The organism is Pseudomonas lini, assembly GCF_030812475.1.
Taxonomy (GTDB): Bacteria; Pseudomonadota; Gammaproteobacteria; order Pseudomonadales; family Pseudomonadaceae; genus Aquipseudomonas; species Aquipseudomonas lini_A.
In genome coordinates this window covers 57,672-170,414 of record NZ_JAUSSR010000007.1, presented here as the reverse complement: position 1 = coordinate 170,414, position 112,743 = coordinate 57,672, and the positions used below count along the sequence as shown (strand labels likewise).

The window sequence follows — 112,743 nt, the reverse complement described above, 5'->3', positions numbered from 1 at the left end:
CAACAAGGGCGCCAAAGGCCAGATGGCCGAAGGCGTGGAAGAAGAGGGCGAGCTGTATCGCGCAATCAACGGCGCCGGTAACGACTCGCACATCACCAGCCTGTTGTACGGCGCCGGTGCGCCCCTCACCAACTCCGCCGGCGTGCCGTGGTCGGCCGCCTATGTCGACACCATCGGCGAGCCCACGGCAGACATGCGCTCCAACATTGCGGCCGAAGCGCGGGCGAAAATCGTCTACGAGCGCTTGATGAACGTCACCGATGATCCTGGCGTGAAGGAAGCCCTGGGGTTTCTCATGACCCGCGAGATCGCCCATCAACTGTCCTTCGAAAAAGCCTTGCATTCGATCCAGCCAAACTTCCCCCAAGGCAAGCTGCCCGGAATGCCGGAGTTCACCAACGTCTACTTCAACATGTCCCAGGGTGAAGAGAGCACGCGCGGGCCGTGGAACCAGGGTGAAGATTGGGAGTACGTGGAAGAACCGATGCCAGCGGTCGATGGCGGCGATGGCACCGCCAGTGTCGAACTCAGCGCCGAGGACGAAGCGCTGCTGATGGACATGAAGGCGCGCACGATGTCCGACCCCGGCAGCGATCCGCTGACGGGCGCCGACCTTGGTGCGGGTGTGCAGTTGAAGCAGGAAGCATGACGTGGTTCACCGCACGCTGTTGAGGCGTGCGGTGTTTTTCTGTTACTAAGATAAATACGGGGTGAATGATATGGCTTCGAATTTCAACAGGGGCTCCGGGGATAACAACCTGGACCTGTCCGGTTTGTTCAATGCCACCGCGCGGGCCTTCGAGCGAGATGCACAGCGCATCTCCAGGCAGTTGCTGCCGGCCACTTCCGGGGCGAGCCGCAAGCGGGCGAACAGTCGATAGGAGGTTGTATGGCAGATCCAGCGTCGTCGGGTGCAAATGCATCGCGCTCATGGCTTGAACTGGCTCGCAGCAGCGGGTGGCAGGGCGCCAGCTTCTGGTTGATCCTGACCATCGTCACCTTCCTGTTGCTGTTCAGCGGCTACAGCGCGCTGATCGGGGCCGACCCGAAGATTCTGCATTACGCAATGCTGGGCGGTACTGCCGGTTTCGCCGCGACAGCCTTGGGCGCCGTGTTGGCCCTGGTGCTGCGTGAAGTGGCGGTGCGCACCCAGGACATGATGCTCGGCTTTGCCGCGGGGATGATGCTGGCCGCCAGTTCCTTCTCACTGATCCTGCCCGGCATCGACGCCGCGCAATCCATCACGGGCAACCAGATGGCGGCTGCCGCCGTTGTCGTGTTCGGGATGGGCTTGGGTGCAGCGCTGATGGTCGGGCTGGATCGCTTTGTGCCCCATGAACACCAGAAGATCGGCAGGAAAGGGCCCGAGGTGCAACGGATCAACCGGGTCTGGTTGTTCGTCCTCGCCATTACCCTGCACAACCTGCCCGAAGGCATGGCCATCGGCGTCAGCTTCGCCGACGGCGACATGACCGTGGGGCTGCCACTGACCACCGCCATCGCGCTGCAGGACATCCCCGAAGGTCTCGCCATCGCCCTGGCGCTACGGGTGACCGGCATCTCGGCACTGCGTGCGGCGCTGGTGGCGATCGGTTCCGGCCTGATGGAACCCTTGGGCGCGGTGATCGGCCTCGGGGTGTCTTCCGGCTTTGCCCTGGGGTATCCGATCGCCTTGGGGCTGGCGGCGGGGGCGATGATCTTTGTGGTCTCCCATGAAGTGATTCCGGAGACACACCGCAACGGACATGAAACGCCGGCCACGTTGGGCTTGATGCTGGGGTTTGGGGTGATGATGTTTTTGGATACGGCGTTGGGCTAGTGGCTGGACATCTTCAGCCCCGATATCAACGGACTGACTTGTCTCGCCGCCATGACCATTGTTCATTACGAGGAGCGGACGTGCCGGCCAGCCTTATCGGCACAAGGTGTGTCGACATGGTTCATCCCCAACAACGGCACTCCCAAAAGCGTCAACACCACACCCACCATGGCACTGCCGACCAGCGGATCGCCGAACTGCAGCCATGCCCAGATCATGGTCACCGGTGGTGTCAGGAACAGCACGCCACTGATGCGCTGGATGCTGAACCGCTGCAGGCACAGCCAGTAAAATCCGTAGCCACCTAAAGTCGCAAAGATCACCAGCCACACCACGCCCACTGCAAAGCCTGTCCTCATCGGCGGCCTTATTTCACCTTCAAGGCCCGCCAGCACGGCAAATACCGGGATCACGGCACAGACCTGAATGAACAGCGCAGTGAGGGCGGACATCGACGCACCGGGCAGTGCCTTCTGGTACAGCGTCGCCGCCGCCAGGGACAGGACTGCCAGCACTGGCAAGCTATGAACCCAGAGGTCAGTGGCGTCCCATTCGACACTGGCCGCGCTGGCCACCAGCATGCCGCTCAGACACAGCGCCAATCCCAACCACTGCCATCCGCGGGTGCGCTGCCCGGGTACGCTGCCGGCCAACACTACAATCGTCAGCGGCAACAGATTGGCGATCAGTGAGGCAGTGCCTGGCGCTACACCCAACTGAATGGAGGCGGCGATCGGCCCGATATAGCCGCCGATGGCGAACAGCCCCAGCAGCCCTTGATGCACCAGATCGCGGCCGCGCAAGGCATGCAGACCCTTCCACGCGAACGGCAGCAGCACGACGGCCGCCAGGATGAAACGCCATAGCGTGGCCAGGTAGACGCTGCCCTGGTCGGCTACATACCGGTAGCCGATGAAACCGGAACTCCAGCTGACGACCATGGCCACCAGAAGCAGGCCGCTGGTCACCAGTGATAAGCGAGTGTGTATGACGTTCATCGAATGGCACCTGACAATGGGCTCGGTTCGATGGTAAGAATGAAGGTGTGATGCAATCAAACGATACGATCAGTACCAGTAATGCAGGATAATTGAACCATGACCGAGACCATCGATATTGAGCTGCTGCGCACCTTTCACGCCATCGTGCGCTTCGGGCAATTCCTGGCGGCCTCGAGCTTTTTGAACAAAAGCCCGTCGGCGGTCAGCTTGCATGTGCGGCGCCTGGAAGCCCTGGCGGGGGGGCGCTTGCTGGAGCGTGACAACCAGACCGTCAACCTGACGCCCCTGGGTCGCCGCTTCGCCCTGCAAAGCGCCGAGCTGCTGTTGTTGCACGACCGCATGCTCGCCAGCTTCAGCACACCGGTGGCCAGCGGCCGGGTCAGGCTGGGCATTTCCGAGGAGTACGCGGGCGCGGTCCTGGGCTGTACGCTGCCGCACCTGAGCGCGGACTTTCCTCACATTGAACTGGAAGTCGAAACCGGTTCCAGCGGCCGCCTGAACACCCGCCTGCAGCGCGGCCAACTGGATCTGGCGTTGCTGGTGGAGGCGGCTGACGTGATTGCAGCCGATGCGCGCTGCATCAAGACCCTGGGCATCACCCAGCCCGTCTGGGTCGCCGCCCACGACTATCGGCTGGACCTCGCCAGGCCGGTGCCCCTTGCCTTGCATGGCAAGGGCTGCCCGTATCGAAGCGTGGCGGTCGACGGGCTTACCCGGCTGGGCCGGCGCTGGCGGGTGGTCATCATGAGCGCCGGGGTCACGGCACTGGAAACGGCGATCGAAGCCGGCCTGGCCGTCGGCATCGCCGACCGCGCCCAAGTGCGGCCAGGCATGCGCATACTGACCACGGCAGACGGCTTGCCGGAGCTGCCGGTGCATGAACTGCGACTGATGCTCGCCCCGGGAAAATTGAGTGAAGCGGGTGAGGTGGTGGCAGGATTGATCGGGCACGGCTTTGAGCTTTGACGGGCTTTTTTTGCGCAGCCATTCGCAACCAACCTTGCGCCTACAGCAACACCCCCAAACGTGATTTAATACCCGCCTTTCACATTTCCGGGACAGGGAAGCGGTACCTTCGCGGCCAAAAGTCGCCCGCCATCCACCCCCATAACCCTTAAGTATTATTCGCATAAGGCTGTCATGGACACGGGCTCACGACTCAAACTAGTACGCGAAAGCTACAAACTCTCCCAGCGCGAGCTGGCCCGGCGCAGCGGCGTCACCAATGCCACCATCTCCCTGATCGAACAGAATCGCGTCAGCCCCTCCGTCAGCTCACTGAAGAAACTGCTCGAAGGCATACCGATGTCCCTGGCGGACTTCTTCACCTTCGATCAACCGCCGCGTGAGCATCAGTACGTATTTCGGGCTAATGAACAGCCGGACCTGGGCCGTCATGGGCTGCGGTTGCTGCTGATTGGCGCCTCGGTGCCGAGCCGGCAGATGCGCTTGTTGCGCGAGCAGTACGCGCCTGGGGCGAGCTCGGGGGAAGAGCCGATTGTGCATTCTGAAGGGGAGGAGTGTGGGCTGGTTACGCGTGGGACTGTCGAGCTGACGGTTGATGGGCAGATCAGTGTGTTGAATGCCGGGGATGGGTATTACTTTCCGACGACACTGCCGCATCGGTTTCGCAATATCGGGGCGGATGAGGCGGAGATCATTAGTGCGAATACGCCCGCAAACTTCTAATGAATAAAGTACGTCAGTGTTTCCCTGTTGTGGATGCAGAGTTCTGAAAATTTTGAACGTGTTTTCCATCGTTTCCAGCCTTTACCACGTTTCAAGAGAGTCCACATGAGTTCAGGGATTAGTCAAAAACTGCAGGGTAGCCGCAAGGAACTGCTCGACATCGGCCTTCGCAACACCATGCTTAACTTCCGCGCGTCAGCCAAGACATTGGCTGTGGTCGATGAGCTGTCAGAGTTGGTGTTCCACCTGCTTTATCGGCAAGGCAAGGCCATGAGCTTTGCGCCAATGGCGCGCCAGACATTGGCGGCCTTGGCGAAACCCCTCCAGGTCGATGGTGAAGACGCGCAGGATGCAGCGACCGATGAGTTGTTGTTGCAAGAGCTCGATGGTCTAGGCGAATCAGGTTTTGTCGACGATGAACTGGACGAGTCGGGTCGAGCGCGTCGGCATACGGACGCGCGCCTGCAGACAGCACTGGATGAGGAGCGCTTGTTCCTGCAGTTGTTGAAGATTCACAGTGAGGCGCGAGCCTTCGTCGAGGAGCAGGGCGTCAACACGCTGTTCCTGGCGTTGGGCTTTCTTCATTGGTACGAAGCCGACAACTCAGAAACCCTTCGCAAGGCTCCCTTGATGTTACTGCCGGTGACCCTTGAACGCAGCGGGGCCAAGGACGCGTTCAAGCTGAGGTACTCCGGCGACGAGTTGATGCCTAATTTGTCGTTGATCGCCAAGCTCAAGACCGATTTTGGCCTCGACCTTGCGGCCTGCGAATTCAGTGAAGATCGCTTCGATGCTGCGGAAGGCAGTCTCGACAGTTTTTACGCCGAAGTCACGGAGCTGATCAGCAAGCAATCGCGCTGGAAAGTTTCAACAAACGAAGCTGCCCTCGGGTTCTTTTCCTTCGGCAAGTTCCTGATGTTCAAGGACCTGGATCCGAAGAGCTGGCCGCAAGACCAGCAGCCCGACGCCCATCCGGTCATCACCCGGCTCCTTGGGGCAGGCTTCGGTGACCAGCATCCCGCCTATGCCGAGGATGTGAACATCGATTCGGTGCTCCAGCCGGGGGAAGTGCGATTCGTCAAAGATGCCGACAGTAGCCAGACCGAAGCGATCCTCGAAGTGCGCGAGGGCGCCAACCTGGTTATCCAGGGGCCACCGGGTACCGGCAAGTCGCAGACCATCACCAACATCATCGCGGAACTGATTGCCCAGAAAAAAACGGTGTTGTTCGTGGCCGAAAAGATGGCCGCCCTCGAAGTGGTCAAGCGTCGACTCGATGAATGCCATCTGGGTGATGCAGTGCTTGAATTGCACAGCCACAAGTCGACTAAAACGTCGGTGCTCAAAGAGCTCGGACGTACACTTGAACAAGGCCGGCCACTGACCAAGGTGGGCGAAGACGATCTGGCCAACCTGGCGGAACTGCAAGGTCAGCTGAACCGGTATTGCGTTGCAGTGAGTGCGCCGGTGGGGGCCAGCGGGATGAACTTTGTCGAGGTGCTGGGGCGATACCTCAAACTCAAGCACAGCTACGGCGAGTTACCGGCGATTGCGTTCGCGCCCATGGCATCGTGGACCCAGGCTGATCAGCTGAAACGCCGCGAACTGGTTGAAGTACTGACGCTTCATCTCAAGGACATGGGCCGTGCGGACCAAAATCCGTTCTGGGGAAGCAAACGAACGTTCTTCTCCCCCATTGAAAAGGACACTGCCAGCGAGGCATTGCAGCAGGCAAGTGCGCACTTGGCCGCTTTGGAAGCCGCCGCCAATGCGCTGTCGACTCGACTGCTACTGACTCAGCCCGTCACGCTCGCCGACGTAGCTGTCATCTGCCGCGGCGCAAGGCGGGCGGCCGAAGCGCCTGGTTTGCACGGCGTAGAGCTGAATACGGGCGACTGGCAGCTACGCCGCGATGCCATTGGTGAATTGCTGGATGCGGGCCAGCGCATGAGCCTGTGCAAAGCCAAGCATGGCGCCCTGTTGATCGAGGCGGCGTGGGAGCAGGATCTGTTGGAAGTCCGGCAGAATCTGCTGGCCTACGGTGACAAATGGTGGAAGGTGTTTTCGGGGCGCTATCGCGCTTCAAAGGCTCGTTTGCAAGGGCTTGCCCAGGGTGTGCTGCCAGGCAGCAATGCCGAACGACTCGGTATGGTCGATTCGGTTCTGACCTACCAACAAAGCCGGAAGGTTTATGACCAGCACGAGGGGCTGGGAACTGCCCTGTTCGGTGCGCAATGGCAGCGTCAGCAGTCCGACTGGGCGGCACTCGACCGCGTTAGCACCTGGGTAGCCCAGCTTTACGAAGACCTCGGTAATGGCCACTTACCCGACGGGATCATTGCGTTTCTCGCCGGACACACGGACACCAGCGGGCTTGGGGAAACGGTCAGTGAGATCGAGGCCCATCTCGCCGGCCTTGACCAGGCATTGCTGGCTGGCCTGGAAGTCATCGGTATGCAGAACAATGCGCAAACGCTGCGCAACCTGGAGTTGTCTGCCCTGGGCGCGCGCTTGCAGCTATGGCAGGCCAGCCTGAGCGCGCTTTACCAGATGGCGCGTCTCAATGTGCTGGCGGACGAAATGCACCAGGCACAACTGGGCGAACTGCTGAACATTGCCCTGAGCAGCGAAACGCCGGATCAGCTGCCCGCCATCTTCGACTTTTCCTGGTATTCGGGGCTTGTGCAAAAGGCCTACGCAGAAAAACCGGCGCTACAGCAATTTGACCGCATCAAGCACGAGCATCAGATCGCCAGGTTCAAGGCACTTGATGCTGCGTCGTTGAACCATGCTCAAACCTGGTTGGCGCGTCAGGTATGGGAGCAGATGCCCAATGTGAATCAACCGGGTGAAATGGCAACGCTGCGTGCAGAGCTGAACAAGAAGCGTCGGCATATTCCGATTCGCCAGCTGATCGAAAAGGCGGGTCGGGCGATTCAGCAAATCAAGCCGGTATTCATGATGAGCCCCATGTCGATCGCCAACTTTTTGCCTCCAGGCAAGCTGGAGTTCGACGTCGTGGTGTTCGACGAAGCTTCTCAAGTCAAGGCCGTCGATGCGTTTGGTGCGATATTGCGCGGCAAGCAAGTGGTGGTCGTGGGCGATACACGGCAGATGCCGCCCAGCGATCTGTTCAGTCGCGACATCGCCCCCGACGACGAGAACGACGCCACCGCAGACATCGAAAGCATCCTCAGTCTGTTCAAGGCGGCGGGTAGCCAGGAACGTTACCTGCGCTGGCACTACCGCAGCCGGCACGAATCACTGATTGCGGTCTCCAACGTCGAGTTCTACGACAGCAAGCTGGTGGTGTTTCCCTCTGCTGGACAGCATCTGCACGCCAAGGGCGTGAGTTTCGATTATCTGCCCCACGCGCTGTATGACCGTGGTCGCACTCGCACCAACAAGGAAGAAGCCAAGGCGGTCGCCCAAGCGGTGATGAAGCATGCGTTGGAGACACCGGAGCTTTCCTTGGGGGTGGCTGCATTCAGTGTCCCTCAGCGTGATTTGATCAGTGTCGAGGTCGAGTTATTGCGGCGTAAGACACCCCAGGCCGAAGTGTTTTTCACCGCGCAGGGCAGCGAACCATTCTTCGTAAAAAACCTCGAAAACATCCAGGGTGATGAGCGCGACGTGATCTTCATCAGCATTGGTTACGGCCGAAATGAATCCGGTCGTATCGCCCGTGAATTTGGCCCGCTCAATAAAGATGGCGGGCATCGTCGACTCAACGTTTTGATCACGCGGGCCAAGTTGGCGATGCGCGTGTTCAGTAACTTCCGCGGTGATGAGCTGGACATTGATGCCACTGCGAAGCACGGCGTACGGGCCTTGAAAAACTTCCTCAAGTACGCGGAAACGGGCGAACTGGAAGTCGCCAAAGAAACCGGCAAGGCTCCAGACTCACCTTTTGAGGACCAGGTTATCCGGGCCTTGCGTGATCTCGACTACCAGATAGAGCCCCAAGTCGGCACCGCCGGTTACTTCATTGACCTCGCCGTGAAAGACCCGGAGTTCCCGGGCCGTTACGTGCTGGCCGTTGAATGCGATGGCGCGGCCTACCACAGCTCGCGCTCTGCACGTGATCGCGATCGGTTGCGCCAAGGCGTGCTGGAGGGACTGGGCTGGAATTTCCATCGTATCTGGAGCACCGATTGGTTCCGTAATCCCGAGCAGGAAATCAGCCGCACGGTGGCGGCGATCGAAGCGGCGCGCGAACGTATAGCCAACCGTCGTAACGTCCCGGTTGCAGAGACCTCGGTCGAGCCCCCGCATGAAATTCTCCGCGATGAAACGGTTGATGAAGTCGAGCCGCTCGCCAGTGCGCCCTATGAGAAAGCACGACTCGCTGCGGTAACCAACCAGCTGGAATTGCATCAACATCAACCGGAACACCTGCTGCAGCTGATCCGAACAGTGGTTGATGTCGAATCTCCGGTGCATTCGGTCGAGGTCACCCGACGCCTCATGGATGCGTTCGGGGTGACACGGCAAGGCTCGAGGATCACGGCCGCTGTTGAACAAGCCATTGGTATCGGTATTAAACAAAGGCACTTCGTGCGTCGGGGCGAGTTTCTTCATTTGGCCGATAACCGCCCCGTCGTCATCCGCAGCCGGGCGCATTGGGAGTCGTCCGAGCGTAGGTTGGAGTGGGTCGCGCCTGAAGAACTCGATCGGGCTTTGATAGACATCATCGTCTCGGGGTTTTCCATGAGCCATGACGATGCGATCTCCGGGGCTTTGAGATTGCTGGGGTTTGGTCGTGCTACTGCCAAGGTGACAGCGGTGTTGGAAGAGAGAATTGATCAGTTGATCAGTGATAGGCGGTTGGAGCTGAGAGAGGGGCGGCTGGTGGTGGGTGGCTGATAAGGCATGCCGGAAGAAACCATTGATAACACCCTGACGCTTGGTGTACCTGAGGTGGACGGCGAACAAAAATGCCTGTATTGCGAGATACGGGCATTTATTTTGCGCATTGCCACTGACAGAGAATCGCCCATCAACATTCTTACGCTGTAGCAACGTTTTCCTTGCTCGAGACCTGGCCTATCTCATCAGTAGCGGATGGAGCGTTTGATTTTGTTATGAATGGTTTGGCTAAATGATATTTGGCAATCGGTTTGGCTGGAGCGGGCTTCGCAGCCGCTTTGGCTGCTGGAGCTTTGGCAGCCGGCTTGGCAGCAACTTTTGTTACTGCAGCTTTGGCCGTCCTTTTGGCAGCAACTGGCTTGGCAGCGGCTTTACCTGTAACAGGTCTGCGCTCACTTGGAGCCTCGGCTTGCGCCTCTATCGGGCGTACGGTTAGTTCGAGACCAATCGCGGTCATCAGCTTCCTGATTGTTTCAAACCGCGTTTTTGCTCCGCCTTTTAACACTTTGTAAAGGCTTTCTCGGTTGACACCAGCGTCCTGGGCGACTTTGTTCACGCCTCTGGCTTTTGCCACTTCACCCAGTGCATGAACCAGCGCCGTGTCACCGGCCTTCATACTTTCAGCAATATAAGCCGCCATAATTTCCGGGCTGTCGAGAAAATGGGAAGCTTCGTAGCGACTTGTCCCAGAGGTGTCGAGGTTGAGGATAGGCATATCCTCGGGATTGAAGGTCGTTTCACTCATGTCATTTACCTCTCAAGGTATCTAGGATCTTTCTAGCTCGCTTGATGCCTCGTGCTTGATCCGTTTTATCGCTTCCAGTGAGCATCGTGTAATCGGTCGTCCCCGTGCGCACGAAGTAGACTCTGTATCCAGGACCCACAAAAACACGCATTTCGCTCATACCACTACCCACTGCCTCGCAATCTCCGAAATGGCCTTCTTTGGCACGGTCCAAGCGGCTCAAGATTGCCGCCTTTCCTAGGACGTCTGCCACATTGCTCAGCCATTTATCAAACTCAGGCGTGTAGTGAATGTTATTTTCGTTCTTTTTCGATCATAGTCCTTTTTGTAGCCTACTGGCTACTCCTTGTCGATGCAAATTGATCGAGATGAAATCCTGCAGAACCCTGGGGCAAGAAGTTATGAGGTGACAAAAACCCGCGTCAGCGCGGGTTTTTGAATTGAAATTCGGTCACTGACCCTTGGTGGTATCGAACTCACGCTGCTCAATCACTCGAAACACATCGCTCACGTCCTGGAGCAAAATCCTGGCGATATTGGCAACGGTGTTGATGTCGTTTTCGGCGTAGTCGGGGAGGTTGGTACAGCCCATGAGCTGGAGGTAGGGGAGGACGGCGTTCAGACGTTCGCTGACGCAGTTATGGAGTTCGCGGATTGGGGCGTCACTGTCGATGAGCAAAACGGGGTAATCGGTGGCAAATTGGGCCATCGGGATGAAACGGCGGGGCGGATTGGTCATGGTCATAGGTATTTCTCTACGAAGATAAATAGAGGCACCACCTTTTCGCTGCGAAACAATTGGGTGGCAGCTGTACGCGGGTTCGCAGACCGAGAGATGACCTACACCCGGCAGACCCGAAAGTCTCCCACGCACAACCGCCATGAAATGAAACGCGGGCGGATTTTGCCAGAGTTCTCATTTGACGGTGTAGTCATCTCTAATTAGGGCTGCGAAACCCTATCGCCGGTTGCTATCAGCGACGGGGCGAATATAAGCGTCCATTTGGGTGCCCACAACCGGGCTGTAGGACGCCTGGGCGGGCATTTTGGCAAGGTGGATTGCAGCTGAATGGCGGGGGAATCGTTGGAGTCGGCGTAAACCGCGCGAAGCGGAGTGTCCTAGGAAATCGGCTGCCAGTTTTGGGGCCGCTTCGCTGCCAAACGAGGGCAAGCCCCCTCGCCACAAAGGGAAAATTCCTACACGATTTTCGGAAGGCAAGATCCAGATTTGGCGGCTTCCAATAGCGCTGTGCGGAACGGGATAGCCAAAAATAACAAAGCCCCGAATCATCGGGGCTTTGTTATTTGGAAATTGTGCAGTTTCCAAAACCGTTATCGCAGACCGTCCAACATCACTGCCTGGCCTGCGGTGAATGCGGATTGTGTTGAGTGTGTTTTGGTCCGGCCAATGCCCACGCCAGCACCCCGAACAGCGGCACAAACACGATAAACACGATCCACAAGAGTTTGTTGCTCGATTTGCCTTCGGCTTTGCGGACTTTGTTGATTGCCCATAGCTCGATCAGCAAAAGAATTGCTGTCAGCACGATCCAGATTGTTTCGATTTGCATTGGTCACCCTCCAGATAGTCTTTGCGTTAGGTGGGTGAGGGTGAGCAGGGTTCATTAAATTTTGAGGTTTTGTGGGTGAGGCGTAAGCGGGGTTGCTCGCGATGGGGCTGTCAGGTGAATCATTTCTGGCTGACAGGGCCTCTTCGCGAGGAGGCTCGCAGGGGGGGGTAGTTAGATCGAGTTGGCCTGCGGGTCTTGCCATGGCGATCTTCGGGCGGCACGTAGTCGATGGTGTGTTTTTCGAACCTGACGCCGCGCGGCGTTCTTGGGTTTTTCGCGAGCAAGCTCGCTCCTACAGGGGATTTGCAGTCAAACTGATCAAGTCGGGAAAGGGTCAAACGACCTCAGCTTCATTCAAACCGGGGAACCGCGAGATGACTCAAACACTGGAACGCGCCATTGCCATCGCTGCCAACGCCCATGAAGGGCAAGTCGACAAAGGCGGATCACCTTACATCCTGCATCCGCTGAGGGTCATGTTGCGGGTCAACACCCTCGAAGAACGCATCGTTGCGGTGCTGCATGACGTGGTCGAAGACTGCGGCATCAGCCTGGATGACCTGCGCCAGGAAGGCTTCAGCGAAACGGTGCTGGAGGCTATCGCGTCGGTGACCAAAGTACCGGGCGAGTCCTATGAGGCATTCGTCGAACGCGCGGCGCTGAACCCGATTGGCCGCGTTGTCAAACTGGCGGACCTTGAAGAGAACAGCGATTTATCTCGGATTGCCCAGCCGTCCTGGGACGATCTGGAGCGTATTGAAAAGTATCGGCGGGCGATTGGCGTATTGCGCTCGTAACGTCACGCAATTACAAGGCGTGCTTGGCCAGAGTCGCCATTAGCGCCTCGGTGACCAGAGCAATCAGGATGGGTTTTGACCTCGCCTGCATATCGCCACCGATAGCGGCTTGCTGTGCCTTTACTTTGCCCATGTATTTCGATGAGGTACCTTCAGCCGCGAGCGAGGACAACTCCTTTGCAGAGAATGACTTTCCATAGGCGTGCGCAAGATTCTCGTCCCAGTCAGGCTGATACTTCGGCAGCAATGCGTTGATTTGCTCAGCTATGGCACTGCTTGCTCCGGAGCTTCCCAGCTTTGAAGCGATCATCGCGTAGGTGACCGTTCTCTGCGCTGCCAATAGTGCGAGGGCCGGGAGATTCCTGCCTATGTGTGCCTTGGCGACGAGCGTGCGAGCGGCATCAAGAGAGGGTGTTTCAGCCGACACCGGGCTTGCCAGCGCGAACATGGTCAACGCGAGAGCAGCAAAAAAAATCCTTTTCACAGTTTGACTCCATAGGAGGGTTCGGCGCGGTTCGGCAGGCTTGGGCACGATAATGTCCATTTTTGCAAATGACCGCCACTTATGGTGACGCATCCATTCTGCTTTCTGCTTCGACCCGCTCCCCGATAGCCTGCCAACTGCAAGAGTGGTACTCACGAACACTTTGAGGTCGAAATCTGACACGCCTCGAGGATCCCTGCCGCCGACAATTCGCTTGGGTGCAACAACCTTGAAAGCGGCGCGCGGGGATCAACCATGGTTAGCAGTATTTTTGATGAGTTCAAGCCAGGAGAGGATGCCTTCAGCGCCCATCCTGGCGAATCTGACCGAGCACAATCATCGCCTCTGCGTATCGGCTTCTGGCTGATGGAAGCGTTCGATTTGTACACCCTGGCCAATGCGCTGGAGCCATTGCGCCTGGCCAACCAGGTGGCCGGGCGCACGCTTTGCCAATGGCAGATGTTTAGTCTGCATGGAGGGCAACTGCACGCAAGCAACGGCATCGCCACCGCCACGGTGCAACTGGATCAGGCCCAGGTATTGGACGTGTTGATCCTCTGTGGTGGCGATAGCGTGCACGCCGGCGCGGATCAACCGGACGTTCGCCAGCAGCTGGGTTACTGGGCGCAGCAGCCGATCAGCCTGGGGGCCTTGGGGAAGGCTGGTTGGCTGCTGGCGCAGGTCGGAGCGCTGGACGGCTATCGCTGCAGCTTGCCAGAGCCCGACGCGCCTGAGTCCCAGGCAGCCTTCAACGAGTTGAACCCGGTGGCTGCGCCGTTCTGCGTTGACCGTCATCGCCTGACCTGTGTCGGGCCGCAGGCTGTTCAAGGGTTGATGCACGAACTGCTCTCCCGCAACCACGGGCGTGGTCTGGTGCTGCGCATGGAAAAACACGCCGCGCGCCAGGCCAGGCCGCTAAAGGCCATGAATAACGCCCCGGCAAGGCTGCAAGCGGCGCTGGCGTTGATGAGCGATCACTTGAACCGCACCTTGGGTATCGACGAGCTGGCGGAGAAGACGGGCATGTCTCGCCGACACCTGGAGCGGTTGTTCAAGCGCAGTCTGGGGTGTTCGCCGTCTCGGCATTATCTGGACTTGCGTCTGCAGCGGGCGCGTCAGTTACTGCAGGCCGGGGGGCAATCGATGGTGGAGGTTGTCCAGGCGTGCGGGTTTGTCTCGGTGCAACATTTTGCCCGTTGCTATCGCCAGTACTTCGGTGCGCATCCGCGGGAGGATGTGGGTGGCAATTTGCGAGTGGTTGCGGGGTGTCAGTCGACCTCTGTCTTGCATGTGCCGGCCCCTTCGCTGGCAAGCCAGCTCCTACAGTAGATTTTCAGTGGACATTGGTTTTGTCCATGACACCGCTCCTGCATTGACCATGAATGCCTCCGTCCAACGGGGGCATTGTTGTTTTTGGCGGATGGGTTTGAGGGGCGCTCCTCAAAGAGCGGATCTGACCAATTACAGGTCGGATTCGCACAAAAAACTTCGCTTTGCATCTGTTCGAATGATCTTCAGCGGCCCGACCAGAGTGGCGCCTTCTGTTGCAATCACTGACAAGGATAAAAGACATGCAAATGCCCAAGACCATCCAGATCAAGAACGGCGAAAAAGTGACGCCGACCTTTTCGGCCCAGGAATATGCCAATCGCAAGGCGAAATTGCGGGCTTACCTGGCGCAGAACGATATTGACGCGGCGGTCTTCACTTCGTATCACAACATCAACTACTACAGCGATTTCCTGTATTGCTCCTTCGGCCGCCAGTACGCCCTGGTAGTGACCCAGGACAGCGCCGTGACCATCAGCGCCAACATCGATGGCGGGCAACCTTGGCGCCGGACCGTCGGCACTGAAAACATTGTCTACACCGATTGGCAGCGTGACAATTACTTCGTCGCGATCCAGCAAGCCTTGCCCAAGGCCGGGCGGATCGGCATCGAATTCGACCACCTGAACCTGCTCAATCGCGACAAGCTCGCCAGCCGTTACCCTCAGGCCGAACTGGTGGACGTCGCGGCACCCTGCATGCGCATGCGCATGATCAAGTCTGCCGAAGAGCACGCGATCATTCGCCACGGCGCCCGCGTAGCGGATATCGGTGGTGCGGCCATCGTCGAAGCCTTGCGTGACCAGGTGCCGGAATATGAAGTGGCGCTGCATGCAACCCAGGCGATGGTGCGCGAAATCGCCCGTACTTTTCCTGACTCCGAGCTGATGGACACCTGGACCTGGTTCCAGTCCGGCATCAACACAGACGGCGCGCATAACCCGGTGACCTCGCGCAAGGTCAACAAGGGCGACATCCTCAGCCTCAATTGCTTCCCGATGATCGCCGGCTACTACACCGCGCTGGAACGCACCTTGTTCCTGGATCACTGTTCCGACGAGCATCTGCGCTTGTGGGAGGTCAACGTCAAGGTGCACGAGGCCGGTCTGAAATTGATCAAGCCGGGCATGCGCTGCTGCGATATCGCGCTGCAACTGAACGAGATTTTCCTTGAGCACGATCTGCTGCAATACCGCACCTTCGGCTACGGCCACTCGTTTGGCACGCTGAGCCATTACTACGGCCGCGAAGCCGGGCTGGAGCTGCGCGAAGACATCGACACGGTGCTGGAGCCGGGGATGGTGGTGTCCATCGAGCCGATGATCATGCTGCCCGAAGGCCTGCCGGGCGCCGGTGGTTATCGTGAGCACGACATCCTGATCGTCAACGAGCAGGGCGGGGAAAACATCACCCATTTCCCGTATGGCCCGGAACACAACATCATCAAGAAGTAAGACTGCGCGCCGCACGGTGAGCCTGTGCGGCGTTTTTTGTGGCGAGGGGGCTTTGCCCCCGTTGGGTGGCGCAGCCGCCCAAAAAATCGGTCACCGAGAGCTTTCTGACAATTCGCAGAGCTTCGAATGGGGCCGCTTCGCAGCCCAATGGGGGCAAGCCCCCTCGCCACAGGTCGTTATGCGCCACAGGATTTTCTCGCAACTGATGCATACGCGCTCCAGAACGCGCAGCATCTACAGACCCATAACCCTGCCAAGTAAAACAATAGAGGGGTTTTGCCATGATCCACATCCCGACTTTACATCCCCAAAATCGCACCTCTACCAACGGAGGTGCGCAATGAGCACCCAAAGCGCCAGCCTGACCCCCACCCTGGAACAGCAACGTGAACTGACGTCCGAACGCCAGGCCTTGCGCCGTGCGGCCAGTGCCAGCTTCATGGGCAACTTCGTCGAGTGGTTCGATTACGCGGCTTACGGCTATCTGGCCACGGTCATCGCCCTGACGTTTTTTCCGCAGACCGACAAGGCGACGGCGCTGCTGGCGACCTTCGCGGTATTCGCGTTGTCGTTTATCGTCCGTCCGCTGGGCGGACTGGTCTGGGGTCACTTCGGTGACAAGTATGGGCGGCGCAGTGCGTTGTCCTGGTCGATCCTGATCATGTCGGTGTCGACCTTCTGCATCGGCATTCTGCCCACTTACAACCATATCGGGCTGTGGGCGCCAGCCTTGTTGTTGCTGATCCGCCTGTTCCAGGGCTTTTCCGCTTCCGGCGAATACGCCGGGGCGTCGGCCTTTCTCGCCGAGTACGCCCCCGAGGGCAAGCGCGGTTTGTACACCAGCATCGTTCCGGCGAGTACCGCGGCCGGCCTGCTGTTCGGCGCGGTGTTCGTGGCCGGCCTGCATGCCTGGATGAGTGTCGAGGACCTGCACAGCTGGGGTTGGCGCCTGCCGTTTCTGTTGGCGGCGCCGTTTGGTCTGGTGGGGCGTTATATCCGCATGAGCCTGCAGGACACGCCCAAATTCCTGGAAATGGAAAAACGCCTGGAAGCCAAGGAGTGCGCGACCCATTCGCCGGTTCGCGAACTGCTGACCGTGCACCGGCGCAGCGTGATGATCGGGATCGGCGTGACCTGCCTGAACGCGGTGGCCTTCTACTTGTTGCTCAGCTACATGCCCACCTATCTGTCCACCGAAATGGGCATGAGCGAGAGCGATTCGTTCCTGGCCTCGACGGTGTCGCTTGCGACCTATATCGGGTTGATTTTCCTGATGGGCAAGCTGTCGGACCGTTTTGGCCGCAAGACCATGCTGCTGACGGCTTCGGTATTATTTCTGGTGCTGACGTTTCCGCTGTTCGGCATGCTGGAGAACCAGCCGCTGATAGTGATCCTGATGATCCAGATCGCCTTCGGCGCGATCCTCGCGATGAACGACGGCACCTTGCCGTGCTTCCTCGCCGAAATTTTCCCGACCCGAGTGCGCTTCAGTGGTTTTGCCTTCAGCTTCAACATCGCCAATGCGGTGTTCGGCGGCACCGCGCCGTTTATCGCGACCTGGCTGATTCAACTGACCGGCAACAAAATGGCGCCGGCCTGGTATTTGCTGGCGGCCGCGGCGGTGGCACTGGTGGCGATGCTGGCGAGTCGGGAGACGGCGCATAAGGCTTTGCAGGATTGAGTCGATTTTTCAATTGTGGACATAGCTGCTTGTGATGGCGATCTTAAGGACGCCTTCGCCGGCAAGCCGGTCTCGCTCCCACAGGTTGCGGTGGTGTACACAAGATTTCGGCACGATACCTATCCACTGTGGGAGCGAGCCTGCTCGCGAAGGGGCCAGTCCCGCCAACATCAATGCTGAATGTCAGTCCGCCTTCGCGAGCAGGCTCGCTCCCACAGGTTGCAGTGTCGTACACAAGACTACGGCAAAACACCCATCCACTGTGGGAGCGAGACCGGCTTGCCCGCGAAGGGGCCAGCCCAGCCGCCATCAATCCTGAATACCGACCCTCCCTCGCAAACAATCCGCCCCCCCAATCAATGCACCGCAGCCACCTGCTTGCGCTCACGAATAGGCGACACGCCGAAAAACCGGCTGTAGCATTTGGAGAAGTGCGCTGGCGAGACAAAGCCGCATGCCAGGGCGATATCGCGTACTTGCGACTCGCTGCGCAGCAGCAATTGCCTCGCTCGCGACAGGCGCAGTTCCAGGTAGTACTGGCTCGGCGTGCGTTGCAGGTGCTTGTGAAACAGGCGCTCCAGCTGCCGCACCGACACCTCGTTCAACCGCGCCAGTTCTTCCAGGCCCACCGGCTCCTCCAGATTGGCCTCCATGATCGCCACCATCTGGCTCAGCTTGGGCTGCGAGGTGCCCAGTTTCTGCCGCAGCGGCACACGCTGTTGCTCCTGCGCACCCCGAACCCGGTCACACAGCAGCAACTCGGCCGCATGGGCGGCGATGTCCCGGCCGCCCGGTTCGCGGGCGATCAACTGCAGGGTCATGTCCATCGAAGCCACGCCGCCGGAGCAGGTGTAGCGATCGCGATCGAGTTCGAACAGCTGGTTGGAAATGATGATCCCCGGGAAGCGTTCCTTCAGCGCTTCGATGTCCTCCCAGTGAATCGTGCAGCGATAGCCCTTGAGCAGATCGGCCCGTGCCAGCAGGTGGCTCCCGGTGCAAATCCCGCCTAGGGGCACCTGATCGTGCGCCAGTTTGCGCAGCCAATTGAGCAGCGGTCGGCTGCTGTGATTGGAGACGATCGGGTTGGACCCGACCACGAACAGGATGTCGAGCCTGGGTGCATCGGTAATGGCGTAGTCGGGCAGGATCCGCATGCCATTGCTGGCCGTGACCGGGTCCAGGCTGGCGGCGATGATGACTGTGCGAAACATCGGTTCGCGCGCCGCCATGTTGGCCATGCGCAGGGTCTCCACGGCGGAGGCGAAGCCGATGGTGGTGAAGTTGGGGATGACCAGGAAACCCACGGTTTTCACCGGCCGTTGTTCTTTTGCCGAACGTCCTGCGGCGGGTATCGCCACCTGGAGTTTCGCCATCGTTACCGCTCCTCAACTGTCATAGTGACGCGCTCTGCGGCAAGCTGCCGACTGGTGGCAACGTCATCTCGATTTTATGGTGATTAGCCCTGCATTCGGGTTACTGGATATTACACCCAGAGCCTTATAAATAGGCATCGAGACCCGTATAGGTGACCAGGAGGGGCGGGACAGAAGGGGGAGGGGAAGGGCGAAAAAAAACGGCCCGCTCCGGGTCAGCAACCCGGTCACCGCTATTGCAAACTTCCAGGTCTGGATCGACGGGAACCAGGCGTCGAGATCACCGGCCATTGTCTCTTCAAATGGCTGAATCAAGGGCTCCCTGTCTGCAGCGCTGATGCCGGAAACACAGACGTCCAGGATCAACTCGCCTTTCTCGCGACTGGAGCCTTTGGGGAAATGCCGGTGCGCATCCTCAACCACCGGCTGGGAGTGAATTGCGGGCAGGAAATCTTCGCCGAATGGGAAGGTGTGCACGCGCTGATTCTGCGCGGCGATTGAGTTACAGGTGCCCAGGTCGTGGCGTGAGCCTACTTGCAACCATTGGCGAGGATTTCCTGCTGCATGCTTCTGCTGTCTTTTTTATCAATGAAGTTGATGGCGTACAGGGATTGCTCGGCATCAGAGGGGTCTAATAAGAACGGTGCAACATTGTTTGCATCAGTGTTTAAATCGGAAAAAAGATTGTATTGGTCCGCTGAGGCGAAATGCTGCGTTTTCCCCCAGGGTAGCGTCATTAATTCATCGTAGGAGGGGGATACATGCACAGGTATTTCAAAGGTATTGAGTTCGTTGGCCATTGAGGCGTTGGCATGGAAGTGAAAGGCGGTATCAGCATAGACAGAGGCTATGTTTTTTAGCAGGTTGAGTTTGTCTTCACGATTCGTCTCTGGCTTGAAGAGTCTCGGCATTAACATCAAGGCCACTGCGGATCCTGGTTTTATAGTGCTTTTAAGGTTGCTTAAGCTGTCGAGAATATCTTGAGCGGTGAGCATTCTCTGAACGCCTGCGGATGTCGTGTAATTCCCACCCAGCCAAATGATGTTGTCCATTTCCAAAAAAGGCGAGTGAGTGGGCTGGGGCATCACTTCGCGAGTACTTCGAATGGCCAGGGATGTACTCCAAAGATGCTGATCCTGCATCTGGTCGAGCTTCTTAAACAATGCCAAGTCTTTGAATCGTAACAGAGAAACTTGTGATTTTAGCAAGAATACGTTCGGTGGCCGGGTGTGGTCTTCCTTCAGGAATTGTATGAGGGGAGCGTCAAACAAATGTGAGTACATGCCGATTTTTTTGACGCCGATCAAGCGTTTGCCATGTTCACTCAGGAGCATCTCGCCAACAGCGCCTTGCCCAATGAGAAGGATGCAACTGTATTTTGTCGTGTCGATAAGATTGGGCGGTGTGTCGGATAAATTAACCAGGTCTGGCTTTTTTTTCGGCCATTCAGGTATAAGGCCGGCGGCACCGTTGGCATCACCACCTCGACCTTTTGTGATGATTAACACTTCAGTCGCCTGTTCCGCGCTGGCAACTGCGGTGTCGACGCCTGCCCCGCAAAACAAACCCATCAGCAGAAGTGTTAAGGATCCATTCTTTTTCATATGCACCTGTTTTCGCAGTCCTTGCCAAGTGTAAGTATTATTGTTGTTTATTCTGAAATTGCTGTTTTCCACTTTACTATATGGGCTGGCGATAGCTGCGTGCCGAAGTGATTCAAAAGATGAAGAGTGCGCCGTGGAGAGGGGTTGGCCAGGCGATGGTTACCAGCCTTTGACCCCACTCATATCCGGCAACTTGTGAGCAATCCCCTTGTGGCAGTCGATGCAGGTGGCTTCACCCTTGGCCAGGGACGTGGAGTGCATGGCAGCGGCGCGCTTGCCTTGGCGGGTGAAGTCCATGAACTCGAAGTTGTGACAATTGCGGCATTCGCGAGAGTCATTGGCCTTGAGCCTGGCCCACTCGTGTTCGGCCAGCTCGCGGCGCAGGGCGACAAATTTGTCGCGGGTATCGATGGTGCCGAAGATTTTGCCCCAGACCTCCTTCGAGGCCTGCATCTTGCGCGCGATTTTATGGGTCCATTCGTGGGGCACGTGACAGTCCGGGCAACTGGCGCGCACACCGGAACGGTTGGTGTAGTGGATCGTGTCCTTGAGCTCGACGAAGACGTTGTCACGCATTTCATGACAGGAGACGCAGAACTTCTCTGTGTTGCTCAGCTCGAGCGCGGTGTTGAAACCGCCCCAGAAAATGATCCCGGCGATAAAGCCCCCCAGCGTCAGAAAGCCCAGGCTGTAATAGAGGCTCGGCCGGCGCAGGATGCCCCAGTAGTCCTTGAGCAGGGCGAACAGTGCTTTCATCTTGCCTCCTCAGGGTTTTTGCGCGGCGTTGGCGGCGTCTTGCAATATTTTGTCGATGGTCTCGAAGTTGTTGCCCACCAGGGGCAGCACCTCTGTTTGTGGCACATGGCACTGGTTACAGAAATACCGACGCGGTGACACCGCCGCCAACGCCTGGCCGTCGCGGTCCATGTAGTGGGTGATGCTGATCATCGTCGCCTGGCTGCGCGCGCTGTTGGCACGGCTGTGACAAGACAGGCACTTGTTGCCGTTGATGTCGATTTGATAACCGCGAATGCTGTGGGGGATGGTGGGGGGCTGGTCCGGGTAATTGCGTTCGCGCTTGAGGTCCTTGTTTTCTTCGTTGGCGATGGGCGGCGCCGGCATGCTCTGGGTCAAGGTGCCACCGGGGCGGCGTCCGTCCGGCCCGGAAGCATCGAGCGGATAGTCGACGTCTGCAGCCATCACCACGCCGATCGCAGCGAGCAGAAGCAACGGCAGGATTCGAAAAGGCATGACGGTTCTCCTCAGGCCACGCTGACCAACTCGATGCGGATCGCACATTTTTTGTAGTCGGTTTGCTTGGAGATCGGGTCGGTGGCGTCGAGCGTGACCTTGTTGATCAGCTTGTTGGCATCGAAAAACGGCACGAATACCAGCCCTTGCGGCGGTTTGTTGCGCCCGCGGGTTTCGATGCGCGCGCGGATTTCACCCCGCCGGCTGATCAACTTCACTTCACTGCCGCGCCTGGCCTTCAACGCCTTGGCATCGTCGGGATGCATGTAGACCAGTGCGTCCGGCACCGCTTTGTACAGCTCCTCGACGCGCTGGGTCATGGTGCCGGTGTGCCAGTGTTCGAGCACGCGTCCGGTGCTCAGCCAGAACGGGTACTCGGCGTCCGGGGCTTCGGCCGGCGGCTCGTAGGGCAAGGCGAAGATGATCGCCTTCTTGTCCGGGTAACCGTAGAACTGCACTTCGCTGCCTTTTTCCACGTAGGGGTCCAGCCCTTCGCGATAACGCCAGCGGGTTTCCTTGCCGTCGACCACCGGCCAGCGCAGGCCTCGTTCGCTGTGGTAAAGGTCGAACGTGGCCAGGTCATGGCCGTGGCCGCGGCCGAACTGGGCGTACTCTTCGAACAAACCTTTTTGCAGGTAGAAACCGAAGGCCTTGGCTTCATCGTTCTTGTAGCCGGCTTCCAGTTGCTCGACGGGAAACTGGTCGACCTGGCCATTTTTGAACAGCACCTCGAACAGGGTCTTGCCCTTGTACTCAGGTGCCTTGGCCAGTAACTCGGCAGGCCAGGTTTCGTCGGTGGTGAATCGCTTGGAAAATTCCAGCAACTGCCACAGGTCGGACTTGGCGTCCCCCGGGGCGGTCACCAATTGATGCCAGAATTGCGTCCGCCGTTCGGCATTGCCAAACGCACCTTCCTTTTCCACCCACATGGCGCTGGGCAGGATCAGGTCGGCAGCCTGGGCGGAAACCGTGGGATAGACGTCAGAGACAATCACGAAGTTTTGCGGGTTACGCCAGCCCGGCAGCACTTCCTGCATGATGTTCGGCCCGGCGTGCATGTTGTTGCTGGCCTGGGTCCAGTAGACGTTGAGCACGCCGTCCTTGAGCATGCGGCTCTGTTCCACCGCATGAAACCCGGGTTTTTCCTGAATGGTGCCGGCGGGCAGCTTCCATATTTTCTCGGCAATAGCGCGGTGCTTGGGGTTGGTCACGACCAGGTCGGCGGGCAAGCGGTGGGAAAAGGTCCCGACCTCGCGCGCGGTGCCACAGGCCGAGGGCTGGCCGGTCAGCGAGAAGGGGCTGTTGCCCGGCTCGCTGATCTTGCCCGTGAGCAAGTGGATGTTGTAGATCAGGTTGTTGGCCCAGACGCCGCGCGTGTGCTGGTTGAAACCCATGGTCCAGAACGACACGACCTTGCGCTTGGGGTCGGCGTACAACTGGGCCAACGCCTTGAGCCTTTCAGTCGGAATGCCTGTCTCCTTGGCGGTTCGCTCCAGCGTGTAGGGTTTGACGAACGCGGCGTATTGTTCAAAGGAAATATCCGTCCAGGTGTTGGCCTTGGCGGCATTTTTTGCCTTCATTTCCCGCGGGTCGTCAGGGCGCAGGCCGTAGCCGATGTCGTCGGCGCCTTGGGCAAACCGGGTGTGCTTGCTGATGAAATCCTGGTTCACCGCGCCGCTTTCAATGATGTGGTTGGCGATGTAGTTGAGGATCATCAGGTCGGTTTGCGGCTTGAACACCATGGGGATGTCGGCCAGTTCGAAGCTGCGATGCTCGAAGGTCGACAGCACGGCGACTTTCACGTGAGGCTGGCTCAGGCGCCGGTCGGTGACCCGGCTCCAGAGCACCGGGTGCATCTCGGCCATGTTCGAGCCCCAGAGCACGAAGGCATCGGTGGCTTCGATGTCGTCGTAGCAGCCCATCGGCTCATCCATGCCGAAGGTGCGCATGAAGCCCATCACCGCCGAGGCCATGCAGTGCCGGGCGTTGGGGTCGATGTTATTGCTGCGAAAGCCTGCTTTCATCAGCTTGTTGGCGGCATAGCCTTCCCACACCGTCCATTGCCCGGAGCCGAACATGCCGACCGATCCGGGCCCTTTGCTCTTCAAGGCGTCCTTGAATTTGAGCTCCATGATGTCGAAGGCCTGCTCCCAGCTGACGGGCTGGAATTCGCCCTGCTTGTCGTACTCGCCATTGCTCATGCGCAAAAGCGGTTGGGTCAGGCGATCGACGCCATACATGATTTTCGACAGGAAATAGCCCTTCACGCAGTTCAGGCCACGGTTGACCTCGGCCTTGACGTCGCCATGGGTGGCGACCACCCGGTTGTCCCGGGTCGCGACCATCACGCTGCAACCGGTGCCGCAGAAACGGCAGGGTGCCTTGTTCCAGTCCAGGGTGACCATGTCCGCTTCGGTCACCAGATTACTGGCGTCGGTAATAATCGGCAGGCCGGCAGCGGCGGCGGCAATGGCGGCGGCCTGGGCCTTGACGAATGCTCGACGGCTCATGCTCATTCGATGTCTCCTTCGGGCTCGAGGAGTTCGTGGTAGATCAACGCGGCGTTGAGTACGCCCGGCAGGTTGTTGATCTGTTCGATGCGTTGCAGAATCTGGTTTTCGTGTACGGCTTCAAGGACCACTACCAGTTTTCCGGCTGCACTTTCCTGATGCAGTTCCAGACCCTCCAGCAGACGCAGGTTGGCTTTGACGGCGTCGAACAATTCGGGTCTGGCAAGTACGACAAGACTGGCAATATGCAAAGCTTCGTCCATGTGCTGGCTCCAATAGGCCTTGAGCAATGGCTATTAGTTGGGAGGGCCGGGTGGTCCATATAGCATCTGGAAAAACCAGACGAGAAAGCCGTAGCCGCCGACGATGGCGACCGACAGCAACGGGAAGAGGAAGACGACAAGAAAGAGGAACAGCCGGGTTTCCTTGCGACGCTCGGGTTTGCGTTCTTCAGCCAATGGCATCGAGCAATCTCCAGCCGAACTTTGCACTCAGACTAGATCACGAAGTTTTCGCAGGTTTTCTGACAGGGGCATTTAACGACCGGCGGTGAATTATCGTGGCTGCGGTGTCGCAACAGGTATAAGGCGCTCAATCATTACTTCGTTTGGTTACTTTCAAACGGCGATGCCCGACAGCGCGTCGGACGATGTCGGGCAGTATCGGGGATGAGTGAAGGCGGATATTGGCTACCGCCTCTCGGCACTGGCTTACGACTGTGTCGCCAGCGCTTTGCGCGCGGCCTTTTGCGCCTTCATCTCGGCGATCTCATGCTCGCAGGTCGCTACATCAAAGGAGCCATCCCACTTCGCGATGGCGATGGTGCCGATACCGTTGCCGATCAGGTTGGTCACGGCCCGTGCTTCGTTGAGGAAGCGGTCGATGCCCAGCAGCAACACCAGGCCCACCAGCGGGATGGTATGGATGGTCGTCAGCGTTGCCGCGAGGGTGACAAACCCGGCGCCGGCAACTCCGGCCGAACCTTTGGACGTCAGCAGCATGACGCCCAGCAATACGGCCTGATCCATCAGCGTCAGGGGCGTGTTGGTCGCCTGGGCGACAAAGATTGCCGCCATGGTCAGGTAGATGCAGGTGCCGTCCGCGTTGAAGGTGTAGCCCGTCGGCAGGACCATGCCCACCACCGACTTCTTGCAGCCGAGCTTTTCCAGCTTGACCATCATGCGCGGCAGTACCGCTTCGGTGGAGCAGGTCCCGAGGGTGATCAGGATCTCGTCCTTGAAATAGCGCAGGAACAGCATCAAGGGCATCCCCGACCATCGCGCGACCGATCCCAGCACGACGATGATGAACAGCAGGGTGGTGGCATAGAGCGCAATGAGCAGGTGCCCCAGGGACCACAACGTGCCGATGCCATATTTGCCGATGGTGAACGCCATGCCGGCGCCCGCACCGATCGGGGCCAGGCGCATCACCATGGCGACGATCTTGAACAGGCCCTGCAGGAACAGGTCGATGATGTTGATCAGTGGTTTGCTGGTCTCGCCCATCTGCACCAGGGCCACGCCCATCAACACCGACAGCAGGATCACCTGCAGCATCGAGCCTTTGGCGAACGCGTCGATGAACGTACTGGGGATGATGTTAAGGAAGAAATCGACGGTGCCGCCCTGTTCCTGGGCGACCTGGGCGTACTTGCCGATCGCGCCGGGATCCAGGGTGGTGGTGTTGATGTTCATGCCGACACCGGGCTTCATCACGTTGACCACGATCAGCCCGATGACCAGGGCGATGGTCGAAAGGATCTCGAAGTAGATCAGCGCCTTGACGCCGATCCGCCCGACTTCCTTGATGCTGCCCATCTTGGCGATCCCGACCACTACCGTGCCGAAGATGATGGGCGCCAGGAGCATCTTGATCAGCTTGATAAAGCCGTCGGCGAAGGGTTGCAACTTGGCCCCCATGTCGGGCACCAGGTAACCGAAAATGGCGCCGATCACGATACCGATCAGCACTTGCACATACAGCTGGCCATACCAGCGGGACTTGGACGTTTCCACGGATGCACCTCATTTTATTTTTTGTGGTGGGCGATGTGGCGTGGCGTCGTCGGCAGACGCCAGCAGACGACGGCTGCGCGAGACAGCCGTCGTCGTCGCGGGTCAGCCTTCGCCGAGTTCGCGCATGACGGCGTACAGCGCGGACTTGGCTTCGAACCCGACCCCCGGAATGTCCGGCAGCCCGACATAGCTGTTTTCCACACGAATGCCGTCAGCGAAGCCGCCGAACGGCTGGAACACGTCCGGATAGGATTCGTTGCCGCCCAGGTGCAGGCCTGCGGCGATGTTCAGGGACATCTGGTGGCCACCGTGGGGCACCACGCGGCGCGACGACCAGCCCATGTCTTCCATCACTTTCAGGGTGCGCATGTACTCGACCAGGCCGTAGGACAGGGCACAGTCGAATTGCACGAAGTCGCGGTCCGGGCGCATGCCGCCGTGGCGCAACAGGTTGCGTGCGTCCTGGTGGGAGAACAGGTTTTCACCGGTGGCCATCGGCAGTTCGTAGTGGTTCGCCAGCTCGGCCTGCAGGGCGTAGTCGAGCGGGTCGCCGGCCTCTTCGTACCAGAACAGGTTGTAGGGTCTGAGGGCTTCGGCGTAGGCGATCGCGGTCTGCTGATCGAACCGACCGTTGGCGTCGACCGCCAGGCGCCGACCCTCACCCACGACCTTGAGCACCGCTTCGATCCGGCGGATATCGTCGGCCAGCGGCGCGGCACCGATTTTCATCTTGACCACGTCATAGCCACGGTCGAGGTAGCTGCGCATTTCGTCCTGCAGCTTGGTGTCGTCCTTGCCCGGGTAGTAGTAACCACCGGCGGCGTAGACCCAGACCTTGTCGTCGGCGACACCGTTGCGGTAACGGTCGGCCAGCAGGCGATACAACGGCTTGCCTTCGATCTTGGCCACGGCGTCCCACACCGCCATGTCGATCGTGCCGACCGCGACCGAGCGCTCGCCGTGGCCGCCTGGTTTTTCATTGGTCATCAGGGCTTTCCAGATGGCGAACGGGTCGAGGTTGTTGTGTTCCTTGTCGATCAGCGTATCGGGATCGGCTTCGGTGATGCGCGCCAGGAAACGATCGCGCATCAGTGCACCCTGGCCGTAGCGTCCATTGGAGTTGAAGCCGTAGCCGACGACGGGTTTTCCGTCGCGAACCTGGTCCGTGATCACCGCCACTACCGAGCAGGTCATCTTCGAAAAATCGATGTAGGCGTTGGCGATGGGGGAGGCAATGGAAACGGTTTTTTCACGGATATCGACGATACGCATGGCGTGGTCCTCTTGTTGTTGAGGGCCCCACGTTAAGCTTTGCGATGACCCCCGCCCAATGCTATTAATGCCGCGCCCTATGCTCAGGAGGCATTGCCCTTGGAACTCGTCTGGCTTGAAGATTTTGCCGCGTTGGCGGAGTACGGCAGCTTCGTTCGCGCCGCTGAAGCCCGCCATGTGACCCAGCCTGCGTTCAGCCGCCGAGTGCGGTCACTGGAGAACTGGATGGGGGTCGAGCTGTTCATCCGTACCCCGCAAGGGGCGACGCTGACCGAAGCCGGCAAACAGATGTTGCCCAGCGCCCAGGAGGCCACCCGGCGCCTGTACCGGATGCGCAGCGAAGCGCAGGAAGTGGCGGGCATGGCCGCTAAAACCCTGCAGTTCGCGGCGACCCATTCGCTGTCTTTCACCTTCTTCCCGCGCTGGCTCAGGGGCGCGGAAAAGGGCACGCCGATCGAGGCCGTGCGCCTGCATTCCGACAGCATGGTGGTCTGTGAACAGATGCTGGTCCAGGGGCAGGTGCAGTTCCTGCTGTGCCATCGCCACCCGGACGTTCCTCCGCTGCTGGCACCCGATCAGTTCGTCAGCAAGAAAATCGGCGAGGATGTGCTCGTTCCGCTGGTGGGTGCTTCGGCGCATTTCGGCTCGTCTGCGGTTTCGCTGCCGTACCTGGCTTACACCCAGGAATCCGGGCTGGGCCGGATCGTCGCGCATCGCCTGCAAGGGAAGGAAGATTTCCTGCACCTCAAGCCGCTGTTCAGCAGCCACCTCGCCGCGGTGCTGATGTCCATGGCCCTGGAAAACAAAGGCGTGGCCTGGCTGCCCAGAAGCCTGACGGAGCAGGAAGTGGTCGATGGCCGTCTGGTCCGGGCCCTCGACGAAAGCTGGGATATCGCGCTGGACATTCACCTGACACGGCCGCTGGCACCGATCAGTCCGTTTGCCGAGGCATTCTGGGCCGGGGTGTAATATCACATGGAACCTGTGGGAGCCCAAATTTCCGGCCAACAAACGCCATCAGCGACAGCCCTGGATAACCTCTGTCATCTCGACACGCGATCACACACGGCCTGCCTGGTTGCCAGACGAAAATAATAATCCTGATACCAGCGCTTGTAGCTTTCCTGCGCTTCGGGATCGGCCTGTTGCAAGACTTCCATCAACCTGGCCTCGGGCACTTCTTCCCAGCGGATCGTTGGCTGGTAAGGAACGAAGCTGCGTGTGGCGCTCTCCAGCGTGATCAGCTGAATGAGTGGAAAGTCTTGCCCAAGACCCCCTGCCAATGCCGTACGAAAGAAGCGCTGCAGTAGCACGAAGTCTTCCAGGGGCGCCATGAATTCATCGTACGAAGGGCTGTAGAGTTGGGCTTTCAGGTAACCTGGCAGACGGCTCGACACTCGCTGGCGCAATGGCTGGAGTCCCCGCGCGGGGAAATCCATCGCGAGGGTGCTCACCCCACCGCTCACCTTGTCGGGATCCTGCCCGCGTCCAAGGGAAAAGGTGGTGTGGACCCAAATGTCGATATTTCCAAGATGGTCAGGGGAACGTTTCATCCAGGCCCAGTCCGGTCCTGCCGAGACTCGACGCTCCCGGAACTGTGGCGTGTAATCTTCAGTCAGCCGGTACTGATCCGGCAGGCCGGGAGCCGCAACATCGGGCACCTTGCCGGGGGAAGAGTAGGAGGCCGTGAACGTGTCGAGCAGCCGATCCGCCTCTGCCACCCGACAGCCCAGCGGCGTATCGGTCAGCACCGGATGCGTGTAGGTCACGCGGCTGATCAACTTCCCGTCGCCGGGCGCACTTGTTACGGCCACCACTCGACCATACGCTGCGTAGCGCAGTGCCTGGTTGACGATGGCCGCATCATAGACGCCAAGATTCAGCCATTGATCATTGGACATGATTTCCAAGGTTACTTTGGTGGTGGCGCCAGTTGTGCCTGTAGCGTCTGTTGCCGACGGAAGGGTCCAGCGAATCCGGGTGGCATCAATCCCTGCAGGGTAGATGTCTTGGCCGATCACTATTTTCCGGATGCGCAAGCCGCTTGAAGCCACTTCGAAATCAGGAGCCCCGGGGAGCAGTGGATCGTAGCCACCCAGACGTTCTTGCAATGCTGCGTTCATCGGGGGCGGCTGCAATCCGGCGACCGTGGTGCTGACCGCCTCGGCGATTTTCGCTTCCCGCAGGGCTTCGGGGCTTGGCGTCCAGCCCTGGCCCTCGGCCGCCATCAGCGACCTGAACAGGTTACGAGCATCGTTTGTCGCTTCAAAGGAAGCCTGACGCGCCGCCACGGCAGGCACACCGGGCCGGGCGGAACTCATGAATGCTTCGGTCACCCAGTTCTTCGCCCAGGTGTGCGTCCAGGTTCTGACGGCGTTCCTGCCAAGGTCTTTAACCAGTGTTTTGGCTTGTCTGCCCAACTCTGTCGTGGGTATGGCATTGACAGCCCCAAAGGCCTGGTCCAGCACTTGTGCAGTCAGTTTTTCCTGGGCATCCAAGGGGGCGAACGGGGTGCCATAGCGCTGCTCGAGCCCTGCGGTCAATGTTGCCAAGCGCTTTGGGTTTTGCTGTTCCAGGCGCGCGACCGAGGGGGCTAGCGCCTGCTCGATCTGTTGTTCTGCTATGACAATGCCTGACTTGTCCTCGAGCACATCGCCGAGCGTTGCTGCGACTTCGCGCCGGATTTTCGTCGCGCTGTCGGCAGAGGCGGACACTTCGATGCGCTGACCGGTCAGGGCGGCGCGGACAAATTCGGACTTGTTGTGGTTTGAATGCGTGACCTGCACCCATTGTTCGAAGACAGGGCTGCGGGTCATGTCACTGAGGGCTGCCCGGACGAAAAGCCGGGTGGCGGCCTGGACCGCAGGGACCGCAGTATCTGGATGGGCGGCTTCGGCGTCGGGATTTTTTAGCAAGGGAATGGCGGACAGCGTTTTTTCCATGTTCCGTTGCGCTTGTTGATCTGCCGCATTCATCCGAAGGTTGTTGACCATCAGCTGCATGTTGTAGGCCAGGGGTTCGGCGCTCCAGCCAATCAGGGAAAGAATGAGCAGAGCGGTGGTGACATGAGGCACAGGTGTTCTCACCGAACCAGGGTCTCTGCCCGATTCTTCGCTGGACAGCATGGGAGCCTGGCGCGCCGCCATGTACAACGAAAGGCCAACGCCGAGTAAGCCGAGAATGCCCAGAATTGTGCCGTATTGGCCTATTGCCCTGGTCACGCCAAGGATCGACTGTGCGGGGTCAATGACTGCCTGGGATACGACGCGGGTGCTTGAAGAAAGGAAACGGCATGCCAGCATGAGCAGGATTACGGCGCCAATGATGATGGCCCCTGTCCACGCTAGATGTCGGACGCGTTTGAGCACCGTCAGGCGGCCTGTACGCGTCTTGCCTTCTGGACGATCGACCGCCTTGCGTCGAAATCTGCCGAGAACCACCAGCCACACATGACACACGGCCCACAGTACAACAAACAGTGTCAGGATGGCGTACGGGCGCATGGCGTTCTCCGGCAGACACGGCGCTTGCTTTCACAGCCTTGACCGAAGAACGCGACTGCCGTGCCGATCTTCCTCGATGCACAGAAAATCGAACCCCCACGTTTGTGTGCACGGCTGTCTGTACAGGGGCGCCGAAATCCTGATGCCGCCGTGCCACCCTAGCAGTAAGGTTGCGAAATATTGACAGCGCAACCCGATGAGACGAACGGGCTGCCCGGCGCATCGCTGATGAGTCTGCTCAATGCATGGCATTGCGCGAACGTTTCAATGCAGCCAGTTCAGCTCAGCTTTGACCCAATGCAATGGCAAACGAGACCACGATCATGCAGGCAAATGCAAAATTGAGATTCATGACGTATTTTCATCCTGACTATTCGAATGGGCGGCATTTTGCACAGTTCAAGGACAAATGAAAAATTCGGCTTCATGATTTGAATGATCGATCACATTGATGGCTGGGCGTCGAGTGCACGGCGGCGCAAACCCGCCGTCCTGCTGTCAGGGTCGCGACTTCAGCGCAGCACATAATCCATACCAGCGGTCATAGCAGGCGTTGTTGCGAAAGCTCATGAAAATCGACAGGGACAAGCCCAGCAAGGTAAACGGCGTGGCGTTGACCTTGGCAAAGTAGCTGGGGTGCAGGGTTTCCACGAGCACGATGACGCAGGCCAGCAGTGTCACCATCAGGCTGCGCAAGGCAATCCGCTTGGCGATCGAGCCCTTGAGCGCACTGAGGATGTTGATCAGGTTGGGTTTGGGTCTGACGATCATGCTGGTCTACCTGCGCAGGTGGTCACCTTGATGGAGGCTGCGCTGTTCACGAATGTGTTGAGCGCAGGCTAGAGGTAACCGGAGAAGCCGTCCAATCACTGGTTATGACCGGTTGATCGACAGCGTCTATGACGCGCACTCGTTGAAAGCCTGGCCCCGCCTTTTGTGGGAGCGAGCCTGCTCGCGAATGGACGACAACGATAACGCGTGTTGTCTGGATGAACGCGCCGCTCTTGAGTTCATTCGCGAGCAGGCTCGCTCCCACAGGGAGGGGGAAGTCCGGGCATTGTTATGGCGTACCAAACATCGCCGTCCAGTAGATCCCCGAATCACTCTTCGGATCGACCGCATAGGCCGCGCCCAACTCCTGGAACCCGGGGTTCATCAGGTTGGCGCAATGCCCGGGACTGGACACCCAGCCATCCACCACCTTGCGCACGCTATCTTGCCCGGCCGCGATGTTCTCGCCGATCTGTTGACCGCTGTAGCCCGCCAGTTCGGCCCGGTCACCCGGCGTGCGGCCATCGCGGTCCTTGTGGTCGAAGTAATTGTTGTTGGCCATCGAGCGCGAGTGAGTCTCGGCCGCCGTCGCCAACGTGGCGTTCCAGATCAGTGGCGTGGTGGCATTAAAGGCTTGCGTACCGCACTGGCGCGGGCGGCTGCGGGCGACATTGAGTTCGGCCAGCAATTTCTGGCCTTCCGCCTGCCAATCGCCGAGACGCCCGCTCAACAGCGGACGGGCGAGCACGATGCGCCAGTCACGGTCCTGGCGACTGACACCGATATCGACGAATTGCGGGTCCAGCACCACCTGGCAGAAACTCTCGCGAATCGCTGTCATGGCGGACTGTGCATCACGGGGGCCGGACAGGCTGATCGCCTGCACGTTGACCATCGGATAACCCGCTGTGGCCAATGCCTGCTGCAGGTTGCCAATGCTGGTGGCGGACAGCGCCAGCCGTGGATCGCCCGCCAGCGGTGGTAATTCCGGTGAGGCCTGACCCGCGCACGGTTGCGACTGACTGCGATAAGTGTTGATCGAGTCGATCAGCTGTTTCTCGTCGGCAGCGCGCGCATTCACAGCGCACAACAGACCCAGTGTCAACGTGGCAAGACAGCTGACGGATGAAATGAAGCGCATGGAAATCCTCCTTGAACGGACTGCGGCCATAATGCGCGAAATCGCCCCCTCCCAGGCAATGGATTTTTCAGTTTGCCGCGGCGTGATAGCCATCATTTCACTACTACACTGAAGCGACACTGCCCACCGAGTCATTTCAATCATGCGCCTCTATTGGATAGCCACCTGCGTTGCCATGATGCTGCTTGCCGGTCCTGCCATCGCTGCGGATCAACAGCAAAAACAACAAGCGGCGGAGAACAAGGCCGAGGTGCTCGAGCAAAAAGCCGCGCAGAGTAACAGTCCCGCGCCGGCGCCCAAAGCCGACGCCATCACTCAGTCTGAAGTCCAGGCGGTGGATCCTGCGGGTGCCGCGCCGCTGGACGACGCGATCACGTGTCTGGCCCGGTCCATTTATTGGGAGGCCAAAGGCAAGGATTCCGTCGACATGGAAGCGGTGGCCAATGTCGTCATGAATCGGCTGGGCCACGAGGGTTTCCCGGATACGGTCTGCGGTGTGGTCAAGCAAGGGTCCGAAACCAAAAGCTGTCAGTTCTCGTGGTGGTGCGACGGACGCTCCGATTCGGTTCAGGAGGAGGTGCCTTATGCACTCGCCAAGGAAATCGCGCGCAAGGCGTTGAACAAGCAATTGCCGGATCGTACCCGCGGCGCGCTGTATTTCCACGACCGCACGGTGAAGCCGGATTGGGCCAGGAAGTACACCAAGACGGCCGATATCGGGTTGTTTCGGTTTTACAAGCCCCATGGAAAGTCGGCGAAGTAGCGAAACGCTTTTGGCTGAGCACCGCCATTCACGCATGGGGCTTGTTTCATAAAACGCCGGCACTGCAAGTCAGCATTTGTAGCCGATTTGTCGCAACAGGTTCTTGCGCCACAGGATGTCGTCGTCGCTTTCAATGCCCTTGGCGCAGAAGCCATCGACGACGCCCAGAATGGCTCGCCCCTGGTCCGTCTCGGCGAGTATCACTTCAGTCGGATTGGCGGTAGCGCAAAAAATCCGGCACACCTCCGGCACCATCTTGAGCGTATTCAAAACGTTCAGCGGATAGAACCCGTCACCAAGGAAAATGATGAAACTGTGGCCCGCAGCGATGGCCAGCGCATTCTTCTGGGCCAGTTCGATCATGGCGGGATCGGTGCCGGACCAGCGCACCAGGCATTGGCCGGAGGCTTCGCAAAAGGCCACGCCAAACTGGATGCCGGGCACGGTATTGACCAGCGCTTCGTGGAGGTCTTCGACGGATTTGATGAAGTGCGTCTGACCGAAAATGAAGTTCGTCGCTTCGGGTTTGTCGATTTTCACTGTGATGAGTTGCATGGCAAACGCCTCCTTCACGGTGTTGCTGCCAGGAATTGCATTGATCAAGCATAGCTACCCCCTCGCCACAGGGTTTTGTATGGCCCTTTATGGATACGTGAACATACAAAGTCCTCTTGAGCGGACACATTGCAGATACACCACTGCGGTTTCATGGGCCGTCCCAACACTGCACAGAGAGAGTTGCCATGTACCGCAGACTGCAGCAGGTCGCCAGGCTCTTCAGCCAGAGCGCGCGTTTGATGGTCGGGGTTCCCGATTACGATAACTACGTCGCGCAAATGGCGATCAATCATCCCGGCGAGCCGGTCATGACCTACCCGGCATTTTTTCGCGAGCGCCAGGACGCCCGCTTCGGTCGTGGCAAATGCAATACCCGGTGCTGCTAGCACCCTTGTATAGACCCGGTCGGGGCGTACAGTGAGAAGGTGGTGGCCGCAAAGCGGGTCGTACCACCTTTAAGGTCGATGGAGATCACTGCCATGCTGCGCATCGGACTTATCGTCTACCCCGGATTCCAGGTGCTCGGCCTGGCCATGTGCGCCACCTTCGAGTTGGCCAATACCGCCACCGACGAGCCGGTCTACAGCCTGTGCTTGTTGTCCGAACACGGCGGCACGGTGCAGACCTCCGCCGGGTTTGGCGTGGAGACCACGGCGTTCGACCAGCGCTCCTTCGACACGCTCCTGGTGATGGGCGATAACCTGATCCGGCCGGTTTCTCCCGGCCTCGTGCAATTCTTGCGCAGTGCCTGCCGGACCACCCGGCGCCTGGGATCGATCTGCACCGGTGCGATCGCACTGGCCGAGGCGGGTTTGCTCGACGGCCGGCGCGCGACCACACACTGGTGCCATGCCCCCGCGCTGCAGAAGGCGTACCCCAACGTGAAGGTCGAGGAAGACCGGATCTTTATCAACGACGCTAATGTCTGGACTGCGGCGGGGATGAGCGCTTGTGTCGATCTGGCGCTGGCCCTGGTGGAAAAGGACTTGGGCGCGGAAGTCGCCCGGCGGGTGGCCCGGCAACTGGTGGTGTATCACCGCCGTGCGGGCGGGCAGTCGCAGTTTTCGGTGATGCTGGAACTGCAGCCCAGGACCGATCGCATCCAGGCCGCATTGACATACGCCAAGCAGAACCTGAAATCCACGTTATCGGTAGAGGAACTGGCCAGTGCGGCCAGTCTCAGCCCTCGCCAGTTCAGTCGCGTGTTCCATGCCGAAACCGGGCAATCGCCGGCCAAGGCCATCGAAAACCTGCGGGTGGAGGCAGCGCGGCTGATGATGGAAACCGGTCGGCACCCTATCGATGTGGTGGCGACCGATACCGGTTTTGGCGATCGGGAGCGGATGCGACGGGCGTTTATCCGGGCTTTCGGGCAGCCGCCGCAAGTGATTCAGCGGGCCAATCGCGGGTGACATCGGTCTTCACACGTGATTTTCCAGGCGAGAGAGCAAGCCTGTAGGAGCTGGCTTGTCGGATCGCCGCACCGCAGCGAAGGCGTCGTATCAGGTGACATCAATGTTGATTGACCCACCGTCTTCGCTGGCAAGCCAGCTCCTACAGGGGACGCGGTGTCCTGAAAGGTGGGGTATATGACATTTAAGTCGGAATATTATTAGCGTAATTTTAATCTCGTTGGAGGCCACTTCCTTAATGAGATCATCGCCATGACCCTCGTAAAAGCCGCTGCCGTACAAATCAGTCCCGTTCTTTACAGCCGTGAAGGCACCGTCGACAAGGTGGTGCAGAAGATTCTCGAACTCGGTGACCAGGGTGTGCAATTCGCCGTGTTCCCGGAAACCATCGTGCCTTACTACCCGTACTTTTCGTTCGCACATCCGAAACTGGCTGCCACTCAACCACTGGAAGAGGTGTGATCGGCGCTGGTTGATGAAGGCGGCCTGAATCTGCGGATGTACCCGGCCCCTTGTAGGAACTGGCTTGCCAGCGAAAGCGGTGTGACAGATGGCATCAATGTCGACTGACATGGCCAATTCGCTGGCAAGCCAGCTCCTACAGGGGGTTTGTGTTGAACGCCATATTGTGCCCGGCGCAAAACCCTGGGGGCTGGCTTGCCAGCGATGAGGGCAGCGCAGTCAACATGGATGTCGACTGACACACCGCCACCGCCGGCAAGCCGGTCTCGCTCCCACAGGAATTTCCACGTACACGACTATCGTTCGAGCACGCCCGACCGGCCGGCCTTACAATTCCTGACCCAAAAAGATCAACGTATTGCCATGGGCCTCAGCCGCTGCCCGTTGGTTGTAGCTGTCACGGTGCGAGCAGTTGAAACCATGTTCGGCCTCTGGGTAAACGACGATTTCCACGTTGTCGTTGTTCTCGAAACGCTCGGCAATTTTCTCCACGGCGTCCAGCGGAATGTGGCTGTCCTCTTCACCGAAATGCATCAGCAGCGGCACATCGATCTCATCGGCGCGCTCCAGTTGGTTCTGGATCCCGCCGCCATAATAGGCAACGGCCACGTCCACCAGCCCGTTCGCAGCGGTGTGGTAGGACAGCAGGCCGCCGAAGCAGTAGCCGATGGAGGCGATCCCGCCGTCCAGGCCCGGCTGGGCTTTCAATGCGTCGATGGCCAGTTCGATGTCCTTCTGAGCCTGGCCGACGTCCGTGGCGTTCATCAACTCGACGGCGCGTTTCCAGCCGGCTTCGTCGTAGGCCAGTTCGATGCGCTGGCCACTGCGCCAGAACAGGTCCGGTGCGATCACCAGGTAGCCGTCGGCCGCGTATTGCTCGGCGACCGAGCGAATGTGCTCATTCACGCCGAAGATCTCCTGGATCAACACGATCCCCGGACCCTTGCGGGTATGCGGGATGGCCAGGTAAGCGCCGAACTTGCCGTCGGCGCTGTCGATCTCGATCCATTGGGTGGTCACGCTCATGATGGCTCCTGTCTACACAAGTGAGGTGGGAAGTAAGCTTGCCACGTTAACATTTCAACGAGGGGTCTGACGCCAGAAGAATCGAGCCAGCAGCGCATCGACGCTGAGCTTGCCGGCGCCAGAGAGCAACAGCGGCATAAAGGCCACGAGGTAGATCAGCGGCAGTTTGAAGTTGCCATGGCCTTTGTTGCTGATGGCATAACCCTGGGCAAGCTCACTCAATGTAGACCAATCGGCCGGCCAGTGAACGGCGGCGGTCGCGACGAGGGTGACCACGATCAGAATCAAGGCCGATACCCGCGTCCCCAGGCCGATCAACAGGGCGAGTGCGCAAATCAGTTCGGCCCACATCGACAGTTCCCAGTTCAACGTGGCCGGCACGTGGTTGAACGGAAACGGGAAGCGGTCCTGGATATCGGCGAACCAATTCTGGCCATTGAATTTTTCCAGGCCGGATTCGAAGAACTCCCAGGCGAGGAACACCCGCAGGGTCAGCGGCGCAATCCAACTACCGGCACGGTCGAGGTTCAGGTGCAAGCCTTTGACGGCCGAAGTGAGTGAGGTGCTCATGGACGTAGTCTCCATTCAGTCAGGGAGGTGGGGCAACGGCCGGCGTGGCCGATCGAAGGGCGCATTTCATCAAGCAGGTGTGTCTGCGGTGTGTCTTTTCCGGCGGGTTATAGGGGCGTGGTGTGTCGGGCGGGGGGCTATACACACACTGATACACAGGCAACACACATCAAGAAAATGTGGGGGCCGGGTTCAAGGCATCGATAATGACGCTCCATGGATTTTGCTATACATTTTCCAACCGCCCATTTCATGGTGTAACCGATTCATGTCTCTTGCGCTCGAACGTCTGGTTGCTGGCACCCCGATCCCTTTCGCCGGTAACCGTGTCACGGTGGTCAGCCCCGAACTGGCTGCGCGCTTCCAGCCCGGCGACCACCTGCTGGTGGAGCAACTCAGCGGTGAACTGTTGCTGATCCCGGTGGCGGACCAGCAAGCGGCGACTGTCGCGATCGAACGTGCGCAGGCGGCCTTCAAGGCGATGTCCGCGGTGTCGGATCAGGCGATCAGCGGGTTCTTCGACCTGTTCGCCCAACGCCTGGAAGCCCCCGATTGCTGGGCCCTGATCGAAGCTGCCAATCTGGCGGACATCGAACGGGCCAAGGCGCGCGGACGTTCCACCACGCGCCTGCTGGCCGATGAGCGCATGCGTCGCGACATGATCGCCGGCCTCAGGGCCTGGCGAGATGCGCCGGCCACCCGGGGCAAAGTGCTCAGTTGCGTGGAGCATGACGGCTGGAAGGTCGAGCAAGTAGTCTCGCCCCTGGGAATAGTCGCTTTTGTGTTCGAGGGCCGGCCAAACGTATTCGCCGATGCGGCGGGCGTGCTGCGCACCGGCAACACCGCGGTACTGCGCATCGGCAGCGATGCGTTGGGCACCGCCCAGGCGATCGTCGCCCACGCGCTGAATCCGGCACTGAGTGACGCCGGGTTGCCGAGCGGCGCCGTGTCCCTGGTGGAAAGCGTCAATCACGCCGCCGGTTGGGCGATGTTCGCCGATCGACGCCTGTCGCTGGCCGTGGCCCGTGGATCGGGTCGCGCGGTCAGCCAGTTGGGCAGTATCGCGCAACAGGCCGGCACGGCCGTCAGCCTCCATGGCACCGGCGGCGCCTGGCTGATCGCCAACCAGGACGCCGATGCCGCACGTTTTGCCGCCGTGGTCCACAATTCCCTGGACCGCAAAGTCTGCAACACCCTGAACGTATGCCTGATCCACCGCGACCGCGCCGTTGAACTGGTGCCGCTGTTTCTCGAGGCGCTGCAACAGGCCGGTGTCGCACGGGGCCAGGGCTGCAAGCTGCACATCGTCGAGGGCAGCGAGGCGTATTTGCCGAAAGACTGGCTGACCGCGAGCGTCGAGGTGTATCGCGCCGAGGGTTATCAATCCGAATCCCTGGCCGAACCGCTGCCCGAAGAGCAGTTGGGCCGCGAGTGGGAATGGGAAGAAACCCCGGAAGTCAGCCTGAAGATCGTCGAGGACCTGGACCAGTCAATCGCCTTGTTCAATCGCTACAGCCCGCAGTTCACCGTGTCCTTGATCAGTGACGATGCCCAGGCACAGGAGCGCTTCTACAACGCGGTCAACGCGCCCTTTGTCGGCGACGGCATTACCCGTTGGGTCGACGGGCAGTACGCGTTGAACAAGCCGGAACTGGGTCTTTCGAACTGGGAGAGCGGTCGCCTGTTCGCTCGCAGCGCCATTCTCTCCGGTGATGGGGTATTCACCATTCGCAGTCGCATGACGCAGACCGATCTGTCGGTCAAACGCTGAGAAGGCCAGGGCGGCACTATACTAAAGGTATGTTTGTGTGACGGAGGGTTGCACCATGAAACGTCATTCCTTCGAGCATTATTCTCATAACCTGGAAATGATTGCTCACGACGCGTGGATTACCACCCGGGTGAAGTCTGCCCTGACCATGGCCAAATCAGGCCTGGGCCTGCATATCCATGTCAAGACCCATGCAGGCACGGTGGTATTGAGCGGCCGCGTCGACACCCATCGGCAATGTGAGCAGGCTGTGGCGCTGGCCCGCTCGATCAATGGTGTCGTCGACGTCGATGCCAGCGGCTTGCAGACCCACGTGTTCACGCCAGGCAGCGTGCCAGGCGCCCCCGATGCCGAAGAGCGCTCTGAGTACCGGGCACCATCATCGAAGAAGACGGACGACAAATAACCACCTGTGAATGCAGCGCTCCCGTGAGCCGGGGCGCTGCATTGTTCGTTCCGGACTGCACTTGCTCAAGCCGCTTCAGCCGCCTTGCCATATACCGCACAGAGGTTCGGATGCTCGGCCAGCGCCACGAAGGTGCGGCTGCTGCCATCCAGGGCATCGATCGAACCGGTTTCAATGTCGTAGACCCAGCCATGCAGGTTCAGCAGGCCTTTTTCCTGGGCCAGTCGTACGCTGGGATGCGTCTGGATATTGGCCAGCTGGGCAATGACATTTTCCCGCACCATGGCACTGACTTTCGCCGCGTCACTGGCATGAGAGCGAGATTCATTGATGACTTTTGCCGACTCGGCATGTTGCAGCCAGCCGCTGACGGCGGGCAGATGATCCATGCAGGTGCACGTGGCCACGGCGGTCATGGCGCCACAGTCCGAGTGGCCGCAGATCACGATGTCAGTGACGCCCAGCACTGCGACCGCATATTCGACCGTGGCCGACACACCGCCGGGATGGGGACTGTACGAGGGCACGATGTTGCCGGCGTTGCGGATCACGAACAATTCACCGGGCTCCTGTTGGGTGAGCAGTTCCGGCACGACACGGCTGTCGGAACAGGTGATGAACAAGGTGCCTGGATGTTGGGTGGTGGCCAGGTGTTTGAACAAGTCGGTGCGTTGTGGAAAGACCTCGTTCTGGAACTTTAAAAAACCTTCGATGAGCGCTTTCATACTGATGTTCTCCTGTGTAATGCGGGTCAGCCCGCACGCGGTGCGGGCCGGTATCCACTTAGAAAGGGCGCAGTGGCAGGAACTTGCCGTCGAGGGTAATCACTGCGCGGGAGCCGCCTTCCGGATCCTCGACTTTCTTCATGTCCAGCTTGAAGTTGATCGCGCTGATGATGCCGTCGCCGAATTGCTCATGCACCAGGGCTTTCAACGTAGTGCCGTAGATCTGGATCATTTCGTAGAAGCGGTAAATGGTCGGATCGGTCGGGATCCCCGAGAGACTGCCGCGCAGGGGAATGATCTGCAGGCGGGCCACGGCGTCGGCGTCCAGTTCGAGTTTGTCGCCGATCACTTTGGCGGCGCCTTCGGGCAGCGGGTGCTGGCCGAGCAGGGCGGCGGTGACGTAGGCCAGGCCGAGGCCGGTACCGTCAGCCAGGTCTTGCCACGATAGATTTTTGCGTGCCTTGGCATCGAGGATCGAGGTAGTCAGGGCCAGACTTGGGTCGTTGTAAGCGTGGGACTGTTGCATGGGAAATCTCCTGTCGGCGTTGCGTTGCTCGGGTGTGAAGCAATATTCGGCTGATTGATCCATAGCGTCCAAGACCGATATACAATGCATTGCATAAGTACTGCCTATAGATAGGAAGACCCATGCTGCTGCGTCATCTGCGCTATTTGCTGGCCGTCGCCGACCATGGTGGCTTCACCCGCGCCGCCGAGGCGCTGCACGTCTCCCAGCCGACCCTGTCGCAACAGATCCGGCAACTGGAAGAAACCCTGGGGGTGAGCCTCTTCGACCGGACCTCGCGCACCGTCAGGCCGACCGATGCGGGCCAGGCTTATATAGAGAGCGCACGTCGGGTATTGGTGGAACTGGAGGCAGGCAAACGGGCGCTGCACGACGTCAAGGATTTGTCCCGTGGCACCTTGCGCCTGGCAATGACGCCGACCTTCATGGCGTACCTGGTGGGGCCGTTGGTACGCGACTACGTGGCGCGGTATCCAAACATCCATTTGCAGATTTTCGAGTTGTCGATGGACGATATCGAGGCCGGGCTGCTGGATGATTCGCTGGACATCGCCATCGCGTTTACCCAGGTCCGGCACGCCGACATCGAGTCGATCCCGGCGTTTACCGAAACCCTGGGGGTGATGGTGGGATGCGATCATCCGCTGTGCGAAAGCCAGGATCCGTTATCTGCCGAGGAGGTCTCGCGGTTGGATTTTGCGTTGCTGACCACGGGCTTCGTCACCCGCAACCGCATCGATGAGTATTTTGCCCTGGAGCGGATCACGCCGAAGGTGGTGATCGAGGTCAACTCGGTAAGCACTTTGCTGGAAGTCATTCGGCACACGGCTATCGCCACCATCCTTCCGGAACCCATCGCCACCCCGGACCGCGCCTTGCACAAAATTCCGTTGCAGGGGGAGGCGCCCAGGCGAGGGGCCGCGGTGCTGCGGCGCAAAAACAATTATCACAGTGCGGCGTCGGTGGCTTTTATGGCGCTGGTGTCGGCTGCGGTTGCGGATGAGTCGGAGAAATCAATCATCCACTGACTGGCACAAGCCGTTGGGGGCCTTGCCGGTGGAGGACACGGTTACGGAGTCGTCATCGGCGAGAATGATCGACAGCGTGACGCCCGAACCCTTGGCTTCAAAGCGGCGATCATTGATAGCTTTGGTTTCTGCTTCCTTGCTGTTGATCAACACCGGCCCGTCCTGATCCGCTTGGACCAGAAGTTTTCCAGGGCATTCGACAACGAATGAGGGCACACCGGGGACGCTGTTGGCATGGGCGGCAGGTGCCATCACCAGCAACAGCATCCCCGTCAGGATTGTTTTCATCGCAAGTCTCCCAGGACTAACAGCACATAGGATTAACCATAGCTTTGTTTAGCCGCGCACGAGACAAACAAAAAGGCCCCGCTCGATTTGACGAGCGGGGCCTTTTTCATTGATGGGGTGTGGGAGAGGAATCAGTAGAACCGGTCAATCACCCGAACTTCGTTCTGGTTCTGCATCGAGGCCCACGCCTGTTTCAGCGTTTGCAGGACATTACCGATGAAGTCCTTGTCCGCCGCGGCTTTCTTGCCGACATAACCTTGGCCGCGACGGTACATCTTCAGTCGGGCGAGCAGATTCTGGTTGTTCCGGTCGAACTCGGCTTCATGGGCATGCGGCGACAGGCAGTCGATATGCACCTGGCCCGACTTGCTGATCCACAGTATATGGCTGTCGTGGCTGTCTTTTTGCGCCGCGAACATGCGAGCCAGTTCATCGATGGTGGGTTGATTGTTCAGATTCATAATAAAGCCCCTTGACCATTTGGTGATCTTTCAAAGTTGATTCGCTAATACAGGTAGCCCATCGGTTAGTTGATCCCTGGCACCGAAACCAGGACGTCAGCGGTCGACCGACAAAAATGACGGGGTCCGCGTCTGTTGCATGTAGTCGTGTTGAATAACTGCTACGCAATAGCGTTACAACGAAGAGAAGCGGCGAAAACCTTAAGGCCATATCCGACGTTTCAGGGTCGGCCACAAGCTTCATGAGGATTGATCGCCAGCGCTTCTCGCCCTTGTACTGGACGTTCAGGCCAGGTCAGCTTCTTCAATCTGCCTTGTGGGCAGCGTGCATCCGGGAAAAACAGCTCGGCGGTCAGACGAGCTTGCTCAAACGTGTTGCCTGTACTCCCGATCGGGGAGACATCTGCATCATGCAAGGGCAAACCGGAGTCGTCAACGGTTTTGTAGTGAATATTTTTGTTCACTACATATTGTCGGACAAAGCTGTTTGGAATTAGAAAAATCGGTGCGGCGGGCGCCTGGAGAATGGTGGCGTAGCTGGGATCATCAAGATCGCAGCCTTTCGCAGCTCCTACGGAACCGGTGTAGGAGCTGCCGAAGGCGGCGATCTTTCAAAGCGGTAAAACGTGCAAGGGTTACCGTCCACCGGTAACTGATGCACAGTGAACTCGCCGCCCGCGAGATCGGGCATCACCCTGGCCCAGAACAACCGCGCCGGCTGGTTCGCATCGATGTGGAAAATCTGCCATTGACCGGGGAATTGGCTCAAGAGGGTGGAAACGACAAACTTCGCGACGCCTTGGCCACGAAAACGTCGGCTGACGAAAAAGTAGCCGATGTTGTAAAGGGCCCCGGGCAGATGGACGACGTCATCCACAACCACGAAGCCGGCCAGCTCGCCGTCGGCCTTGATCAGGAATGGCCGGGTCGCGGGGTTGCGCCAGTAATCGAGCAGGGGCTGGAAATTGAAGAAGCCATGCCCACCGAGTTTCAGCGGCAGCCATTCGCTGAAGTCATACAGGTAGAACTGCATCAGGTTTTCAATCGTCTCCAGGTCGTCGCGCTGGGCGGCGTGCAGTTCTATCGAGGGCATGAAGGCTTGCTCCTGATGCGGGTTATCGGAACACTAGACCATTCCCTTGCGCTCGAACGGTTTTCAAGCCTTGCTCACCGGTTTCGCCGCGCGTCTGGCGCCCGTTGCGGGCTTGCGCTTGGCGGGTTTGCGTTTGTTCTTCCACGGTGTGGCACCACGACCGGACGGGCTTGCCGGCCCGCTGATGGTCAGGTTCAGCCCGGCGCAACGGGCGACTTGCTTGCTCATCCACGCGGCCTGTTTGGTGACGAATTCTTCCAGGCTCATTTCACCGCTCTGCACCATGTCCAGCGCCTGCTCCCAGATCGCCGTGGTGCCGGGATCGGCAATGGCGCGCGGCACCGCATCGATCAGGCTGAAGGCGGCCGGGGTTGCGGCCAGGGCCTTGCCGTTCTTGATCAGGTAACCACGATCGAGCAAACCCTGGATGATCGAGGCCCGGGTCGCTTCGGTGCCGATGCCGGTGGTGTCCTTGAGTTTTTGCTTGAGCAGCGGGTCTTCCACCAGTTTGGCGACGCTCTTCATCGCCTTGATCAGATCGCCTTCGGTAAACGGCTTGGGCGGTTGCGTCCAGAGGTCCTTGAGCTTCACGTCGGCCACTGCGCAATCGCGCCCTTCGGCCAAGGCCGGCAGGGTTTGCGGTACCGGCGCCTCGCGGCCCTTGGCCGGGGCGAGGGCCTCGGGCAGGGCGCGTTTCCAGCCGGGCTCGACAATCTGCTTGCCCACGGCACGCAAGGCTTCACCGGCACAGTCGAAGTCGGCCTGGGTGCGGTCGTATTCGTGGTTGGGCAGGAATTGCGCCAGGTATCGTGCGCGAATCAGCGTGTACACCGCCCGCTGTTTGCCCACCAGCCGCTCGAGGTTCTTCGCCGCTGCGGTGGGAATGATGCCGTGGTGAGCGCTGACCTTGGCATCGTTCCAGGCCCGTGAACGCCGCTGAGGTTCCAGATAATCGTTCAAGGCATTCAGCGTCGGGTCGGCCTGCCTCAGCGCCGCCAGGATGCCAGGGGCTTCGCTGTGCTGGCTCAGCGGCAGGTAGCCACAGTCGCTGCGCGGGTAGGTGATGACCTTATGGGTTTCGTAGAGCGCCTGGGCGATATCGAGGGTTTCCTGGGCGCCGAGGCCCAGCTTTTTCGAGCAGACCTCCTGCAAAGTACCCAGGTCGAACGGCAGCGGCGCCACCTCGCGCATACGTTCGGTACGCAGCTTGATCACCCGCGCGCTCGCCGCGCTGCTCATCGCGGCCGCCGCTTTTTGCGCTAACGCCTGATTCAGGCAGCGGTCCTGATCGTCGCACGCGTCGGCGGCCGCCCGCCATTGCGCGGTGAATGCGGTGCTGTCGTGCAGCAGTTGCACGTCGATGGCCCAATAAGCGACCGGGACGAAATCGTCAATGCTGCGGTCACGATCCACCACCAGGCGCAGGGTCGGCGTCTGCACCCGGCCGACCGGCAATACCCCCTGATAACCGGATTGACGGCCCAACAGCGTGAACAGCCGACTCATGTTCATCCCGATCAGCCAGTCGGCCCGGGAGCGGCCCAATGCCGAATGATAAAGGCTGAAGGTCTCGGCCCCCGGCTTGAGCGCCGCCAGCGCCTTGCGGATTGACGCATCGTCCAGCGCCGACAGCCACAGTCGCCGGATCGGCCCGCGATACCTGCAATGTTCCACCAGCTCCCGGGCAATCATTTCGCCCTCACGGTCGGCGTCGGTGGCGATCACCAGTTCGGTGGCCTCGCCGAGCAAGCGTTTGACGGCCTTGTACTGGCTGGCAGTACGTGGCTTGACGGTCATCTTCCACTGTTCTGGAATGATCGGCAGGTCCGCCAGCACCCAGCGCTTGTAGCGGGCGTCGTAGGCATCCGGCGGCGCGGTTTCCAGCAGATGGCCGATGCACCAGGTCACCGTGACGCCCGTTCCCAGCCAACAGCCGTCGCCGCGCCGCCTGGCGCCGAGCACGGCCGCAATGTCTTTGGCCTGGGAGGGTTTTTCACAGAGGTACAGCTGCATGGCCACCGTCGTCGATCAGCGTTCGAGAGGTGTACAGAATGGCGGGTGATGAGCGCCGGGGCAATCTTTATCTGTATGGATGTACAGCAAAAGGTTGCTCGCGGTTTTGATTTGTGGATCCGGGTGCTTGCTCCCGTTCGGCTGCGAAGCAGTCGCCATGGGGTAACATGAGGTATACCTGTTACATCACGGTGACAGGTTTTGGGGTGGCATTCCCCCAAGCCACGTCGCCACGGCAAAGCATCTTCCCATGATCAGGAGAGAGTGATGAAAAGCGCCGGTCCCAGTCCTGTCATCACCATTGCAGAACAGCCAGGCTGCCTCCTGGTGAAGTTTCACGGCATTCAGGTGGCCGCGTCCTCACGAGCGCTGGTGCTGCTGGAGGCCAATTATCCTCCGGTGTACTACGTGCCCCGGGAGGACATCGACGAAAAATATTACGCCCGCACCGACCACACCAGCTATTGCCCCTACAAGGGCGACGCCAGTTATTTCAGCCTGCAGATCCCGGGGCATGAAGGCGCCAATGCCGTATGGAGTTATGAAAACCCCAAAGTGTCTGTCGATCAGATTCGCAATTACGTGGCGTTTTATCCCGATCAAGTGACGTTCGAGATTCTGAAAGACGTCGAGTGATTAATGCTTCCTGCCAGCGCGACGCTGGCAGGCCCATCACACCTTGGGAGGTGGTGAGGCTTTATGCGCAATGTGGCTATTGCCAATCACCGGCTGCACCCATGACAATGCGAGTCATTATCACTCGCGAATTATTCCATTGTCATGTCCCCCAACGATCTGTCCCTGCGCAGCGCCGTCAATGATCTGTATTGCGACCATCACGGTTGGCTCAATGGCTGGCTGCGCAAGCGCCTGGGCAACGCCTTCGATGCCGCCGACCTGGCACAGGACACCTTCGTCCGGGTGATCAAGGCGCGCAACGCGCTGGAGATCCGCGAGCCGCGACCGTACCTGTCGATGATCGCCAAGGGCTTGCTGATCGATCTGTTCCGCCGGCGTTCACTGGAGCAGTCGTATCTGGAAGCCCTGGCCGCCATGCCCGAAGCGCAGCAGCCCTCGTTGGAAGAGCAGGCAATCCTGTTGCAGGCCCTGTTGGAGATCGACCGGCTGCTGCAAGGGTTGGGGCCGAAGGTCAAGCAGACGTTCATCCTGTCTCAGTTCGAGGGCCTGACCTACCCGCAGATCGCCGAGCGCCTCGCTGTCAGTGTGCGCACGATCAACAATCACATGGCCAAGGCCATGGAGCATTGCTGCCTGATGCAGATCAAGTTGCAGCTGTCATGAACCTTTCGCCCACCGAGTTGAAGGCGATCGGCGTTGCCGCCCAGTGGTACGCCCGCTTGCAGTCCGGCATCGCGACCGATGCCGATCGCGCCGCCTGGAATGACTGGCTGCTCGCTGACGATGCGCACCGAAAGGCCTGGCAACGGATGACGGCCGTCGGGGAGCAGATGGCGACTGTGCCGGGCGCTCTGGCCGCACCTGCCTTGCGCGGGGCCGAACGATCCCGTCGTCAGGTCTTGCGCAGCGTACTGGTGCTGACGTCGGCCGGTACGCTGGGCTGGATGGGCTGGCGCAGTGAAACCTCGCAGAACCTGTTTGCCGATGTTCGCACGGCAGTGGGTGAGCGTCGTGAGTTCCGCCTGGTCGATGGCAGCTCATTGCTGCTCAACACCGACACCTCGGTCAACCTGCGCTTCACCGGCCGTCAACGGGTGCTGGAACTGCTGCGGGGCGAGATTCTGGTGACGACTGCTGCCGATCCCTCGCAGCGACCGTTCAAGGTCGTCACCCGCCATGGCGAGGTGCTGGCGTTGGGTACGCGTTTTATTGTCCGGTCCCGGGACCATACCGGCGAGGTGGCGGTACTTGAAAAGGCGGTGGAGGTTAGTTCGGCTGGCAACGCATCGAAAGTGCGTCTGCAGGCGGGGCAGTCCATTGCCTTCAATGCCGCCTCGCTGGGGGCGATACGGCGTAACGATGCGTCGACAGGCGCCTGGCAACAAGGCAGCATCATTGCCATCGACCGTCCCCTGGCCGAACTGCTGGCCGACCTGTCGCGCTATCGCACCGGGGTGCTGCGCTGTGATGCGCACATTGCCCACTTGAAGGTCTCCGGAGCATTCCCCATCGATGACACGGACCTGGCGCTGGCGGCACTGGAGAGCGGTTTTTCGCTACGCATCAGCCGATACAGCCGTTATTGGGTCAATGTATCGGGCGGCGATGGACGCTAGCGTCAGCAGGGCAAAAAAAGTTTTCAGCCATTTGCACTTTTCAGCCACATCGTTCGGCTCATCCCTCAGTGAGTTTTCATTGATGGTCTTTGGGGGAGGTTAAGCATGTCTCGGGTGTACGTGCCAGGTCGTCTGGCGATGGCAGTGAAGGTCGGGGTGTTCGCGGCGACGGCGATGGGCGGATGGCCGGTTAGCGTGATGGCGGCGCCGGCGCAACAGCAAAACGCGGTTCGATCCTTTGACATCGCCGGCGGCAGCCTGACGCAAGTCCTCGGCCAGTTCGCCAGTGCAGCGGGCGTCGCCATTTCTTTCGATGCACGCCTGACCGAAGGTTTGAAGTCACCCGGACTCAACGGCACGTTCGGTGTCAGTGAAGGGTTTTCGCGGATTCTTGGTGGTAGTGGCCTGCAAGCCGAGCCACGGGCCAACGGTACTTACGTGCTGCGGCCCGCACTGACTGCCGGGTCGGCCCTGGAGTTGGGCGCCACCAACATCAATGGCCAGATGCTGGGTGCAACGACTGAGAACAGTGGCTCGTACACTACCGGCGCGGTCACTATCGGAAAGGGCGAACATTCGCTCAAGGAAACGCCGCAATCGGTGACGGTGATGACCCGCAAGATGCTCGATGACCAGAACCTCAACACCATCGAGCAGGTCATGGAAAAGACCCCGGGCATCACCGTCTACGACTCGACCATGGGCGGCAAATATTTCTATTCGCGCGGCTTCCGGATGTCGGGCCAGTACCAGTACGACGGTGTACCGCTGGACATGGGCAACCTTTATGTCCAGGCCGACAGTTTCAGCGGTGACATGGCGTACTACGACCGGGTCGAAATCCTGCGCGGTGCCGCGGGGATGATGAAAGGCGCGGGTGGCACCGCCGGTGGCGTGAACTTCGTGCGCAAGCGCGGCCAGGCCGCGCCCCAGACCGACATCACGCTGTCCGGTGGCAGCTGGGACAACTATCGCGCGCAGGTGGACACCGGCGGCCCGCTGAATGATTCCGGCACGATTCGCGGCCGAGCCGTGGTGGCCGAACAGAGTCGGCATTACTTCGTGGATGACGCCAGTCGCAAGGATCAAGTGTATTACGGCGCTCTCGACGTCGATCTGAGCCCCGATACCACCCTCGGGCTGGGCGTCGCCTATGAAGACGTGGACGCCAGTCCTTGCTGGGGCGGCCTGCCGCGATACCGCGACAGCAGCGACTTGAAACTCGGTCGCTCGACCTGCCTCGATCCATCGTGGAACACCTGGCGCAGCCAGCGCACCACAGTGTTCAGCGATCTGAAACATCAGATCAACGACGATTGGGCATTGAAGGTCGCCAGCGTCTACACAAAAAACACCCAGGACATCAAATACGCATTCGCTTCCGGATCCGTGACGCCGGACGTGGGAACCACCGGCATGCTCGGCAGCATGTATGACTACGATCAGGTCGACTACGGTCTCGACGCCTACGTGGATGGCAAGTTCGCCGCGTTCGGCCGGCAACATGAACTGGTGGTGGGGTTCAACGCCAGTCGGGCGAAAAAGGATGACTTCTACTCGGTGGCCTTCCTGCCGCAGCGGCAGAATGTGTTCAACCCGGACAAGCATATCCCGGAGCCGGACGACAGCTACTTCATCGCCAACTCGTCCCGCGGCGGGCCGGTCAATTCCGTGACCCGACAGAAGGGCGCCTACTCGACCCTGCGGCTGAAGCTGGCGGATCCGCTGACCTTCGTCATTGGCAGCCGGGTGAGTTGGTACAGCTCCGATACCGATTCGGATTTCATCAATACCGGCACCTCGCAGCACTCCAGCACCACCGAGACCGGCCAGGTCACGCCCTTTGCCGGTCTGCTGCTGGACCTCGACGAGCACCTGACGGCCTACGCCAGTTACTCGGATATCTTTACGCCGCAAGGCAATTACCGCTCCGAAGACGGTTCGGCTCTCAAGCCGCTGGTGGGCCAGAGCTATGAACTGGGGATCAAGGGCGACTGGTTCGACGGTCGCCTGAACAGCTCGTTCAACCTGTTCCGTACCCTCCAGAAAGACCAGGCGCAGACCGACTTCAACTCATCGTGCCCGTCATCGGATGGTTACTGCTACGTCAACGCCGGCAAGGTGCGTGCCCAGGGTTTCGAAGCCGAGATCAGTGGTGAGGTCATCGAGCGCCTGCAATTACTGGCGGGCTACACCTATACCCAGACCAAAACCCTCGACGACATTGACACCAGCCTCAATGGCGCGGCGTTCAACAGCTATGTGCCCCGGCATGTGCTGCGCCTATGGGGTGACTACGCGCTGGGTGGGTCTCTTGAACGTTTCAGTGTCGGTGCCGGGGTCAATGCGCAGAGCGATAACTTCCGTGTTTCACCGGCCAGCGGCGAGAAAATCAGCCAGTCGGGGTATGCGGTCTGGAACGGTCGCATTGGCTATCGCATCGATGACACCTGGTCGGTGGCGTTGAACGGCAATAACCTGTTCGACAAGCGTTATTACACCACCATCGGTACGGAAAACTTCGGCAACTACTACGGTGATCCGCGCAACTTCATGATGTCGGTCAAGGCCAGTTTCTGATCGCCACGCATAACAGAACGCCTCGCATTGGCGTAAAGCTGTTCGTTTGAAATGTAGGAGCGAGCCTGCTCGCGATGGACTCAAGGGCGACGCGTTATTCAGGGAGTACGCGTTATCGTTGGCGTCCATCGCGAGCAGGCTCGCTCCCACATTAGCGGAGCGCATCCGCTATCAGTTGCGTCAACTCATCGCGCAGCACTGACCAGCGTGGATTCATCAATCTGACCAATTGACGTCACCCCGGTCAGGGTCATCGCCACGCGCATCTCCTTGGCGAAGATCGCCAGCATATTTTCCACCCCGCGTTGACCGTCGACAGCCAGCGCATAGGCCATCGAACGCCCCAGCATGACGCCTTTGGCGCCCAGCGCCAGCATCCGTACGACATCGAGCCCCGAGCGGATGCCGGAGTCGACCAGCACCGTCAGGTCATCGCCGATGGCCTGCATGATCGGCGGCAATGCCCGGGTGGTGGAAAGTACGCCGTCCAGTTGTCGCCCGCCATGGTTTGACACGACGATGCCATCGGCGCCAAAGCTGACCGCGTCCCTGGCATCCTGGGGATCGAGGATGCCTTTGATGATCATCGGGCCTTTCCAGAACTCGCGAATCCACTCCAGGTCGCTCCAGCTGATCGAAGGGTCGAAGTTGTTGGCGAGCCAGCCCATGTAGTCTTCGAGCGTGACCGCTTTGCCAAGGTACCTCGACACGTTCCCGAGGTCGTGGGGACGGCCCATGACGCCGACGTCGAAGGCCCAGGCGGGGCGGGTCATGGCCTGGAGTATTCGCCGCGAGGCGGCAAACGGCCCCGACATTCCCGAGTGTGCATCCCTGTAGCGGGCGCCGGGCGTGGGCATGTCCACGGTAAACACCAGGTTCTGCACCCCGGCGGCCTTGGCACGCTCCAGCGCGTTTTTCATGAACCCCCGGTCTTTCAATACATAGAGCTGAAACCAGAGGGGTTGTTGGCTTTGACCGGCGACTTCTTCGATAGAACACACCGATACCGTGGACAGGCACAACGGGATGCCTTTGTTTTGCGCGGCTTTTGCAGCCTGTACTTCACCCCGACGGGCGAACATGCCCGTCAGGCCGACCGGCGCCAGAATGATCGGCATTGCCAGCGGCTGGTCGAAGAGGGTGGTGTCAAGGCTCAGGGTTTCGACGTTTTTCAGAATGCGCTGGCGCAGGCTGATATCGGCCAGGTCGGCGCTGTTGGCCCGCAGCGTATGCTCCGCATAAGCGCCGCCATCGATGTAGTCGAATAAAAAACGCGGGAGTTTGCGGCGGGCTGCCTCGCGATAGTCGGATGCGGATGAAATGATCATGGTGCCTCGGTCTGGAGAGTGGCGGGGCGATGGTGGCGTCGAGGGATCAGATTAACGAAAACGCCCCGGTTAGCGGGGCGTTTTTTTGCACTGGCTACTTAGTTGGTGTCCAGATCCACGTTTTTGGTCTCGCGCAGGCAGATCATCCCCACCACCAGGCTCACCCCGGTAATCAGCACCGGGTACCACAGCCCGTAAAAGATGTCCCCGGTGTACACCACCAGGGCAAACGACACAGTCGGCAGGAAGCCGCCGAACCAGCCGTTGCCGATGTGGTAGGGCAGGGACATCGAGGTGTAGCGGATGCGGGTCGGGAACAGTTCGACCATCAGCGCCGCCAGCGGGCCGTAGCACATGGCGGAGATGATGATCAGCACCACCATCAGCGTCACGATCATGGTCTTGTTGACCTGTTGCGCATCGGCTCGTGACGGATACCCGGCCAATGTCACCGCGCCCCGCAGGGCCGCTTCGTCGTAACCGTCGATTTTCACATCACCGACGCTGACCTGCACGCCACTGCCGGTTGGGGCCGCGGCGCTGGTGTAGGGCAGGCCCTGTTTGACCAGGAAAGTCTTGACCTTGTCGCACGGGCTGTCGAATTTCGCCTTGCCTACCGGGTCGAACTGGAAGGTGCAGGTGGCCGGGTCGGCCAGCACGGTGATCGGTGCCTGACGGCTGGCCTGGTCGATGGCCGGGTTGGCGTAGTGGGCGATGGACTTGAAGATCGGGAAGTACAGCGCGGTGGCTAACAACAGGCCGACCATCAGGACCGGTTTGCGCCCGACCTTGTCCGACAGCCAGCCGAAAAAGATGAAGAACGGCGCGCCAATGATCACGCTGACGATCAGCAGGCTGTTGGCCAGGGCCGGGTCCATTTTCAGGAACTGGGTCAGGAAGAACAGCACGTAGAACTGCGCGGCGTAGAAGGTCACTGCTTGCCCGGCGTTGATGCTGAACAGAGCGATCAGCACGACTTTGAGGTTTTCCCATTTGCCGAAGGAATCGCGCAGCGGCGACTTGCAGAGTTTGCCTTCCTCTTTCATTTTCACGAAGGCGGGCGACTCGTGCAGGCTCATGCGAATCCAGGTCGAGATGCCCAGCAGGATGATCGAAAACAGGAACGGAATCCGCCAGCCCCAGACTTCGAACTGGTCGCCGGTGAAGTAGCGGCAGGCCAGGACCACCAGCAGTGACAGCAGCAAACCGAGGGTGGCCGTGGACTGGATCCAGCTGGTGTGAAAGCCGCGCTTGCCCATCGGCGCGTGTTCCGCGACGTAAGTCGCAGCGCCGCCGTATTCGCCGCCCAAGGCCAGGCCCTGGAGCATGCGCAGCACCACCAGAATGATCGGCGCGGCAATGCCGATGCTGGCATAGGTCGGCAGCAACCCGACGCAGAAGGTCGCCACGCCCATGAGAATGATGGTGGCGAGGAAGGTGTATTTGCGCCCGATCATGTCTCCGAGCCGGCCGAACACCAGCGCGCCGAATGGGCGCACGATGAAACCGGCGGCGAACGCCATGAGCGCAAAGATGAACGCGGTGGTGTCGTTGACCCCGGCGAAAAACTGTTTGCTGATGACCGCCGCGAGGGCGCCATAGAGGAAAAAGTCGTACCACTCGAACACCGTCCCGAGCGATGAAGCGAAGATGACTTTCTGTGTCTCGCGGCTGGTCCCCGCACTGCGTACGGCTTCCACTGGTTGAACATGTTCTGACATATCGTATCCCTCACAGTGATTGTTTTTGTTGTTCCACTGTCGGCACCGGCCTTGTGGGCTGGTGCCGCTACTGTCGATGTATCGGATGTAATCATCCTGCAGGTGTTCAGGTTGTTTGTGCCTTCCACACAACCCCTGTAGGAGCTGGCTTGCCAGCGAAGGCGGTGTGTCAGCCGATATATGTATCGGCCGATAGACCGCTTTCGCTGGCAAGCCAGCTCCTACATTGATCGCGTACGTGGTTCAGGCATTCGTGACCCGTTCCATGGGTGAGGTCAGGCTCCTTGTCGATGGGTTGAGGATCAATTGCGCGGCTTTTTCGGCAATCATCAGCGTAGGCGAGCAGGTGTTGCCCGAGGTGATGCGCGGCATGATCGAGGCGTCGGCGATGCGCAAGCCCGGGATGCCGTGAACGCGCAGCTCGGCGTCGACCACCGCATCCGCGTCACCGCCCATGCGGCAGGTGCCGACCGGATGGAAAATCGTGGTGCCGATGCGCGCGGCGGCTTCGTGCAACTCTGTTTCGCTCTGCAAGCTGTCGCCGGGCAGGTACTCGACCGGTTTGAAGGCTTGCAAGGCGGGAGCCGACACAATGCGCCGGGTCAGGCGAATCGCGTCGGCCGCGACCCGCAAATCTTCTGGATGGCTTAAATAGTTGGGCTGGATCAGCGGCGCTTCCTGCGGGTCGGCGGAGCGAATCTCCACCCGGCCACGGCTGTGCGGCCGCAGATCGCAGACCGAAGCGGTGAATGCAGGGAAAGCATGCAAAGGTTCGCCGAAGCGTTCCAGGGACAGCGGCTGCACATGGTATTCAAGATTGGCCGAGGTCTGCTCCGGCCCGGACCGGGCAAAGGCGCCGAGTTGGCTGGGCGCCATGGACAGCGGGCCGCTGCGGTCATACAGATAGCGCAGGCCCATGCCCATCTTGCCCCACAGGCTGCCGGCGATCTGGTTCAGGGTGCGGGCGTTCTGCAGTTTGTAGATCATCCGCAGTTGCAGGTGATCCTGCAGGTTGCCGCCGACCCCGGGCAGCTCATGGGCGACGCCGATGCCCAGGCGTTGCAGCAGCGGACGCGGGCCGATCCCGGAGCGCTGGAGGATGCTCGGTGAACCGACAGCGCCGGCGCACAGCACGATCTCCTTGCGCGCCTTGAAGGTTTTCGCCTGGCCTTGCCAGCGTGCACCGACTGCAGAGGCGCGACCATTCTCCAGCAGCACGCGGTCGACTTCGACACCGGTCAGCACGGTGAGATTGGGACGTTGGCGAATCGGTTTGAGAAAGGCCTTGGCCGCATTCCAGCGGATCCCGGCCTTCTGATTGACCTGGAAGTAGCCACAGCCTTCATTGTCGCCCTGGTTGAAGTCTTCGATGCTGGCAATGCCGCTTTCCTCGGCAGCGCGTTGGAAGGCATCCAGAATCGGCCACGACAGGCGTTGACGCTCGATCCGCCATTCCCCGGCTGCGCCGTGAAACTGCGAATCGCCGGCAAAGTGGTTTTCGCTTTTCTTGAACAGCGGCAACACATCGTTCCAGCTCCAGCCAGCATTGCCGTCGGCGGCCCAGCCATCGTAGTCGCCGGCCTGGCCGCGCATGTAGATCATGCCGTTGATCGAGGAGCAGCCACCGAGCACCTTGCCCCGCGGATAGCTCAGTGCCCGGCCTTGCAGGCCGGGTTGCGCTTCGGTCTTGAAGCACCAGTCGGTCCGCGGGTTGCCGATGCAGAACAGGTAACCCACCGGGATGTGAATCCACGCATAGTTGTCGCGACCGCCGGCTTCGAGCAGCAGCACCCGGTGTTGCGGGCTGGCCGACAACCGATTGGCCAGCAAACACCCGGCCGGCCCGGCACCGACCACGATGTAGTCGAATTCATCAAGGGAAGTCTGCATCCCTGACCTCGTTTGTTGTTCTTGTCGTCAGTCATCCTAGTTGTTAGCTTTCGTCAAAAGAATGTTAGTTTTTGCGCAGCCGCTGTGCGTTTTTAGACAGCGACTTCATGGCGAAGCCTCAAGGATGACTCATGTTCGACTGGAATGACCTGCGGTTTTTTCTCGAATTGCAGCGCAGCGGGCGTTTGCTCACCGCGGCCCGCCGTTTGAACACCACCCACGCCACGGTGGCCCGGCACATCGAGGCCATTGAAAAGAGCCTCGGCACCGCGCTGTTTGTCCAGCACGCCCAGGGCTATGAGCTGACCCCGGCCGGCGAAGCGCTGCTCAAACACGCCGAAGCCATGGAAAACGTCGCCTTGCTGGCCCAGGAAGAGATCACCCAATCCACGGCGCCGCTGGGCAAGATTCGCGTCGGGATCACGGAAGGCCTGGGCATCATGTTCCTCGCCAGCCGCATGAACGGCCTGTTCGAGCGTTATCCGGGACTGGAAGTGGAGCTGGTGGCGGTGCCGCGCTTCGTCAGCATCCTCAATCGCGAAGCCGAGATCAGCATCCACCTGGAACGCCCGGCCGCCGACATGCTGGTCACCCGCAAACTTACCGACTATCGCCTGGCGCTCTATGCCAGCCAGGACTACCTGGATCGCTCGCCGGCGCTGCACAATCGCGAAGATCTGGGTCGCCATGCCTGGATCGGCTATGTCGACGATCTGCTGTTCAGCCAGGAATTGATGTTCCTCAACAGTTTCTGCCGCAACCCGCGGGTGGTCTTCCACAGCACCAGCGTCATCGCCCAGCAACAGGCCGCGCGCTCGGGGTTGGGGATCGCCGTGTTGCCGTGCTACATGGCCAGCGCCGATCCCGGCCTGGTGCCGTTGTTGCCGCAAGAAAGCATCCAGCGCAGCTACTGGATCAGCACGCGGCGGGAGTTGCACAAGTCGGTGCGGCTGCGGGTGTTGTGGGATTACGTGGTGCAGCTGTGCGAGCGCGAACAAGCGTTGTTGCTGGGCCCAGATCCCCTGTAGGAGCTGGCTTGCCAGCGAAGACGTCATATCAGCCAATACATATGCCGACTGACCCCCCGCCTTCGCTGGCAAGCCAGCTCCTACAGGGGGGCACGTTTCGAAGGGTGGCTTGAGCTATTTGTCCGGGATCGACAGGGTCGCCCGTAACCCGCCTTCAGGCCGGTTGACCAGAGTGATCTGTCCTCCCAGCCGAGTGGCGATGGTGTTGACGATCGTCAGGCCCAGTCCGGCCCCTTGCGTGTTCCCGCGACTGTAGAAGCGTTCGAACAAGCGCCCGCGATCCGCTTCGTCGATGCCCGGGCCCTGGTCCTCGACGCTCAGGTTATAGAAGCCGTCGGCCTGGCTCAATTGCACCCTGATCACGCCATGAGCGGGTGAAAAGTTTGCGGCATTGCTGATCAGGTTGTTCAGGGCAATGTCGATGGCGGCGGCGTCGGCGACCACTTTGATCGGGCGCTCATTGACGTCGAAGGCCAATTCCAGGTTTTTACTCAGCAACCAGGGGGTGAGCTGAACCAGGCTGGCGCGTACGGTTTCTGTCAGGTCGATGGGGTGCAGTACGGGGGGCACGGTGTTCGGTTCCAGGCGGGCCATGGTCAGCAACTGGTTGACCAGGCGGCTGGTACGATCGACCCCCGCGATCAGAAATTCCAGGGATTCGCGGCGTTCCTGTTCAGTGCCGGCCTCCAGCAGGTTTTGTGCGTGTACCCGCAGCACGGCCAGGGGCGTGCGCATTTCATGGGCGGCGTCGGCGATGAAGCGCCGCTCGCGGCCGAGCACTTCCTGGATCTGCGCGAGCATGCGATTGAGCGCCGCCTGCATCGGTTCCAGTTCGCTGGGCAGCGGGGTCAGTTGCAAGGGTTCCAGCGACCCGCTGTGCCGCGCCCGCAGTGTCGCGGCCATGTCCGCCAGAGGCTTGAGGCCCCAGCCGATCGCCATCCAGACCATGGCTGCGAGCGTCAGGCTGCCCAGCACATTGGGCCACAGGGTATGACTTACGATCCGGTCCACCAGGTCCGAGCGTACGTCGTCTCGCTCGCCGACCCAGATCCGCAAATCATTGTGCTTGTCCTCGAGCATGAACGCGCGCCAATGGCGATCATGCAGATCCACCACGTCGCTGAAGCCGGGTTTCGTCGGCGGCGCGGAGAACGAGGGCGCGCTGGCCGTATGCACCAGCACTTCGCCCGCGCGATTCCACACCTGAAAGGCAAGCTTGCTCTCATAGGGATGGCCATCGACTCCGGGTGCCGCTTCGCTCAAGGCCTTGTTGAACGCCTGATACAACTCGGCGTGTTCCTTGCTCGCCATCGGCATGCGCATCACACCCTGCAGCAGGCGGGCATTCTGGGCCAACTGGGCATCGTAGACTTCGGCGATTTCGTGGTTGCTGTCATGCAGGTTGAGCACGCTGATCACCCCCAGGCCAGCGAGCATCAGGCCGATGATCAGGGTCAGGGTGCGACGCCGGATCGAGGTCATCGACGCTCCTCGACCAGGTAACCGACACCCCGGACGGTACGGATCAGGTCGCTGGAAAATTTCTTTCGTAGATGGTGGATGTGCACCTCCAGGGTGTTGCTTTCCGCTTCCTCGTTCCAGCCGTAGAGCAATTGCATCAGGTGATCGCGGGTCATGACCCGGCCCGGGGGCGAGAGCAGCTCATGCAACAGCTGATATTCCTTGGGCGTCAGGGCCACCGGCTCGCCCTGGTAGCTGACCTGCTGGGTGCCGGGGTTCAGGCTGATGCCGGCGTGTTCGATCAGTGCGTGGGCGCGGCCAGCGCTGCGCCGCAACAAGGCCCGTAGTCGGGCCTTGAGTTCCGCCAGGTCGAAGGGTTTGATCAGGTAATCGTCAGCCCCGGCATCCAGTCCGGCAATGCGGTCTTCGGTGGCGTCCCGGGCGGTGAGGATCAGCACCGGCAGGTTGGAACCACTGTCACGCAAGCGACGCAGCACTTCGAGCCCGTCCATGCGCGGCAGGCCAAGGTCAAGCACCGCCAGGTCAAAGGTTTCACTGAGCAGTGAATGCAAGGCGCTGCTGCCGTCCTGCAACCAGTCGACCGTGTAGCCTTCGCGGCCCAGAGCTTGATGGATGCCTTCGCCCAGGGCTATATCGTCCTCGATCAGTAATAAGCGCACACGGACTCCTGTCAGTTGAGTTTCTTTTTCACGTCCACCAGTAATGCCTGGATCTCTTTACGGCGCCCGGCGTCGGCAGTTTCGCGGCCGGGTCGTGGCGCTGCCTGCAGGGCTTTTTCCAGGGCGCCCCTGGCTTCGCCGTAGCGTTTTTGACGGTAGAGGTGATCGCCCCAGAAGTACAGACTATCGATGCCGTTCGGGTTGAGTTGCAAGGCGTGTTTGAGCAATTGCTCGGCCTTGTCGGCGTCGCCGAAACCGATGGGCCAGCCCGGTACGCGGTCGTACAGTGCACCGAGGCTGGTGTAGGCCGAACCTTGCAGGGCTTTGGGGTCCAGGTTCAGGGCCGTTTCCAGATCGACCTTGGCGTCCTTGACCTTGCTCAGCGCACCAAGCCCGCCTTGGGCGCCGGCCCAACTGCTGGTGACGATGCCGGACCAGATCCACGCCTCGGCCACCGACTCGCGCTCCCGGGTAAAGGCCGACGCCTGGGTGGCGAGTTTTTCGAAGGCGACGGTGCGTTGCTCGGCGGGCAGTTCGTATTGGATATGCGCCCAGCTTTGCTGGATGCCGGCCAGACGCTGCTGGTCGGCAGCGTCCAGGGCCCAGACGCTCTGGCTCAAGGCCCCCAGCAGCAGGCAAACGGTCAGTTTTTTCATGGTTCCATACGCTCGTTTTCAGATTTTTGACTGAGGCGGCGGATCAGTGGCAATTGCTTGCGCAAGCCGCGGTCCACCAGGTTTGGCAATAAGCTGTTGAGGCGCACGAAGAAGCGTTCCGGCCAGCCCAGGTACAAGTCGCGGCGGTCACCGGCGATGGCGTGCATCACCGCCGAGGCGACGTGTTGCGGATCATCGACGCTGGATTTGAGCGCGTCATTCAACGCCTGCGCTGCCGGGCTGTTCATGCTCGTACGAGTCGCACGGGGTGCGACATAAAGCACACCGACGCGGGTATCGGCCAATTCCCGGCGCAAGGCTTCGGAAAAACCGCGCAACGCGAATTTGCTGGCGCAGTAGCTGGCATAACCGGGGTAGCCGATCGAGCCATAGGTCGAGCCGACGTTCACCACCATCGCGCTCTCGGCTCGCTTGAGCAGGGGCAGCAAGGTTTTGGTCAGGCAGATCGGCGCGCTGATGTTCACCGCCAGCATCGCGTCAACGTCACTGTCTGCCAGTTGTTCGAGCATGGCGAAGTGATTGACTCCGGCGGCATTGATCAGCAGGTTGATGCCGTCAATGATCTCGGCCGCGGCCAGCACTTTGTGCCGGTCCGCCACCAGGGTCAGGTCGGCGCCAAGCCAGCACAGATGCTGCGGGTATTGCTCGAGCAACGGCTCCAGCGGTTCCCGATGCCGGGCTATCGCCAGCACCCGGGCGCCACTGGCACACAGCGCGGTGGCGATGGCCAGGCCGATGCCGCCACTGGCACCGGTCAGTACCACCCGAGCTTCAGACAGGCGCATGCAGGTATTCCTCATCACGTGGCAGGGCCCGGAACATATCGGCGTAGAGTCGGTATACGACCCTGGACGCATGGATAACGGCCGCCTGGTCGGCCGGATCCTCCAGTCTGTTCATCAGCTGGCGATAGGTCTGCATATGCTCGATGTCCAGCGAACCGTGGGAACTGAGGTAACTGAAGGCGCTTTCCGGCAGATCCAGGCGTTCGCGAATGCTGCCGGCGGCATGGGTGGCCAGGGCGATGCTGGTGCCCTCCAGTACGTTGACCATGCCGAACAGGCCGACCGGGTTGTCCCGGGCGATCAGGTCGTAGAGGAAGCTGACCATCAACTCGATCGGCAAGGACGGCCGGCCATCGCGCACCGTGTCCCTGTCGCCTCCGCACGCCTCGATGTCACTGAGTACCCACTGTTCGTGGCCGTATTCTTCCTCGATGTATTCGCAAACGGCTTGACGCAGCCATTCAAGGCGCGACGGCAGTCGCGCCCCGCACGCCATCATCAGTGGCACGGTGTGACGCACGTGGTAATAGGCTTGCGCCAGGAAGGCCCGGTAACTTTCCAGGCTGACCTTGCCTTCGAGAGCGTCACGAATGATGGGCACGTTGAACAGCTCATGGCGTTCGTGTCGGGTCGCTTCTTGTAGCCTGTCGAAAAAACTCATGATGCGGATTCCTCGCAAAGGGCGGGTTCGGTCAGCTGCGCCCGGTAACGCTCGACGATGGCATCGCGACGGGGACGGCCGTTGGCGGTCAGCAGGCCGTTGGCAGCGGTGAAGGGTTGATCCAGACGGCTCCAGTGATGGACCTGGGCGTAATCGGGCAAGGCCTCGTTGGCCTCGGTCACGGCCGTTGCCAGTTGTTCGTCGGTGCAATCCGGGCGATGGGGCCAGAGCAGCGCATGGTTGCGGGGCATGGCTTCGCCATGGACAAAGGCCTGGGCGATATGACGGCGCTGAGTCAATTCGGCCTCGACCCACTCCGGGTTCACGTTGCGCCCGAAACTGGTGACGAATTGATGCTTCTTGCGTCCCTTGAGGTAGAGGAAACCCTCGGCATCGAACTCGCCCAGATCGCCACTGGGCCACCATTCACCGGTATGCGGCGCTTCTCCCAGATAACCGAGCAGGGTCGAACCCTTGATCAGCACTTCGCCGTCGTCGGCGAGGCGAATCTGCACAGTCGGCAGGGGCTGGCCGACACTGCCGGGGCGTCGCGCTTCAGGCTTATTGAGGCACACCACCGAGGCGCACTCCGACAATCCGTAGCCCTCGTAAACCGGCAGGCCGACGCGCTGCGCGCGCTGCAGCAATTGCTCGGCTACCCGCGCGCCCCCCACCGCGACAAATCGCAGCGAGTGGGGGGTGAAGGCCTTTTGCTCGACGGCGTTGACCAGTATCAGCAACAACTGCGGCACCAGGATCAGGCTCTCGGGCGTACGGCGGGCCAGGCAACCGAGCAATCGCGGCAGATCAACGCCGCTGGCACCCTCGATGCCCAGGGTTTTCTGACTCGGCACGCTCAGCGTGGCCCCTGCGTATAACGCGGCATAACAACCGATGTTTTCCAGCAGGATCGCCAGGGGCAGCAGGGCCAGATGGTGCTGTGGATCGGTGGGTTTACTCGCCTGATCCAGCTCGCGGGCGACTCGCAGAATGCTTTCGGCACTCAGGCACACGCCTTTGGGAGTGCCCGTGGTGCCGGACGTGAAGGTCAGTTTGGCGGTGCCTTCGGGCATCCGGCTCGGGCCGCTGAAGCGGCGACGCCAGAACTCACCGCCTTTCTCATACCCGGCGCTTTGCAGCTCGGCGTCCAATGCCGGCTCGGCAATCACCAGCTCGGCCTGGCTCTGCTCCAGGCAATGGCTGCGTTGAGCCGGGCTGAAAAAGGCCGGCAACGCCAGGCAGGTCAGGCCTTCGAACAGCGTGGCCAGGTCCCAGAGTATGGCTTCGGCTCCATTATCCAGCGCTAGTGCGACCACCTTGACGTTTTCATCACGCAACCGCTGCTGGCGATACACCACTTCGGCGTATAGCGTGGCGTAGTCCACTTTCAGTTGATCGCCCCACAGGGCAATGACATTGGTCTTGCGTTCGGCATGGCCACGCAGAGCCTTCCTGAAACGCTCCATTTCAGGCGACATGGCTGGATTCCTCGATGGACGATGGCAATCCCAGGCGATTGAACATCCCGATGTTGCGCAAATGGACGAAGCCGGCGCGGATGTTGCCAACGTGCACCCAGGGCTTGCTCTCGTAATAACTACCCCAGCTGTGGCGGTCGTCGCCCAGCCGCGCGGGATCGGCAGCGCAAAGACTCACGGGTTTCAAACCCAGGCGATGAAAGCTGTTCACCAGGCCGATGTTGCCGGTGAACGCCACCCATTCCAGGCCTCCCATGGCCAGCAGGTAGGTGATGGCGATGATGCACATGCGCGCACTGCCGGTGTCGCTGGCAGCCAGATTGCCCACCTCGACGATATCGGCCCGGTCCACGGGGCGGTCGGCCGCGGCACTGATCAGCGGCTCGATCGGTTCATCCAGATACCGCTCCAGAAACAGTTGTCCGCTGCTGGCCAGACGGACGCCGGCCGCCGCACACAGTGCGCCTGAGGCGGTGTGCATACCGAACAGTTCCGGCATGAAATGGCGAATGTCGGCCCCGTGCGCCTTGCGGAAACGTTGCTGGATAAAGGTTTCGAAAAGGGGACGCTGGGGGTCGTCCGGCAGGGCTCTGGCCAGACTCGTTTGCGGGGTTTCGGCTTGGCCGAACCGCAGGGGCAGAGGGATGTTCCAGTCAAAATCGGGCATTGGAAGACGCCTCCCGGGGTCAGTGTGGGAGGAGTATCCGGGGCAATTCTTAACGAAGTCTGAAGGTGGCGAGATAATGGTCGCCGTTTTCTTCAGATTGTACTGGCACGAATTGCTCGGCAGTACCGGTTACTGGCTGATCGGTGCGCATGCCGCGGCGGGATTGTTCCATCACTATTGGGTTCGCGATAACACGCTGGTACGCATATTGCCCGGTCGATCCGGCAATGCGGTCAATCCGCGTCAGCGATGATCTCGAACCCTGTACTGGCCAGGCGCTCGCCGTTCACCAGGATATGCACGGCGTGCCTGCCTGGGTAATGCCGGCGGGTGGTGAGCGCCTTGATGTGCTGGCCTCGGGCAATGTATTCGGTGGCCCGGCCCGGTAGCGTCAGGGCCTTGAGCTTGAATACCTTCGCCGAGCTGCTGCCGTTGGCCTTGACGTAATCGATGGCATAGTCGATCACCAGTCGCTGGTTGTCCGGTACCGTGGATTTCACGGTAAAGGACAGGCTGATTTTTTCTCCCAGGCGGATCACCGCCGGTTCCACTTTCGCGCCGATGATCTCGACCTCGGGCTTGCCGCCCGCGCCAATGATTGCCAGCGCCCGCGGGTTGCCTTGTTTGATCAGGCTGCGCAGGGCATGCCTGGCGATCCAGGCGGTATGTTTGTTTACCAGTGACCAGCGCTCGATCAGGTCGAGTACCCAGTCGGGATGGTCCTTGGTGATGTCGTTGAGGTGGTTGGCCACCGACTTGCGCACATACAGGCTGGCGTCGGTCTTGAGATTGTCGAGAATGGCGGCGGCAAGTGTCGGGTCGGCCTGGATTCGCTCCAGGCGAAACGACCACGGCAGACGCGGTCGGCTGCCTTCGCTGGCCAGGCGCCGGACATGTTCGTTGGCATCCAGGGACCAGTGGTGCATCTGCGCCAGGGTGGCTGTCAGATCGCTGCGCAGAAAGTGCCGGATCGCGAATTCCGATGAACCGAACGTGGTGAAGTATTTGAGTGCGTCCATCGATCGCTCGAACTGGTCAGCGCCGTAGGTTGCGACGTAGTGCGGCAACGAGATGCTGACGAAGCCGCTGTTCAGTCGGGGGGCGAGGGCGTAGAGCACGTCGAGCGACTCTTCATAACTGAGCGGCAGCACCGCATGCAGGCATTCGCTGACCCTGGCCATGCGTTGCATGATCGACAATTGCTCAAGGCCTTCGTTGGCCATTTTCAGGAAGGCCTTGGCGTTGAACGCGGGGTAGACGGCCGTCATCTCGGTGGCGATGTGTGTAAGGCGCTCGCTGTTGAAGATTTCTTTCAGAGCGGGGGCGCTTTGGTCAGCAGCCATTGTGGATTCCTTCAAGCATGTGATTTATCCCAAAACACTGTGGGAGCGAGCCTGCTCGCGAAGGTCGTCAACGATAACGCTGGAAGCCTGACACCCAGCCGGCACATCCACCTCAATTTTTCGCCGATTGCTCTTCCAACTGATCCGATTCAAACAACCGCGCCAATTCCGCCCGCGCTTCCTGCGCCGTCTGCAACACCTTCGCCGCATCGTCATATACCGCATGCTGGGCTTCCAGCACCTGTTCGTCGTGATGCTTGAAGCGCTTGATCCGCGCATCCGCCTGGGCCTGGCTCAGCCCCAGCCCGACCAGGGTTCGCCGACTCATTTCCAGGCTCGAATAATAGGTTTCGCGAATGGCCTCGGCGCCAACGTCCATCAGACGGTGCACATGCTGGCGGTTGCGGGCCCGGGCGATGATTTTCATGTGCGGGTACAGTCTGTGGACCAATTCCGCGGTCTTGATGTTGGTGTCTGGATCATCCGTGGCGATGACGAAATACTCCGCCTCACCGACCTTGGCCGCGCTGAGGATTTCCGGGCGCATCGGGTCGCCGTAGAACACCGGCACGCCGCCGAAACTGCGCGACAGTTCGATGGTTTCCACCGAGGTGTCCAGGGCCACGAACTTGATGTTCTGCGCCCGCAGGATCCGCGCCACGATCTGCCCCATGCGGCCCATGCCGGCGATCACCACGCGCGGCGCGTCGGTATCGATCTCACGGAATTTCTCCGGCACCACCACCGGTTGCACCTTGGGGCTGACCAGCCGCGCGCACAACAGCAGCAGCAACGGCGTGACGGCCATGGACAAGGTGATCGTCAGCACCAGCAAGTCGTACAGGCGTGGCTCGAACAGGCCCTGATCGCGGCCGATCTTGAACACCACGAAGGCAAATTCACCGCCCGCTGCCAGCACGATGCCCAGGCGAATCGCATTGACCTTGCCCAGGCCACCGGCCAACCGGCCGACGACAAACAGCAGCGGCAGTTTGATGGCGATCAGCAGCAGGGTCAGGCCCAGGACCACGATCGGTGCGCTGAGCAGCAGGCTCAGGTTGGCTCCCATGCCGACGCTGATGAAAAACAGCCCCAGCAGCAAACCCTTGAACGGCTCGATCTGTGCTTCCAGTTCGTGGCGGTATTCGGAATCCGCCAGCAGCAATCCAGCGAGGAAAGCGCCGAGGGCCATCGAGACGCCGACCAGATCCATCAACCATGCCGTACCGATGACCACCAGCAATGCGGTGGCGGTCGAGACTTCCGGCAAACCGGTCTTGGCCACTACCCGGAACACCGGGCGCAGCAGATAACGCCCGCCGATCACCACCACCGCGATGCTGCCCAGCACCTGCAAACCGTGGTTCAAATTGTCGGTGGCGGTGCTGGTGTGATCACCGCCGGCCAGCAGCGGCACCATGGCGATCAGCGGGATCGCGGCGATGTCCTGGAACAGCAGGATCGCGAATGCCAGCCGCCCGTGGGGACTGGTCAGCTCCTTGCGTTCCGCCAGGCTCTGCAACCCGAACGCGGTGGAAGACAAAGCCAGGCCCAGCCCCAGGACGATGGCGCTGTTCAACGGTTGGCCGAAAGCGAACAGCGCACACACGCCAATCACCGAACCCGTCAGCAGCACCTGCGCCAGACCGACGCCGAACACCGATTTACGCATGACCCACAAGCGTCGCGGCGACAGTTCCAGGCCGATGATGAACAGCAGCAACACAACCCCGAGTTCGGAAATGTGGCTGACGCTTTGCGGATTGTCGATCAACCCCAGAACCGACGGCCCGATGATAACGCCGGCAAACAGATAACCGAGCACCGCCCCCAGTTGCAGGCGCTTGGCCAGGGGCACAGTGAGCACCGCCGCGAACAGAAACACGACAGCGGCTTGCAACAGGTTGCCTTCATGGGGCATGGCGAACTCCAACGGATGCGGTACGGCGGGGGCGACAAGGATAAAGGCAGGACTTGCCGCAGATCCAGTGCGGGAGCGGGTTGATTACCCTGTGGGAGCGAGCTTGCTCGCGAAGGCGGCGTCATATTCAACACCTTTTTCGGCTGGCACACTGCTTTCGCGAGCAAGCCCGCTCCCACAAGAGATGTGTGTTGATCTTGAAGTCTCAGATATACAGCGATTATCTGTAGGAGCGAGATCGGTTTGCTGACAAGGCTATCTCAAGTTCACTTCGCCCGAAGCCGCCAATTCACAACACCTCGCCTTTATCCCACAAATGCACCAATTCCCCCGGCGCCCGATCTTCAGGCACCTTCATCACCATCCGGTCGTCCTGCTGACCAATGCGATAGCACACTTCAATCTCATAAAAGCGCTGATCACCTCGCCCGGAGGCCGGGTCTTCGATTGCCAGGCAACCTTCCAGCACCGAACAAATCCGCGTGCGTTGATCAATGTTGCATTGCGCAAATTCGATGCTGCGGGGACGAGTCAAGGCATGGATCGCCGCCACGCCGCCCTGGCGGGACAGACGTACCACGGCATCGTCGCCCAGTGTGGGCAGGGTTTTCATGATTGCTCCTGAGTCGGGATCACACCTGTTTCAGACCAGGCTTGGCGCACCACTTCAGCTTCATCGGTGCCGAAACGCCGCCGGGCATGCTCGACGGTCAGCGCCGCGAAGTCACTGAAGGACGCCTCGTTGTTCAAGCCTTGATCGCACAGGGTGTCATACCAGATATGGCCGGCCTTTTCCCAGGCAAAGCCACCGAACGCCTTGGCAGCCAGATAAAACGCCCGGTTGGGGATGCCGGAATTGATGTGCACGCCACCGTTGTCCTCCTGGGTGATCACGAACTTGCGCATGTGATCCGGTTGCGGGTCCTTGCCCAGCAGCGGGTCGTCGTAGGCGGTGCCGGGATGGGCCATCGAACGCAGGCCGACGCCCTTTATCCGTGGTGTCAGCAAGTCGGCGCCGATCAACCAGTCCGCCTCGTCGGCGGTCTGGCCCAACACATGTTGCTTGATCAGCACCCCGAACACGTCCGAGATGGATTCATTCAAGGCCCCGGACTGATTGGCGTAAACCAGGCCGACCTCGCTTTCAATCACGCCGTGGGTCAATTCGTGCCCGATCACATCCAGCGAACGGGTGAAACGTTCGAAAATTTCACCATCACCGTCACCGAATACCATCTGCGCGCCGTTCCAGAAGGCATTCTCGTAGTCCTGGCCGTAATGCACGCTACCAATCAGCGCAAAACCCTTGTTGTCGATGGAGTCGCGGCCGAGCACTTTCCAGAAAAAATCATGGCTGGCGCCCAAGGCATCGTAGGCCTCATCGACCGCCGGATCGCCGGTCGCCGGCTGCCCTTCAAGCCGGGCAGGCATCCCTGGCAGGAGCAGTTTGCCTTGGGCATCATGGATACTGCGCCTGACCTGACCGGGTTGCGCGGAAGGCGCCAGTATCGTTGCCGCGGCAGAACGCACCGGTGGCAGCGGCGTATGCCGAAGGGTGCGCACATGGCTCAGGGTAATCAGTGCACTGGAGCGCTGCCGCTCGGAGCCATGGGCAATAATGCGGTTGAGGATGTAAGGCGGGATGAAACTGCACAATGATCGTGAGTCGGTCATCAGAGCATCCTTTCCTGAGTACGAAGTCGATAAACATGTGAGCGGCAGGCGGCGTTTCGGTTCCATGGATTGCCAACAGCGGCGGATTCTGCGAAAACCTGCCTCCGCGCCCCCATGACCCGGGCGACAACGAACGAGTAACCAGTATGAATGAAGAACTGCAAATCATCGATCTGCAGCCGGGCGACGGTAAAGCCGCCGTCAAGGGCGCACTGATCACCACGCAATACCGCGGCTGGCTGGAAGACGGTACCGAATTCGATTCCTCCTACAGCCGTGGCAAGCCGTTCCAGTGCGTGATCGGCACCGGTCGGGTGATCAAGGGCTGGGATCAGGGCATCATCGGTATGCAGGTGGGCGGCAAGCGCAAGTTGCTGGTGCCGGCGCATCTTGCCTATGGCGAGCGGACCATGGGCAAGATCACACCGAATTCGAATCTGATCTTCGAGATCGAGTTGCTGGAAGTGTTGACCCGGGATGATTGAATCTCAGGGCTCAAAGGTGTCCCGGTAGGCATAGAGGCCCGGTGTTCCGCCGGTCATCACGAACAATACGTTGTCCCCGGAACGGAAGCGTCCTTGGCCGATATCGGCCAACAGCCCGGCGAAGGCTTTGCCGGAATACACCGGGTCGAGCAGCAAGCCTTCTGCGCGCGCCATCAGGCGCACGGCGTCTTGCATGGCTTGCGTCGGCAGGCCGTAGCCGTCGCCAAGCTGACTGCCGTCGATGACAATCCCTTCGGGCTGCACGATGGCGCTGCTGCCCAACAGCGTCAGTGCGTCCCGGGTCAATTGCAGAGTCCGGGCTGCCGACGTATCTCGGTCGGATAAAACCGAATAGGACTTGACGATCGAGGTGCCGCGATCCAGCAACCGGAAGCCGGCGGCGAGCCCGGCATGGGTGCCGGCGCTGCCGTTGGGCACGACCACCTGATTGAAGGTGATCCCCAATTCGGTCTCCTGCTGCGCGATCTCCGCCGCGCAACGCGCGTAACCGAGGCTGCCCAAGGGCGTTGAGCCGCCCGTGGGAATCACCAGCGCCTTGCGTCCCGATTCCCGCAGTTGCGCGGCGCGTATCTCGGCCTGGGCGACAGAGTCGCTACCCCCGGCCAGCACCTGCAGCTGTGCACCGAACAACTGATCGAGCAGGACGTTGCCGTTGAGTTCGTAATCTACATCGGTCTTGGGCACCGACCGGGTCAGGATCAATTCGCAGGCAATGCCCAGGCGAGCACATACGGCGGCGGTGAGGCGCGCATGGTTGGACTGAAGACCGCCCACGGTAATGACCGTGTCGACCCCCACCTGTTGCGCCGCGCCGATATGAAACTCGAGCTTGCGCAGCTTGTTGCCGCCACCACCGATCGACATGTGATCGTCGCGCTTGAGAAACAGGCCCACCCCCTGCGATTTCAAGCCCAACAGCTGTTCAAGTCGTTCGGCCCGCTGAATCGGGGTGGGACCTTGCAACAGATCTGCTCGGGCAAAAGAACTCAGCGACTTGTCCAGTAGGGTATGCATCAATAGGACCTCGTTGTTCGCATTTTATTCATGGGACTGTATGAACAAAGGCCTTCGGTGATAAACCCATCGCCAGTTATTACTCTTCTTACATGATGTAATTAATAGCGAGTGGCTTGATCGCTATGACGGCGGATTTTTCCGGCCGGTTTCGATAGGCTAATCCGCCTCGGATATACATGCTTTTGCAGGGGAGGGTGAGTGCCGCCAATCAATGAATACATTACTTATGTGCAACTGCTGGACGACGCTTATCGGCACTGGACCGGTGAAAGCCTGCCGGCGCCCCAAGCGCTGACAGGCCTTGCGCGCTTGCACTGGTTGCACGCCCAGGCGCCTTACAGCCTGCTGGCCCATGGTACTGAGGACGACCCTTGTTTCTTCTACGCCAATGAACAGGCGCTGGCCTGCTTCAATTACCCGCGCTCCGAGTTCCTTGGCATGCCGTCACGGTTCAGCGCTTCGCCACTGGATCGCGCCATGCGCCAGTCGCTGCTGGAGCAGGTCACGGCCAATGGTATTGCGCATGGCTACAGTGGTTATCGGGTGGACCGGGGGGGTCATGCGTTCATGATTCATGAGGGCAAGGTCTGGACGCTGATTGATCGGCACGGCGAACACCGGGGCCAGGCGGCGTTGTTCTGGCCGGATGAGGAGAGTATCGGCCGGGTCGATTGAGGCGTGGACAGGACCGCTTCGCCTCGCGACGGGGGCGGCACATTCAAGATCGATAGCGACTGACCCAGCTCCATCGCGAGCAAGCTCGCTCCCACAGTGGGCTGGTGTGGACCCAAATCGTGGGACCACCAAAGATCCCTGTGGGAGCGGGCTTGCCCGCGAAGGGGCCATCACATTCAATATTAATGGCGACTGACCCAGCGCTTTCGCCGGCAAGCCGGTCTCGCTCCCACAGGTCATCGCCAGGTGAGGGAGCGAGGGGCTAATCAGTGCTGCGCACGGATCTGCAGGTGCGGTTTCATGCGTCACCTTGCGCTTGAGCGGCGTGCAGGCCGTCGATTGAAGCCTGGACCAATGAACGTGCCGTGCCGAGCATCTGGCGACTGGCCCAGCGTAATGAAGCCGCGTGTTCGGGGCGGGTGGCGTTGGGGGCTTGGAGGGCCAGGTCTTCGGCGCAGCTGAGATAGACCGCGGCGTGTTCGAGAGCGTCGAGTAACGGGATATCGGGCTGAACGGCGAACAGGTGATGGTCGACGTGGTCGCAGCGGGCGAAGAGGGTGGTTTTTGTAGTTGGTTCGGTCATTGGTGTAGCTCCGTGAAGATCAGAAGCGCAGCCACGAAATCGCCGTCAAACGAATAGGGTGGCAACTGTGCGCAGGTTGACGGACCGGTCTTCACGGAAACCCGGCGCACCCTGAGGTGCCCCACGCACAGTCGCCATGATGCAATGCTTCGGGCACGAAAATGCTCGAGCAGAGATAGGCTATGCGCGTCGTGAAGATACGGGCCGTCAAACCCGATCACGAATGAGTCGTGACAGGCGCGAGGATAGGGAGTGAGGCTGGAGCAGTCAACCGTCGGAGCTTGTGGTGCAGGGCATCGCGCAGCTGATCGCAGCTGTATCGGCGCTTACATCCGAGTGACGAGAAAATCGACAAGCGGTAGCCTTTGCTTTTGGTTCCCGGACCGTACTGTCAAACCTGACAGTAGTCACTTGCATCCCTTGCGCGTTTCAATGTTTGCCTACCGTCAAGCCGAGGTTGCGTGCACTGGTGCAGGGAGAGCAGAAATGAAATAGCCCGTCACTCCAACAATCAGAATGGGTACGATCAGCGCTTTGACCGTGGTCGAGGTCGGAGCGATCCCGACGACCTTTGCCATGGTCACGACCGAAGGTTGTTCTTCCAAGTTGGCGGTGCGGATAGGCGCCAATTGCACGGTTGAAGGCGAGGTCTGTTTTTCCATTGGGGACGAAGTGGAATACACAGTGATCCAGGGGGCGGCCGGAGAACCGGCCCGGGCCTGTGACCTGATGAAATCGGCGAACCATCGCGACGCCATTGTCGATGAGTACTGCCAGCCGATCCGCAACAGCCATGCTTAGTCACCTTGGTACTCAAGCACTGAGGCGGGTTCGCAACAACCTGGCCGTGTCCTCCAGTTCCGCGGCCGGGTTATGCCCGATCAGCATCCACGCGTGCTCCAGGTCGGCCCAGTAGACGACGTTGAGCCCACGCCGACGCTCGTGGGCAAAGGGGCGACTGCCGCTGTCGGAGCGGGTAACGCATAATGCCAGCGGGCCGTGCGCCGGGTCCAGCCAGGTCATCTGGGCGATGGGCATACCGTCGTATTCAAGGATTTGTGCGCGTTTGAATTGCACGTGGGGCAAGGCCAGTTGGGCGGGGACCAGAGCGAGGCCCAGGCGTGCGTCGATGGTCCGCAGTTGCGCGCGCTGGGTGGCTTCGTCAGCCGGCAGATTGTCCAAAGTCTCTGGTATATGGAGCGCCATGTAGTCCGCGATCAGTGTGCGCCAGTTGTTTTGCTGTCGACCCTGTTGCCAGCCGATGAACAAGCGGTCGGCCACCACGCCGCTGACCACCAGGCCTGCCGCCGCTGCGAGGAACCAGCGTCGGTCCATGGCCGGGCGTTCGGGGCTGGGCAAGCTGTCAAGCATGGACTGCAAACGTCCCGTGGGCGCTTGCCGGCCCACTTGATCGTAGGCGTCCTTGAATGGCAGGCTGCTGCGGGCCAGCCATTGCAGGCGCAGGTTGAGCAGTGAGTTTTCGGCGACGGCGGCATCGATGCGGTGGCGCTGTTCGGTGTCGAGCTGGTCGTCGAGGTAGGCCACCAGTTGCTCATCCGAAGGGATCCCGTGATCGCTCATCGACGCTCTTCCGTGGAGGGGGTCGGTACGGCATGCAACGGCGGGTACTCGGCGAGCTTCACCCGTGCGGCGGTCAGGCGGCCGATGACGGTGCCGACGGGTAATTGCAGCACCTCGGCCACCTCGCGATAGGACAGGCCTTCGACATAGGCGAGATAGACGCTTTCACGCTGGGCTTCGGGCAACGCGTCGACGCGCCGGATCACCTGGGTCGCGAAGACGTTGGGTTGCGCCGCATATTCATTGTCGAACCACAATGCGTTGTCAGTCCCCACCACGCCCTGGCCCTGACGCACCCGACGCGAGCGGACCTCGTTGCGCCAGATCGAATGCAAAATGCCCAGCAGCCAACAGTCCATGCGGGTACCCGGAACGAACTGCCGGGCACGCTCGAGCGCCCGTACGCAGGTGGCCTGGGCCAGTTCTTCGGCGACATACCGTTGCCGGGACAGCAGCAGGCCGTAGCGCCATAGACACGCCAGATGCTGGCCCAGTTCTGCCCTTATTGCCTGATCGCTGGCGATGGCGACCTCCGTTCGCTTTGGGGTGTCAGGTTTTCGACAAATCGTTGAAGGCCGCGGCCAGGTCCTGATATTCCTCGCAGATGCTGCCATAAATCGATTTGATCTGCTGCAATTGCTCCTGCGGGCGATAGGCGTAATCGGTACGGTCGGCGTCCGGTGCCAGGCTGCTGTTCTGCTTCAGGCATTTCTGTTGATTGCTGTCCCAGACCTGGCCTTTGGGGCATTCGGGTTTCAGGACAGGCTCCTCTTCATCACTCTCGACGAATGCAACGCAACCGGACAGGGCGAAAACCAGCAGCAGTGGGGTGGTGAAAGCAGCAAGTCGGATGGTCATTGGCGATGCTCCACGTGGACAGGATTCAGTTCGAACCCGTCAAGGTTGAGACATCGAGCAGGCCGATATAGTTGAATGGTTCTGCTCGCGTCCGTCGCTTCGTGGGGCGATGGCGGGTGGACTTCAGGAGCGAGCTTGCTCCGGGCGGCGTTCCGACGATGGGGATAACGATAATGCGTGCGTCCTGAATGAGCGGGGCACTTTAAAGTCCATCGCGAGCAAGCTTGCTCCTACAGCAGGCGAATCGGCGCGCCCGCCGACCAGGCCTGGATGTCCTCGATCATCTGCGAAAAGAACTGCTGGTAGTTCTGCTGGCTGACGTACCCGACATGGGGCGTGGCCAGTACATTTTCCAGGGTCCGGAAGGGATGAAGGGCGGGCAGCGGTTCCTGCTCGAACACGTCCAGCGCCGCGCCGGCCAGCCGTTGTTTCTGCAGGGCCTTGATCAGCGCCGCTTCATCGACGATCGGCCCGCGGGCGGTGTTGACCAGCAGCGCGCCAGGCTTCATCCAGTCCAGCGCCTGGGCATCGACCATGCCACGGCTGCGCTCGCTGAGCACCAGGTGCACCGACAGCACATCGGCCTGTTCGAACAGTTCCTGCTTGCTGACATAGGTCACGTCGACTTCGGCCGCGCGTTCGGCGGTCAGGTTTTCGCTCCAGGCAATCACCCGCATGCCGAACACCTGGCCGAACCGGGCGACACGCTGCCCGATGCTGCCCAGCCCGAGAATACCCAGGGTCTTGCCGTGCAGGTCGCCACCCAGGCCTTGTTGCCAACCGCCTGCGCGCAAGGCGTTGGCTTCGACGACCAGGTTGCGCGTGGCGGCCATGATCAGCGCCCAGGTCAATTCCGGCGCGGCGTGTTTGTAGCTGTCGGTGCCGCAGACCTGTATCCCGAGCGCGGCGGCGGCTTCAAGGTCCAGGGCGGCGTTGCGCATGCCGCCGGTGACCAGCAGCTTGAGTTTCGGTAGGCGCTGCAACAGATCCTGGTCGAATCGGGTGCGCTCGCGCATCACGCAGATCACCTCGAACTCACCCAGGCGCTGTGCCAGGGTTGTGTTGTCGGCAGGGTAGTCATGAATAAAACTCACCTGGCCGATGGCGTCCAGCGCCGACCAGTCCACCACGTCCCGGGCCACATCCTGCCAGTCATCGATTACCGCGATCTGCACCGCCATCAGCCTTGCCTCATTAACGAAGGGTATCGGTTTTGTTGAGCCAGGCCAGCAGCGCCTGGTGGAATTTCGCCGGTTCTTCCATCTGCGGCGCGTGGCCCATGCCAGGAAACTCGACAAGCGTCGATTGGGGAATCAGTTTCGCCACCTGCTTGCCTAGCACCGGGTAGTGCCCGATTTTCGCCTTGACCTCGGGCGGCGCAAGGTCCTTGCCAATGGCCGTGGTGTCGGAAGTGCCGATCAGCAACAGCGTCGGCATCTTCAAGTCCTTGAACTCGTAGTAAACCGGTTGAGTGAAGATCATGTCGTAGATCAACGCCGAATTCCACGCCACCTGAGTCTTGCCCGGCCCTTTGCTCAGGCCCGCGAGCATGTCCACCCAGCGGTCGAACTCGGGTTTCCAGCGGCCGTCGTAATAGGTGCTGCGCTCGTAGTCGCGGATGCCCTGGGCGGTGACCTTCAGTTCGCGTTCATACCATTGATCCACCGTGCGGTAGGGAACGCCGAGGGCTTTCCAGTCTTCCAGGCCGATGGGGTTGACCAGGGCCAGTTGGTCGACCTGATCGGGATACAGCAGCGCATAGCGGGTGGCGAGCATGCCGCCGGTGGAGTGCCCGAGCAACGTTGCCTTCTGGATACCGAGGGCCTTGAGCAGTTGCTGGGTATTGGTGGCCAGCTGCTGGAAGCTGTATTGGTAGTTGTCCGGCTTGCTGGATGTACAGAAACCGATCTGGTCCGGGGCGATGACCCGGTAACCGGCGTCGCTCAGGGCCTTGATCGAGGTGTCCCAGGTTGCGCCGCAGAAATTCTTGCCATGCAGCAACACGATGCTGCGTCCGTTGGCCTTGCCGTTGGCGGCGACGTCCATGTAGCCCATCTGCAGGGTTTTGCCCTGGGACTGGAAGTCGAAATGCTTGACCGTGTAGGGGTATTCGAAGCCTTGCAATTGCGGACCATATGCCGGGCCTTCGGCATGAGCGATGACCGGCAGGGCGGCGGTCAGCAGCAGGCTGGGCAGCCAGCGCGAGCGTATCTGGGGCATGGGAAACTCCATTGGAATCCGCCGATGCTGGATCGGCATGTCAGGACGGCATTAAACACAGGCAATCGCGGCGAAAGATCGTTCAACCCATCCAGCCCAGGGTGGCCAGGGCCAGCACGCCATAGCGAGCGCCCTTGGCGAGAGTCACGATCAGCAGAAATCGCCCCAGCGGTTCGCGCATCACACCGGCCACCAGGGTCAGCGGATCACCGATAACGGGTACCCAACTTAGCAGCAAGGACCAATGACCGTAGCGCTGATAATTGATTCGGGCTTTTTCCAGATGGCGCGGACTGACCGGAAACCAGCGCCGATCGCGGAAGCGCTCGATCCCACGGCCCAGCCACCAGTTGATCAGCGACCCCAGGACATTGCCCAGCGTGGCCACGACCAGCAACAACCATAGCCAGTACCGGTCGCTGACCAGCAAGCCCACCAGCAGCGCTTCGGACTGCAACGGCAGCAGGGTCGCGGCGCCAAACGCGGCAAAGAACAGCCCGATGTACGCACCGGACATCAATGGGCAGGGTAGTCCGCCACCACCACGTCAGTGCCGTCCTTTTGCAGGCCGATCACCTGATAGGCATCGCTCATGCCGTCCATTTCCATGCCGGGCGAACCCATGGGCATGCCGGGGGCGGCGACACCCAGCAGATCGTCGCGCTTGCCCAGGGCCAGTACCTGATCGGCGGGCACATGGCCTTCAACGAATTTGCCGTTGATCAGGCCGGTGTGGCACGACGACAGACGCGGCGGCACGCCGTGCTGTTGCTTGAATTCGCTCATGTTGGTTTCGACGCGATCATCGACCTTGAAACCGTTGGCCTCCAGATGGCTGATCCATTTTTTGCAGCAACCGCAGTTGGCGTCGCGGTGGACTTCGATCGGGATCAGGTCGGCGGCCTGGGCCAGAGAGGAAATGAACAGGGCGCTCAGGGCGACCAGACGCAGATGGGTTCGCATGGGGAGTCTCTCGGGTTGCGGCCAGAAAAGTGCATTCTGACCATTCTAAACAACTACGAGGCGCAAGACTGTTTCGAAGTAATACTGGATCGACCCAACGTTGGAAAATCCTCATGGTGAGCGCCGCAAGAAGCCAAAACGCTTCATCGGCGGTAACATGAGCCCGTTTGCAGTCCCATCCCGTAAAAGCCAGGGGCTTGGCTTAACGCCGGTCATGTAGGAGCGAGCTCGCTCGCGATGGACTCAGGAGCGCCGCAGTTAACCAGCAAGCACGCGTTATCGTTAACGACCATCGTCGGAACGCCGCCCGGAGCAAGCTCGCTCCTACAGGGGCCTCATTTGCTTAACTGTCCGGCATTAGCGGCCTGGCCCGCATGCGGATACAACATTTTTCAGCTTCACGCACACATTCAGGAAATGGCAATGACTCAGTCGCAACGTTTGAAATACTCGATTCTGATCTCCCTGGTCGTGCTGGGCATCATGTTCGGCCTTTCTTATCTGCAGAACACCGGCGTCATCGACGAAAAGCTGTTCCAGTACATCGCCATTGGCGTGGCGGTGCTGGTGGTGGTGATCAATGGCGTGATGCGCCGCAAGGTCAAGTCCTGAGCGACGCCCATCGGCCGGGTTATTCGTGGTGGAGAACGGCGGCGGCCTGCGGATGCAGGCTGTAGCTCTTGTCCGGATTGAGAGTGATCACGCCTTCGCCGCAGAGACGTTTCAACACTTCCCGCACACTGAGAAACGACAACGGGATGTCCAGGTCCAGCAGGTGACTGTGCACGCCACGCACCCCCAGGCTGCGGTCGTTGTCGGCGGCGGTGAGCAGGGCGTCGATGACCTTCAGGCGAATCAGACTGGTGCGCAGCCCAAAGCTCTTGAGCAGGCATCTGATGCGCTCGTTGCCGTGGCGCTCGGTACGTTGATCGAAAACGCCTGAGCCCATGGCGGTGCCCGTTGGCGCAGTGCTACCGTCCGTTGGCAGTTGCGAGTTGTACATGCAAAAACTCCTTTTCAGAGCCTGAACCGGAAAATGTGATGAGTGCTCTCAATCAATAAGACGGATGAGCCGGGCAAATCATGAAGGCTCGAATGTAGAAATTTTGTCGCCATCGCGTCAGCGCTACGTCAGACGCCCTGATGGCGGGGGGCAAAGCCCTAAATTTTTTTCGTTTGCTTCGTCTTTAGGGGGAGGCACATTGCGGGCAACGACGCAGGGTGTGACCTTCGTTCATACGATCAGGAGCGAGCGTGATTATTTCCAGGCAGTTAACCAGGTTGAGCCTTGCCGCGGTGTTGGTGGGCTTGAGTCTTGCGGCGAACGCGCGCAGCCAGTCGGAGCAGGCGACAGCCGATATCCGTCGCACCACGTTCGGCGTGCCGCATATTCGCGCCGAGAACGAGCGCGGCCTCGGCTATGGCATCGGCTATGCCTACGCCCAGGACAACCTGTGCCTGCTGGCCAATGAGATCACCACGGTGAACGGTGAACGGTCTCGCTATTTCGGCCCGGACCAATTCACCGTCGAAGAGCGGGAAAACCGGGTCAGCGATGTGTTTTTCACCTGGTTGAACACCCCTCAGGCCGTCGACGCTTTCTGGCAGGCGCAAACACCGGAAATCCGCCAGCTGATCGACGGTTATGTCGCCGGCTACAACCGTGCCCTGAAAGAGCGCCGGGCCCAGGGTTTACCCCAACAATGCCAGGGCGACTGGGTGCGCGAGGTGACGGCGCAGGATCTGGTCAGGTTGACCCGTCGTCTGCTGGTCGAAGGCGGCGCAGGGCAGTTTGCCGAAGCCCTGGCCGGTGCCACCCCACCCAAAGCCGTCGCTCGAACGACAGCCGCCCCGACCTCATTCCAGCTCGCCCATTCGCGCATGCAGCGCTTCGCCCTGGATCGCGGCAGCAATGCGGTAGCCATCGGCAGCGAGCGCTCCTTCAATGGCCGCGGCATGTTGCTGGCCAATCCGCATTTCCCCTGGGTCGGCGGGATGCGCTTCTACCAGATGCACCTGACCATTCCCGGCAAGCTGGACGTCATGGGCGCCGCGTTGCCCGGGCTGCCGATGATCAATATCGGTTTCAACCAGTACCTGGCCTGGACCCACACCGTGGACACGTCCAAACATTTCACCCTTTATCGCCTGCAACTCGATCCGAAGGATCCAACCCGTTACCTGCTCGATGGCAAGTCGTTGCCGATGATGCAACAGACCGTGACCGTGGACGTGAAGCAGCCGGATGGCCAGGTACGGGCGGTGTCCCATGTGGTCTACAGTTCGCAATTCGGCCCGATCGTGCACTGGCCGGGCAAACTCGACTGGGACCATCAATTCGCCTATAGCTTGCGTGACGCCAACCTGGATAACGATCGGGTGTTGCAACAGTGGTACGCGATGAACCGTGCCGACAGCCTCAAGGCCTTGCAGGCCTCGGTCCACAAGATCCAGGGCATCCCCTGGGTCAACACCCTGGCGGCGGACGATCAGGGGCAGACGCTGTACATGAACCTGTCGGTGGTGCCGAACGTCAGTGCCGAGAAGCTGGCCAAATGCAGTGATCCCCGGGCCGGGTTGCAGATGATCGTGCTCGACGGTTCCAACAGCGCCTGCGCCTGGGATATCGATCCGCAAGCGGCGCAAAAAGGTATCTATGGTGCAGAGCGATTGCCGCAATTGTTGCGCAAGGACTTTGTGCAGCACTCCAACGATTCGGCCTGGATGGCCAACCCGGCACAACCGCTCACCGGCTTCTCGCCGCTCATCAGCCAGGACGGCCAGCCTCTGGGGCTGCGTTCACGCTTTGCTTTGGATCGCCTGGGCACCTTGAGCAAGGCCGGCCCGATTGCGCCGGCGGACCTGCAACGGATGGTCATGGACGACCAGGTGTATCAGGCCAACCAGGTGATGCCCGACTTGCTGCAATTCTGCGCTGCGGACCTGGGGGGCGATGCATCGACACTGACGCCGTTGTGCGCCAGCCTCAAGGCCTGGGACCGCAGTGCGAATCTCGACACCGGGATTGGGTGGGTGCATTTCCAGAACGTAATGGAAGCGTTGCAGGAAACGCCTGATGTCTGGCGTGTCGCGTTCGATCCAAAAGACCCGCAACACACCCCGCGTGGACTGGCTGTGGATCGTCCCCCAGTGGCGCAGGCCATCCGCGAGGCGATGCTGGCATCGGTGGAGCAGGTCGGTCAATCAGGTCTTAAGCCTGACAGCCGTTGGGGAGACATCCAGGTGGTCAGCAGTGGCGGCCAGCAAACGCCGATTCACGGCGGACCCGGTACCCTGGGGGTTTATAACGCCATCCAGAGCGTGCCGAGAACCGACGGTAAACGCGAAGTCGTCAGCGGCACCAGCTATTTGCAGGTGGTGACTTTTGATGAAAAGGGACCGCAGGCCCAAGGGCTGCTGGCGTTCTCGCTGTCCAGTGATCCGGAATCGAAATACGCCCGGGACCAGACCCTGGCCTTCTCGAAGAAACAATTGAGCGTGTTGCCGTTTACCGAGCAGCAGATCACGTCGGACCCGCAGTATCAGGCCCTGACGATCCGCGAGCAGGATGAAAAAGCCGGGAAGGTGGCCAAAAAGTAAAACGATGGGTACCGAGCGAAGAATGGAGGCCGCACCCCGCAAGGGCTGCGGCCTTCAGCTTTTCGGGGACTGTCGCGGAATGGCGTTGAGGACCGGGTTGCCATCCTTGTTGCGGGTCAGGTAGACCGGCAGCACCTTGGGCAGCGACGCCACCAGACTGCCGAGCTCCTTGATGTTGTAGATGCCGCCAAGGCGGATCGAGCCGGTACTGTGGTCGGCCAGCATCAGCGGCTTGTCCAGGTATCGGTTGATCAGGGGCAGGGCATCGGACAGCGCCAGATCATCGAGCACCAGTTTGCCGCTGCGCCAGGCCAGTGAATTATCGTCGGGGTAGGTCTGGCTGATCTGCGGCGTGTAGTCGCCGTGTCGGTAACGGGCCTGCATCGCTGGCCCCAGACGCAAGCCATCGCCCGCAAGATCATCATTGCTGCTCACCAGCACTGATCCTTCAATCAGGTTGACGCGCACCTGGTCCTCATACATCCAGACATTGAATTTGGTCCCGGTGACCCGAATCCTGCCGTCCGCTGCCTTGACGATAAAGGGATGAGCGGTGTCATGGCTGACGCTGAAAAACGCTTCGCCCTTGTCCAGCGTGACCCGACGATGGTCCTTGTAGTTGCTGAACGTCAGCTCACTGCCCAGGTTCAGTTCCACCTGGCTGCCATCGCCAAGGGTGATCTGGCGAACCGTGTCGCTGGCCTCGAAGTGCTGGTAGGCATCGGGTAGCCAACCGAGGTTCCAGCCGCTATAGGCCGCCAGTGGCAACGCCAGGGCAGATACGGCTGCGGCGATGCCGACCGTGCGCCAAGGCGTTGCAGGTTTGATCCGGGCCGCGGGCACGGCGGCATCGGGACGCGGCAAATCCCCGGCGACTTCCCAGATGTCGAGCATGGCCTCGTACTCGAACGCATGAAGCGGATGAGCATCACGCCATTGTTCGAACGCCAGCCGCTCCTGCGCGGTGCAGTCGACAGCGTGCAGCCGCATGCACCAGTGCGCAGCGGCATCGGTGATGGCGTCATATTGGGCTTGCGAGAGAGGGCTGTCGGTCATTGACTCATCCTGATTTCCTGCATTCTAACCTTGCGCGAAGTCGGCGAGAACAACCGTCATGGCAATTACCCATCAAAGAGCAATGATTTTCAGTTGAGCACCCTGAAAATCCGGTAGCCGTCATGCCGTATCCGTAAAACGCGTGAAGAACAGGCAATAGCCCTCGGGGCTCAAGGGACGACGGCCGGTCTAACCGGTACCGGGTCCAGCTCCCGGCCCATCTCACAGATGAGCATCGCGAGTGAGTCCGCATTGCGTAAAATTGTATCGATCCGTAGATCCGGCGTCACACGGTCCAGGAAGGCGGTCCGGGCCTCGCTCATCGTTTTGGCACCGGTTATTTTTTTTATTTCCTTGCCGATATGCTCGGTTTCGTATATCGAATCCAGGCTTACCCATGACGACAGCGTACTGTTCCAGCGGGCAAACAACTCGTCACGGGGCGTCGCCAGGGACAGAGCTTCACGCTGGAACTTTACCTGGTGTGTCTTGTACTTCTGCCCCAACCTCGTGACGGTTGAGATGAGGTCAGAGAAAGGGCGTCTTGCCTCCAGATAAGCGATGTCGAGCGCCTTGGCGAAATGATGTGAAAACTCATGGATCAGCGTCGATGCCCGGGCATGGGCATCTACATCGAACGGTGCGGTGAGACTGAATTTGTACCAATCCAATTGCGGATCGAAGAAGTGTTCTGTGAAATGCACTTTTTGTTGGCGGTCGGTTTCGATGACAAATGCGATCATTTGGTCAGTCGTTGAACGGTTGATACCGACGACGAAGCGTTTGTTATCCAATTCGTCCAGCCCCGGGTCCACCAATGCCTTGCAAATGGGCACGATGACCTTTTTTATTTTGTCCAGAATCGCGGTATCGATTACGCTCGCGTCAAAAAACGATTTCAGGAAGGTGTCGAGTCTAGTGCCGGGTGTATTGATGCTCACTTGTATCAAATTGTGCAGGCAATTGAAGGCATACTTCCTGGCCAGCTCCATCGCCTCCACGATGGCCTGCGCTTTCGCGGGATACATTCGATGAATTTCCTTCATGCCCGTTGCTTCGATGTTCAGTGTGGCCTCGGCTTTTTTCCTGGTGATGTACTTGTTGGCGAGATCTGAGACAGCTTTGCCATAGTGAATGGAATGCACGTCGGCTGCGGGCACCAGTTCACCGCCGGGAGCGGCTTCGAGGCTCGGTCCCTTTTGCTTTTCGTTAATCATGCGCCAAGCCCGACCCTTTTTTTCGACCCGATAGACCTTGCCCAAAACAGGGGCGTAATAATGCGTGGTCGTGGGGTCGCGATAGGTGCCCTGCGTTGCATCTTTCTTGAATTTTTCCAACTCGACAGTCGGTGCTTCGTAAGGTTGCGCTGTGGTCCGGCTCGCGGAGGTGGTGTTGATGGCTGACCACTGAGGCGTTACTACAGGTTGTTCTGGGGGAAGTTCTGTCGAGGTGACTGACTCAGGAGTAGAGGCCGGATTGCCCTGCATTAGCCGCCCCATGGTGACCATCTGCGCAGCACCAGAGATGAAGGATTTGAATGCGCGTTTCCAGTGCTGGTCTTGAAGCGCATCCGCAGAGTCCTTGAAATCCTTGTACGCCTGCCACAGAAACAGAGCACAGGACAATTTACCAGGCAGAAACCCGGACACCAGCTTGATTCCGGAACTGAACAGCTCCTTGGCTTTTTCCCAATCGGTGCGCGCGGTAGCCGTGGATTGACTGCCCAGCATCTCCCTCAGCAGCAAGATGTTGTCCTGGAATAGTCGCTCCAGCACATTGCCGGTAACGGGATTTGAAGCGAGGGTGATTTCCGTGGGTTCGCCCACGGTGGATTCGAGCAGGTTTTGATACGTCGCCCGAGACGATTCAGGCAGGCGCCGGATCAACAAGTCTTGCAACGGTCCTGGTGTATTGAGTGCGGCAAGCAGGTCGGTCTCGGTCTCGAACTCGGTGAAGGGTAGTCCGACAAAATAGGGCGCGTAGAGCACCTGCGGACCGGCCACGTCTTTGCCCGGGCTGATCAGGTACATCCCCAGGGCCTCGGTAGCTGTGGCACCGGCCGTGGAGATCAACTGCAACGGGCGGATGATAGCGTCTGCCCCTTTGACCGCAGCCCGTGCGGTGGCATTGGGCATGTCCAGTAGCTGCTCGATTGCGTCGAATGCCTGCTCCGACAGTTGCTCTTGCAGTTTAAGCGCGTGGGCTTCCTGTAGCAGGTGCCAGGGTAACTGCTGGAAGTAGCGTAGCTTGCGTGCTTTGGCATCGTCGCTATCACCTGACAATTGAGCCGACAGCAACTGTTCATACACTGACTTGATGTTCAGCTGTAACAGCAGCTGCTTGACAGCTTGGGTATCCATCCCTTTCGGCAGCGGTTTTGAGGCGGTCGAGGCGATGGAAAAACCTGTTCCCTGGAGCACATTGACGTGATTCAGGGCAAACTCGGTCAACGTTTGCGCGGGGCCAGCGATGGCTAAGGCAGGTGTGACCTTGACATGATCGGGGTTAATGAATTTGCCCTGGAAGCGGGTTTTTTGCAGGGACTCCAGTTGCTCGTGCACATAGACAGCCAGGGTTTTTATGCCATGTAGATAATCTTTACCCTCCAACAGGCTATGGCGGTGTTGCTCCATTATTTCGACATGTTTTTGCTGTTGCTCAAGTGATGCCATCCCTAGCCAGGCTGGCAAGGTCTGCTGGGTGGCAATGGCCTCGCCAATAGCTTTGGCCCTCTGCAGATTGGTGGCTGTGGGTTGGCGCTTGAGTGCGTCCAGGGCTTTTTCCTGTTTTGTTTCTGTCAGTTTCAGCGCGCGAACGCCGTCGCAAACCGCCAGAAAATGCTCAATGGCCGTCTGCTGGCGATGGAGCAGCAGATTGTTCTCGATGGGCCGGAAATTACCCAGTTCGTACTTTTTATGGAACATACGCTCGGCAGGCAGGAGGTTTTCAAGCAGCGTCAGTCGCTTGAGCGGATCGAGCAGGCGTCGTTGCAGCTCGGTCCTGGCCGCCGCGACCGACTCGAAGACCTCCAGCCCCATGGCCGGAGTCCAGAGAATCGCCCGGCCGGAATTCCGTGTGTCCAGGCCGCCGCGTTCGGTGAGCATGAAGCAATGGTGCACGGCGAGTGACGATGTATGGCCTGCGGTTTCAAGGCTGAACCAGTAGGCATCCGGGCGAAATCCATTCAGTGATTTACGCTGGCGGCGGGTGGGGCGGTCGGGGTCGAGTACCGTATCGACAATAGCGCTGTCGACTTCAGACAATGTGCGATTGAGCCGACGAAGGTTGGCCTCGCCGCGAATACCCACTGACATTGCATGGGCCAGTGCGGGTTTCAAGGCTTCCAGGCGGGTTCTCTGCAGCGCACCGGTCGCGGCAGATTGCGCCTGCCACTGCCCCTCGAGAGCTGACATCACACTTTCGAAGGTTTTAGACATGACTGTCGCCTTGTCGGCCAGAACAATTGACGGACGCGATTGCCCCGTAATGACCTGGTGGGTGCTCCAGCGACCCTGGGTTGGCAATTCCAACAACTGATTGCCGATCATGCTGCGCACGTCCAGTGCCTTGTCGAACAGCGCTGCAATACTCACGTCGCCGTCGCTGTGACGAAACACCCCGAGCGCGTATTCGACGTTATGCAGCTGTTTGTCGATGATTGAGTCAAACAGCGACTCGAACACTGAACCTGCAATCGCTTCGCCGGAAACCTGAACTTCCTTGAAGCCGAGAAAGCGATGGCGATCCTCCTGCGTCAACAATTCGTACAGTTCATCGTCATGCCCTTTGGCAATGACCTTGGCGCGCACGGTGTCGTACAAATCCTCAGGGCTGGCAAGTACCTGCAATCCGCTGGCCGGGGTGAAGAGATAGGCATCCGGTCGAGCAATCATGAATGAACCGGCCAACTCAATGTAATTCGCGGCGTGTTCCCACAGGCGCACAGCTTCGGGGACCAGCGGCAATTGCGTGGTTCCAGTGCTGCTGCGGTCCAATAGAACCTCCAGTGCCCGACTCTGTTCAGGACTGATGATCTTGTCCTGTCGCTTGAACAGGAAGTCCGCCCGAGCGTTGTCGCTGATGGCCTGGATAAACCGCTTGCGCCGGGTCTGCCCGTTCGGCAGCACATGATTCCAGTACGCCCGCAGTCTTTCGCCGAGCAACCAGGTCAGCCCGGCGGAAGCAGTCTTGACTGCCTTTTTCCATAGCTCATTGTCGCGCTCGGCCTGGTCCGGATTGTCGGCGGCCAAAGTTCGGTCCGGATGGCTGAACGCTATGGTCTGGTCTGATGGCCAGCCTTGGTGACGATAGAAAAGCAAGAGCGCGTCACTGAGGGGCATCGATATTCCCGATGCGGGGTTCACACTCGCATCAATCCCGAAGTCGACCCGGGTGTCGCGTTGCTTCAGTCCTGCAAAGGAGCGGCCTAACAAACCGTCAAGAATCTCATTGAGCAAGCTTGTCAACGGTGGCATTTGTATCAACGCCTCCAGCAGCCCTTGAGCATTGTGTTGCTGATTGTTCTGGATGACTGTTTTCTGGTCTTCGAATACTTCGCCCTTGATGATTTCGTGAGTGATCCCGGTGATCGTTTCGCCCTCCAGTTCGATGCGTTGGGCTATCGAGGCAAAACGCAACAGTTCATCGCGCCCGGACGCGCTGGTCAGTCGCAGAATCAGCTCTGCCGTGAGTGAATCGATGTCGTCGAACTTTTCGATTCCGCCGTAGGGCGTATACAGAATCGCACCATTGTCGTCGGGCGTGGATGACAACATGAAACACCCGGCCAATGGCACCGGCGCCTTGTCCTTAACCTTCAACAACAGTTTTTCGGCAGACATGGGAGGCGTCTGCTTTTGTCGAAGTTCATCGCTCGCCAATTCGATATGGCTGAGCCAGGAAAAGTCTTTGCTTGAAAGGGAATGGGTTTTTCCGAGTTCTTCGTGCAAACCCGGCTCATCCAGCACTTGCGGAAAAAACAATGGGGAGGGAGAAGTGGTCATGGAGGTCTCGATAGGATCGCCACATGGCGAATAATGAATGGGCCTCCAACCTAGGTGATGCCCGCGCGGGCAAGGTGGTAAATAGTTATCGCAGTGTGCCGGGCCGGGTCGGTTACATTGAGCCGGTTGAGCGGCATTCAATCGAAAGATTGACAGCCGGCTCGGGTCGCGTTGTTAATCGGTTTGCGAACCCTCGTACGCTGTTGCCCCCTCCAATAATTAGTCTGGAGCTTCAGATGTCTGCGCCTCACGATCAAGTGTCTACTGCTGTCTCGCAAAACCTGTCCTTCGAAGCACTGACGGGCTTGCTTGAGAAGATCTTCCTGCGCCATGGTACGTCCGCCGACGTCGCTCGCGTACTGGCGCAGAACTGCGCCGGTGCCGAACGCGATGGCGCCCATAGCCATGGCGTATTCCGCATTCCCGGTTACGTGTCGACGCTGCAGAGCGGTTGGGTCAATGGCCAGGCCGTGCCAGTGGTCGAAGATGTGGCCTCGGGTTTCGTCCGGGTCGATGCCGGCAACGGTTTCGCCCAGCCGGCGCTGGCGGCGGCACGTGCATTGCTGGTGGAAAAGGCCCGCAGTGCTGGCATTGCGGTGCTGGCGATTCGTAATTCCCACCATTTCGCCGCTTTGTGGCCGGATGTCGAGCCCTTCGCGTATGAAGGGCTGGTGGCGCTGAGCGTGGTCAACAGCATGACCTGCGTCGTGCCTCACGGTGCCGACCGGCCGCTGTTCGGGACCAACCCGATTGCCTTCGCCGCGCCGCGGGCTGATGGCGAGCCGATCGTCTTCGACCTGGCGACCAGTGCCATTGCCCATGGCGATGTGCAGATTGCGGCGCGCAAGGGCGAACGCTTGCCCGCGGGCATGGGCGTGGACAGCCTCGGCCAGCCGACCCAGGACCCGAAAGCGATTCTGGAAGGGGGCGCGTTGCTGCCGTTCGGTGGGCACAAGGGTTCGGCGTTATCGATGATGGTGGAGTTGCTGGCGGCGGCGTTGACCGGGGGCCATTTTTCCTTCGAGTTCGATTGGTCGAACCATCCGGGCGCCAGGACGCCCTGGACCGGTCAGTTGCTGATTGTCATCGATCCGAGCAAGGCGGCCGGGCAAAGTTTTGCCGAGCGCAGCCAGGAACTCGTGCGGCAGATGCACGGGGTGGGGCTCAAGCGTTTGCCGGGGGATCGACGTCATCAGCAACGGGCCAAGGCCGCTACCGATGGCATCCAACTTGATGCTCAAACGTTGGCGGATCTGCGGGGATTGGCGGGGCTCTGACATCTGCTGTTCATACTGGAGCGGCGAACTCAATGGTTAACGCCGGCCAATGTAGAAGCGAGCTTGCTCGCGATGGTCTCAAGGGCACCGCGTTCATTCAGAATGACGCGTTATCGTTAACGTCCATCGCGAGCAAGCTTGCTCCTGCTACAACCTACAGCTACCGCCGACCCAGCAGCAACCCGACCACCAGGCCGAACCCGGCGGAGATGGCCACGGTTTGCCACGGATGACCACCGATATAGGTTTCGGTGGCTTCGACAGCAGGCAGGGTGCGGTCGCGGACACTGGTGACGGAGTCCCGGGCCTGCTGCAGTTTCTGGGCGATTTGCCCACGAAGCGTCTCAGCTTCCTCACCGACCAGTGAGGCACTGCTCTTGAGCAGCTTTTCCGACTCTTCGATCAGAGCCTGGAGTTCGCTGAAGGCCTGATCCTTGATTTGGTCTTCGGCAACTTGTGTGGCGGTTTTCCGGGCCATCGAGGTACTCCTTGCAGGTAAATGGACAGTGAACAATGGAGTCTGTCGCCGATGAAAAAGTTGCAGTGGATGTGCGTGCAGACTCGATCCTGGTGAAAAATCCAGGGCAGGACATTGCTTTGTGCAGTGTAAGATGTCGCCATTTTACGCAGCGGGTACTTCCCATGAGTTTCAATCTGGCCGACAAACCCCTTCCCGAGCGCGCCGCGCTTGAAGATGAGAAATCCCGACTGTTCGAACTCTGGCAAAACAACCTGGGCAAAGCTAAAGGCGAGGCGGCGCGGTTGTTTGGCGAACGGTCCAAGCGCAAAGGCAAATGGGCCGAGTGGGTACGCACCGAACTCGACGGCATGTCGCCGCCGGAATTTGCGAACATGGTGCGCAGTGAAGTCAATCGGCTGATGGCTGCGAAATAGATGTCCATCTGACACTACCCCCTGTACGGGATTTTGTGTAACCGCAAAATGGTTATTGCGCGTGCGCAAAGCTCGCGACAATGGCTGCTCGCACTTTCAAAACCACCGGATCCAGCCGCGCGCCGGTGCGCCAACCCAATTCGATCGGGTAACGCGGCAAGTCCAGCGGGCAGGGCAGCAGTGCCAGGCCGCTGAGCGCTGCGATGCTTTGGGCGGCGTGCGCCGGAATCGTCGCCACCGCCTGGCTGCCCTTGAGCAAGTGCGGCAATGCCGCAAAGTGCGTGGTCGAGGCGCTAACCCGTCGACTCAAGCCCAGTGCGGCCAACCCTTCATCGGTGATCCCGATAAAACCGCCGGACGACACCAGGATGTGCTCGCGGGCAACGAACTCTTCCAGGCTGATGCTTTGTTGTCCGTCGGCCAGGCTCGTCGGATCGACCAGGCACTGGTAGCTGCCTTCGCCGAGCACCTGCCGGCTGAGCAATCGTTCGGCGAAACCGCCAGCGGTGATTGCCAGGTCAATGCTGCGATCCATCAACGCCCGGGCGACGATCTGGCTGTGGGTCTGGCGAAAGATCAGCCGCAGCCTGGGCGCGCGCTGGGCTATTTCTTCTATCAATCTACGCCCATAGGCGATCTCGAAATCATCCGACATACCCAGGGTGACCGAGCGCCCGTCGTAGTGATCGGCCCCCGGATCCACCATCGCCAGGCTTTGCCGGCATTTGTCCAGCGCCTCGCTGACCACCGGTTTCAATTGGTTGGCCTTAAGCGTCGGCGCCAGGCCGCGGCCGGTGCGCACGAACAATTGATCGCCATACAACTCGCGCAACCGGCGCAAGGCGGCACTGACCGCCGATTGCGTGACGCCCAGGCGCAACGCGGCGCGGCTGGCACTGGACTCATCGTGCAAGGCTTCAAAGACTTTAAGCAGGTTGAGATCCACGGTGGCAATATTCATGTGGCTCATATCATTCAGTAGTGAGTTGGTCTTTATTCATGATCAGACGACGGCCGAGAATGAGCAATACCTCGTTCCCTTTCGGAGATTGTCATGCCCAAGTCAATTGTTGCTGCGCTGCAAGTCGGCGCCTTGCCCGGTGGCAAGGAAGTGACCCTGTCGCAGATTCTGTCGTATGAGCAGGCCATTGTTGAATCCGGCGCCGCGCTGGTGGTCATGCCCGAAGCGTTGCTCGGCGGTTACCCCAAGGGCGAAGGCTTTGGCACCCAGTTGGGTTATCGACTGCCGGAAGGCCGTGAGGCCTTTGCCCGCTATTTCGCCAATGCCATCGACGTGCCCGGTGTGGAAACCGAGGCGTTGGCCGGCTTGTCGGCGCGTACCGGGGCCAATTTGGTGATGGGTGTCATCGAACGCGCTGGCAGCACGTTGTATTGCACCGCGTTGTACTTCGATCCGCAGGCAGGGCTGGTAGCCAGACACCGCAAGTTGATGCCGACTGGTACTGAACGGCTGATCTGGGGCAAGGGCGATGGTTCGACCTTGCCGGTTATCGACAGTCGAGTCGGGCGGATCGGAGCGGCGGTGTGCTGGGAAAACATGATGCCGCTGCTGCGAACCGCGATGTACGCCAAGGGCGTGGAGGTCTGGTGCGCGCCAACGGTGGACGAGCGAGAGATGTGGCAAGTGAGCATGCGCCACATCGCCCATGAAGGGCGTTGCTTCGTGGTCAGCGCCTGCCAGGTTCAGGACTCACCGCAGGCCCTGGGGGTGGAAATCGCCAACTGGCCAGCGGACCGGCCGTTGATTGCCGGTGGCAGTGTCATCGTTGGACCGATGGGTGACATCCTGGCTGGGCCGCTTCGCGGTGGGCCCGGATTGTTGATCGCTGAAATCGACACTGACGAGCTGGTGCGCGCACGCTATGACTTCGACGTGGTCGGACACTATGCGCGCCCGGACGTGTTTGAATTGACGGTGGATGAGCGGGCTAAACCTGGCGTTCGTTTCACCATATAAATCCCCTGAGGTAGCGAGCTTGCTCGCGATTGCGAGGTGTAAGTCAGCATCAATGCTGAACGTGCCGCCGCCTTCGCGAGCAGGCTCGCTCCTACAGTTGGTCGGTGTTGTCGGGTAGTTTTGTGATCGACATGGGCCCTTTGTGGACGGCGGTTCAGCGCTGCTGCAGCCACTCTTCGCGGGTGATTTCCCAGATTTCTCTGGGCAATCGCCCGCTGACGAAGTCTCCGTCGTCAGTGGCGATCAAGCGCATGCCCGTGCGCTGTGAGAGTTTGCGTGAGCCAATGTTGGGCAACGCTTTTGGTACGCGCAGCACTGAACGACCAAGTGTCTGGAACCAGTAGTCGGTCACGGCGGCACTGGCTTCGCTCATCAAGCCCTGACCTTGCCATTGCGGTGCGAGCCAGAAACCGCGGTTGTTGTCCTGTTCATTCATCAGGCTGACATTGCCGATCAGTTGCTCAGGGGTCGACTTCAAGCGGATTGACCAGTGCCATTCCTCGCCGCGGGCCATCGCTGGCAGGGCAATATCGCGCAGATAGGTCAGTGCACCATCGGCTGGATAGGGCCAGGGCACCAAGGCGTTCAGATAGCGCACCACTTCCCAGTGCGGGAACTGTTGCTGGATCGCCTCGGCATCGGCCAGTTCCAGCGGGCGCAGGATCAGGCGTTCGGTGTAGAGCGTGCAAATGTCCATGGGGGTTGCCTCCTTGTTTATTGTATTGAACGTGATCGCCAGCGCCGGATTACCTGGGGGGGACATTCGGCCCAGGCAAACTGAGCTTGCCACTGTCGACAAATCGCAGGGTACCAAACAGGCCGCCAGCCAGCTTGCCGCGCAGCACGTAAGGGACATTGTTCAGCGTCTGCGTCTGGCTCAGGCCCAATGTCTGGCGCAGCACCGAGAAGGCCGAGACGCTGACCGGCACGGTCAGTACGGTGTCGGAAAAGCGCGCAATCGTGCCTGACTGATCACTGACCCCCGAGGCCAGTGGCTGGCCATTGACCTCCAGGTCCAGGGCCAGGCCGTTGTAATCGATCGCGGTTTCATTAGGGTTTTGCACGCGTATCTTCACCGCAAAGCGCACTTCCATGTCCTGGCTCGGCAGCGGTTCAAAACCGACCACGTTGACGTTCAGCGGATCCCGATTGGGCAGCAGGGCACAGGCGCTCAGGGAGAGCAGCAGCAAATAGAGGGGTAAAGCGAGGAGTCTGCGCATGGAGGGCTCTCGACAGAAAAAGGAATCGAACCACCGATGGCTCGATCCTTGAGCTCTGTCCAGCGGTTCAAGCTGTGCGACCACAACCACTGTGAGGCGTTCGCTGCGGACTGTCACTGGTCGATGCGCACTGCCCGATCATACAGGGTCGATCGCTGTTCCCTCAGGCAAACGCCGCCAGCAAATCCTCCTCAAATGCCTTCTGCGCATCCGCCAATAACAGGCGCTGGAAATCCTCGGCGGCCTACGCGGGATCAATCTGGTGGGGATGGACGTGGTGGAAGTGGCGCCGGCCTACGACAGTGCGGACATTAGGTCACTGGCGGCGTATCGGCAGGTCCAGCGTTTGCGTCCAGGTAAACCGCGTCATTGATCCGGCAATGGATTCATGGGGCACACCCATCGCCACCTCGCTGACCCCGTCAAGGCGCGACACCTGCTCAGCACCTGAGAGGAAGACCCGCACAAGGATATGTGCCCGGCTGGTCATCTCCATGCTGCGGACATGGCATACTGGCGCGCATGAATCTTGACTCTCCCCTCAGCGCCTGGCAGCACGCCATCGAACATAAGGGCTTCGTCCAGGACGAGGCCCAGGAACATGCGGTCTGGGCCTTGCAGAAATGCCACGAAGCCCTGCATGAAGGACGCACGCCGATCACCGGTGTCTACCTGTGGGGCCCGGTTCGGGCGCGGCAAAACCTGGTTGATGGACCAGTTCTACCAGAGCCTGCAGGTTCCGGCCCGGCGCCAGCATTTTCATCATTTCATGGGCTGGGTGCACCAGCGCTCGTTTCAATTGACCGGCACCGCCGACCCATTGAAGGCGCTGGCCCGTGAACTGAGCCAGGACGTGCGGGTGTTGTGCTTCGATGAACTGTTCGTCAATGACATCGGTGACGCGATCATTCTCGGGCGCCTGTTCCAGGTGATGTTCGAGCAGGGCGTGGTGGTGGTCTGCACCTCCAATCAGCCGCCCGACCAGCTTTACGCCGATGGCTTCAACCGTGACCGGTTCATGCCTGCCATCGCGGCGATCAAGCAGCACATGCAGGTGATAGCGGTCAATGGCAGCGCAGATCATCGCCTGCACCCGGGTACCGGTTTGCAACGTTACTGGGTCGCAACGCCCGGGCAGGCAGGCACCCTGGCGGGCGTGTTCGATGCCCTGACGGTCGGCCAGCCGGTATCCAGCACACCGATCGAGGTCGGATACCGCAGTCTCGATGTGGTGCGGTCCAGTGAAACCGTGCTCTGGAGCCGTTACGCCGACCTCTGTGAGCAGCCCTTTGCCGCCATGGATTTCATGGCGCTGTGCGACACCTTCAAGGCTATTCTATTGAGTGAGGTGCCCAACCTCAGCGCGCAGAAACGCGCCGGACGCATCGCCCGCGGTACCGAAGATGGCGTCGAGCGGGTGGTGGCGGGCGATCGCCAATTGCCGCAATTATCGGTGAATGACGACGGTGTGCGGCGTTTCATTGCTTTGGTGGACGAGTGCTACGACCGTAAAGTGCCGCTGTACCTCGAAGCGCAGGTGCCGATGGACTCGCTCTACACCGAGGGTTATCTGCAATTTCCGTTTCGCCGCACCCTCAGCCGACTACGGGAAATGCAGTTGCAACGTTTCGCCGACGCTTGATTTTCGCGAGGAGAAAATGAATCAGCCACTGTCTCACCATTTGCTGACCATGGCCTATCAGAATGCCTGGGCCAATTATCGACTGGCCGGGGCGTGGGGCCAGTTGACTGCGCAAGACCTGACGGCGCCCAGAGTCAGTTTCTTCCCCAGCCTGCGCGCGACGCTCAATCACATCCTGACCTGTGACTGGTTCTACGTGGATGCACTGGAGCGGGAATTGCGCGGCGATGATCCGCATCCCGACTGCACTGTATTTTTCAGGCATGACGAGCCTTGTTCAACAGCCGCCGATCTCAAGCACGAGCAAGCCTTGGTAGACCGACGGCTGATTGCGTACTGCGAGCAAATGCGTGACGCAGACTTGGGCAAGATCGTGACTATCGATCGTGAAATACCCCAACATGACAGCCGTTTGCGCCTGCTGTCGCATCTGTTCGAACACCAGATTCATCATCGCGGGCAAGTGCATGCCATGCTCAGCGGCACTGCGGTCAAGCCGCCGCAGCTGGACGAGTTTTTCTGTGCTGGCGAGTCGGGATTGCGGGCGGCGGATTTTGCCGAGCTCGGCTGGACGGAAGCCTTGATCTGGGGGCATTGAATTCAAACGGTCGCAATCTGCAGTCGAATGCGGTCTGTCAGCCAATACCTCTGCTGAATGTTCCGCCGTCTTCGCCGGCAAGCCGTCTCCTACAGGGGATCGGTGGCGTTCACCGATCTGGTGTTCGCGAAAGATCAATGGTCATTTTGGCTTGTAGGACTCGGTCACTTGCGCGGTCTGATCGTCCGGGACCCGGACCTCCGCGCCTGTGTTCTCCTGGGTCTGCTGTTGACTGAGCCGCAGGCTGTCGAAGTAATACCGCATCCGTTCGGCCCCGCCTTCGGCCAAGGCGGTGGCCGAGACAAACGTCATCAGGCCGGCGATGATCAGGGGTGTACGTTTCATGGTGTGCCTCCCATCAGGAATGTCGGGTGCCTTTCGTCCGTGTTCCAAGGCGATGTCGAAGGTCCATTATCTGCCGATTCCGTTAATTGGGCGTTAAACGCTAGAGTTTCCAGTCCAGGCTCAGGGTGATTGTGCGCGGGTCGCCCCAGAACACGCCGTTGTAAAAGCCGACGTTGTCGTAATACTTCTCGTCGAACAGATTATCGACATTCAGCGAAGCGGACAGGTGTCGGTCGAACTCATACCGCGACATCAGTTTGACCACGGTGTAGGCCTTCTGAAGGATCTTCGCGTTTTCGGTGATGATCTCGCCTGCGGCGTTACGCCCGATCGGACGCCTGGAGTTCCCGAAGACGTCACTCTGCCAGTTCACCGCGCCCCCCACCGTCAGCGCCTGCCAATCACCCGGCAGGCGATAGGCCGTGGAAAGCCGTAACATATTCAACGGCTGGTTGGTCATGGTCCGTTGCTTTTCGCCATTGGCCGAGTGGGTGTAGGTGTAGCCGGCCGTCATGTTCCAGCCGGCCATGACCTCGCCGGAAACCTCGGCTTCGAAGCCCTGTACCTTGTTACCTTTCCCGCCTGACTTGAAGAATTCCTCGCCTGTCACCGGGTCCGGAGGCACCGAGTCGTCGAGTTCGGCGACGTTGTCCTGTTTGCTCCAGAACAGCGCGGTGGCCAGGTTCAGGCGTTCCTGCAGGAGGCTGCCTTTGAGCCCCAATTCATAGTTGCTGCCTACCACCGGTTCAAGGTATTTGCGGTTGCTGTCACGCTCCGACTGCGGTTTGAAAATGTCGGTGTAGCTGACATAAGCGGTGTATTCAGGCGTCAGGTCGTAGAGCAGGCCAGCGTAGGGCGTCCACATGTCGTTGTGTTGTTGGCGGGTGTTTTCCGACCCGCTCAATTGCAGATCGGCATCGTAGCTGTTGCTCGTTTTCGACGCTTTCCAGCTGCCATACCGACTGCCGAGCACGGCGTGCAGCTCATCGGTCAGACTCAAGCGAGTGGCGAGGTAACCAGCCTTCTGGCGGGTACTGTCTTTTGAACCGGTAAGGCTGGTGACGGTGTCGGGATACTTGGCGACGTTGCCCATGTATTTCCAGTCGCGCACGTTTCCGTAATCCGAGGCTCGCGGGCCATCTACCGTATAGGGGTTTGATTCGCTTCGTTCGGCCTCTCCATAGCCGAGCATCATCTCGTGCTCGCGCCCCAGTAGCGCGTACGGCCCGGACACATTGAAGTCATAGGCCTTCATTTTTTGCGTGCCGATCATGTGGCTGATGTTGGCGATCATGCCGCTGCGATCAGCTTCGGGGAAGCCGCCGCCTGCATAGTAGATCTTGCCGTCGGTATCGCTTTCACGATGGGTATAGGCAGCCTTGAGGTGCCAGCCAGCGCCTAATTGATGGTCCAGATTGGCGAATGCGGTCTTGTCCTTGATCGGCCAGGAACTCCAGGACGTCGCCATGTTGGTCGAGCGCCCGAGGTTGGCCTTGCTGCCGTCCGCGTTCCAGTAAGGCACCGTGCCCCAGGACGTACCCTGCACGTGTTTGTTCTGATAGTCATAACCCACGGCCAGCACGGTGTCGTCGGTCAAATCGGCCTCGAGAATGCCGTAACCGACCTCCCGTTGTTGCTGATACTTGTCGCGGAACGAATCGGCATCGCGATAGGCCAGCACGCCGCGTCCGCGCAGGCGGCCGTCGAAGGCCAGCGGGCCGCCGACATCCAGGTAACTGTGGTAGTCGTCGTAAGTGCCACCGCTGACACCGGTCTGGACTTGCCACTGCGCTGTCGGTCGCTTGCGCACCATGTTGATGGTGGCCGACGGGTCGCCCGCACCCGTGGTCAGGCCGGTCGCACCGCGAACCACCTCGATTCGATCATAGATGATGGTGTCGGAATCGGACTTTATGTAACTGAAGGTATTGAGCATGCCGTCGACCTGGAAATTGCTGATCGAGTAGCCGCGAGAGGAATAGCTGACCCGGTCCGAGTCGTTGTGCTGGACCACCACGCCGGTGGTCTGGCCCATGGCTTCGGACAGCGAGCCAAGCTTGAAGTCGTCCATCTGCTGGCGGGTGACCACGGACACCGATTGCGGCGTTTCCTTGATCGACAGGTTCAGGCGGGTGGCGGTGCTCATGGCACCGGTGGTGTACGACTCGGTATGTTCGGTGGTACTGGCCAGCCCCATGGCGGTCACATTGGTGGCGCCCAGTTCAAGGACGGGTTCTGGATCAGGACCGGTTTCAGCCAGCAGATCCGGGCACAGGGCGGCGCTGCACAGGCCGAGGGTAAAGGTCATGGAACGGGTGAAAGGCGCGAACATCGCAGCCGACTCCTTGTCTTCGAGGGAAAATTTCCGTTTGCTCAAAGACGAAGGGGAGGGCGGGGATTTAGCCTTAAACGAGAATAATTATTATCTTTGGGATGTTGCTGTCAGATTAATCCCTGGACAGGGCGCTCCGATGGATTCTTTGTGGGAGCGAGCTTGCTCGCGATGGATGTTAACGATGACGCGTGTTAACTGACTAAACGCGGTGCTCTTGAGTCCATCGCGAGCGAGCTCGCTCCTACAGGGGGATCTACTTCTGCACGACTTCGGGGGCAGGTGGCAAGGCCTTGGGCTTCATCAGGCTGAAGTCGATCAGCGGTCGCTGCTGGCGCTCGTAAGGATTGCCGATCATCAGGGGCCTGGGCTTGAAGCTGTCGCTGACCAGGCTTTTGCTGCGATCGAGTTCATCGAAGCTGAGCCCTGCCAGGTCGGCCCAGGTGTGAATCAGGTGCGAGCTGCTGTAAGGCCGCCCCAGATCGCCGGCAAAGTTCCAGTCATGGGTGTCGCGCCATTTCGGCGAGGCCCAGGCCATGAACGGAATCGTGTACATCGGCGCCGTCGGTTTGCTTTCGTTGCGCCCCAAGGTGCTATGGCCGGGGGAATCGAACACATCTTCGCCATGGTCGGAAAGGTACAGCAGGAACCCGTTCGGATCGGACTTGGCGTAGTCCTTGATCAGACTCGAGACCACGAAGTCGTTGTACAGCACCGCATTGTCGTAGCTGTTGTAGGTAGGCAACTGATCGTCGCGCACGCCGGGTGGAACGCCCTGGCGGTCCTTGAACTTGTCGAAGGTCGATGGATAACGGTATTGGTAGCTCATGTGCGTGCCGAGCAGGTGCACGACGATCAGCTTGCGCGGCGCAGCGTCGGTCAGGGCCTTGTTGAACGGCTCGATCACATCGCCATCGTACTGGGCGGCGTTCTGGTTGCGGTTGTTGTTCAAGTACACCTGCTCATCGGCCTGCTGGGAGAACGTTGTCAACATGGTGTTGCGCTTGGTCATGGTCTGCTGGTTGGTGATCCAGAAGGTCTTGTAGCCCGCCTGCTTCATCATGCTCACCAGCGACGGGGTCGACAGGTACAGGTCCGGGTTGTCTTCGTCGGCGAAGGTCAGCACCTGCTGCAACGCCTCGATGGTGTAAGGGCGTGGGGTGATGACGTTATCGAAGACCGCCAGCTGATCCTTGAGCTTGTCCAGCTCCGGCGTGGTTTGCCGAGGGTAGCCGTACAGACTCATGCGCTGACGGTTGGTCGATTCACCGATCACCAGCACCAGGGTCGACGGCTGATCGGCTGCCGAATCCTTGAGGTTGTGCAGGGGCGGGATCTTGCTCGCGCTGGTGAGCATGTCCTGCATGCCGGCCAACGTGTCGAGGTAACGGTGATAAGCCACGGCCATTTGCCAAGGCACGGCGGGCTCGATGCGGGTCTCGAACTTTTCGAAACCGTCGGCAAAGTTGCCGGTGCGCAGGGTCTGCTTGATCAGCGGGTAACCGATCACGGCCACCAGAATCGCCGTTGCAGCGACCAGTGCCTGCCCGCGGGGCAGGTACACCGGACGCAAACGCGTCCACAGGAACCAGGCAAACAGCGTGTGGGCGAGGAAGGCCGCGACCATCCACCAGGCAAAGTACTGGGTCATGTACTCGCCGGCTTCAGACACGTTCGACTCGAACATGATGAAGATGACGCTTTGGGAAAATTCCTGCTGGTAGATGAAAAAGTAGCCCAGGCTTGCCATGGAGCAGGCCCACAGCACCACACCGATCAGCGCGGCCAATACCCGGGTCTGTTTAGGGAACAGCAGCATCGGCGCCAGCCAGATGGCACTCATGATGAACGCCTGGCGGAACCCGGTGAAACCGGAGGTGCCCGTCAGCTGGATCAGTAACTGGGTGATGCCGGAAAAATACCAGAAGAACAGAAACAGCCAGAGAAATCCTGCCCAATCGAAACCATTCGCAGACGTAGTGCTGCGTTTAAACAAAGTCATTCATCGCTCCAACCTGAAATCACTGCCTTCGCCGAGACGTGAATGTCCGCGACGAACGGAGGGCGCGCGAATACCGAGCGGCCACAATGCGCCGGAGTATCGGCAAGTGCGTGTGAAAAAAATGTGATTGGCAGGCAGGGCGGGGCGTATCTGGAAGCAGCAGGAGGCTGCTTCCGATTCAAGCGAAGGGATCAGGCGTGGGGAGCACGCTGTGTGACGGGCCAGGATTGAGCCTGAGCATCTTGCGTAAGCAGGCGCAGTTGCGCGACTTCCTGCCTCAACTGGTCGCGCTCGTCTTTCAACTGGCGCAATTCATCGCGACGGATCGTGACGTAAAGGGTTTGTGCTGGCCGTGCTGCTAGTAATGTGCCCATTGCTCACCTCGCAAATGGCTGATTCAACTGTAAATCCGCTCCGACGTCGGATGCTGACTTACTATCGGCGCCGATTTTGATTTCTTTTGCTCAAGAATGGAACTTTTTTATTTTTCATGGTCGCTGTGTCTTCGGCACGATTTCTGACGTTATGCGTCTGGATCGGGCACAATGCCCGGAAACTTCGTCCCGCCGCTCCGGACTAACCCACATTAGTCGCGTTGGGCTATAACCTTTGACACACTTTATTTGTAGTAGGGAGCATCAGAACATGCAACTCGGGATTATCGGACTGGGCCGCATGGGCGGCAATATTGCGCGGCGCCTGATGCTCAACGGGCACACCACCGTTGTTTACGATCGCAATACCGCCTTTGTCGAAAACCTGGTCGAAGCGGGTGCCACCGGCGTCGCCGACCTGCCAGCCCTGGTTGCCGGCCTGGCCAGGCCACGGGCGGTCTGGGTCATGTTGCCGGCGGGCGCGCCGACCGAAGACACCATCGCCACCCTGAGCACGTTGCTCGAAGCCGGCGACACTATCATCGACGGCGGCAACACCTTCTATAAGGACGATATCCGCCGGGCGAAAACCCTGTCGGAAAAAGGCCTGCACTACATCGATGTCGGCACCTCCGGCGGCGTCTGGGGCCTGGAGCGCGGTTACTGCATGATGATCGGCGGCGATGCCGACACCGTCAAACGTCTCGATCCGCTGTTCGAAAGCCTGGCACCGGGGCTGGGCGACATACCGCGGACCAAGGACCGCAAGTCTGATGACGATCGCGCCGAACGGGGTTATATCCACGCCGGGCCGGCCGGTGCAGGCCATTTCGTCAAGATGATCCACAACGGCATCGAGTACGGCATGATGCAGGCCTTCGCCGAAGGCTTCGACATCCTCAAGACCAAGGCCAGCACCCACCTGCCGGAAGACCAGCGTTTCGACCTGAATGTCGCCGACATCGCCGAAGTCTGGCGTCGTGGCAGCGTGGTGTCGTCCTGGCTGCTCGACCTGACCGCCGACGCACTGGCCAGCGATCCGAAGCTCGAAGGTTATTCCGGCTCGGTCGCCGACAGCGGTGAAGGTCGCTGGACCATCGAGGCCGCCATGGAACAAGCGGTGCCCGTACCGGTGCTGTCGAATTCGCTGTTCTCCCGCTACCGTTCCCGCGGGCAAGGCACCTTTGGCGACAAGATTCTCTCGGCCCAGCGATTCGGCTTCGGCGGCCATGTGGAGACCGCGAAAAAATGACCCGCCTGATCCGCAATAAGTCCAAGGCAGAACCCGCACCACCGACCACACTGTTCCTGTTCGGTGCCCATGGTGACCTGGTCAAGCGTCTGCTGATGCCGGCGCTGTACAACCTGAGTCGCGACGGTCTGCTCGGCGATGGATTGCGGATCATCGGCGTTGACCACAACGCCATCAGCGATGAGGCTTTCGCGAAAAAACTCGAAGACTTCATTCGCGCCGAGGTGGCTTCCAAGGTCGGGAAGGGCGATGCAGCCCTGGATCCGGACTTGTGGGCCAAGTTGGCCAAAGGCATCAGCTACGTCCAGGGCGATTTCCTGGACGACAGCACCTATCAAGCCCTGGGGGCGAAAATTGCCGCCAGCGGCACCGGCAACGCTGTCTTCTATCTGGCCACCGCGCCACGCTTTTTCAGCGAAGTGGCGCGCCGTCTTGGCGCTGCCGGCCTGTTGCAAGAAACCCCCGAGGCGTTCAGGAGGGTGGTGATCGAAAAACCCTTCGGCTCCGACCTGCACACTGCCGAAGCCTTGAACGCATGCCTGCTCAAGGTGATGACGGAGAACCAGATCTACCGTATCGATCACTACCTGGGCAAGGAAACCGTGCAGAACATTCTGATCAGCCGGTTCTCCAACAGCCTGTTCGAAGCGTTCTGGAACAATCATTACATCGACCACGTGCAAATCACCGCCGCTGAAACCGTCGGCGTGGAAACCCGTGGCAGTTTTTACGAGCACACCGGCGCCCTGCGGGACATGGTGCCCAATCACCTGTTCCAGTTGCTGGCGATGGTGGCCATGGAGCCGCCAGCGGCCTTTGGCGCCGATGCGGTGCGCGGCGAGAAAGCCAAGGTGGTCGGCGCGATTCGTCCCTGGTCGGTCGAGGAGGCAAGGGCCAACTCGGTCCGCGGCCAGTACGCGCCCGGTGAAATCGACGGCAAGCCGTTGCCCGGTTATCGCCAGGAAAACAACGTGGCGCCGGACAGCAACACCGAAACCTACGTGGCGCTCAAGGTCATGATCGACAACTGGCGCTGGGTCGGCGTGCCGTTCTACCTGCGCACCGGCAAGCGCATGAGCGTGCGCGACACCGAGATCGTCATCTGTTTCAAGCCGGCACCCTACGCGCAGTTCCGCGATACCGAGGTCGATGAGTTGCAGCCGACCTATCTGCGCATCCAGATCCAGCCCAACGAAGGCATGTGGTTCGACCTGCTGGCCAAACGGCCAGGCCCTGCGTTGGAGATGGCCAATATCGAACTGGGTTTTGCCTACAAGGATTTTTTCGAAATGCAGCCGTCCACCGGCTACGAAACCCTGATCTACGATTGCCTGACGGGCGATCAGACGCTGTTCCAGCGCGCCGACAACATCGAAAATGGCTGGCGCGCCGTGCAGCCGTTCCTCGATGCCTGGCAGCAGGACGCGAGCATACAAAGCTACGCGGCGGGTGAAGACGGGCCGCAGGCCGCAGAAGATCTGCTGACCCGCGACGGCCGCGTCTGGCACGACCTCGGATGAGTGAGCCGACGCAACAGCCCATCCTTTTTCTGCTTAGTGACATGGACGGCACCTTGCTGCTGCCCGATCACAGCCTCAGCGAGCGCACCCTCGAAGCGGTCGGTTCGTTGCGCGAGGCGGGCGTGCTGTTCAGCCTGGCCACCGGCCGACCACCTAGAGCCATGCTGCAGCAGATCGAAGCCTTGGGCGTCGATCTGCCGACGGCGGCGTTCAATGGCGGCACCCTGGTCAATCCCGACGGCAGTATTCTGCTCGCGCATTACTTGCCGGCCACGGCCGCGTTGACCACCTTGACGTTGTTTACCGATCTGCCGGATATCGAAGTCTGGGTATTCAGCGGTGGCGACTGGCTGGTGAAAGACCCGTCCGGCCCCATGGTGCCACGCGAGCAGGATGGCCTGGGATATCCGCCGGTAAAGGTGGAGACCTTCGAGCCCTATCTGGAGCGCATCGACAAGATTGTCGCTGCCAGTAACAACACTGGACTGTTGATCGAGCTGGAAGCGCAACTGCTGCCCAAGGTCGAGAACCAGGCGCAAGTCTCGCGCTCGCAGCCGGTGTACCTGGATGTGACCGCGATGAAAGCGAACAAGGGTGAAGCGCTGGCGACACTGGCCGAACTCCTCGGTGTGCCGCTGGAACAGACGGCCGCCCTGGGCGATGGCGGCAACGATCCGGCGATGTTTCATCGGGCCGGGTTGTCGATCGCCATGGGGCAGGCGGAAGAGGCGGTGCGGCGCCAGGCGCATGTGATCACGGGGACCAACACCGAAGACGGCGCGGCGCAGGCGATCGAGCAGTACATCCTGAAACGCTGAGCCCCTGTAGGCGCTGGCTTGTCGGATCGCCGCACCGCAGCGAAAGCGGTCTCCCAGCCACTATATCTATTGAATGTGCCGCCGCCTTCGCCAGCAAGCCGGCTCCTACACGGGATCGACGTCGGTCACCGATTCCGTGTGCACAGGGACCGTGGTGTTATAGCCAGTAACTTACTGCATACCAACCAAGCACACCCATCACCACCGTATACGGCAATGCCATCCACACCATCCGCCCATACGACAGGCGAATCAGCGGTGCAATCGCCGACGTCAGCAGAAACAGAAACGCCGCCTGGCCATTGGGCGTCGCCACGCTCGGCAGGTTGGTGCCGGTGTTGATCGCAATCGCCAATGTCTCGAAATGCTCGCGGCTCATGTGGCCGGCGATGAAGGCCCGTTTCACTTCAGTGATGTAGATGGTCGCGACGAATACGTTGTCGCTGATGGCCGACAGCAAGCCGTTGGCGATGAACAGCATGCCCGGCTGTTGTTCCGCCGGCAGTGCCAGCACCCACTGGATCAGCGGGGTGAACAGTTGCTGGTCGTGAATCACTGCCACCACCGCAAAGAACACCACCAGCAGCGCCGTGAACGGCATGGCGTCCTTGAATGCGTTGCCGATGCGGTGCTCGTCGGTGATGCCGGTGAACGAAGTGATCAGCACGATCACCATCAGACCGATCAGGCCGACCTCGGCGATGTGAAACCCCAGCCCCGCAATCAGGATCAGCGCCGCCAGGCCCTGCACGATCAGCGCGGCGCGTTGGCGAGCGGTGCGTGCGGCGTTGTCTTCGGCAGCGTAGTTGGCCAGCACGGCACGTACGTTGTCCGGCAACAGCGTGCCGTAACCGAACCAGCGCAGTTTCTCCAGCAACACGCAGGTCGCCAGGCCCGCCGCCAGTACCGGCAAGGAAACCGGAGCGACTTTCAGAAAGAACTCGGCGAAGTGCCAGCCCATTTCATGGCCGATCAGCAGGTTCTGCGGCTCGCCGACCAGGGTGCAGACGCCGCCCAGGGCGGTACCCACGGCGCCGTGCATCAGCAGGCTGCGCAGAAAGGCACGGAATTGTTCGAGGTCGGCGTGATGCAGCTTGGGCAGGTTCTGGTCGTTACCGATCGGGGTGTCCTGCCGCGGATCGTCGCCCGAGGCGACGCGGTGATACACCGAGTAGAAGCCTACCGCCGCACTGATGATCACGGCCGTGACGGTCAGGGCATCGAGAAACGCCGACAGGAATGCCGACAGAAAGCAGAACATCAACGCCAGCATGGACTTGGAGCGGACCCCGAGCAGCAGTCGCGAGAACAGGAACAGCAACAGGTCTTTCATGAAGTAGATGCCGGCCACCATGAACATCAGCAGCAGGATCACAGGGAAATTGTGCACCAGTTCGTCATAGAGTGCCTGGGGCGTGGTCATCTTCAACAGCAGGGCTTCAACCAGCAGCAGGCCGCCGGGCATCAACGGATAACACTTGAGTGCCATGGCCAGGGTGAAGATGAATTCCAGCACCAGCAGCCAGCCGGCCGCCACCGGGCCGACCGTCCACAACACCAGGGCGTTGAGAATCAGGAAGCCGACAATGCTTGCCTTGTACCAGCGGGGGGAATGCCCGAGAAAATTATGCGCGAACGCCTGGGCCATTGAGCCGGACATTGGCTACTCCTTGTAATAAGAAGCGCGCAAGTTGCCGTAAGTGCAGAGGAAGATCAAGTGTAGGAAAAATCCTTGGAATTAACCCAGGTAACGTGCGACGACGGCCCGATAACTGCCGTCCAGTGAAGAGCCCGCCACGACGATGCTTGCATTCTCTTGCACGACCAATGAAGTGGCAAAATCCCGGGTGCGACCCTGGCGGGTGCGAACCCAGCCGGTACCCTGGCCAAAGCGATAATCGAGCTGTCCGTCGGGCATGTAGCGGGCCAGAACGAAATCGCCCTCGCTGCCGCCGAAGGTTGCGCCTGCCGTGAGCACGCAGCCGTCAGGCAATGCCAGGGCGGCGTTCCACTGACAGCCACTGTGGCTGATTTCCAGCAACTGCGGATGGCCGCCATTGCAATGGCTTTCCGGACGACCGTTGATGTGGACTTTCAGTGAAAGGCAGTGCAGCGGGTCGCGGCTGCTGCCAAAACAATGCAAGTCGCCATTGTCGTGCTGGATGATCTGGCTGACCCGGGTGCTGCGCTCTTTTGCCTTGAAACTCATGAAGCCGTCCACCGCGAAACTATCGTCGAGCCTTCCATCGGCGTGATAGCGGGCCAACAAGCCTTCCTGGGGGAAGTTGATCGAACCGCCTACCAGGATTCGGGTGTCTCGTTGAACCATCAGGCTGCTGATCCAGGTGTTCATCAGCAAATGCCTGACAATCACGAAGCCACGACCATTGAATGTACTGTCGAGTGAACCGTCGGTTTCGAGCCGTATCAGCAGGCCGACATGATCGGCCAGTTCAAAGTGGTGATTGGCCAGCAGCAGGATGCGACCATCCTCCTGCACACAGACATCACAGGCTTCGGTGCCTGGCATGCCAGGAGGCAGCCAGCCGTCGCGCGCACCCTGGGAAAGATCGCCTGGCAGGCGCACCACGCAACGGCCATTGTCGCCAAAACCTTGATCGGGACGGCCGTGCTGATCGAATAGGGCGAGCGCAGGCAGTGTCCGGTACGCATTCTCGTAATGCAGCCCGGCCAACAGAATGCGTCCATCGGCCAGGACATGGACCTTTCCACCCATTGCCTCGAAGCCGTGTTCGAACTGGCCGATGACGCTGCCGTGGTGGCCGAATACCAGATCGGCCGAGCCATCTTCCAGCAGGCGAGCCAGGCCGAAGCGGCTGCCGCCCGGGGTGTCGACCTTTGCCGCTACCAGCAACCTGCCCTGTGAATCGATCGCTACCCCGTTGGCCATGCTTGCGGTGCTGCCGGCAAAATACACTTGGGTCGTGCCGGTTCCGGCGAAGGATAAATCCAGTGCTCCAGCGTTATCAAGCGGTGTGGTCAAGGCATAAGGGGTCTGAATCGACATGCACGCATCTCCTTGCGAGTCGTCCTGATCCAGAAGTTGGGTGGCGACTTTCATTAGGGAAGTCATTCAATCCCTGTATGCACTAATGCACAACAGTGAGACTTAACAGGCGGAGGGTCGTTTTGTGCCAGAACAGTGTCTTTTCGAACCATTGCCTAGTCTGCCAACAACTGCAGGCGCCTGGTTGGAAAAAACAGCGGTTATCAATGCGAATGACATGCAGCATCAGCGGGTTGCCGATTGGGGGAAAGGTGCGGGTTACCGTGAAGTAACCCGCGAAATGCTTAGTGCGGCATGGACCACGACTGGAGTTGGTAACCTCCCTTGCTCAGCTCTTCACGAACTTCTTCCAGCAAGTGCTCGAGTTGCGCGGGATCGGTATAGGCACTGCTTGGAATCTGCTTGCGACCGATGCGGGTGTTGGTGCGGTCGATGACGCTCAGGCTGAGGTCGCCATTACCGTCCTGTGGGGCCCAGGCCACGCATTGAAAGGGTTGGAGCGCGCGGTCGGCGATCAAAAGAGCTTCGTTGATACGGAGCGGGGCGTTCATGGGATCGTCTCTCTGTGTGCCCAATCAAGTGAAGGGCCGTCGGTTGGGCTTACCGTTCGGCTCGTTACTTGTACTGATGCCCGCAACCGGGGGGTGGGTCACATGTAATTCACAGTTATTTCAACTTTCTTTCATCGGCCCGGTTCGAACAGGTTTTTGAAAGCTGAATGAAAGATTGAAATCGTTAGGCAACTAACAAAGCAACTTCTTATAACGATTTACACGTTGCTCATATAGACAAATGGTACAAGGTCTCGTCAAAAATCTTGCTAGTGTTACAGCCAAGACCGCCAAATGACTGTTTTTAATAATATTTCATATATTTGGCGCCAAGGAACAGTCATGAGCGAAGCGCCTGCCTTACGACGTCTATTAGTAGTGGACCCCTGCGACGACTGCCATCGGCTATTGCCCGGCTTACGCTCTGTGGGATGGGATGTGGACAGCTGTACCCTGGAAAACGCCGCAGACAAGACCTGCGACGTTGGCCTGCTGCGATTGCAACCCTTTCATCTGGAGCGACCGGACGCAGTCAAGGAGCTGATCAGCCGTAGCGGCACCGAATGGATTGCCGTACTCAACCAGGAAGTCCTGCGCTTGCAAAATGTCGGGGACTTCGTTTGCGAATGGTTTTTCGATTTCCATACCTTGCCGTTCGATGTGTCCCGGGTTCAAGTGACGCTGGGCCGGGCGTTCGGCATGGCACGCTTGCGCGGCCAGGGTTCGGTTCATATCGATCAGCCTGAGCATGAACTGCTGGGCGACAGCAAGCCGATTCGCGAACTGCGCAAGTTGTTGAGCAAACTGGCACCCACCGAGTCACCGGTGTTGATTCGCGGTGAAAGCGGGACCGGTAAAGAACTGGTCGCCCGCACGCTGCACCGACAGTCCCAGCGACACAGCAAACCCTTTGTCGCCATCAACTGCGGCGCGATTCCTGAACACTTGATCCAGTCGGAACTGTTTGGCCACGAGAAGGGTGCCTTTACAGGCGCCCATCAACGCAAGGTCGGGCGAATCGAAGCGGCGAACGGTGGGACGCTGTTTCTTGACGAAATCGGTGACCTGCCCCTTGAGCTGCAAGCCAATCTGTTGCGGTTTCTCCAGGAAAAGCACATCGAGCGTGTGGGCGGCAGTCAGCCGATTCCCGTGGATGTGCGGGTATTGGCCGCGACTCACGTCGACCTTGAAGCCGCCATAGAGAAAAAACGCTTTCGCGAAGATTTGTACTACAGGCTGAACGTCCTGCAAGTCGTTACTGCCCCCTTGCGCGAGCGCCACGGCGATCTGTCGATGCTGGCCAATCATTTTTCCCATTTCTACAGTCATGAAACCGGTCGCCGCCCTCGCAGCTTCAGCGAAGACGCGTTGGTTGCCATGGGCAAACATGACTGGCCGGGCAACGTTCGTGAGTTGGCCAATCGGGTGCGCCGCGGGTTGGTGCTGGCTGAAGGGCGGCAGATCGAGGCGCGGGACCTGGGACTGATCAGCCAGCATGCGATCGCCGCGCCGATGGGAACCCTCGAAGACTACAAGACCCGCGCCGAGCGCCAGGCATTGTGCGATGTATTGAACCGCCACAGCGACAATCTCAGCGTCGCTGCCCGGGTATTGGGCGTGTCGCGGCCAACCTTTTACCGATTGCTGCACAAGCACCAGATTCGCTAGAGGCAGAAACAAAAGATCGCAGCCTGCGCCAGCTCCTACAGGATGAACGCAATCCAATGTAGAAGCTGGCGCAGGCTGCGATCTTTCGATCTGCAACCTGGATCAGAAGTAATACGGGAATTTCAGGCTGAAGGTAAAGTCCGGGGCATCGTCTGTCATGCCGATGGACAGGTTGGGGACGATGGTCAGGTTGTCGGTGGCCGCAATGGTCATGCCGATGTTGAAGTAACCGGCGTTGGCATCGCTTGAAGTGACCGATTGCCAATCACCGCCATCTTCCTTGATCTTGCTTTTGCGTTGCACCAGGTCAGACACCGAGAACGACATACTCATCTTTTCGTTCAACGCAAAAGCGATACCGGCACCGATCTGGAAGCTGTCGCCGATACTCACCTTGCCCGGGGTTTTCTGGTTGACGGTGGAGCTGATGTCGTCGAACGAATCCTCGAAGTTGTGGGTGTAGGAGAGGCTACCGAACAACACCGCCGGGTCGAAGGTCTTGACCAGCGAGATGCCCGGCGTGATCGACCAGACGCCGTTACCGGTCGGCAGGGTGTCAGGCACGAACAGGTTGGTGTTGGCGTCGGACTGGCGCAGCTTGATGCCGAAGGGGTCCTTGCCGGTAGGTGCCTTGACACGCAAGGTGACCACGGCATCCGGGGTGTTGATCGACTCGTCCAGGAACTTGTAGGCGATGCCGAAGTTGACGTCGCCAATGGTTGGATCCCTGGTGACGGTGTCTTCGGTGGTGACGCCGGCCGAGCCTTCGTTACCGCCGCCGGACTGATAGGTCGATTCGCGGTAGATCACCGGCACGTTCAGGTCGAACTGCCAGCGGTTGTCGAAGTTGTAGCGGCCGGTGAGGTCAAGCGTCCAGGTATCGGCCTTGATCCGGTCCAGGTTGATGTTGCCCAGAAAGATCGAGTCAAGCGCGAGGAAGCCGTTGAGGATCAGTTGGCGGGTATCGTAGCGCGAATAAGTGAGCCCGGTTTCGAGGCTGAACTTGCCGCCGCCGAAGAACCCGCTGGCCTCGTCGTACAGGTTGGAAACACTCTGTGCGGGCTGTGAATCATCGGCCAGCGATTGCCCGTAGGAACTGCCGCTGCCCCCGGCGGCGCCCCCTGAGGCCGCAGCCGCACCGGTACCGGTCGCGACTTGTGAATTGCCCTTGAGGTCGGCTGGCGACTTGGCCAGGCGTTTGGGTTGTGGGGTTACCGGTTGTTCTTCGACCTGGCGGACCCGTTGCTCGAGAATCGCCAGTGCTTTTTGTTGTACTTCGTATCGTTGCTTCAGCTCCAGAAGTTCCTGTTTCAGAATCTCCACATCCGATGCGGGTGCTGCTTGCAAAATCGCCGCGGGAAATAAAGTGCTCAGACAGACTACTGCGCGCAGTGATACTGATCGATACATGAATAAGCCGTCCCTAAATGCCCAATGATCGAGAGTCAGCGTAGTTCAATATCCCAGACTGCGTAGTGCGTTAAGTTGAGTCAGGTTGCAGTCCAGTGCACCTGCGCTCGGGCCATTATTGTTCAGCACTACATTAAGCTGAGTCAGGTTATTGACCATATTGCTGCTGCCCAGTAACCGCGTGTTCTGCAACAGGCCACCCTGGGCAACTTGCTGCATGGCCGTGCCCTGGTTGTTGTTGGCCTGTATGGCCATCTGGATGCCGCCGCCGGTGGCGGAAACGGCCACAGTGCCGGCCGCATTGCTGCCGGTAATGGTTTGCCCGCTCATCAACACCTGGCCTTGGCCCGGGTTGAGGGCCGGCGCACGGCTGGCCTCTTTGACGTCGATCGCGACGTTGTTATAGGCGGTGTTGCCATCGCCGGCGGCGCGCACGCTTTGGGTGATCCCCTGCGCGCTGTTCAAGCCCGCGCCGCCAATGACGTTGCCGGTGCCCTGTCCGGGCGTACTGCCGTCCCCGGACTGGCTGAAAGTTGAAACGTAGAATTCGGGTTTTACGGTGGCTGCCTGAATTTGCATCGACGTGGTCGCCCCGATCAGATCGCCACTGGCATTGCGCCAGGTACTGCTCATGACAACGCCGAAACTGATGATCCGTCCCGGCATGACGTAACGGCCGCGCAACTCACCGAGTTCATGGTCGTTGATTTCGATGGGTTTGAAGCCGTTGGCATAGCCTGAAGCGCTCGCTGCCAGACAGGCAGCGGCCAGCCAGTATGAGGTTTTCATCTGCTGCTCCCGGAGCATCCTGCCCCACTATCATTTTGGGCGATTAAAAGAAGTCGCTCTGTATGAAGCCAAAATCCATCAATTCGGCATCTTTGACCGGATTGAAGTTATCCAGCTTGTTTTTGGCTGTCAGGGGTTCCGGTGGACTGCGTAGAGCATTGGTTTTGTCATAACCCGGGCCCACGATAGCGAAGACAATGCCGTTCCAGCCTTTGACGAAGTCATCATGGGTGTAGCGTTTATGACCGAGGACCGGGTCGCCGATGTAGACCCAATTCTTGTCTGCCCGCTGCATCACCACGAAGTGCTTGTAGCCGCGAATTTCCATCAGTACCACCACCGGAATCGTTACTGCATCCAGCTTTTCAGGTGGGATCTTGTAGCCCCGGGCGCGCATGCCGATGCTTTCTATGTAGCGCTTCATGTCCAGCATGGAAAAACCCTGGGTACGAACCAGGTCCTGGTCAGCGTTGACCAGCATGCCTTTGACGATGTGCTCTTCATCGACGTCGAGCCAATAGGCCTGGCGTAACACCGTCGCCAGTGCGGCAGCGCCACAACTGAAGTCGGTTTTCTGTTCGACGATGTCGCTGAACTTGCGCTCACGCAAACTCTGGACTTCCTTGTAGACCAGTACGCCGCCAGGTAACGCGGCAACCGGCATCTGTGCTGCCTGAGTCAAGCCAGACAGGCACAGCAGAGCGAGGAGGGCAGTCTTACGCATGATCGATACGCCTTTGCGGACTGTGGAAAAGCCCCGTTGCCGGGGCTTTTGTTTCGATCGCGATTACAGGCAGACTTGGCAGCCGGCAGCGATGGACAGCGAGTTGCTTTGTTGGTTGCCTACACCAGACGCTACGTTGGCACCGCCGTTGCCGGAGAAGCCATTCATCGAGTTGGACATGACAGCCGTGTTGGTTACAGGGTTTTTCCAGCCGTTTGGTGTCATTTGTTGTTGGGTGGTCACGCCGGCCAGACCGAATACGCCGACCGCAACGAAGTCGGACTTGGTGTCGCCATTGTTGCCGCCATGGCCGCCACCGTGGCCGCCGCCATAACCGCCGCCTTTGTTGCCCCAACCGCCGTGGTCATCATCGCCTTCGGTAATCGCGGTGCCTTTAGCCACGAACACACCAGCAGCGTTGAAGGTCCCCACCAGGGTTTCTTTAGTGTAGGCCTGAGTCGCGCCGTTGCTGACATTCAAGCCGCCGGAGGTTTGGTTGGCCGCAGCAGAAGCTTGTGCTACACGGCCGCCCGATACGGCGATGGCCAGGTTGTTTTTCTGTTGGTTGAAGTTGCCGGAGGCCACGTTGATGCCGATGTTGCCGGAACCATTGTTGCCGCCATTGTTGAGGGACGCAGCGTTGGTGCTGGAGGAGTTGTAAACGGTGTTCCCACTGTTGACTTGAGTGGCGCTGGAAGCCGCTACCGCGGTGCCGAAGATGAAGCTTTCGTCAGAGGTGGCCAGGGCAGCGGCGTTGTCTTGTTGGTTGCCGTCGCCGGCTGCAACGTTGGCGCCCATGTTGCCGTTGGAGCCGTTCAGCGAGTTATCCATCGCGGCGCCATTTTTGGTGCCTTGGTTGGTAACGGTGTTGCCCCCGCTGGATTGTTGGTCCACGACGATGGCGCCTGCACCGGCACTGAGTGCCAGGATCTGTTCCAGGCTTGGGCCCCGAGGGTTGCCATGGCCGTTTCCGTGCCCGTTGCCGTGACCATTGCCGTGACCACGATCATCATCACGTCCGCCTGCCTGTGCCGCGATTGCCATCACTGCTGCCAGAGCGAAAACCAGTGGTTTGAGAGCCATTGTAGGTTTCATGGTGTTTCTCCGTGCTTATTAGTTGGTTAAGTGTTGGTACTTTCCAATCGCACTGCGTTTGGGTCAGTCAGCGACCCGGATGCTCAGGGTGTTAGCCATTCGGTTCCCCACCCCGGCACTCTGGTTCACCTGGATCACCCCTCGACTGCCGGTGAAGGCCTGGTCGCTTGTCACGACCTGGCGACTGCCGATTGAGGTGCCAGTTGCTCCTGAGCTTGGTTGCAACGCCACGTTCTGTTGAGAAAGGGCGCTATCGTCGACGCTCTGCGGCGCAGCACTGATGCTGATGCGCATGGCGTTGGCCATCTGGTTGTTGGCCCCGGCGCCCTGGTTGACGCCCAGTACACCGTTGCCATTACTGAAAGAGGTGCCGCCGATGGTGGCCGTCGCGTTCATCGACGGATTGGCGGAGGTATTTATTTTCTGGTTGATGCGGGTGGTCGCGGCAGCTTCGGTGCCGATGGCGATCGCCCGTACGTTGGTCTGTTGCTGTTGGTCACCGGCGGCCTGGTTGACGTTGAAGTTGCCTTTGTACTGGGTGCCGGAATCCTGGATCCTGGCGCTGTTCACCGTGCTGACGCTGGAGTCGGCCATGGCGCTGGTGCAACCGAGCAGTGCGAGGACTATCAATGAACGAGTCATGTCATTGGCCTCCAGCCAGTCTGCCCAGTGGGGCGAGGCCGGTACTCATGGCACGGTTGATGGTGCCCGAGATCGCACTACCACTGCCGCCGCTGTGACCCGCAGACATGCCAGGCATGCCGTTGGGGTTGGTGACCACATTGAGGCCTTGCATGCCAGGGTTGTTCTGGTTGATGTTGTTGCCGCCGATGGACGAACCGCTGGCGATGCTGGCGAAGTCGCCGTCGCTCAACTCGGTGCTCTTGAGGGTCGACTGGATGCGTGACGAAGGGTTGGCGTTGACGGTGTTCGGGTAGGGGTCCTTGCCACCGTCACGTCCGAAATGAACCGGCTGGACGTCGCGTTGCAGTACGATGGAACCGTTGCCTTCGGCTTGAACACTGAGACTG

The 112,743-nt window shown here is 59.9% G+C and carries 106 protein-coding genes and 6 pseudogenes (2 of these 112 running past the window's edge); 40 read left to right on the top strand and 72 right to left on the bottom strand.

The features are described from left to right. The 3 genes from J2W17_RS15265 to J2W17_RS15255 all read left to right on the top strand — a co-directional run. On the top strand, positions 1–649 hold the 3' portion of the coding sequence (locus J2W17_RS15265) for a manganese catalase family protein (RefSeq protein ID WP_307335286.1). It extends 236 nt beyond the left edge of the window; 649 of the gene's 885 nt are visible here — the last part of the coding sequence; the start codon falls outside the window, past its left edge; it ends in the stop codon at positions 647–649. Between the two features lie 70 nt (positions 650–719). Further along, entirely contained in the window at positions 720–881 is a 162-nt protein-coding gene (locus J2W17_RS15260; protein WP_307335284.1) for a hypothetical protein, read from the top strand. An 8-nt stretch (positions 882–889) separates the two neighbouring features. Continuing rightward, positions 890–1,819 carry a ZIP family metal transporter gene (locus J2W17_RS15255; protein ID WP_307335282.1) on the top strand — a complete coding sequence of 310 codons (930 nt, stop codon included), beginning with the start codon at positions 890–892 and terminating at the stop codon, positions 1,817–1,819. 65 nt (positions 1,820–1,884) lie between these two features. Here J2W17_RS15255 and J2W17_RS15250 read toward each other — a convergent pair whose 3' ends face one another. Then, positions 1,885–2,817 (bottom strand): DMT family transporter, encoded by a 933-nt coding sequence (locus tag J2W17_RS15250; protein WP_307335279.1) that lies wholly within the window; start codon positions 2,815–2,817, stop codon positions 1,885–1,887. A gap of 99 nt (positions 2,818–2,916) precedes the next feature. On the opposite strand from J2W17_RS15250, the gene J2W17_RS15245 reads away from it, so the two are divergent. The 4 genes from J2W17_RS15245 (at position 2,917) to J2W17_RS15230 (ending at position 9,528) form a co-directional block, all read left to right on the top strand. Further along, positions 2,917–3,786, top strand: coding sequence for a LysR family transcriptional regulator (locus tag J2W17_RS15245; RefSeq protein WP_307335276.1), 870 nt, complete (start codon positions 2,917–2,919; stop codon positions 3,784–3,786). Between the two features lie 174 nt (positions 3,787–3,960). Further along, a complete protein-coding gene (locus J2W17_RS15240) occupies positions 3,961–4,509 on the top strand; it encodes a cupin domain-containing protein (RefSeq protein ID WP_007895886.1) in 549 nt (182 codons plus the stop codon). A gap of 105 nt (positions 4,510–4,614) precedes the next feature. Beyond that, positions 4,615–9,375: a DUF3320 domain-containing protein gene (locus J2W17_RS15235; RefSeq protein ID WP_307335260.1), complete on the top strand. Its 4,761-nt coding sequence runs from the start codon at positions 4,615–4,617 to the stop codon at positions 9,373–9,375. Between the two features lie 6 nt (positions 9,376–9,381). Then, on the top strand, positions 9,382–9,528 hold the full coding sequence (locus tag J2W17_RS15230) for a hypothetical protein (protein ID WP_307335258.1): 147 nt from the start codon (positions 9,382–9,384) through the stop codon (positions 9,526–9,528). A gap of 220 nt (positions 9,529–9,748) precedes the next feature. Here the strand turns inward: J2W17_RS15230 and J2W17_RS31135 are convergent. The 4 genes and pseudogenes from J2W17_RS31135 to J2W17_RS15210 all read right to left on the bottom strand — a co-directional run. Continuing rightward, positions 9,749–10,123, bottom strand: a pseudogene (locus J2W17_RS31135) (addiction module antidote protein); the annotation flags it as partial. Position 10,124: 1 nt separating this feature from the next. Continuing rightward, positions 10,125–10,415, bottom strand: coding sequence for a type II toxin-antitoxin system RelE/ParE family toxin (locus J2W17_RS15220; RefSeq protein ID WP_307335845.1), 291 nt, complete (start codon positions 10,413–10,415; stop codon positions 10,125–10,127). 159 nt (positions 10,416–10,574) lie between these two features. Further along, the gene (locus J2W17_RS15215) at positions 10,575–10,868 is read right to left on the bottom strand and encodes a fructose-bisphosphate aldolase (protein ID WP_307335254.1); all 294 of its coding nucleotides are present in this window, start codon (positions 10,866–10,868) and stop codon (positions 10,575–10,577) included. A 607-nt stretch (positions 10,869–11,475) separates the two neighbouring features. Continuing rightward, positions 11,476–11,694, bottom strand: a complete 219-nt coding sequence (locus J2W17_RS15210; protein ID WP_307335251.1) for a PLD nuclease N-terminal domain-containing protein — start codon at positions 11,692–11,694, stop codon at positions 11,476–11,478. A 374-nt stretch (positions 11,695–12,068) separates the two neighbouring features. Between J2W17_RS15210 and J2W17_RS15205 the strand changes: the two genes are divergently transcribed. Beyond that, the gene (locus J2W17_RS15205) at positions 12,069–12,491 is read left to right on the top strand and encodes an HD domain-containing protein (protein ID WP_307335248.1); all 423 of its coding nucleotides are present in this window, start codon (positions 12,069–12,071) and stop codon (positions 12,489–12,491) included. Positions 12,492–12,501: 10 nt separating this feature from the next. On the opposite strand, the gene J2W17_RS15200 is transcribed toward J2W17_RS15205, so the two are convergent. Continuing rightward, positions 12,502–13,158, bottom strand: coding sequence for a hypothetical protein (locus J2W17_RS15200; protein ID WP_307335246.1), 657 nt, complete (start codon positions 13,156–13,158; stop codon positions 12,502–12,504). A gap of 72 nt (positions 13,159–13,230) precedes the next feature. On the opposite strand from J2W17_RS15200, the gene J2W17_RS15195 reads away from it, so the two are divergent. The 3 genes from J2W17_RS15195 to J2W17_RS15185 all read left to right on the top strand — a co-directional run bounded on the left by J2W17_RS15195 (position 13,231) and on the right by J2W17_RS15185 (position 17,439). Beyond that, on the top strand, positions 13,231–14,304 hold the full coding sequence (locus J2W17_RS15195; RefSeq protein WP_307335244.1) for a GlxA family transcriptional regulator: 1,074 nt from the start codon (positions 13,231–13,233) through the stop codon (positions 14,302–14,304). Between the two features lie 242 nt (positions 14,305–14,546). Beyond that, positions 14,547–15,758 carry a M24 family metallopeptidase gene (locus tag J2W17_RS15190; RefSeq protein ID WP_307335241.1) on the top strand — a complete coding sequence of 404 codons (1,212 nt, stop codon included), beginning with the start codon at positions 14,547–14,549 and terminating at the stop codon, positions 15,756–15,758. Positions 15,759–16,098: 340 nt separating this feature from the next. Next, positions 16,099–17,439: an MFS transporter gene (locus J2W17_RS15185; protein ID WP_307335238.1), complete on the top strand. Its 1,341-nt coding sequence runs from the start codon at positions 16,099–16,101 to the stop codon at positions 17,437–17,439. Positions 17,440–17,795: 356 nt separating this feature from the next. Here J2W17_RS15185 and J2W17_RS15180 read toward each other — a convergent pair whose 3' ends face one another. The 10 genes and pseudogenes from J2W17_RS15180 to J2W17_RS15135 form a co-directional block, all read right to left on the bottom strand. Then, the gene (locus tag J2W17_RS15180; RefSeq protein WP_307335236.1) at positions 17,796–18,812 is read right to left on the bottom strand and encodes a GlxA family transcriptional regulator; all 1,017 of its coding nucleotides are present in this window, start codon (positions 18,810–18,812) and stop codon (positions 17,796–17,798) included. Between the two features lie 318 nt (positions 18,813–19,130). Then, positions 19,131–19,208, bottom strand: a pseudogene (locus tag J2W17_RS15175) (creatininase); the annotation flags it as partial. A gap of 134 nt (positions 19,209–19,342) precedes the next feature. Beyond that, positions 19,343–20,416, bottom strand: coding sequence for a hypothetical protein (locus J2W17_RS15170; RefSeq protein WP_307335234.1), 1,074 nt, complete (start codon positions 20,414–20,416; stop codon positions 19,343–19,345). Between the two features lie 159 nt (positions 20,417–20,575). Then, on the bottom strand, positions 20,576–21,172 hold the full coding sequence (locus J2W17_RS15165) for a cytochrome c3 family protein (protein ID WP_307335233.1): 597 nt from the start codon (positions 21,170–21,172) through the stop codon (positions 20,576–20,578). A gap of 9 nt (positions 21,173–21,181) precedes the next feature. Next, the gene (locus tag J2W17_RS15160; protein WP_307335232.1) at positions 21,182–21,667 is read right to left on the bottom strand and encodes a nitrate reductase cytochrome c-type subunit; all 486 of its coding nucleotides are present in this window, start codon (positions 21,665–21,667) and stop codon (positions 21,182–21,184) included. 11 nt (positions 21,668–21,678) lie between these two features. Continuing rightward, positions 21,679–24,183: a nitrate reductase catalytic subunit NapA gene (gene napA / locus J2W17_RS15155; protein WP_307335231.1), complete on the bottom strand. Its 2,505-nt coding sequence runs from the start codon at positions 24,181–24,183 to the stop codon at positions 21,679–21,681. Beyond that, positions 24,180–24,440 (bottom strand): chaperone NapD, encoded by a 261-nt coding sequence (locus J2W17_RS15150; RefSeq protein WP_307335229.1) that lies wholly within the window; start codon positions 24,438–24,440, stop codon positions 24,180–24,182. Before J2W17_RS15150 ends, napA begins: the two co-directional genes overlap by 4 nt. Positions 24,441–24,473: 33 nt before the next feature. Further along, positions 24,474–24,641: a periplasmic nitrate reductase, NapE protein gene (gene napE / locus J2W17_RS15145; protein WP_307335226.1), complete on the bottom strand. Its 168-nt coding sequence runs from the start codon at positions 24,639–24,641 to the stop codon at positions 24,474–24,476. Between the two features lie 246 nt (positions 24,642–24,887). Then, positions 24,888–26,195: a C4-dicarboxylate transporter DctA gene (dctA, locus tag J2W17_RS15140; protein WP_307335224.1), complete on the bottom strand. Its 1,308-nt coding sequence runs from the start codon at positions 26,193–26,195 to the stop codon at positions 24,888–24,890. 102 nt (positions 26,196–26,297) lie between these two features. Next, a complete protein-coding gene (locus J2W17_RS15135) occupies positions 26,298–27,467 on the bottom strand; it encodes a mandelate racemase/muconate lactonizing enzyme family protein (RefSeq protein ID WP_307335222.1) in 1,170 nt (389 codons plus the stop codon). A 99-nt stretch (positions 27,468–27,566) separates the two neighbouring features. On the opposite strand from J2W17_RS15135, the gene J2W17_RS15130 reads away from it, so the two are divergent. After that, complete coding sequence (locus J2W17_RS15130; RefSeq protein WP_307335220.1) at positions 27,567–28,436, top strand: LysR family transcriptional regulator; 870 nt, start codon at positions 27,567–27,569, stop codon at positions 28,434–28,436. A 74-nt stretch (positions 28,437–28,510) separates the two neighbouring features. Here the strand turns inward: J2W17_RS15130 and J2W17_RS15125 are convergent, their stop codons facing one another. The 3 genes and pseudogenes from J2W17_RS15125 to J2W17_RS15115 all read right to left on the bottom strand — a co-directional run bounded on the left by J2W17_RS15125 (position 28,511) and on the right by J2W17_RS15115 (position 32,882). After that, the gene (locus J2W17_RS15125) at positions 28,511–30,970 is read right to left on the bottom strand and encodes a hypothetical protein (RefSeq protein ID WP_307335218.1); all 2,460 of its coding nucleotides are present in this window, start codon (positions 30,968–30,970) and stop codon (positions 28,511–28,513) included. A gap of 531 nt (positions 30,971–31,501) precedes the next feature. Next, positions 31,502–31,741: pseudogene (locus J2W17_RS15120) on the bottom strand (bestrophin family protein); the annotation flags it as partial. Between the two features lie 289 nt (positions 31,742–32,030). Continuing rightward, entirely contained in the window at positions 32,031–32,882 is an 852-nt protein-coding gene (locus J2W17_RS15115; protein ID WP_307335215.1) for a CAP domain-containing protein, read from the bottom strand. A gap of 142 nt (positions 32,883–33,024) precedes the next feature. On the opposite strand from J2W17_RS15115, the gene J2W17_RS15110 reads away from it, so the two are divergent. Beyond that, a complete protein-coding gene (locus tag J2W17_RS15110; RefSeq protein WP_307335213.1) occupies positions 33,025–33,645 on the top strand; it encodes a cell wall hydrolase in 621 nt (206 codons plus the stop codon). 69 nt (positions 33,646–33,714) lie between these two features. On the opposite strand, the gene J2W17_RS15105 is transcribed toward J2W17_RS15110, so the two are convergent. Then, a complete protein-coding gene (locus J2W17_RS15105) occupies positions 33,715–34,200 on the bottom strand; it encodes an adenosine-specific kinase (RefSeq protein WP_307335211.1) in 486 nt (161 codons plus the stop codon). A gap of 188 nt (positions 34,201–34,388) precedes the next feature. Between J2W17_RS15105 and J2W17_RS15100 the strand changes: the two genes are divergently transcribed. The 3 genes from J2W17_RS15100 to J2W17_RS15090 all read left to right on the top strand — a co-directional run bounded on the left by J2W17_RS15100 (position 34,389) and on the right by J2W17_RS15090 (position 36,077). Next, on the top strand, positions 34,389–34,589 hold the full coding sequence (locus J2W17_RS15100; RefSeq protein ID WP_307335209.1) for a YbdD/YjiX family protein: 201 nt from the start codon (positions 34,389–34,391) through the stop codon (positions 34,587–34,589). A 93-nt stretch (positions 34,590–34,682) separates the two neighbouring features. After that, positions 34,683–35,615: a GlxA family transcriptional regulator gene (locus tag J2W17_RS15095; protein ID WP_307335207.1), complete on the top strand. Its 933-nt coding sequence runs from the start codon at positions 34,683–34,685 to the stop codon at positions 35,613–35,615. A gap of 252 nt (positions 35,616–35,867) precedes the next feature. Next, positions 35,868–36,077 carry a nitrilase-related carbon-nitrogen hydrolase gene (locus tag J2W17_RS15090; RefSeq protein ID WP_307335205.1) on the top strand — a complete coding sequence of 70 codons (210 nt, stop codon included), beginning with the start codon at positions 35,868–35,870 and terminating at the stop codon, positions 36,075–36,077. A gap of 327 nt (positions 36,078–36,404) precedes the next feature. Here the strand turns inward: J2W17_RS15090 and J2W17_RS15085 are convergent, their stop codons facing one another. Next, complete coding sequence (locus tag J2W17_RS15085) at positions 36,405–37,103, bottom strand: dienelactone hydrolase family protein (protein ID WP_307335203.1); 699 nt, start codon at positions 37,101–37,103, stop codon at positions 36,405–36,407. Positions 37,104–37,157: 54 nt separating this feature from the next. Then, positions 37,158–37,673 (bottom strand): HvfX family Cu-binding RiPP maturation protein, encoded by a 516-nt coding sequence (locus J2W17_RS15080; RefSeq protein WP_307335200.1) that lies wholly within the window; start codon positions 37,671–37,673, stop codon positions 37,158–37,160. A gap of 268 nt (positions 37,674–37,941) precedes the next feature. Between J2W17_RS15080 and J2W17_RS15075 the strand changes: the two genes are divergently transcribed. Both J2W17_RS15075 and J2W17_RS15070 read left to right on the top strand, forming a co-directional pair. Then, positions 37,942–39,444, top strand: coding sequence for an aldehyde dehydrogenase family protein (locus J2W17_RS15075; RefSeq protein ID WP_307335198.1), 1,503 nt, complete (start codon positions 37,942–37,944; stop codon positions 39,442–39,444). Positions 39,445–39,499: 55 nt separating this feature from the next. Then, a complete protein-coding gene (locus tag J2W17_RS15070) occupies positions 39,500–39,850 on the top strand; it encodes a BON domain-containing protein (RefSeq protein WP_307335196.1) in 351 nt (116 codons plus the stop codon). Between the two features lie 65 nt (positions 39,851–39,915). On the opposite strand, the gene J2W17_RS15065 is transcribed toward J2W17_RS15070, so the two are convergent. Continuing rightward, positions 39,916–40,575, bottom strand: a complete 660-nt coding sequence (locus J2W17_RS15065; protein WP_307335194.1) for a carbonic anhydrase — start codon at positions 40,573–40,575, stop codon at positions 39,916–39,918. A 58-nt stretch (positions 40,576–40,633) separates the two neighbouring features. Beyond that, complete coding sequence (cynS, locus tag J2W17_RS15060; RefSeq protein ID WP_307335192.1) at positions 40,634–41,101, bottom strand: cyanase; 468 nt, start codon at positions 41,099–41,101, stop codon at positions 40,634–40,636. Between the two features lie 122 nt (positions 41,102–41,223). Here cynS and cynR point away from each other — a divergent pair, with 122 nt between their 5' ends. After that, complete coding sequence (cynR, locus tag J2W17_RS15055) at positions 41,224–42,129, top strand: transcriptional regulator CynR (RefSeq protein ID WP_307335190.1); 906 nt, start codon at positions 41,224–41,226, stop codon at positions 42,127–42,129. On the opposite strand, the gene J2W17_RS15050 is transcribed toward cynR, so the two are convergent. From J2W17_RS15050 to J2W17_RS15030, 5 genes are all read right to left on the bottom strand, one after another. After that, a complete protein-coding gene (locus tag J2W17_RS15050) occupies positions 42,115–42,417 on the bottom strand; it encodes a hypothetical protein (RefSeq protein WP_307335188.1) in 303 nt (100 codons plus the stop codon). The two genes, cynR and J2W17_RS15050, sit on opposite strands and share 15 nt — an antisense overlap. Before the next feature lie 131 nt (positions 42,418–42,548). Beyond that, on the bottom strand, positions 42,549–42,878 hold the full coding sequence (locus J2W17_RS15045; protein ID WP_150797732.1) for a hypothetical protein: 330 nt from the start codon (positions 42,876–42,878) through the stop codon (positions 42,549–42,551). A gap of 221 nt (positions 42,879–43,099) precedes the next feature. Beyond that, a complete protein-coding gene (locus J2W17_RS15040) occupies positions 43,100–43,342 on the bottom strand; it encodes a hypothetical protein (RefSeq protein ID WP_307335185.1) in 243 nt (80 codons plus the stop codon). Between the two features lie 107 nt (positions 43,343–43,449). Further along, positions 43,450–43,971 carry a GNAT family N-acetyltransferase gene (locus J2W17_RS15035; RefSeq protein WP_307335183.1) on the bottom strand — a complete coding sequence of 174 codons (522 nt, stop codon included), beginning with the start codon at positions 43,969–43,971 and terminating at the stop codon, positions 43,450–43,452. A gap of 63 nt (positions 43,972–44,034) precedes the next feature. Then, on the bottom strand, positions 44,035–45,984 hold the full coding sequence (locus J2W17_RS15030) for a DNA topoisomerase III (RefSeq protein ID WP_307335180.1): 1,950 nt from the start codon (positions 45,982–45,984) through the stop codon (positions 44,035–44,037). 267 nt (positions 45,985–46,251) lie between these two features. Here J2W17_RS15030 and J2W17_RS15025 point away from each other — a divergent pair, with 267 nt between their 5' ends. The 4 genes from J2W17_RS15025 (at position 46,252) to J2W17_RS15010 (ending at position 50,819) form a co-directional block, all read left to right on the top strand. After that, positions 46,252–46,620, top strand: a complete 369-nt coding sequence (locus tag J2W17_RS15025; RefSeq protein ID WP_307335177.1) for a DUF427 domain-containing protein — start codon at positions 46,252–46,254, stop codon at positions 46,618–46,620. A gap of 144 nt (positions 46,621–46,764) precedes the next feature. Next, entirely contained in the window at positions 46,765–47,286 is a 522-nt protein-coding gene (locus tag J2W17_RS15020; RefSeq protein WP_307335175.1) for a sigma-70 family RNA polymerase sigma factor, read from the top strand. Next, entirely contained in the window at positions 47,283–48,239 is a 957-nt protein-coding gene (locus tag J2W17_RS15015; RefSeq protein WP_307335173.1) for a FecR domain-containing protein, read from the top strand. Before J2W17_RS15020 ends, J2W17_RS15015 begins: the two co-directional genes overlap by 4 nt. Before the next feature lie 105 nt (positions 48,240–48,344). Continuing rightward, positions 48,345–50,819 (top strand): TonB-dependent siderophore receptor, encoded by a 2,475-nt coding sequence (locus tag J2W17_RS15010; RefSeq protein WP_307335171.1) that lies wholly within the window; start codon positions 48,345–48,347, stop codon positions 50,817–50,819. A 185-nt stretch (positions 50,820–51,004) separates the two neighbouring features. On the opposite strand, the gene lldD is transcribed toward J2W17_RS15010, so the two are convergent. The 3 genes from lldD to J2W17_RS14995 all read right to left on the bottom strand — a co-directional run bounded on the left by lldD (position 51,005) and on the right by J2W17_RS14995 (position 55,758). Further along, the gene (gene lldD, locus J2W17_RS15005; RefSeq protein ID WP_307335169.1) at positions 51,005–52,147 is read right to left on the bottom strand and encodes an FMN-dependent L-lactate dehydrogenase LldD; all 1,143 of its coding nucleotides are present in this window, start codon (positions 52,145–52,147) and stop codon (positions 51,005–51,007) included. Between the two features lie 98 nt (positions 52,148–52,245). Further along, positions 52,246–53,868 carry an MFS transporter gene (locus tag J2W17_RS15000; RefSeq protein WP_307335166.1) on the bottom strand — a complete coding sequence of 541 codons (1,623 nt, stop codon included), beginning with the start codon at positions 53,866–53,868 and terminating at the stop codon, positions 52,246–52,248. A 243-nt stretch (positions 53,869–54,111) separates the two neighbouring features. After that, entirely contained in the window at positions 54,112–55,758 is a 1,647-nt protein-coding gene (locus J2W17_RS14995; RefSeq protein ID WP_307335164.1) for a GMC family oxidoreductase, read from the bottom strand. 131 nt (positions 55,759–55,889) lie between these two features. Between J2W17_RS14995 and J2W17_RS14990 the strand changes: the two genes are divergently transcribed. After that, positions 55,890–56,786, top strand: a complete 897-nt coding sequence (locus tag J2W17_RS14990) for a LysR family transcriptional regulator (RefSeq protein ID WP_307335162.1) — start codon at positions 55,890–55,892, stop codon at positions 56,784–56,786. A 114-nt stretch (positions 56,787–56,900) separates the two neighbouring features. Here J2W17_RS14990 and J2W17_RS14985 read toward each other — a convergent pair whose 3' ends face one another. Genes J2W17_RS14985 through J2W17_RS14955 form a run of 7 tightly spaced genes read right to left on the bottom strand, consistent with a single transcriptional unit; the run spans position 56,901 to position 63,195 of the window. After that, on the bottom strand, positions 56,901–58,268 hold the full coding sequence (locus J2W17_RS14985) for an ATP-binding protein (RefSeq protein ID WP_307335160.1): 1,368 nt from the start codon (positions 58,266–58,268) through the stop codon (positions 56,901–56,903). Beyond that, positions 58,265–58,927: a response regulator gene (locus J2W17_RS14980; protein ID WP_064677521.1), complete on the bottom strand. Its 663-nt coding sequence runs from the start codon at positions 58,925–58,927 to the stop codon at positions 58,265–58,267. The genes J2W17_RS14985 and J2W17_RS14980 overlap by 4 nt, the downstream gene beginning before the upstream one ends. Positions 58,928–58,938: 11 nt before the next feature. Then, positions 58,939–59,583, bottom strand: a complete 645-nt coding sequence (locus tag J2W17_RS14975) for a tetratricopeptide repeat protein (protein ID WP_307335156.1) — start codon at positions 59,581–59,583, stop codon at positions 58,939–58,941. Next, the gene (locus tag J2W17_RS14970; protein ID WP_307335154.1) at positions 59,580–60,389 is read right to left on the bottom strand and encodes an SDR family oxidoreductase; all 810 of its coding nucleotides are present in this window, start codon (positions 60,387–60,389) and stop codon (positions 59,580–59,582) included. The genes J2W17_RS14975 and J2W17_RS14970 overlap by 4 nt, the downstream gene beginning before the upstream one ends. Further along, entirely contained in the window at positions 60,376–61,050 is a 675-nt protein-coding gene (locus J2W17_RS14965; RefSeq protein WP_307335152.1) for a TenA family transcriptional regulator, read from the bottom strand. The genes J2W17_RS14970 and J2W17_RS14965 overlap by 14 nt, the downstream gene beginning before the upstream one ends. Further along, positions 61,047–62,528: an AMP-binding protein gene (locus J2W17_RS14960; protein WP_307335150.1), complete on the bottom strand. Its 1,482-nt coding sequence runs from the start codon at positions 62,526–62,528 to the stop codon at positions 61,047–61,049. Before J2W17_RS14960 ends, J2W17_RS14965 begins: the two co-directional genes overlap by 4 nt. Next, on the bottom strand, positions 62,518–63,195 hold the full coding sequence (locus tag J2W17_RS14955; RefSeq protein ID WP_307335148.1) for a thermostable hemolysin: 678 nt from the start codon (positions 63,193–63,195) through the stop codon (positions 62,518–62,520). The genes J2W17_RS14960 and J2W17_RS14955 overlap by 11 nt, the downstream gene beginning before the upstream one ends. A 100-nt stretch (positions 63,196–63,295) precedes the next feature. Here J2W17_RS14955 and J2W17_RS14950 point away from each other — a divergent pair. After that, a pseudogene (locus J2W17_RS14950) lies at positions 63,296–63,448 on the top strand (cytochrome B); the annotation flags it as partial. Here the strand turns inward: J2W17_RS14950 and J2W17_RS14945 are convergent. The 4 genes from J2W17_RS14945 to J2W17_RS14930 form a co-directional block, all read right to left on the bottom strand. Beyond that, a complete protein-coding gene (locus tag J2W17_RS14945) occupies positions 63,429–64,538 on the bottom strand; it encodes a DNA alkylation repair protein (RefSeq protein WP_307335146.1) in 1,110 nt (369 codons plus the stop codon). The pseudogene J2W17_RS14950 and the gene J2W17_RS14945 sit on opposite strands and share 20 nt — an antisense overlap. Before the next feature lie 112 nt (positions 64,539–64,650). Beyond that, positions 64,651–66,459, bottom strand: a complete 1,809-nt coding sequence (locus J2W17_RS14940) for a monovalent cation:proton antiporter-2 (CPA2) family protein (RefSeq protein ID WP_307335144.1) — start codon at positions 66,457–66,459, stop codon at positions 64,651–64,653. A gap of 289 nt (positions 66,460–66,748) precedes the next feature. Next, the gene (locus J2W17_RS14935) at positions 66,749–67,072 is read right to left on the bottom strand and encodes a protealysin inhibitor emfourin (protein WP_307335142.1); all 324 of its coding nucleotides are present in this window, start codon (positions 67,070–67,072) and stop codon (positions 66,749–66,751) included. Next, positions 67,069–68,133 carry a M4 family metallopeptidase gene (locus J2W17_RS14930; RefSeq protein WP_307335140.1) on the bottom strand — a complete coding sequence of 355 codons (1,065 nt, stop codon included), beginning with the start codon at positions 68,131–68,133 and terminating at the stop codon, positions 67,069–67,071. The genes J2W17_RS14935 and J2W17_RS14930 overlap by 4 nt, the downstream gene beginning before the upstream one ends. Before the next feature lie 146 nt (positions 68,134–68,279). Here J2W17_RS14930 and J2W17_RS14925 point away from each other — a divergent pair, with 146 nt between their 5' ends. After that, positions 68,280–68,618: an FKBP-type peptidyl-prolyl cis-trans isomerase gene (locus J2W17_RS14925; RefSeq protein WP_138966172.1), complete on the top strand. Its 339-nt coding sequence runs from the start codon at positions 68,280–68,282 to the stop codon at positions 68,616–68,618. A gap of 3 nt (positions 68,619–68,621) precedes the next feature. On the opposite strand, the gene J2W17_RS14920 is transcribed toward J2W17_RS14925, so the two are convergent. Further along, positions 68,622–69,653: a D-cysteine desulfhydrase family protein gene (locus J2W17_RS14920; protein ID WP_307335136.1), complete on the bottom strand. Its 1,032-nt coding sequence runs from the start codon at positions 69,651–69,653 to the stop codon at positions 68,622–68,624. 201 nt (positions 69,654–69,854) lie between these two features. On the opposite strand from J2W17_RS14920, the gene J2W17_RS14915 reads away from it, so the two are divergent. Continuing rightward, positions 69,855–70,331, top strand: coding sequence for an MEKHLA domain-containing protein (locus tag J2W17_RS14915; protein WP_307335134.1), 477 nt, complete (start codon positions 69,855–69,857; stop codon positions 70,329–70,331). Between the two features lie 298 nt (positions 70,332–70,629). Here the strand turns inward: J2W17_RS14915 and J2W17_RS14910 are convergent, their stop codons facing one another. After that, on the bottom strand, positions 70,630–70,914 hold the full coding sequence (locus J2W17_RS14910) for a DUF3077 domain-containing protein (RefSeq protein ID WP_307335131.1): 285 nt from the start codon (positions 70,912–70,914) through the stop codon (positions 70,630–70,632). 516 nt (positions 70,915–71,430) lie between these two features. Between J2W17_RS14910 and J2W17_RS14905 the strand changes: the two genes are divergently transcribed. Continuing rightward, on the top strand, positions 71,431–71,715 hold the full coding sequence (locus J2W17_RS14905) for a hypothetical protein (RefSeq protein WP_307335129.1): 285 nt from the start codon (positions 71,431–71,433) through the stop codon (positions 71,713–71,715). Positions 71,716–71,727: 12 nt separating this feature from the next. Here J2W17_RS14905 and J2W17_RS14900 read toward each other — a convergent pair whose 3' ends face one another. The 7 genes from J2W17_RS14900 to J2W17_RS14870 all read right to left on the bottom strand — a co-directional run bounded on the left by J2W17_RS14900 (position 71,728) and on the right by J2W17_RS14870 (position 76,536). Beyond that, positions 71,728–72,495, bottom strand: a complete 768-nt coding sequence (locus tag J2W17_RS14900) for an anti-sigma factor family protein (protein ID WP_307335127.1) — start codon at positions 72,493–72,495, stop codon at positions 71,728–71,730. Then, on the bottom strand, positions 72,492–72,977 hold the full coding sequence (locus J2W17_RS14895) for an RNA polymerase sigma factor (RefSeq protein ID WP_307335842.1): 486 nt from the start codon (positions 72,975–72,977) through the stop codon (positions 72,492–72,494). The genes J2W17_RS14900 and J2W17_RS14895 overlap by 4 nt, the downstream gene beginning before the upstream one ends. A 67-nt stretch (positions 72,978–73,044) precedes the next feature. Next, entirely contained in the window at positions 73,045–73,353 is a 309-nt protein-coding gene (locus J2W17_RS14890) for a hypothetical protein (protein WP_307335125.1), read from the bottom strand. 230 nt (positions 73,354–73,583) lie between these two features. Then, positions 73,584–74,534, bottom strand: a complete 951-nt coding sequence (locus tag J2W17_RS14885; RefSeq protein WP_307335123.1) for a D-2-hydroxyacid dehydrogenase family protein — start codon at positions 74,532–74,534, stop codon at positions 73,584–73,586. 13 nt (positions 74,535–74,547) lie between these two features. After that, positions 74,548–75,573, bottom strand: a complete 1,026-nt coding sequence (locus J2W17_RS14880) for an alpha/beta fold hydrolase (protein ID WP_307335121.1) — start codon at positions 75,571–75,573, stop codon at positions 74,548–74,550. An 82-nt stretch (positions 75,574–75,655) separates the two neighbouring features. Beyond that, positions 75,656–76,090, bottom strand: coding sequence for a YqaA family protein (locus J2W17_RS14875; protein ID WP_307335119.1), 435 nt, complete (start codon positions 76,088–76,090; stop codon positions 75,656–75,658). Then, a complete protein-coding gene (locus tag J2W17_RS14870; RefSeq protein WP_307335116.1) occupies positions 76,090–76,536 on the bottom strand; it encodes a DUF411 domain-containing protein in 447 nt (148 codons plus the stop codon). The genes J2W17_RS14875 and J2W17_RS14870 overlap by 1 nt, the downstream gene beginning before the upstream one ends. Positions 76,537–76,959: 423 nt before the next feature. Here J2W17_RS14870 and J2W17_RS14865 point away from each other — a divergent pair, with 423 nt between their 5' ends. Then, positions 76,960–77,148 (top strand): hypothetical protein, encoded by a 189-nt coding sequence (locus tag J2W17_RS14865; RefSeq protein ID WP_307335114.1) that lies wholly within the window; start codon positions 76,960–76,962, stop codon positions 77,146–77,148. Positions 77,149–77,167: 19 nt separating this feature from the next. Here the strand turns inward: J2W17_RS14865 and J2W17_RS14860 are convergent, their stop codons facing one another. After that, complete coding sequence (locus J2W17_RS14860; RefSeq protein WP_307335112.1) at positions 77,168–77,539, bottom strand: fe2+ zn2+ uptake regulation protein; 372 nt, start codon at positions 77,537–77,539, stop codon at positions 77,168–77,170. A gap of 251 nt (positions 77,540–77,790) precedes the next feature. Here J2W17_RS14860 and pvdQ point away from each other — a divergent pair, with 251 nt between their 5' ends. Next, positions 77,791–80,136: a bifunctional acylase PvdQ gene (pvdQ, locus tag J2W17_RS14855; RefSeq protein WP_307335110.1), complete on the top strand. Its 2,346-nt coding sequence runs from the start codon at positions 77,791–77,793 to the stop codon at positions 80,134–80,136. Between the two features lie 54 nt (positions 80,137–80,190). Here the strand turns inward: pvdQ and J2W17_RS14850 are convergent, their stop codons facing one another. Next, complete coding sequence (locus tag J2W17_RS14850) at positions 80,191–81,192, bottom strand: FecR family protein (protein ID WP_307335108.1); 1,002 nt, start codon at positions 81,190–81,192, stop codon at positions 80,191–80,193. Between the two features lie 170 nt (positions 81,193–81,362). After that, the gene (locus J2W17_RS14845; RefSeq protein ID WP_307335106.1) at positions 81,363–86,195 is read right to left on the bottom strand and encodes a dermonecrotic toxin domain-containing protein; all 4,833 of its coding nucleotides are present in this window, start codon (positions 86,193–86,195) and stop codon (positions 81,363–81,365) included. Between the two features lie 236 nt (positions 86,196–86,431). On the opposite strand from J2W17_RS14845, the gene J2W17_RS14840 reads away from it, so the two are divergent. Continuing rightward, positions 86,432–87,472 carry an Ldh family oxidoreductase gene (locus J2W17_RS14840; protein WP_307335104.1) on the top strand — a complete coding sequence of 347 codons (1,041 nt, stop codon included), beginning with the start codon at positions 86,432–86,434 and terminating at the stop codon, positions 87,470–87,472. 160 nt (positions 87,473–87,632) lie between these two features. On the opposite strand, the gene J2W17_RS14835 is transcribed toward J2W17_RS14840, so the two are convergent. After that, positions 87,633–87,950 carry a DUF883 family protein gene (locus J2W17_RS14835; RefSeq protein WP_307335102.1) on the bottom strand — a complete coding sequence of 106 codons (318 nt, stop codon included), beginning with the start codon at positions 87,948–87,950 and terminating at the stop codon, positions 87,633–87,635. Positions 87,951–88,114: 164 nt separating this feature from the next. Here J2W17_RS14835 and J2W17_RS14830 point away from each other — a divergent pair, with 164 nt between their 5' ends. Next, complete coding sequence (locus J2W17_RS14830) at positions 88,115–88,366, top strand: hypothetical protein (protein ID WP_307335840.1); 252 nt, start codon at positions 88,115–88,117, stop codon at positions 88,364–88,366. A gap of 52 nt (positions 88,367–88,418) precedes the next feature. On the opposite strand, the gene J2W17_RS14825 is transcribed toward J2W17_RS14830, so the two are convergent. Beyond that, positions 88,419–89,336 carry a LysR family transcriptional regulator gene (locus J2W17_RS14825; RefSeq protein ID WP_307335100.1) on the bottom strand — a complete coding sequence of 306 codons (918 nt, stop codon included), beginning with the start codon at positions 89,334–89,336 and terminating at the stop codon, positions 88,419–88,421. A gap of 84 nt (positions 89,337–89,420) precedes the next feature. On the opposite strand from J2W17_RS14825, the gene J2W17_RS14820 reads away from it, so the two are divergent. Continuing rightward, the gene (locus J2W17_RS14820) at positions 89,421–90,344 is read left to right on the top strand and encodes a carbon-nitrogen hydrolase family protein (RefSeq protein ID WP_307335098.1); all 924 of its coding nucleotides are present in this window, start codon (positions 89,421–89,423) and stop codon (positions 90,342–90,344) included. A 154-nt stretch (positions 90,345–90,498) separates the two neighbouring features. Here J2W17_RS14820 and J2W17_RS14815 read toward each other — a convergent pair whose 3' ends face one another. Beyond that, positions 90,499–91,041, bottom strand: a complete 543-nt coding sequence (locus J2W17_RS14815; protein WP_307335095.1) for a GNAT family N-acetyltransferase — start codon at positions 91,039–91,041, stop codon at positions 90,499–90,501. Between the two features lie 49 nt (positions 91,042–91,090). Then, positions 91,091–91,564, bottom strand: coding sequence for an LEA type 2 family protein (locus J2W17_RS14810; protein ID WP_307335093.1), 474 nt, complete (start codon positions 91,562–91,564; stop codon positions 91,091–91,093). Positions 91,565–91,784: 220 nt separating this feature from the next. Between J2W17_RS14810 and J2W17_RS14805 the strand changes: the two are divergent. The 3 genes and pseudogenes from J2W17_RS14805 to J2W17_RS14795 all read left to right on the top strand — a co-directional run. Next, positions 91,785–91,937 (top strand): annotated as a pseudogene (locus J2W17_RS14805) (arginase family protein); the annotation flags it as partial. 149 nt (positions 91,938–92,086) lie between these two features. Further along, positions 92,087–93,206, top strand: a pseudogene (gene zapE / locus J2W17_RS14800) (cell division protein ZapE). Positions 93,207–93,222: 16 nt separating this feature from the next. After that, positions 93,223–93,804, top strand: coding sequence for a DinB family protein (locus J2W17_RS14795; RefSeq protein ID WP_307335091.1), 582 nt, complete (start codon positions 93,223–93,225; stop codon positions 93,802–93,804). Between the two features lie 141 nt (positions 93,805–93,945). On the opposite strand, the gene J2W17_RS14790 is transcribed toward J2W17_RS14795, so the two are convergent. From J2W17_RS14790 to J2W17_RS14775, 4 genes are all read right to left on the bottom strand, one after another. After that, positions 93,946–94,149 (bottom strand): hypothetical protein, encoded by a 204-nt coding sequence (locus J2W17_RS14790; RefSeq protein WP_307335089.1) that lies wholly within the window; start codon positions 94,147–94,149, stop codon positions 93,946–93,948. A gap of 100 nt (positions 94,150–94,249) precedes the next feature. Continuing rightward, positions 94,250–96,481 carry a TonB-dependent siderophore receptor gene (locus tag J2W17_RS14785; protein ID WP_307335087.1) on the bottom strand — a complete coding sequence of 744 codons (2,232 nt, stop codon included), beginning with the start codon at positions 96,479–96,481 and terminating at the stop codon, positions 94,250–94,252. 256 nt (positions 96,482–96,737) lie between these two features. Beyond that, on the bottom strand, positions 96,738–98,483 hold the full coding sequence (locus J2W17_RS14780) for a phosphoethanolamine transferase CptA (protein ID WP_307335085.1): 1,746 nt from the start codon (positions 98,481–98,483) through the stop codon (positions 96,738–96,740). A 191-nt stretch (positions 98,484–98,674) separates the two neighbouring features. Continuing rightward, the gene (locus tag J2W17_RS14775; protein ID WP_128869788.1) at positions 98,675–98,857 is read right to left on the bottom strand and encodes a DUF6026 family protein; all 183 of its coding nucleotides are present in this window, start codon (positions 98,855–98,857) and stop codon (positions 98,675–98,677) included. Positions 98,858–99,128: 271 nt separating this feature from the next. Here J2W17_RS14775 and gnd point away from each other — a divergent pair, with 271 nt between their 5' ends. The 3 genes from gnd to J2W17_RS14760 are packed head-to-tail and all read left to right on the top strand — an operon-like array spanning position 99,129 to position 102,447. Continuing rightward, entirely contained in the window at positions 99,129–100,109 is a 981-nt protein-coding gene (gene gnd / locus J2W17_RS14770; RefSeq protein ID WP_307335080.1) for a phosphogluconate dehydrogenase (NAD(+)-dependent, decarboxylating), read from the top strand. After that, positions 100,106–101,629 carry a glucose-6-phosphate dehydrogenase gene (zwf, locus tag J2W17_RS14765; RefSeq protein WP_307335078.1) on the top strand — a complete coding sequence of 508 codons (1,524 nt, stop codon included), beginning with the start codon at positions 100,106–100,108 and terminating at the stop codon, positions 101,627–101,629. Before gnd ends, zwf begins: the two co-directional genes overlap by 4 nt. Next, entirely contained in the window at positions 101,626–102,447 is an 822-nt protein-coding gene (locus J2W17_RS14760; RefSeq protein WP_307335077.1) for an HAD family hydrolase, read from the top strand. Before zwf ends, J2W17_RS14760 begins: the two co-directional genes overlap by 4 nt. 157 nt (positions 102,448–102,604) lie before the next feature. On the opposite strand, the gene nhaB is transcribed toward J2W17_RS14760, so the two are convergent. From nhaB to J2W17_RS14745, 3 genes are all read right to left on the bottom strand, one after another. After that, positions 102,605–104,107 (bottom strand): sodium/proton antiporter NhaB, encoded by a 1,503-nt coding sequence (gene nhaB / locus J2W17_RS14755; RefSeq protein ID WP_307335075.1) that lies wholly within the window; start codon positions 104,105–104,107, stop codon positions 102,605–102,607. Positions 104,108–104,185: 78 nt separating this feature from the next. Beyond that, positions 104,186–105,475: a hypothetical protein gene (locus tag J2W17_RS14750; RefSeq protein ID WP_307335073.1), complete on the bottom strand. Its 1,290-nt coding sequence runs from the start codon at positions 105,473–105,475 to the stop codon at positions 104,186–104,188. Between the two features lie 284 nt (positions 105,476–105,759). Next, positions 105,760–106,026 carry a hypothetical protein gene (locus J2W17_RS14745; protein WP_307335070.1) on the bottom strand — a complete coding sequence of 89 codons (267 nt, stop codon included), beginning with the start codon at positions 106,024–106,026 and terminating at the stop codon, positions 105,760–105,762. A gap of 342 nt (positions 106,027–106,368) precedes the next feature. On the opposite strand from J2W17_RS14745, the gene J2W17_RS14740 reads away from it, so the two are divergent. Next, complete coding sequence (locus J2W17_RS14740; protein ID WP_307335068.1) at positions 106,369–107,694, top strand: sigma-54 dependent transcriptional regulator; 1,326 nt, start codon at positions 106,369–106,371, stop codon at positions 107,692–107,694. A 102-nt stretch (positions 107,695–107,796) separates the two neighbouring features. Here the strand turns inward: J2W17_RS14740 and J2W17_RS14735 are convergent, their stop codons facing one another. The 6 genes from J2W17_RS14735 to J2W17_RS14710 all read right to left on the bottom strand — a co-directional run. Further along, entirely contained in the window at positions 107,797–109,104 is a 1,308-nt protein-coding gene (locus tag J2W17_RS14735; RefSeq protein ID WP_307335066.1) for a hypothetical protein, read from the bottom strand. 45 nt (positions 109,105–109,149) lie between these two features. Further along, entirely contained in the window at positions 109,150–109,893 is a 744-nt protein-coding gene (locus J2W17_RS14730) for a hypothetical protein (protein WP_307335065.1), read from the bottom strand. Between the two features lie 43 nt (positions 109,894–109,936). Next, complete coding sequence (locus J2W17_RS14725; RefSeq protein WP_307335062.1) at positions 109,937–110,617, bottom strand: C39 family peptidase; 681 nt, start codon at positions 110,615–110,617, stop codon at positions 109,937–109,939. Positions 110,618–110,680: 63 nt separating this feature from the next. Continuing rightward, positions 110,681–111,712 (bottom strand): heme utilization protein, encoded by a 1,032-nt coding sequence (locus J2W17_RS14720; RefSeq protein ID WP_307335060.1) that lies wholly within the window; start codon positions 111,710–111,712, stop codon positions 110,681–110,683. 63 nt (positions 111,713–111,775) lie between these two features. Further along, entirely contained in the window at positions 111,776–112,354 is a 579-nt protein-coding gene (locus tag J2W17_RS14715) for an adhesin (protein ID WP_307335058.1), read from the bottom strand. A gap of 1 nt (position 112,355) precedes the next feature. Further along, on the bottom strand, positions 112,356–112,743 hold the 3' portion of the coding sequence (locus tag J2W17_RS14710) for a hypothetical protein (protein WP_307335056.1). The gene runs 65 nt beyond the window's last position; only the last 388 of its 453 coding nucleotides appear in the window; the start codon falls outside the window, past its right edge; it ends in the stop codon at positions 112,356–112,358.

Bases quoted from the DNA above. Each gene is read 5' to 3' on its own strand.
- J2W17_RS15260 (WP_307335284.1), top strand. From the start codon at position 720: ATGGCTTCGAATTTCAACAGGGGCTCCGGGGATAACAACCTGGACCTG.
- J2W17_RS15255 (WP_307335282.1), top strand. From the start codon at position 890: ATGGCAGATCCAGCGTCGTCGGGTGCAAATGCATCGCGCTCATGGCTT.
- J2W17_RS15250 (WP_307335279.1), bottom strand. From the start codon at position 2,817: ATGAACGTCATACACACTCGCTTATCACTGGTGACCAGCGGCCTGCTT.
- J2W17_RS15245 (WP_307335276.1), top strand. From the start codon at position 2,917: ATGACCGAGACCATCGATATTGAGCTGCTGCGCACCTTTCACGCCATC.
- J2W17_RS15240 (WP_007895886.1), top strand. From the start codon at position 3,961: ATGGACACGGGCTCACGACTCAAACTAGTACGCGAAAGCTACAAACTC.
- J2W17_RS15235 (WP_307335260.1), top strand. From the start codon at position 4,615: ATGAGTTCAGGGATTAGTCAAAAACTGCAGGGTAGCCGCAAGGAACTG.
- J2W17_RS15230 (WP_307335258.1), top strand. From the start codon at position 9,382: ATGCCGGAAGAAACCATTGATAACACCCTGACGCTTGGTGTACCTGAG.
- J2W17_RS15215 (WP_307335254.1), bottom strand. From the start codon at position 10,868: ATGACCATGACCAATCCGCCCCGCCGTTTCATCCCGATGGCCCAATTT.
- J2W17_RS15210 (WP_307335251.1), bottom strand. From the start codon at position 11,694: ATGCAAATCGAAACAATCTGGATCGTGCTGACAGCAATTCTTTTGCTG.
- J2W17_RS15205 (WP_307335248.1), top strand. From the start codon at position 12,069: ATGACTCAAACACTGGAACGCGCCATTGCCATCGCTGCCAACGCCCAT.
- J2W17_RS15195 (WP_307335244.1), top strand. From the start codon at position 13,231: ATGGTTAGCAGTATTTTTGATGAGTTCAAGCCAGGAGAGGATGCCTTC.
- J2W17_RS15190 (WP_307335241.1), top strand. From the start codon at position 14,547: ATGCAAATGCCCAAGACCATCCAGATCAAGAACGGCGAAAAAGTGACG.
- J2W17_RS15185 (WP_307335238.1), top strand. From the start codon at position 16,099: ATGAGCACCCAAAGCGCCAGCCTGACCCCCACCCTGGAACAGCAACGT.
- J2W17_RS15180 (WP_307335236.1), bottom strand. From the start codon at position 18,812: ATGGCGAAACTCCAGGTGGCGATACCCGCCGCAGGACGTTCGGCAAAA.
- J2W17_RS15170 (WP_307335234.1), bottom strand. From the start codon at position 20,416: ATGAAAAAGAATGGATCCTTAACACTTCTGCTGATGGGTTTGTTTTGC.
- J2W17_RS15165 (WP_307335233.1), bottom strand. From the start codon at position 21,172: ATGAAAGCACTGTTCGCCCTGCTCAAGGACTACTGGGGCATCCTGCGC.
- J2W17_RS15160 (WP_307335232.1), bottom strand. From the start codon at position 21,667: ATGCCTTTTCGAATCCTGCCGTTGCTTCTGCTCGCTGCGATCGGCGTG.
- napA (WP_307335231.1), bottom strand. From the start codon at position 24,183: ATGAGCATGAGCCGTCGAGCATTCGTCAAGGCCCAGGCCGCCGCCATT.
- J2W17_RS15150 (WP_307335229.1), bottom strand. From the start codon at position 24,440: ATGGACGAAGCTTTGCATATTGCCAGTCTTGTCGTACTTGCCAGACCC.
- napE (WP_307335226.1), bottom strand. From the start codon at position 24,641: ATGCCATTGGCTGAAGAACGCAAACCCGAGCGTCGCAAGGAAACCCGG.
- J2W17_RS15135 (WP_307335222.1), bottom strand. From the start codon at position 27,467: ATGCGTATCGTCGATATCCGTGAAAAAACCGTTTCCATTGCCTCCCCC.
- J2W17_RS15125 (WP_307335218.1), bottom strand. From the start codon at position 30,970: ATGCGCCCGTACGCCATCCTGACACTGTTTGTTGTACTGTGGGCCGTG.
- J2W17_RS15115 (WP_307335215.1), bottom strand. From the start codon at position 32,882: ATGCGCTTCATTTCATCCGTCAGCTGTCTTGCCACGTTGACACTGGGT.
- J2W17_RS15110 (WP_307335213.1), top strand. From the start codon at position 33,025: ATGCGCCTCTATTGGATAGCCACCTGCGTTGCCATGATGCTGCTTGCC.
- J2W17_RS15105 (WP_307335211.1), bottom strand. From the start codon at position 34,200: ATGCAACTCATCACAGTGAAAATCGACAAACCCGAAGCGACGAACTTC.
- J2W17_RS15100 (WP_307335209.1), top strand. From the start codon at position 34,389: ATGTACCGCAGACTGCAGCAGGTCGCCAGGCTCTTCAGCCAGAGCGCG.
- J2W17_RS15095 (WP_307335207.1), top strand. From the start codon at position 34,683: ATGCTGCGCATCGGACTTATCGTCTACCCCGGATTCCAGGTGCTCGGC.
- J2W17_RS15090 (WP_307335205.1), top strand. From the start codon at position 35,868: ATGACCCTCGTAAAAGCCGCTGCCGTACAAATCAGTCCCGTTCTTTAC.
- J2W17_RS15085 (WP_307335203.1), bottom strand. From the start codon at position 37,103: ATGAGCGTGACCACCCAATGGATCGAGATCGACAGCGCCGACGGCAAG.
- J2W17_RS15080 (WP_307335200.1), bottom strand. From the start codon at position 37,673: ATGAGCACCTCACTCACTTCGGCCGTCAAAGGCTTGCACCTGAACCTC.
- J2W17_RS15075 (WP_307335198.1), top strand. From the start codon at position 37,942: ATGTCTCTTGCGCTCGAACGTCTGGTTGCTGGCACCCCGATCCCTTTC.
- J2W17_RS15070 (WP_307335196.1), top strand. From the start codon at position 39,500: ATGAAACGTCATTCCTTCGAGCATTATTCTCATAACCTGGAAATGATT.
- J2W17_RS15065 (WP_307335194.1), bottom strand. From the start codon at position 40,575: ATGAAAGCGCTCATCGAAGGTTTTTTAAAGTTCCAGAACGAGGTCTTT.
- cynS (WP_307335192.1), bottom strand. From the start codon at position 41,101: ATGCAACAGTCCCACGCTTACAACGACCCAAGTCTGGCCCTGACTACC.
- cynR (WP_307335190.1), top strand. From the start codon at position 41,224: ATGCTGCTGCGTCATCTGCGCTATTTGCTGGCCGTCGCCGACCATGGT.
- J2W17_RS15050 (WP_307335188.1), bottom strand. From the start codon at position 42,417: ATGAAAACAATCCTGACGGGGATGCTGTTGCTGGTGATGGCACCTGCC.
- J2W17_RS15045 (WP_150797732.1), bottom strand. From the start codon at position 42,878: ATGAATCTGAACAATCAACCCACCATCGATGAACTGGCTCGCATGTTC.
- J2W17_RS15035 (WP_307335183.1), bottom strand. From the start codon at position 43,971: ATGCCCTCGATAGAACTGCACGCCGCCCAGCGCGACGACCTGGAGACG.
- J2W17_RS15030 (WP_307335180.1), bottom strand. From the start codon at position 45,984: ATGCAGCTGTACCTCTGTGAAAAACCCTCCCAGGCCAAAGACATTGCG.
- J2W17_RS15025 (WP_307335177.1), top strand. From the start codon at position 46,252: ATGAAAAGCGCCGGTCCCAGTCCTGTCATCACCATTGCAGAACAGCCA.
- J2W17_RS15020 (WP_307335175.1), top strand. From the start codon at position 46,765: ATGTCCCCCAACGATCTGTCCCTGCGCAGCGCCGTCAATGATCTGTAT.
- J2W17_RS15015 (WP_307335173.1), top strand. From the start codon at position 47,283: ATGAACCTTTCGCCCACCGAGTTGAAGGCGATCGGCGTTGCCGCCCAG.
- J2W17_RS15010 (WP_307335171.1), top strand. From the start codon at position 48,345: ATGTCTCGGGTGTACGTGCCAGGTCGTCTGGCGATGGCAGTGAAGGTC.
- lldD (WP_307335169.1), bottom strand. From the start codon at position 52,147: ATGATCATTTCATCCGCATCCGACTATCGCGAGGCAGCCCGCCGCAAA.
- J2W17_RS15000 (WP_307335166.1), bottom strand. From the start codon at position 53,868: ATGTCAGAACATGTTCAACCAGTGGAAGCCGTACGCAGTGCGGGGACC.
- J2W17_RS14995 (WP_307335164.1), bottom strand. From the start codon at position 55,758: ATGCAGACTTCCCTTGATGAATTCGACTACATCGTGGTCGGTGCCGGG.
- J2W17_RS14990 (WP_307335162.1), top strand. From the start codon at position 55,890: ATGTTCGACTGGAATGACCTGCGGTTTTTTCTCGAATTGCAGCGCAGC.
- J2W17_RS14985 (WP_307335160.1), bottom strand. From the start codon at position 58,268: ATGACCTCGATCCGGCGTCGCACCCTGACCCTGATCATCGGCCTGATG.
- J2W17_RS14975 (WP_307335156.1), bottom strand. From the start codon at position 59,583: ATGAAAAAACTGACCGTTTGCCTGCTGCTGGGGGCCTTGAGCCAGAGC.
- J2W17_RS14970 (WP_307335154.1), bottom strand. From the start codon at position 60,389: ATGCGCCTGTCTGAAGCTCGGGTGGTACTGACCGGTGCCAGTGGCGGC.
- J2W17_RS14965 (WP_307335152.1), bottom strand. From the start codon at position 61,050: ATGAGTTTTTTCGACAGGCTACAAGAAGCGACCCGACACGAACGCCAT.
- J2W17_RS14960 (WP_307335150.1), bottom strand. From the start codon at position 62,528: ATGTCGCCTGAAATGGAGCGTTTCAGGAAGGCTCTGCGTGGCCATGCC.
- J2W17_RS14955 (WP_307335148.1), bottom strand. From the start codon at position 63,195: ATGCCCGATTTTGACTGGAACATCCCTCTGCCCCTGCGGTTCGGCCAA.
- J2W17_RS14945 (WP_307335146.1), bottom strand. From the start codon at position 64,538: ATGGCTGCTGACCAAAGCGCCCCCGCTCTGAAAGAAATCTTCAACAGC.
- J2W17_RS14940 (WP_307335144.1), bottom strand. From the start codon at position 66,459: ATGCCCCATGAAGGCAACCTGTTGCAAGCCGCTGTCGTGTTTCTGTTC.
- J2W17_RS14935 (WP_307335142.1), bottom strand. From the start codon at position 67,072: ATGAAAACCCTGCCCACACTGGGCGACGATGCCGTGGTACGTCTGTCC.
- J2W17_RS14930 (WP_307335140.1), bottom strand. From the start codon at position 68,133: ATGACCGACTCACGATCATTGTGCAGTTTCATCCCGCCTTACATCCTC.
- J2W17_RS14925 (WP_138966172.1), top strand. From the start codon at position 68,280: ATGAATGAAGAACTGCAAATCATCGATCTGCAGCCGGGCGACGGTAAA.
- J2W17_RS14920 (WP_307335136.1), bottom strand. From the start codon at position 69,653: ATGCATACCCTACTGGACAAGTCGCTGAGTTCTTTTGCCCGAGCAGAT.
- J2W17_RS14910 (WP_307335131.1), bottom strand. From the start codon at position 70,914: ATGACCGAACCAACTACAAAAACCACCCTCTTCGCCCGCTGCGACCAC.
- J2W17_RS14905 (WP_307335129.1), top strand. From the start codon at position 71,431: ATGGGTACGATCAGCGCTTTGACCGTGGTCGAGGTCGGAGCGATCCCG.
- J2W17_RS14900 (WP_307335127.1), bottom strand. From the start codon at position 72,495: ATGAGCGATCACGGGATCCCTTCGGATGAGCAACTGGTGGCCTACCTC.
- J2W17_RS14890 (WP_307335125.1), bottom strand. From the start codon at position 73,353: ATGACCATCCGACTTGCTGCTTTCACCACCCCACTGCTGCTGGTTTTC.
- J2W17_RS14885 (WP_307335123.1), bottom strand. From the start codon at position 74,534: ATGGCGGTGCAGATCGCGGTAATCGATGACTGGCAGGATGTGGCCCGG.
- J2W17_RS14880 (WP_307335121.1), bottom strand. From the start codon at position 75,573: ATGCCCCAGATACGCTCGCGCTGGCTGCCCAGCCTGCTGCTGACCGCC.
- J2W17_RS14875 (WP_307335119.1), bottom strand. From the start codon at position 76,090: ATGTCCGGTGCGTACATCGGGCTGTTCTTTGCCGCGTTTGGCGCCGCG.
- J2W17_RS14870 (WP_307335116.1), bottom strand. From the start codon at position 76,536: ATGCGAACCCATCTGCGTCTGGTCGCCCTGAGCGCCCTGTTCATTTCC.
- J2W17_RS14865 (WP_307335114.1), top strand. From the start codon at position 76,960: ATGACTCAGTCGCAACGTTTGAAATACTCGATTCTGATCTCCCTGGTC.
- J2W17_RS14860 (WP_307335112.1), bottom strand. From the start codon at position 77,539: ATGTACAACTCGCAACTGCCAACGGACGGTAGCACTGCGCCAACGGGC.
- J2W17_RS14850 (WP_307335108.1), bottom strand. From the start codon at position 81,192: ATGACCGACAGCCCTCTCTCGCAAGCCCAATATGACGCCATCACCGAT.
- J2W17_RS14845 (WP_307335106.1), bottom strand. From the start codon at position 86,195: ATGACCACTTCTCCCTCCCCATTGTTTTTTCCGCAAGTGCTGGATGAG.
- J2W17_RS14840 (WP_307335104.1), top strand. From the start codon at position 86,432: ATGTCTGCGCCTCACGATCAAGTGTCTACTGCTGTCTCGCAAAACCTG.
- J2W17_RS14835 (WP_307335102.1), bottom strand. From the start codon at position 87,950: ATGGCCCGGAAAACCGCCACACAAGTTGCCGAAGACCAAATCAAGGAT.
- J2W17_RS14830 (WP_307335840.1), top strand. From the start codon at position 88,115: ATGAGTTTCAATCTGGCCGACAAACCCCTTCCCGAGCGCGCCGCGCTT.
- J2W17_RS14825 (WP_307335100.1), bottom strand. From the start codon at position 89,336: ATGAGCCACATGAATATTGCCACCGTGGATCTCAACCTGCTTAAAGTC.
- J2W17_RS14820 (WP_307335098.1), top strand. From the start codon at position 89,421: ATGCCCAAGTCAATTGTTGCTGCGCTGCAAGTCGGCGCCTTGCCCGGT.
- J2W17_RS14815 (WP_307335095.1), bottom strand. From the start codon at position 91,041: ATGGACATTTGCACGCTCTACACCGAACGCCTGATCCTGCGCCCGCTG.
- J2W17_RS14810 (WP_307335093.1), bottom strand. From the start codon at position 91,564: ATGCGCAGACTCCTCGCTTTACCCCTCTATTTGCTGCTGCTCTCCCTG.
- J2W17_RS14795 (WP_307335091.1), top strand. From the start codon at position 93,223: ATGAATCAGCCACTGTCTCACCATTTGCTGACCATGGCCTATCAGAAT.
- J2W17_RS14790 (WP_307335089.1), bottom strand. From the start codon at position 94,149: ATGAAACGTACACCCCTGATCATCGCCGGCCTGATGACGTTTGTCTCG.
- J2W17_RS14785 (WP_307335087.1), bottom strand. From the start codon at position 96,481: ATGTTCGCGCCTTTCACCCGTTCCATGACCTTTACCCTCGGCCTGTGC.
- J2W17_RS14780 (WP_307335085.1), bottom strand. From the start codon at position 98,483: ATGACTTTGTTTAAACGCAGCACTACGTCTGCGAATGGTTTCGATTGG.
- J2W17_RS14775 (WP_128869788.1), bottom strand. From the start codon at position 98,857: ATGGGCACATTACTAGCAGCACGGCCAGCACAAACCCTTTACGTCACG.
- gnd (WP_307335080.1), top strand. From the start codon at position 99,129: ATGCAACTCGGGATTATCGGACTGGGCCGCATGGGCGGCAATATTGCG.
- zwf (WP_307335078.1), top strand. From the start codon at position 100,106: ATGACCCGCCTGATCCGCAATAAGTCCAAGGCAGAACCCGCACCACCG.
- J2W17_RS14760 (WP_307335077.1), top strand. From the start codon at position 101,626: ATGAGTGAGCCGACGCAACAGCCCATCCTTTTTCTGCTTAGTGACATG.
- nhaB (WP_307335075.1), bottom strand. From the start codon at position 104,107: ATGTCCGGCTCAATGGCCCAGGCGTTCGCGCATAATTTTCTCGGGCAT.
- J2W17_RS14750 (WP_307335073.1), bottom strand. From the start codon at position 105,475: ATGTCGATTCAGACCCCTTATGCCTTGACCACACCGCTTGATAACGCT.
- J2W17_RS14745 (WP_307335070.1), bottom strand. From the start codon at position 106,026: ATGAACGCCCCGCTCCGTATCAACGAAGCTCTTTTGATCGCCGACCGC.
- J2W17_RS14740 (WP_307335068.1), top strand. From the start codon at position 106,369: ATGAGCGAAGCGCCTGCCTTACGACGTCTATTAGTAGTGGACCCCTGC.
- J2W17_RS14735 (WP_307335066.1), bottom strand. From the start codon at position 109,104: ATGTATCGATCAGTATCACTGCGCGCAGTAGTCTGTCTGAGCACTTTA.
- J2W17_RS14730 (WP_307335065.1), bottom strand. From the start codon at position 109,893: ATGAAAACCTCATACTGGCTGGCCGCTGCCTGTCTGGCAGCGAGCGCT.
- J2W17_RS14725 (WP_307335062.1), bottom strand. From the start codon at position 110,617: ATGCGTAAGACTGCCCTCCTCGCTCTGCTGTGCCTGTCTGGCTTGACT.
- J2W17_RS14720 (WP_307335060.1), bottom strand. From the start codon at position 111,712: ATGAAACCTACAATGGCTCTCAAACCACTGGTTTTCGCTCTGGCAGCA.
- J2W17_RS14715 (WP_307335058.1), bottom strand. From the start codon at position 112,354: ATGACTCGTTCATTGATAGTCCTCGCACTGCTCGGTTGCACCAGCGCC.